We start from the raw sequence: 114,611 nt of genomic DNA, 5'->3' as shown, positions 1-114,611 counted from the left end.
GCACGATCTTGATGACCTTGACCAGACCATCGATTGGGTTGCCCGTGCCGGGCGCCGACTTGGCGCCGAAGCGCAGCGGAATCTCGGCGCCTTCGCCGGCCGCCATGCAGATTTGCACGGCCATCGGGTCCCAGATCGTGCCGATCGCCGCATCGGTGACACCGCGCGCCAAGAGTTCGCCGAGAACAACGGTCGCGTCACCGGCCGTGCCGCCGCCGGGGTTGTCCCACATATCGGCGATGACGACAGGCCACGCCGTTGCCGCCAGAGCCTGCGACACCGCTTCTTTCTCGTCGATCTGCGGCATCATGAAGGTGCCGCGCTTGGCAAACAGCTCCATGCCGAGTTCGCGCGCCAGCGCATCGCCCTTGTCCTTGCGGTCGTTGGTGACGACGAGAAGCTTGGTGCCCATCTCCGGGACGTCCCCGGCCATGAAGCCGTGGACCACCGAGATGGATAGAACATCCGGATCGTCCTTTTCGAGCTGCATGATCTTGTCGACGAAGGAGCGCATGGGATCGCGGGAAGTCGGAAACACGTCGATCATCCGGCAGTCGAAGACGGACATGACAGGCTTTACGCGGCCCTCCAGCGTGTCGACGGCGATGCGCCATAGGTCCTCGGCCCGATCCACGAAGTCCGTGTGTGGGAACTCCTTGAAGTAAACGAAGGCATTGGCGGCGGCGAAACGCTTGGCCGTCAGATGGCTGTGCGGATCGAGCTCGGCGAAAACGGGGATGTCGGGGCCGACAATCTCGCGAATGCGCGCCAGCGTATCGCCTTCCGTGTCCTCGTAACCGGCGGCGACCATGGCGCCATGCAGGCCGAGCACCACGGCATCGACGGGCATCGCTGCGCGAAGCTGTCCGAGGATTTCGTCGCGCAGGCCTTCATAGGTGGCGCGGTTGACGAGACCGGCCGGATCCGCCCAGGTCGCGGTGCCCTCGATCAGCGTCCAGCCCTTCTCCGCGCAGACGCGCCGGCCGACGGTGATCGGCGCGGAGCAGAGTGTCGGCGTTTCGGGATGTTCGCCCGGCGGCGCATAGAGCGACGCCTCGAAAGCGCGCCGATCGACGCAGATTGGGGAGAAGGTATTGGTCTCGGTTGCGAGAGCCGCCGTGAAAATCCGCAATGTCTCGGCCTTTGTATTGATCAACCCATCGGGTTCGGAAGATAGCCGGTGAAACCGGAGATCTTCCAACGCCCCTCGTGCAGGCGGCAATAATAAAGGGTCTGCCACTGCATGATATCGCGGCTGCCATCGGCCTTGGCGATGCCGCCGTCGAACTTCTTGCGCACCAGCGCCATGTCGCCATCGATCTCGATGTCCTCGAGCGTGGTCGTGGTGAAAATGGCGGTACGCGTGTCTTCGGCAAAGGACTGCGTCGCGAAATCCTTGGCCTGGCGGACCCACTCATCGCGATAGGCGGCAAGCGTCGGGAAGGCCAGCCGCCACTTGTCGGGGCTCACTTGCCTGCGGCCATCGATGCCGATGAAGCCGTTCTCGACGAAATCGTGCTCCACCATCGACCAATCTGCGGCCAGGAAGGCGTCGATATCGCGGTGAACGAGCATCTCCCAGATCGAATGCCGGGCAGTATCGGAAGCAGGGAAGGGGTTCTTGAAAGGATCGCGCATGGTGTTCCCGATTGAAATTCTTTTCATGAATGACGTTTTTCTCTGGTCAAATTCCGCTTAATATGGTCACTTGTCAACTTATCACGAAAATAATTTGCAAGGATCGGTCAATGTCCATCAAGCGTTATGGCACCGTTCAGACCGGCGCAGGCGGAAAGCCGCTGCCGTTTGCTCGTGCCGTCGAAGCCGACGGCTGGCTCTATGTGTCGGGTCAGGTCGCCATGGAAAATGGCGAGATCATCGACGGCAATATCGTCGCGCAGACGCACAAGACGATCCAGAACGTGATCGCGATCCTGGAAGAGGCCGGCTATGGCCTCGAGCATGTCGTGCGCTGCGGCGTGTGGCTCGACGATCCCCGCGATTTCTGGACCTTCAACGGCATCTATCAGCAGTATTTCGGCGAGCATCCCCCGGCACGCGCCTGTGTGCAATCGTCGATGATGGTCGATTGCAAGGTCGAAATCGATTGCGTCGCGTATAAAGCGAAAGACAAATAGCGCGATAGACCAAGGGGAGCCGGGCGTGGATATTTTCTCGACATTGCAGGAAGAGAAGGCCCGGCTTTCGCCGTCGGAAACCCGTATCGCGGATATTCTGCTCAACGACTTCGAATTCGCCGTCAACGCCTCGATCATCGAGCTGGCGGAAAAGGCGGATGTCTCGCCGCCGACGGTCACCCGCTTCTGTCGCCGTGTCGGCTGCGAAAGCTTTTCCGATTTCAAGGTTCAGCTCGCCCGCACGGCCTATGTTGGGATGCGCTATCTCAGGCCCGAGCCGAAGAGCCGCGATCCCGGTGACGTCGCCCAGGACATCATCACCAAGGCGCAGAATGCGCTATTCCTGCTGCATCGCTCGCTTGATCTTTCCGCCATCGAGCAGGCCGCCGAGAAGATCGCTAAGGCGGAGATGATCTATGCCTTCGGCTCCGGTGGCAATTCCTCGATGATCGCGAGCGAGCTGCAGAATCGCCTCTTTCGTTTCGGCCTGCATGTCACCGCGAGCTCCGACCACGGCATGCAGCTGATGCTGGCGGCGGCGGCGAAGTCGACGCACGTCGTCGTTGGCTCGTCGTTTTCGGGCCGCAACACCGAACTCGTCCGTTCCTTCACGCTCGCGCGCGAGACCGGGGTCACGACCATCGCGTTGACGCAGGCCGACAGCCTCGTCGCCAAGGCCGCCGATATCGTCATCCCGATCGATCTTGCCGAGGGAAACAACATCTTCCGGCCGACCTCGACGCGCATCGCCTATCTGGCCGCCGTCGACATCCTGGCCAGCCTCGTCGCCTACAACATCCCACAGGCGGCGGTCACCCTTCGACGCATCAAACAACAACTCGTTGCCCACCGTGACGGCGATGACCGTCAGCTGCTCGGGGACTGAGGATTTCATGTCAGGAAAGGACTGAGAATGACAAAATCGGTAGCGATCGTGACCGGCGCTGCGGGCGATATCGGCCGTGCCATTGCCAGCCGGCTTGCGGATGACCACGACGTCGTCCTGCTTGTCGATATCGACGGCGCTGCCGCCGAAAAGGCCGCGCGTGCGCTGGGTTCGACCGAGCGCTTCGTCGCCGTCAGCTGCGATGTGACGAGCGAGCATAGCGTTGCCGAAATGGCGAAGACCGCTGCCTCGCTCGGCGCGCTGAGGACGCTGGTCAACAATGCCGGTGCCGGGCGCGCCGTCAGCCTGCAGTCGACCAAGCCCGAGGATTGGCGCGCCGATAACGCGCTCAACCTCGAAGCGCCGTTCCTCTGCTTCAGCGCTGTCGCGGATCTCCTGAAGGCGACGCAGGGCTCGGTGGTCAACATCGCCTCGGTCAACGGCATGCACGTCTTCGGCCATCCGGCCTACAGCGCTGCCAAGGCCGGCCTTCTGCATTTCACCAAGCTGGTCGCCGTCGAATACGGCAAGTTCGGCATCCGCTCGAACGCGATTGCGCCGGGCACGGTGCGCACGCAGGCCTGGGAAGCCCGCGCCGCCGCCAATCCGAATGTCTTCGAGGAAGCCCGTCGCTGGTATCCGCTGCAGCGTGTCGTCGATCCGAAGGATGTCGCCAACGCGGTCGGCTTCCTGGCAAGCGCGCAGGCCAATGGCATCACCGGCGTCTGCCTGCCCGTCGATTGCGGCCTCACCGCGGGCCAAGCGGAACTTGCCCGCACCTTCTCCCAATCCGCTGACTACTGATCAAAAAAAGAATACTGAGAGGAACAGTTATGGACACGGCCCCTTATCGTCTGGAGAGCTCCTGGCAGCCGGACGGCGGTCCGAATGGTCGCTTCACCTTTACCCTTTTCAACCTGTCGGATGCGCCGCTTGCGGGCTTCAAGATTGTCTTTACGTCGCTGACACGGGTCATCGACAAGAAGGCTTGCGAGAACGCGACCTTCCTGCGCCGCAACGCCAATTTCCATGAGTTTGCGCCACCTACAGGCCTTTCCATTGCGCCGGGTGCAGGCTAGACATTCACGGTGAGCGGTCTGCACCGCCCGGCAAAGCACTGCACCGATGGCGCCAAGTCGGCCTATGTGACGCTTGCCGATGGCAGTCACGTCGCGGTCGCCGTGTCCGATCTCCTGCTCGAGGGCCGCGTCAGCGAACCGCCGCCGGTGCTATTGCCTGAGGGCAGGATCGACCTGCCTTTCGCGCTGCAGCCGTGGCCGGCCGAAATCGACGCCAAGCCGGGCGATGGCTTTCCAGTCGTGCTCTATCCTGCGGCCGGCGCTTCCCCGGATGATCTGCGCGCCATGTCCACGGTCACGTCGCTGGTGCGCCGCCTGTTCGAAAGCGCGCATGCGCCGTTCAATCTGCAGCCGTCGCCGCAGGGCCGCGCGCTGCGTTTCATCGCCGATGCCGCGATTGCGGCCGAGGGTTACAAGCTCACCTTCTCGGCCGATGAAATCTCGCTTGCCTATGCGGACGCCGCCGGTCGCCAGTATGGCCTTACGTCGCTTGCGCAGCTGCTCGAGGGCGCGCGCAGCCGCCCCGGTACATTCCATTTCCCGATCTCGGGCACTATCGCCGACAAGCCGCGCTATGGCTGGCGCGGCTGCCATCTCGACGTGTCGCGCCAGTTTTACCCGGCGGCCGATATCAAGCGGCTGGTCGATATTCTGGCCTGGCTAAAGCTCAACATCTTCCATTGGCACCTGACCGATGACGAAGCCTGGCGCCTGGAGATCAAGGCCTATCCGGAGCTCACGACCACTGGCGTGCTGCGCGGACCAGACGCACCGCTTTTGCCGCAGCTCGGCAACGGCGCGGAGCCGGTCGGCGGTTTCTATTCGCAGGACGATGTCCGCGAGATCGTCGCACATGCGCTGGCGCTGAGCGTCGAGGTTGTTCCCGAGATCGATATCCCCGGCCACAGCACGGCGACGCTCGTGGCGCTGCCTGAGCTGACCGACGGCCAGGAAGCACCAGACAGCTATCACTCGGTCCAGGGCTATCCGAACAATGCGCTGAACCCGGCAATCCCGCTGACCTACACTTTCCTTGAGAAGGTGCTCGACGAAATGGTCGAGCTCTTCCCGTCGAAGTATCTGCATATCGGCGGCGACGAAGTGGCGAACGGTTCCTGGCTGGCGTCGCCTCTCGCCAAGAAGCTGATGGAGCAGGAAGGCATCGAGGGCACCTTCGCGCTGCAGTCCTATTTCCTGAAACGCGTCAAGGACATGCTGACGGCGCGCGGGCGCAAGCTTGCGGGCTGGAACGAGGTTGCCCATGGCGGCGGCGTCGCGGCCAAGGATACGCTGCTGATGGCCTGGGAGAACCCGCAGGTTGGCATCGAGCTCGCCAGGGAAGGCTACGAGGTGGTCATGACCCCCGGTCAGGCCTATTATCTCGACATGGTGCAGGCCGAGGCCTTCCAGGAGCCCGGCGCCAGCTGGGCTGGCACGGTGCCGCCGGCCCACACCTATGGCTATGAAGCCGAAGGCGATTTCCCGGAAGAGCTGAAGGACAGGATGAAGGGCGTTCAGGCCTGCATCTGGTCGGAGCACTTCTTGTCGCGCGGCTATTTCAACCGTCTCGTCTTCCCGCGCCTGCCGGCCATTGCCGAGGCTGCGTGGACACCGAAGGCGAAGAAGAACTGGGATCGCTTCTCGGCCATCGTGCCGCTGAGCCCGAAACTTTAAGGAGCTGACGATGCGGATCGCTGTTGGCGGAATTCATACGGAGTGCAGCACCTACTCGCCGGTGCTGATGGCCGTCGAGGATTTTCGCGTCCTCAAGGGTGCGGCCCTTCTGGGGGCCGAGTATTTCAACTTTCTAAAGGCTGATGGCATTGAGCATCTGCCGCTGCTGCATGCCCGCGCCGTGCCTGGAGGCCCGGTCTCCCGCATTGCCTACGAGGCCTTCAAGACCGAGTTCCTCGCCCTCCTGAAGGCGGCCTTGCCGCTCGATGGGCTCTATCTCGCCATGCATGGCGCGATGAATGTCGAGGGAATGGACGACGCCGAGGGCGATTGGATTTCGGCTGCTCGCGCGGTTGTGGGACCCGATGTCGTCGTAGCGGCGAGCTATGACCTGCATGGCAATGTCAGCCAGAAGATCATCGATCAGCTCGACATCTTCGCCGGCTACAGGACCGCGCCGCATATCGATGTGCGCGAAACCATGGTGCGGGCGTGGTCGATGTTGGTCGATGCCCTGAAGAGCGGCACACGCCCCGGCGTCGCCTGGGCTCCGGTGCCGGTTCTCTGGCCCGGCGAGCGCACATCGACGGAAGATCAGCCGGCGAAGGCGCTTTATGAGGCCTTGCCGGTCTTCGACCACCGCGCCGGCGTTCTCGATGCCAACCTGATGGTCGGCTATGTCTGGGCCGACGAGCCGCGCGCGACCGCCTGTGCGGTCATCACCGCGACCAGCAAGGGTGCCGCGGCCAAGGCTGCGGAAGAGATCGCGCTCTCTTACTGGAACGCACGCGAAGAATTCCGCTTCGGCCCGGTTACGGGGCCGTTGGCGGAGATGCTCGATATCGCCGAGAAAGCCGAGACCTCGCCCGTCATCCTCGCCGATTCCGCCGACAATCCGACGGGTGGCGGCGTCGGCGATCGCGCCGATGTGTTGAACGCGCTGATTACGCGTGGCTTTGACGGCGCGCTGATTGCGGGGATTACCGATCGTCCCGCCGTCGAGGCCTGTTTTGCAGCCGGCAAGGGCGCCACGCTGGCGCTTACGATCGGCGGTAGCCTCGATGGATCGAGCACGCCGGCCAAAGTGCAGGCGGAGGTCGTGCTGCTGTCCGATACGGGTGTGCCCGCCGAGCGCCAGGCGGTCGTGCGCGTTGGCGGGATCACGGTCGTGCTCGCCGCGCGCCGCCGGCCGTATCACAACATCGCCGATTTCACCCTGCTCGGGCTTGATCCGAAGGCCGTCCGCCTCCTGGTCGTCAAATCCGGCTACCTCTCGCCGGAACTGGCGCCGATCGCCAATCCGAACCTGATGGCACTGACGCAGGGTGTGGTCAATCAGGATATCGAGGGGCTCACCAGCAACCGCCGCGCGCGGCCTGCCTTCCCCTTCGATCGCGATTTCAGCTATATCCCGCAAGCGCGTTTCTCGGCGCGCTGGACCGACTGATAGAAAATAACTGACAGCCTGGCGGTTTCGGTTTTATGCCAGACCCGCCAGGCCGCGCTCGCCCAAGACGGGCGTCCGCCGCCACCGCCACGAATTCGAACATGACCCGCTTCCTTCCCGCCGTCTTCCGCGACCCGACCATCCGGGTGAGCATGCTCGCCCTCTTTATGTTCGGCGTCGCGAGTGCCGCCACCTCTCCCTATCAATCCGTCGTCGGCATCCGCGAACTGGGCTTGAGCAACGGGCTCTACTCCGCGCTGATTTTTTCCGCCGCGGCCGTCAACGTTACGGTCAGCATCCTGCTCGGCAATCTGGCGGACCGGCTCGGCGAATACCGCACCATGATGCTGGCGACTGCAGTCTTTGGCGTGCTCGGCTATGGTGCGATCTACATTCTGCCGCATCAGGCGACCTTCGTCGTCAGCGCGCTGCTGCTCCTGCCGGTCTATGGCTCGCTGAATTCGCTGCTCTTCGGAAATGTTCGCCGAAGGACAACCGGCATGTCGCGCGATGACGTCGCCAGGGTCAATTCCGGTGTGCGCGCGATGATGTCGCTCTCCTGGGTTCTGGTGCCCGGCCTGACCGGCGTGTTGCTCGCCCGGTCGCCAAGCATGCTGCCGGCCTATCTGTTCGCAGGCATCGCCTGCGCCGCGTGCTTTGGCCTCATCGCCATCTTCCTGCCGCGCCAGAGGGGGACCGACAAGGCCGCAAGCCGCCATCTTTCCTATCTGGCTGCGCTCGGCGAGGTCGTTTCACCGCCGGTGCTTGTCCGGGTCATCGCCATCGCGCTCATCAGCTCTACGCTGCATATAAACGGCGCCATCCTGCCGCTGATCGTCACCGGCGCCGCGCATGGGACGGTCGCCGACCTCGGCATCCTGATCGGCATCGTCGCCTTCCTCGAAGTCGTCTTCATCATCGTCTGGGGTCGGGCGCAAAGGATCATGAGCCATGTGACGGCGCTCGCGATCGGCGCGAGCATCTATGTCGTCTATCTCATGCTGCTCGGTTTCGCCTCAGCGCCCTGGCATGTCTACGCGCTCACCTTGATCAGCGGCATTGGCGCCGCGGCGCTGATCAGCATCCCGATCACTTATCTGCAGGACCTGATCGCCGAGCGTCCGGGATTGGGCAGCGCGCTCATCTCCGTCAACATCTTCATCAGTGCCGGCCTCAGCGCATTGCTCTTTGCGATCGGCACCGCAATCAGCAGCTACTCCGGCACGGCCTTCATAGGCGCGCTTGCCGGCGTGATCGGGCTGGCGATGCTCTTGTACTTCGACCGACTAGGGCGTCGTTGAACACCGCTGGTAGCGCAATGTTGAACTGACGAGGGAAAACGGTCGTGTAGTATTGCAACTGAGACGGATGGATGGAGGATCAATCATGAATCGGCTGACCGCGAAGGACTTCCCCCAGGAACTGCTTGAACTCTATGATTATTACGCGCATGGCAGGATCACCAAGCGTGAATTCCTCGACCGAGCGAGCAAGTTCGCCGTCGGCGGCCTGACCGCCGCAGCAATTCTGTCCTCGATGAGCCCGAACTATGCGCTGGCGACGCAGGTGGAATTCACCGACCCCGATATCATCGCCGAATACATCACCTATCCCTCGCCCAAGGGAAATGGCGACGTGCGCGGCTATCTTGTTCGTCCGGCGAAGGCCGAGGGGAAGGTGCCGGGCGTGGTCGTCGTTCATGAAAACCGAGGGCTCAACCCTTACATCGAGGACGTCGCGCGGCGCGTTGCCAAGGCTGGCTTCATAGCGCTGGCGCCCGATGGCCTGACGTCCGTCGGCGGCTATCCCGGGAATGACGAGAAGGGCCGCGAGTTGCAGCAGACGGTCGATCCGCAGAAGCTCATGAACGACTTCTTCGCAGCGATCGAATTTCTGATGAAGAGCGACCTGACAACAGGCAAGGTCGGCATTACCGGCTTCTGCTACGGCGGCGGCGTCGCCAATGCCGCAGCCGTCGCCTATCCGGAACTTGGTGCAGCCGTGCCGTTTTACGGGCGTCAGCCAAGCGCCGACAGCGTCGCGCGCATCAAGGCGCCGCTGCTTCTGCACTACGCCGAACTCGACAAGGGCATCACCGACGGCTGGCCGGCCTACGAGACGGCACTGAAGGCCGACAAGAAGGTCTATGAGGCCTATATTTATCCCGGCGTAAACCACGGTTTTCACAACGATTCGACCCCGCGCTATGACGAAGCGGCCGCCAAGCTTGCGTGGGAACGGACTGTGGCCTGGTTCAAGAAATACCTGGTCTAAGCACCGCCAATGGGCTCTCGGCCGCCCATCTTGGCGGTCGGAGTCCGGTGCATCCGATCAATAGCCGACCAACAGGTTCTGTCCGAAATCCGGCTGAACGCCCAGTATCGGCCCGACCCGCTTGACGATATCGGCCACCATCGGGGCCGCCGTCTCGGCCGCGAGGTTCAGGTTGTGCAACCCCGTCAGTGGCTGATCGATGAATGACAACACCACGTATCGTGGGTTCTGCATCGGGAAGCCCGCGAGGAAAGAGTTAAAGCTCAGCTTGTGCGAATAGACGCCGTGGATGACCTTGTTGGCCGTTCCGGTCTTGCCGCCGACATGGAAGCCGGGGACGTCGGCGGTTCTGCCGGTACCCTGCTCGCCATTCAGCTTGAAGAGGTATCGGATGGTGTCGCTGGTGCTTTTCTTGACGACTGGTTGTTCGGTCTCGGCAGCCTCTTCACGCGTGCGCGGCAGGAAGGTCGGCTCGATCAGTTCGCCGCCGTCCAGAAGAGCTGCGCCGGCGACTGCCGTCTGCATGGGCGTCGTGGCAACGCCGTGGCCGAAGGCGGCGGTGATGGAGTTGATCTTCTTCCAGACCCTCGGCTGGCTCGGCGTTTTCACTTCCGGCAACTCCGTCTGCATCTTCGAAAGCAGGCCGAAGCGCGTGAGGTATTCTTTCTGGATATCCATGCCGACGACATCCATCATCTTGGCGGTGCCGACGTTTGACGAGTAACGGAAGATTTCGGGGATCGACAACACGCGCCGTGGAACGTCACGGTCGTCGTGGATCGTGAAGCCGCCGTAATGGAGAGGTGTGCTTGCGTCGAAGGTATCGGAAAGCTTGATCTTTCCGGTGTCGATCGCCATCGCGATCGAGAAAGTCTTGAAGACGGAGCCCATCTCGTCGGTACCATTCGACATCCGGTTGAGCCAGCCTTTGTCGCCATCCGCTTGCGGATCGTTCGGATCGAAGTCGGGTGCCGAGGCCATGGCGAGGACCTCGCCGGTGTAAATATCAAGGATGACCGCTCCGGCCGATTGCGCCTGATAGCGGCCGATCGCATCCGCCACCACGTCGTGTACGGCATTCTGCGCGCGGATATCGATCGAAAGCTTCACCGGCTCCAGGCTGCCTGCGATGGTGAGACCCGTCGAGGCGAGGGCGGAGAGGCCTTGATCGTCGAGATACTTCTCCATGCCGCTGACGCCGTGATTGTCGATGTCGACATAGCCGAGAATATGCGCGGCGGTTCGGCCGCCCGGATAGAAGCGCTTCACCTCGGGGCGGAAGCCGATGGCGGGAATGCCGAGCTTCAGCACTTCGCTCTGCTGCTTCGGGCTGAGCTGGCGCTTCAGCCAGGCGAAGTGCGAGCGACGGTTGGAGAGTTTCTGAAATGTCGATCGCTTGTCGAGATCGGGAAAGACGGTGGCGAGCTTTTCGACAGCGTCATCGACATCGACGATCTTGATCGGCTCGGCGAACATCGACACGGTGCGGATGTCCGTCGCAAGCAGTTCTCCGTTGCGGTCCAGGATATCAGGGCGCGATGCGACCGACGAAGGCTTGGGCAGGATGGCTGAGGTGGAGGGGTCGCCGTGCACGCCGTAATAGATGAGCTTGCCGCCAATGACGCCGTAGGCAAGCACAAGCACGGTGCCCAATATCGCCAGGCGCGATCTCGGCGTGGGCGCCTTGCGGCGCGGCTTTACCAGGCGCTTGCCGCCATCGCGAGAGCCGAAGTCCAGGCTGACGAGCCGCCCGCTTCTGGATGCTAGAGTTTGGAGAATGGACATCGGATCCAGCTTGCTCGATAGCGCGCATACGAATTGTTAGTGCACATCAGCTAGCGCCGAGATCGTTAATGCGGTGTTAACGAATTGCCTCGGCTTGGCTCATTTCACAAAGAAGTCATTCCAAGGTCGCCACCTTTCTACTGAAGGTGGCGACGACGCTCGGGTCGGTGCTGCTATTGCTTGTCCGACGCCCTGTTTCCACAGAACGCCGCTGCGTATCAGCCGATCGACATGAGGCTCGCATTGCCGCCGGCGGCAGCGGTGTTGATTGAGGTAGAAACCTCTTCCAGCAGCCAGTTCAGGCAATAGGCTTCGGGATTGCGCTCCAGCTCCGCCGTCGAGGCCGCCTGCGTCAGGAGCAGCGGGCCGGACATGGCCGCGATCTCCTGCTGCATCGAGGCAATGCGCGCGCTGTCGCCTTCGATGAGCGCGCCCGAAAGGATTTCGCTCGTGCTCCTGCCGTTGCCAAAGTGGATACGCTGGGAGACGCTGACGGGAAGATCCTTCAGACTGCTGCGAAGGCTGTCGCTGCACTCGATGAATGCCTTGTTGCCGGTTGCCAGCACGGAGGAGATCTGGCGATGTAGGCCGACTTCCGAGACGGGGGCGCAGAAGATGGTGCCGCGTGCGTGCAGCGCGTAGATGTTGCGCTCGCCGACGGGGCCGGTGAGTTCGCTCTCCAAGCCAAGCGCCGATTGGCTGCCGAGGTTGCGGGCCATCTCTGCCTCTTCGTGCAGTTCGCGCTCGTCGAGCCACTTGGCGAAATCCGACAGCGCCGGATCGCTATAGACCGAGCTGTGCTGCGGCGGGATCGGCGGTGTTTTCACCAGGCGACCGAGATAGAGCGGCCCGCCGGCCTTCGGGCCGGTGCCCGAAAGCCCGCGCCCGCCGAAGGGCTGAACGCCGACCACGGCGCCGATTACGTTGCGGTTGACGTAGACGTTGCCGACCTCGATGCGCGAGGTCACGCGGGCGATGGTTTCGTCGAGACGCGTGTGCAGGCCGAAGGTCAGGCCATAGCCCGTGGCGTTGATCTCATCGACCAGCCGGTCCAGATCCTGCCGGCGCCAGCGGATGACATGCAGCACCGGGCCGAACACTTCGCGCTTCAGTTCGGCGATGTTCTTGAGCTCCACGATCGTCGGAGCGACGAATGTGCCATGCTGTGTCTCTGTCGGCAGCTCGATGCGTTCCACCTGGCGGCCAAGCGCCTGCATCGACTTCACGTGGGTCTCGATGATCTCCTTCGCGTCGGCGGTGATGACTGGGCCGATATCGGCGGAAAGGCGATTGGTGTTGGCGATCGTCAGCTCGCGGAGAGCCCCCTTCAGCATCGTCAGCGTGCGGTCGGCGACGTCGTCCTGCAGGCAGAGAATGCGCAGCGCCGAGCAACGCTGGCCGGCGCTGTCGAAGGCCGATGCTATGACATCGCCCACGACCTGTTCGGCAAGCGCCGAGGAATCGACGATCATCGCGTTCTGGCCGCCGGTTTCCGCGATGAGCGGGATCGGCTTGCCGTCAGCCGACAGGCGCTTGGCGAGTTCGGCCTGGATCAGCCGGGCAACCTCGGTCGAGCCGGTGAACATGACGGCCGCCGTCTCCGGCGCCGCCACAAGGGCCGCACCGACGCTACCATCGCCCGGAACCAGCTGCACGACATCCCCGGGAATGCCCGCTTCATGCAGGATCCTGACGGCCTCGGCGGCAATCAGCGGCGTTTCCTCGGCGGGCTTCGCGAGAACTGGGTTGCCGGCAACGAGGGCGGCCGCGACCTGGCCGCTGAAGATCGCCAGTGGGAAGTTCCAGGGGCTGATGCAGACCACGGGGCCCAGCGGCGCGTGCGACGGCCCCAGCGTGCGGCGCGCCTGTTCGGCGTAATAGCGCAGGAAGTCGATCGCCTCGCGAACTTCGGCAATCGCGTTCTGCACCGACTTGCCGGCTTCGCGAATGATGAGGCCGAGCAGCGTTTCCATGCGGGTCTGCATGATGTCGGCCGCGCTGTCGAGCAAAGCGGCGCGGTCGGCGGGCGAAACGCCGGCCCAAGATGCTGCTGCCGCTTGCGCCGCCTGCATTGCTGCTGCGACTTCGGATGGCGTTGCCTCACGAACCTGGCCTACGGCGTCTCGGTGGTCGGCGGGGTTGAGCACGTCGCGCGCGCCGTTGATGTCGGTCGCCTGACTTGGAAGGGCGCGCCAGCCCTTGGTGGCGCTTTCGCCCAGCAGATGCGACAGGTGATTAAGCACCGTTTCGCTGGAGAGATCGAGGCCGGCGGAGTTGAGGCGGGTTCCGTAGAGTTCGCCGGGGAGCGAGATCTTGTCATGCTTCTGCCCGACGATCGGCATCTTAGAGACGATCTCGGCCGGGTCGGCGATCAGTTCGTCGATGGAGACGTTTGGATCGGCGATCCGGTTGACGAAGGAGGAGTTGGCGCCGTTCTCCAGCAGGCGGCGCACGAGATAGGCAAGCAGCGTTTCGTGAGTGCCGACGGGTGCGTAGATGCGGCAGGGACGGTTCAGGTTCTGTCGGCCGACAACCTCGTCGTAAAGCGGCTCGCCCATGCCATGCAGGCACTGGAACTCGTATTTGCCGACATAATAATCCGAGCCGGCCATCTGGTAGATGGTCGCCAGCGTCTGGGCGTTGTGGGTCGCGAACTGCGGGAAGACGGCATCGGTCGCCGCCAACAGCTTCCTGGCGCAGGCGATATAGGAAACGTCGGTGTAGATCTTGCGGGTGAAAACAGGGAAGTCCGCGAGGCCGTCGACCTGCGCGCGTTTGATCTCCGCGTCCCAGTAGGCGCCCTTGACGAGGCGCACCATGATCCGACGGCCGGCGCGGCGCGCGAGGTCGATGACGAAATCGAGCACGAAGGGGCAGCGCTTGCCATAGGCCTGGACAACGAAGCCCATGCCGTTCCAGCCTTCGAGATCGGGGTCGAGGCAGAGCGCTTCCAGAAGGTCGAGCGACAGTTCGAGGCGGTCGGCCTCCTCGGCGTCAATGTTGAGGCCGATGTCGTAGGACTTGGCGATCAGCGCCAGCGCCTTCACCTTCGGCAGCAATTCGTCCATGACGCGGGCGCTCTGCGCGCGTGCGTAGCGCGGATGCAGCGCCGAAAGCTTGATCGAGATGCCCGGCCCTTCGTAGATGCCGCGTCGATCAGACGCCTTGCCGATCTCGTGGATCGCGGTTTCGTAGTCCTTGTAGTAGCGCTTCGCGTCGTCGCCCGTCGTCGCTGCTTCGCCCAGCATGTCATAGGAATAGCGGAAGCCGCGCTGCTCGAGCGGCTTTGCCCGCTGCAACGCTTCGTCGATGGTCTCGCCGGTGACGAACTGCTCGCCCATCATCCGCATCGCCATGTCGACGCCGCGGCGGATCACCGGCTCGCCGCAGCGGGCGATCAGTCGGGTCAAGGCGGCCGAAAGGCTGCGGTCGGCGACCGTCGATGTCAGCTTGCCGGTGACGACAAGACCCCACGTCGCGGCATTGACGAAGAGCGAGCGACCGCCGCCGAGATGTGCCTTCCAATCGCCCTCGGAAATCTTGTCGCGGATAAGGGCGTCGCGCGTTGCGGTGTCCGGAATACGCAGCAGCGCCTCGGCCAGACACATCAGCGCAATGCCCTCCTGGCTGGAGAGCGAGTATTCGTGCACCAGCCCCTCGACGCCGGTTCCCTTGTGCTTGGCGCGCAGTGCTTCGATCAGCTTGCGGGCGGTATCGGCGGCGGCTTGCCTGACGTGATCGGGAAGGGCGGCTGCTTCAACCAGGCGTGGCACGCAGATTGTCTCCGGCGTGCGGTAGGCAGCTGTGATCGCGCGGCGCATATCGCTCTGTTCTCGGATCGGTGGAGCAAATCCGTCAAAGGGATTTGCAGAGCCGTTGGCCTGCTCTACTGTGACTTCGACTGCTGCCGCGTCGGTGGTGATTGCCATGCTGGGCTCCTGATCCGCTGATGTCGGAAAGCTAGCAGATTTCAAAAAGTCAATTTCACTTGATTTTGAGCGATCTAGTCTTTAGTTCGCTATTCAATATTCATATTGAAGGGAATTATTGTGGCTGGTGCGGGAAATGTAAGAGAAATCGACCAATTTGATCAACGCATACTTGAGGCGCTCGTCGCCGATGGAAGGATGTCGGTGACCGACCTCGCCAAGCGGGTGGGTCTGTCCAACACGCCCTGCCAGGTCAGGCTCAAACGACTGATCGAGGATGGCTATATTCTCGGCTTCCGCGCCATCATCGACGTCAACAAGCTCGGCCGCAACCATGTGGCGTTTACCGAGGTGAAACTCTCCGACACCAGGGAGAACGCGCTCAACGCTTTCAACGTTGCCGTTCGCAAGCTGCAGGAGGTCGAGGAGTGCCATATGATCGCCGGCGCATTCGATTATCTCCTGAAGATACGCACGTCCGATATCGCCAATTATCGCCTCGTTTTGGGCGAGAAGATCTCCAGCCTTCCCTTCGTCGCCAACACGTCGACCTTCGTTGCCATGGAGGCGATCAAGGAGAACGGCGCCTGATCGAGGCAGATTGCCAGCTCCGGGCTGCTCTCATTTTGCGCGTGACAGCGGTCGGCTTCTCTGACAGAACATTGCCATTGAGAGACAGGGGCGTTTGCCGACGGCAGACTGAGAAGTACCCTTTGAACCTGAACCAGATAATGCTGGCGGAGGGAGTCGCTCGGACCCTTCGGCATTGCTATCAGGGTTCCCGCGTCTTGCCCCGCCCGAAAGGGGCATGATGAAAGACGACAGATCTCCCGGTTCGATGCTTGATGCCATGCGCGCGCAAAAGCCGCTCGTTCAGTGCATCACCAATTTCGTTGCGATGAATATCGCGGCCAACGTGCTGCTCGCGGCCGGCGCATCGCCTGCCATGGTGCATGCCGAGGAAGAGGCCGGCGAGTTCGCGGCCGTCTCCGGCGCGCTGACTGTTAACATCGGCACGCTCTCGCCGAGCTGGATGAACGGCATGCGCGCCGCTGCCAGATCGGCGGGAGAGAGCGCCAGGCCATGGGTCCTCGACCCCGTCGCCCATTATGCGACTGCCTTTCGCAGACAGGCCGTCGCGGATTTGCTGGCGCTTCGCCCGACCATCATTCGCGGTAACGCGTCCGAGATCATTGCGCTTGCCGGTGGCGAAAGTCGGGGGCAGGGCGTCGACAGCCGTGACCCCGTGGAGCAGGCCGAGGCTGCCGCCAGCCATATCGCAAACACGCACCAGGCCGTGGTGGCGGTGACCGGCGAGGTCGATTTCGTCACCGACGGCGCGCGCGGCTGCCGCATCGAAGGCGGCTCATCGCTGATGCCGCAGGTGACGGCGCTCGGCTGCTCGCTGACATGCCTCGTCGGCGCCTTCGCCGCGATCAGGCCGGATGCACCGTTCGAAGCGACGATATCAGCACTCGCCATGTTCGCCGTCGTCGGTGAAGAGGCGGCGCGGGCCGCTGACGGACCGGGGTCATTTTCCTGGCGGTTTCTCGACGCCCTCGCGGCGATAGACGGCGTCGCTATCGACAACAATGCGCGGGTGCGGATGCTATGAGGACGATCGATCTTTCGCTCTATCTCGTCCTCGATCCCGAGCTTTGCGCAGACATCGGCATGGTCGAAACAGCAAGGCGCGCTGTTGCCGGTAGTGCCACCGTCGTGCAGCTTCGCGACAAGCATGCCTCCACGGCGCGCATGATCGAGGCCGGCCGTGCGTTGAAAGAAGCGCTTGCCGGGACGGACGCGCTGCTTGTCGTCAACGATGATGTCGAGGCGGCCATCGCGATCGGCGCCGATGGGCTGCATGTCGGCCAGGACGACATGGTCGTGCGTGCCGCGCGCGAGCGGATCGGGCGCGACATGATCCTTGGTCTGTCGGTGGAGACAGAGGCGTTAGCGAGGGCTGTCGATCCGGCATTGGTCGATTATGCCGGCATCGGGCCGGTCTTCGCGACGCCGACCAAGCCGGACCACAAGCAGCCGATCGGGTTCGACGGTCTTGCACGTCTCGTCGCCGCCTGCCCGGTTCCCTCCGTTGCTATCGGCGGTCTGAAGCTGGCGCATGTCAACGGTGTTTTTGCCGCCGGTGCTGAAGGGATCGCCGTCGTCTCGGCGATTTGCGGCACGGCCGATCCTCACGCCGCCGCCCTCGAGCTTTCAGAGGCAATTCAAGGGAGATCACGATGATCCGCAATGTTCTCTCCATCGCGGGATCCGATCCATCGGGCGGCGCGGGCATCCAGGCGGACCTTAAGGCGTTTGCCGCGCGCGGCGTCTATGGCATGGCGGCGCTCACGGCGTTGACCGCGCAGAACACGCAGGGCGTATCCGGCGTTCACCTTGTCCCAGCGGGTTTCGTCGCCGATCAGATCAAGGCCGTATTCGCCGATGTCCGCGTCGATGCCGTGAAGATCGGCATGATCGCCAATGCCGAAATCGCCGATGCGGTCGCCGACGTTCTCAAGAATCATCTCGGTATCCCGATCGTGCTCGATCCCGTCATGGTGGCCAAGGGTGGGGCAAAGCTTCTCGATCCCGACGCGGTCGATGTGCTTCTGCGCCGGCTGCTGCCGCTTGCGACGCTGCTGACGCCCAATCTGCCTGAGGCAGCCGCGTTGCTGCGCACTGATGTGGCCGAAAGCCGCCGGGAGATGGGCGATCAGGCCGAAGCGCTGCGCGCTTTGGGACCCGCTGCCGTGCTTGTCAAAGGCGGCCATCTCGACGGTGACCAGAGCCCGGACGTGCTGGCAACGGAAGACGGCCTCTCTTGGTTCGAGGCCGCCAGGATGCCGACCGCAAACACGCACGGCACCGGCTGCACGCTATCGAGCGCGTTGGCGGCCGAGCTCGCCAAGGGCGCGACGCTGCCACAGGCGGTAGCCGCCGCAAAGATGTATCTCGCCGGCGCGGTGGCTGCTGCCGACACGCTCGACGTCGGCTCTGGACATGGCCCGGTCCAGCACTTTCACGAACTTTGGACGACAGAGGAAGGATACGCGAAATGACATTGCCGATCAGTGAGCAGACGGTAATCGTAACCGGCGCTGCGCGCGGGCTCGGGGCGGCGATCGCCAGGGCTTTTGCCCGCGAGGGCGCGAAGGTGGCGATCAATTATCGCAACAGTCGGGAGCAGGCCGAGGCGCTTGCGAAAAGCCTCGGCGAGCGGACGCATGCGGTTCAAGCCGATATCCGCGACGGCGCGGCCGTGAGCGAACTGGTGGCTGATGTCACGCGCAGGCTGGGAGCACCGACGACGGTCGTGCACAATGCGCTCGCCGATTTCAGCTTCAACGGCGACGCTCGCCCGAAACTCGGCGAGCTCAGTTGGGAGGAGATGAACGCGCAACTCGACACGGCGGTGAAGGGTGCTTTGAACCTCATCCAGGCAACGCGCCCGGTCATGGCCGCTGCCGGCTTTGGGCGTGTTGTCACGATCGGGACCAATCTCTTCCAGAATCCCGTTGTTCCCTATCACGACTATACGGCGGCGAAGGGTGCGCTGTTGTCGCTGACCCGCACCGCCGCTGCCGAACTCGGGCCTGATGGGATCACCGTGAACATGGTCTCTGGCGGATTGCTGCGCACCACCGATGCCAGCGCCGGGACGCCCGAGGCGGTGTTCGATCTCATCGCCGGCAGCACGCCGTTGCGTCGAGTGACGACGCCGGAGGAAGCCGCCGACGCCGTGCTGTTCTTCGCCAGCCCCTGGGCGCGGGCGGTTACCGGCCAGAACCTGATTGTCGATGGTGGTCTCGTGTTTAGCTGAACGTCACCTGGCTATCATCACGACTTGACCGCGCCTGCGGTCAAGCCGGCGATGATGTGCTTCTGCGCGAGGAAGAAGACGATGACGGTCGGCATGATGGTCAGCGTGATGAAGGCGAGTACGAGTTGCCATGCGGTGCCGAATTCGCCGCGATAGACCATGATGCCAAGCGGCCAGGGGTACATCTTCTCCGAGTTCAGCATGATCAGCGGCAGGATGTAGCTGTTCCAGCTGCCGACGAAGGAGATGATGCTGACCGTCGCGATGATCGGTCGCGAGAGCGGCAGGCAGATATGCCAGAAGAAGCGCATATAGCCGCAGCCATCGACCACTGCCGCCTGGAACAATTCTTCCGGAAGGTTTCGAAAATAATTCCGGAACAGAAGTATGCTCATGCCGAGCCCGAAGGCGACCTGCGGCAGCACCACGCCCCAATATGTGTTGAGCAGCCCGAGATCGCGGATGCGGATGAAAAGCGGCAGAATGGCGGTCGCTGCCGGAAACATCAGCCCGATCAGGAAGTAATTCAGCAGGAACTCGGCGCCGAAGAAGCGGACATGCGCGAAGGTGAAGGCCGCCATGGCCGATACCGATACAGTGAGGAAGACGGTGAGCGCCGCGATGAGCAGCGAATTGACCATCTGCCGCCAGTAGCGATCGCCGAACAGGATATCGGTGTAATTTTCGGCATGCCATTGCACCGGCAGGCCGAATGGATTGGTGCGCAGGTCGCCGAGATCCTTGAAGCCACCAAGCGCTGTGGTCACCAGCGGGATCAGCACGATGGCCGATATGATGACCAGCGACGTGTAGAGATAGGCTTTGGTGCCGGCATTGAGCCGATCGGATGAAACGACGTCAGTCATGGCGCATGAATATCCGTTTGTAGCTGAAGGCGAGCGTGACGCAGATCAGGAAGAGCACGACGCCGACCGCACTTCCGAGCCCGACCTGCATGCGGGCGACGCCGAAGTTGAACAGGAAAGTCACCATCGTCTGCGTGGCGTTGAAGGGACCGCCGCCCGTCAGAGGCATGATGAGGTCGAACAACTGCAGCGAGCCGACGACGGCGAAGAAGACGGACAGGCGCACGGTCGATCCGAGCAACGGCAGGGTGATATAGCGGAACCGCTGCCAGCCGCTGGCACCATCGATCTCGGCTGCCTCCAGCACGCTCTTGTCGAGTGATTGCAGTCCGGCGATGAACAGCATCATGTGGAAGCCGAAGTATTTCCAGACGATGACGCCCAGCACCGCGTACATCGCCAGATCCTTGTCGGCCAGCACATAGGGCGTCTCGACGCCGAGCAGGTGGGCGATCGAGGCGAAGAGCCCGTAGTCGCCGTCATAGACGAAGCGCCAGATCAGGCCGGCGGCGACATCGGCGAGCACGTAGGGCAGGAAAAAGATCAGCCGGAAGACGACCACGCCGGCAATGCGGTGCGCCAGCATCATCGCCAGCCAGATGGCGAGCGGAATCTGGATCGCAATCGAGATCACCATGATCATCGCGTTGTTCTTCAGCGCGGTGAGGAAGGCGCCGTTCTTGAACAGAAGTTCGAAGTTGCGCATGCCGACATATTGCGTCGGCAGGCCATAGCCGTCCCATTTGTAAAGGCTGTACCAGGCGGCCTCGCCCATCGGCAGGATCACGAAGATCGAGAACAACAGAAGTGCGGGCGGCAGGAAGAGCAGCAGCACAGGCAGGCGGCCGGCAACGGCCGGATGTTTGCGCCGGGCGGACTGGGTGGCCGGTATGCGCGCGGGTCTGATTGCGGTGGCGGCGCTGACATTGGCCATGAGGACCTCACATTCCAGACATCGAATGGCGGCGCGAGAGTATGTCCCGCGCCGCGATGGTCTTGATCAGAACTGATCCTGCTCGAAGGCATCCTGGATCTGCTGTGCGCCATCGGCAGGCGTCATCTGTCCGGAGACGATGGCGACCGATACGTCGTTGACGACGCGGCCGACCGAGGGGCCGAGATCCTGGTCGAAGAAGTTCTGGTGCCATGTGGAATGCGCCAGCTGTTCGGCCGATTCATGCAGCAGCGGGTTGGTCACGCCATCTTCGGCGCCAACCGCGACCGGGATGATCATGCCGGCCTTGGCCATGGTCCGCTCGTTCTCGGCATTGGTGAGGTAGGCAAGGAAGTCCAGCGTTTCCGGCGGCGCTTTCTTGGTGACGGCCCAGCCGTTCAGGCCGCCGAGCGTGTCGGTAACGGCACCGGCGCCGCCTGTAACAGCCGGGAAGGCGAAGCGGCCGATATTGTCGGGGTTCAGGCCCTTCTTGTCGCCGGCATTGGTGCGCTGGTTCGCTTCCGTGTTTTGGAAGCCGAGGATCATCGCCGCCTTGCCGTCGCCAAATACGCCGAGCGTCTGCGGCCACGTGGCCCCGAGGTAGCCGGGCTGGAAGGGCTCGAGCTTGCCGAGCTCGGCGAGCTGTTCACCGGCCTTGATCATTGCCGGGTCGTTGAAGCCTTCGCCTTGGCCGTTCTTGGCGGCGTCGAAGACCTGCTGGCCGCCGTTGCGCATCACCAGATAGCTCCAGTAGAAGTGGATCGGCCACTTCTCGCCGCCGCCACCGGCGATCGGCACGATGCCGGCGTCCTTGATCTTCTTGACTGCGGCCAGATAGTCATCCCAAGTCTTGATCGTGGTCGCATCGACGCCGGCCTTGGCGAACAATTCCTTGTTATAGAAGAAAGATACGGTGCCGACGGCATAGGGGACCGCGCCGATCTTGCCGTCGTAGCTCAGGCCCTTGACGGAGGCAGGATTGTAGGTCTTCACCCACGCGCCATCCTTGGCGTTCATCGCTTCGCTGAGATCGAGCAGGGCGCCCGTCGCGAGCTGCTGTTTCAGGACGCCGCCGCCCCAGCTGTAGAAAAGATCAGGCGCATCGTTGGACTGCAGAAGCGTCGGCAACTTCGCCTTGAAGGCCTCGTTTTCGAGGAACTGCATCTCCACCTTCGTGCCCGGATGCCCGGCCTCGTAATTCTTGACGATCTGTTGCCAGACGCCGAGATAGGTCGGATCGATTTCGAGATGCATCCACTTGATTGTCGTGTCGGCAGCGGCAGTGCCGGCGGCGATCAGAAGCGCGAGCGCGGTCGCGGTCGAGCGGACAAAGGCACGACTATTGAACAGGGCTTTCGCCCTTTGATGATTGAACATAAGGTCTCCTCCTCAAGGGAAAATCGTCCTCTACAATTTTGTCCCTTATGCGGATTAAATGATCGGCAGCTTTGCCAGAATGTCAACTCCCTTGGTTGAATTTGGCAGATTAGCCTTGACAGAGGGCTGAATCTCCACGTTATTTAATTCGCATTCCGACAAAAATACCGATCCGCTTCGGCGGTCGCCAGAAGAGCCGTGCACGAATAGATGAAGACCGCAGACCCGGAATTGATGCGCGCGATCAATCGCCTGAACGTGCTCGACACGGTTCGCCGGCATGGGCCGATCGCGCGCGTCGAAATCAGCGAACGCACGCAGCTGTCGACCACAACGGTGTCGGCCATCACGGCCTCGTTGCTGGATGATGGCCTCATTCTGCCGCGCCACGAAGGCGACATCCGCAACGAAGCGGCGCGCGGCCGACCACGCGTCATGCTGGAGCTCAATCCGGATGCGGCGCGTGTCGTGGGCGCCAAGATCGCGGCCAGTCGCATGGTCTTCGTCGTCACCGATTTTCGCGGCGACGTGCTCTCGAATCTCACCCTGCCGATCCGGATCGATCGCCAGCCGATCGCGGTCATCGCCGATCTCGTCGAGGATGGCGTGCGGCGCTGCGTCGTCGATGCCGGCCTGTCGCTTGAGGATGTCGATACCGTCTGCCTCAGCCTGCCGGGTGTTATCGAGCATCGAACCGGCCATATCCGCAGCAGCCCGATCTTTCGGGACGTTAATGTCGATTTCGCCGCCGAGATGACCGCGCGACTGAACACCTCGACGATCGTCGAAAGCGACGCGCATGCCATCACGCTGGCGCATCACTGGTTCGGCAAGGCGCGCGATCTGGAAGACATGGTGCTGATATCGCTCGAGCAGACGCTCGGGCTCGGCGTGCTGCACGGCAACCAGCTGTTTCGCGGCGCCGGCGGCCTCAGCCACAATCTCGGCGATCTCGTGCTTGGCATGGGACCGCGCGGGATCGTGCGGCTGTCGAGCCAGGCGGGCGAAAGCGAAATTCTGGGCGAGCAGCCGGCCGGCGGGCGATTTGCCGAGGCGATCCGGCTCGGGCGCGGCATGGCGCATGCGCAGACCTTGATCAAGGCTGAAGACAACGCGCTGATCAGCGCGGCGATCCGGGCGGGGGAGGCCGTCGGTGTCGCGGTTGCCAATATCGTGACCATCTTCGCGCCGCCGCGTGTCATCCTGGTGGGCTCCAGCCTGGCGCTTGGCGAACCTTTCCTGGAGAGCCTGCGCAATGCCTACGCGCTCGCCATTCCGCCCTCGCTCAAGGGCGTCGCGGAACTCGTCTTCGACGATTCCAGCGACGATTTCTGGGCACAGGGGGCTGCGGCTGTCGCTCTCTACGAACTTTACGAGTCGCCGTGGAACACCACGGGCCCGGCGCTCTGACGCTTTCAGAACCAAAATCTATGGGAGGAAATCATGGATAAAGTCGGCATAGGCATCATCGGATGCGGCAACATATCGGGCGCGTACCTGAAGGCCATGGCGTCTTTCCCCATTCTCGACATCAGGGGCGTGGCGGATCTCAACAGCGAGCTCGCGCAGGCAAAGGCGGCCGAGTTCAACGTGCCGGCCAGAGGCGTCGACGAACTCTTCGCCGATCGCTCGATCGAGATCATCGTCAATCTGACCATTCCGAAGGCCCACGTCGCCGTCGGCCTTCAGGCGCTCGCCGCTGGCAAGCACACCTATTCGGAAAAGCCGCTCGGCATCAATTTCGCCGAAGGCAAGCAGTTGGCCGAAGCGGCCAAGGCGAAGGGTCTGCGCATCGGTGCGGCACCCGACACCTTCCTCGGCGGCGGCCACCAGACGGCCCGCGCGCTGATCGATCAGGGCGTAATCGGCCAGCCGGTGGGCGGCACGGCCACCTTCATGTGCCCCGGCCACGAGCGTTGGCACCCCAATCCCGCCTTCTACTATGAAGTCGGCGGTGGGCCGATGCTGGATATGGGGCCGTATTACATCACCGATCTCGTCAATCTGTTCGGACCGGTGGCGCAGGTGGCGGGCTTCGCCGTCACGCCGCGCAAGGAGCGTGTCATCACCAGCGAGCCGCGAAACGGCGAGCATATCCCGGTGCATGTGCCGACCCATGTGTCCGGCCTGATGGCCTTTGCCAACGGTGCCGTCGTGCAGATCGGCATGAGCTTTGACGTCGCGGGCCACAAGCACGTACCGCTCGAGGTCTACGGGACCGAGGGAACGCTGATCGTGCCCGATCCCAATCACTTCGGCGGTGAGGTCGAGCTCTTGCGCAAGGGCGGCTCGTTCGAGAGCCAGCCGCTGACGGCACCCTATGCCGATGGAAACTACCGGTCGATCGGTGTCGCCGATCTCGCCTATGCGATCCGCGAGAACCGGTCGCATCGGGCGAACGGCAGCTTGGCGCTGCACGTGCTGGAAGTCATGGAAGCGTTCCAGACCGCATCGGACACCGGCCGCACCGTGGCGATATCAACGCAGACGGAAAGACCGGCGCCGATCTCGGAATCGCTCGTCGACGGACGTCTGGGCAAGTAATTATTGAGGAGGAAGTTTAATGCGTGAAGCACTGATCGTTTGGGGCGGATGGAGCGGCCACGAGCCGCAGGAATGCGCCGCCATCGTCAAGGACATACTCGAGGAAGACGGTTTCAAGGTCTATGTCGAGCATACCACCGAGGCTTTCGCCGACCCTTCCGTGCACGACCTTTCGCTGGTTGTGCCGATCGTGACCATGTCGAAGATCGAGAAGGAAGAGATCAAGAACCTTGCGGCGGCGATCGAAGGCGGTGTCGGCCTGGCCGGTTATCATGGCGGAGCCGGCGACAGCTTCCGCGAATGCGTGGAATACCAGTTCATTGTCGGCGGCCAGTGGGTCGCGCATCCTGGCAATATCATCGACTACAGGGTCAATATCAGCCGGCCTGACGATCCGGTCATGGAAGGCATTTCCGATTTCGACTATACGTCGGAGCAATATTACATGCATGTCGACCCCTCCAACGAGGTGCTGGCGACGACAACCTTTACCGGCGATCACGCCTATTGGATCGATGGCGTGGTAATGCCGGTTGCCTGGAAGCGGAAGTACGGAAAAGGCCGCGTCTTCTATTCTTCGCTCGGCCATCAGGCCAAGGAGTTTTCCGTGCCGGAAATGCGCACCATCTTCCGCCGGGGCGCCAACTGGGCGGCGCGCTGAACCCGCGCAAAATAGGTAGTAGCACGCGGTTGGAAACTATCCGGCCGCGCGCTATTTCTTCATGGTATTCAACGTGAAGGAGTTTCCAGCATGCGCAAGCTTCTCGCAGTCACCTCAATCGTCATCATGGGCTTTGCCGGCAGTGCATTCGCGCAGATGAACATGGGCATGGACAGCAGCGGCCGCTTTGACGGCTCTGCACCGCTTGGAACCGGTCCGCAGGACGAACAGTCTAGCGGTCTTTCCATTCCTCTCGATTCGCTTGAGACAGGAAGCACCGCGGGCTCGGCGCCGGTCCAGTGGACGCGCTGCCCGCCGCACCAACGCAATGCTGCCAACCGCAAGTCCACAAATCCGGCCTGCATCAACGGACAGTGATCCGACCGGTGCCTGGCTTACAGCCTCGTGTTTGCGTTTCGTTGGCGCGATCTTTTGTGCTAGTGGGGCGGCTCAACGCGAGGCCTAAGAAATGCTGCCCTGGATTCAGCTCGATTCCGCTCCCATTCCCGGCGAGGCCGGCGAACTGCGCCTGAAGCAGCGCGGCAGCGAATTTTCGATCATGCTCGGATCGAACGAGCTGATGAACAGCCGCTTGTCTGGCTCCGAGGAAGCGCTCGCGACGCTCTCCTACGACAAGCTCAAGGGTCGGCCGCGCCCGAGTATCCTGATCGGCGGTCTCGGCATGGGCTTCACGCTGCGCGCTGCACTCGCCGTCGTTCCCAAGGATGCTAGCGTCGTCGTCGCCGAACTGGTGCCTGCCGTCGTCAGCTGGGCGAGGGGGCCGATGGCCGAGGTGTTCAAGGGATGTCTCGATGACCCCCGCGTCGGCATTCATCAGGGGGATGTCTCCGAGCTCATTCGTTCGAGCCGGGCAAAATTCGACGCCATCCTGCTTGATGTCGACAACGGACCCGATGGGCTAACCCGCCAATCGAACGATGGGCTCTATGATTTCGCCGGGCTGAAGGCCGCACGTGAGGCCCTGCGTCCCGGCGGTGTGCTGGCCGTCTGGTCATCCGGCCCCGATGCCAGTTTCACGCGCAGGGTGCGCGACAGTGGCTTTGCGGTCGAGGCCGTCAATTCGCGCGCCAACGGAAAACGTGGCGGCGCGCGCCACGTCATCTGGCTGGCACAGAAGAAGTAACTCAGCCGGCTTGGCCTTTACGCGCTGCGGCGATGGCGTTCGCGGCGCCCGAGCGAAGCTGTTGCGTGTCCGCGCCCGCGATAACGAGATCGAATCCCATCTTCAGCAGCTGCCCGGCGCGCTCGCCATTGCTGCCAAAGATGCAGGCGAACTTGCCATGCGCGCGGCAGCGATCGAGCAGCTGCTTGAGCACGACATCCATCTCCGCCGTATCGGGCGCCAGCTGCGCGCCGTTCGAGAGCGCAATGGAAAGGTCCGATGGGCCGATGAAGATGCCGTCGATGCCGTCAACACCGAGAATGTCGTCGGCAGCATCGAGCGCTGCCCGGGTCTCGATCATGGCGATCGCGACGGTTTCCATATTCGCCGTCGCCAGATAGGTCGTGGCGGCGAGGCCGGTGTGGTTCATCGCTAGCGTCGGTCCCCAGCTGCGCTCGCCGAGCGGCGGGTACTTCGTCGCCTTGACCAGGGCATGCGCATCCGCAACCGAATTGATCATCGGCGCGATAATTCCGGACGCGCCTGCATCGAGCAGCCGCGAGGCCGTCGAGAAGTCGCCGACGGGAATACGCGCCATCACCGGCTTGCCGGCGAGCCTGCCCTGCCCAATGCCGTTTGCGGCCGACACCATGTCCCAGACGCCGTGCTGCATATCGAGCACGACGGCATTGAAGGCTTCCTGCGAGAGATGATTGACGAAGAGCGGATCGGGGATGCCGATCCAGGCCGAAATCAGACCACCGCTTTCGCCCGACCTGAGGTTTTTCGAAAAGTCGTTGATCGCAGTTGAACCAGGCATGCCAGTCTCCTTCCGCAGCTCAGCCCGTGGCGCGCTGCTCATCTTGATGGAATTGCTCGATAAAGGCCTTCTGAAGAAGGATGCCGTCCCATTCGTCGGGGAAGAACGGCGAATCGTAGATCAGCGTGTAGGGACCGGCATATCCCGCCTGTCGGCAGGCTTCCAGGCACTTGCCGTAGTCCTGGGTGTCCATGCCCGATGCGGTGTAGTTCGCCTTGGCGTGGCAGATCTCGGCGCGGCGCATGATGTCCGCCAGACCGGCATATTTGTCCGGCGCCGACCAGTTGCCGAGATCACCGTTGAGGCCGACCTTGCCGGCGAGATCGTCAAGCAGCCAGTTCATTTCTCGCGGCGACGGCAGGAGATCGAACCAGTTTTCGGTGACGACACGAATGCCGCTCTCCTCGGCCTGCTCCGCCAGCCATGAGAGATGTCCCGATGAGCGGGCGAGGTTCTCGTCGCTCGGCTGCTGCTTTCCCGCGATGACGCGCATGTTTCTCGCGCCAAGCGCGGTTGCGATCTCGATCCAGCCGGCGATCCAGCGGATATCGCGCTCGGCCGTCTCGGGGTTGCTCGGGTCGCCATCCTCGACCAGCAGGGTCTGGAGCAGGACGCCGGACTGATCGAGCGCTGCGCGCAGCCGCCGCAGATAGTCCGCGTCGAGGCTCGGCAGATGGAAGGAGCAGATCTCCAGCCGATGGATGCCGCGATCGGCAAGCTGGCGCGGAACGTCGATCAGCTCGACGCTGCCGGGGCCGTAAGGCTCCTGCGGTGCCGCGCTCTTGGCCGGATCGGGGCTATAGGGATAGACCGCGCCCAGTGCGCGGTGCAGCGACCATGTGGAGACGGCAAACCGTCCGTTCTCGATATCCTCGATCATTCCATTCCTCCTCCTCGTTCCCACCCTATCTAGGCAGCAACGCCTTGGAATTTCAAACGGAATCTCCCGTGATCACAGCTTCCGCCGAAAGGCTGGCGGCAAGCAGCGCCTCGTCGCGGCCGGCGGTTGCCGAAAGCAGCAGGCCGACCGGCATATCCGCGTCGCCGGTGCCGCAAGAGATCGAAACGCCGCACCAATCGAGGAAGTTGCCGAGCATGGTGTTGCGCAATGTCTTGCCATTGGTCGCGAAGAACAGATCGTCGTTTGCCTCCAGTGCCGCGATCGGCGGCGCGACATGGGCGACGGACGGGTAGGCGACCAGACTGTCGCCGACCAGACTGTCGCCGACCATGCGATTGACCTCCGCGATCAGCCGCTCGCGCGCTTCGATAATAGCGATGTAGTCAGGCATGGTGATCGTCTGGCCAAGGCGGGTGCGCTGCACGACACGGTGGTCCATCTGATCGGCCTCCGGCCCGGCGAGGCGTTTGCGATGAAGCGCGAAGGCTTCCGCGGTCACCAGGCTGCCGTACTTGCCCATGAGGGCGAGAATCTCGTCGAAGGCCGGGATGGTGACGCGGGTGACGGAAGCACCTTCCGCGATCAGCCACTCCACGCCTTGCTCGAAAGCTGCGACGACGCCGGCCTCGGCGCCATCGAACACGACATTATCGGGAATGATCACATCCAGTTCTCGAAGCGAGCTCGGGGTGATGGTGGGTGCGGCGGTCAGGCCGCGCATGGCCGCATCGACCCAGATCGCGTCCTGAACGGTGCGGCAAAGGGGGCCGAGCGAATCCAGGCTTTTCGCCAGCGGGAAGACACCGCCCATCGGATAGCGTCCGCGTGTTGCCTTATAGCCGACGACGCCATTGAAGGCGGCGGGTATGCGGACCGATCCGCCCGTGTCGGTGCCGATCGCCACGGGGACGAGGCCTGCCGCAACCGCGGCACCGGCGCCTGAAGAAGAGCCGCCGGGAATACGTGGCTCATCCTTGCTGCGCGGGTTGTGCGGCGTTCCGTAATGCGGGTTGATGCCGAGGCCGGAAAAAGCGAATTCGCTCATGTTGGTGCAGCCAACGGCGACCATGCCGGCCTGGGCAAGCGCGGTCACGACAGCAGCATCGTCTTCTGCCACGGGGGCGTCCCGCAGGACCTTGGAGCCGGCCGTCGTCGCACGCCCCTTGATGTCGAACAGGTCTTTCCAGGCAACGGGAATGCCTTCGAGCAAGCCACGCGACCGGCCGGCCTTCAGCCGCGCCGAGGACGCCTTGGCCTCTTCAAGCGCGCGCTCGGCCAGCAGTTCGGTGAAAATCGACTGATCTGGATGCGCCTCGATACCTTCAAGCACCGCCTCGGTAACCTCGACCGGATCGGCGGCGCCATTCTGGATGAGAACGGAAAGTTGCGCGATCGACATCGCCCCAAATGATTTCGTCATGTCAGTGTCCGTGGTCTGGATGAATACCCGACCTAAGCCGAATTTCCTCGAAGTGCCAAGCCCTTGAAGCCAGATCAAACCGATTGGTTCGATTTTATGAACACTGAGTTTGCGTATCCGGCCTTCAACCGTGGCGGTTGCCACCACATATGGGGAATGCGCGAAAGACGCCACGGGTCGAGGGATGTTGTAGGCACCTCGCGCGGATTTCAGGAGCAAGACAATGAGAGATGTAGACAGCTGGAGCGCCCCTCGCGGCGACACGGTCCATCATCATGCAACGGACGAAGAGTTGGACGGTATGGGCGAGCGCGAATACGTGGAACACATCAAGGCAACCAGCCTGCCATCGGTGTCGGAGCGGTTTATGATCGTTGGAGCCCTGCTGGTTCTTGGCGCGGCGGGGTATGTCGCGCATATGAACACCTCGACGGCATCGGCTGTCGATCTCGCGCCCGTCGGGGCGATCTCGGATTCTGGCCCGTCGCTGGATTATTGCCGGGAGCACAGCCCCTATCCCGACAAGTCCTGCTGAGGAATTGTCCTGAGTTCTTCCGGCTTAAACTGGAGAAACGTCGATCGTGACATAGTTCTAGTCGGGGGAGGGCATCATGTCCGGTGATATCGACTACGATCTCGATCGCTTTATCGAAGCTCAAAACGGTGTCTATGATCGCGCGCTTGCGGAGCTCAGGAATGGCCGCAAGCGCTCGCACTGGATGTGGTTCATCTTTCCGCAGATGGCCGGTCTCGGCACGTCGCCAACGGCCGAGAAATATGCGATCCGCTCGGCTGGCGAGGCCTCGGCCTATCTGGCAGAGCCCATTCTCGGTGCTCGGCTATTACGCTGCGTCGAAGCCGTATTATCGATCGATGGAAAATCCGCGCATGAGGTCTTCGGCTCTCCCGATGATCAGAAGCTGCGATCGTCGATGACGTTGTTCGCGGCGGTCAGCGATCACGGGTCGCCCTTCCATCGGGTGGTAGAGCAATTCTACGATGGATCGTTCGATCATCGCACGATCGAGCTGCTCGATGCCGGTCGCTAGTCGGTTGCGTTATCCGACGCGGGAATGTTCGAGCGTATCAATCTCCGCCGAGATTTCCTCGATCCGAGAACGCAACTCACGATCGGTGCCGTCGTTGACATCCTCGTCACCGAAGCAATCGCGCGCATCATAGAGTTCGAGCTTGGCCTCAAGCTCCGCCCGTTTGGCATACAGGCGATGGAGATAAATGTAGTTCATCTTCTCGCTCAACCGTGTTTCCACATCTGGTTGAAAACGAGTCGCCCTCACGAAAGTTCCAAGCTTAGAGACCGGCGCTCAGGCGAACGCCGCGACAGCGGCGTTGCACGCCTTGGAGAAGTGGCCGCAACAGTTGTCCTTGCCCATCGACTGACGGGTGACGCGGGCGCCTTCCAGAAGCAGGGTCAGCGTGTCGGCCAGCAGCTGCGGTTCGCGCGCGCCGGCGGCGAGACAGAGTGCCTCGAGCCTGTCGCGTTGCTCTGCCTTATGGCGTTCGATGACGCTATAGGCGGGGTGGCCTTCACCCTTGAGCTCGATCGCCGCGTTTGCAAGATCGCAGCCGACCTGATCGCCGCAAAGGCTCTGTGTCCGGAGCTCGATCCAGGCAAGCAGCTGGGCGCGGGCGTCGTCGGGATGCGTGGCTTCCAGCTCGCGCCAGATCGCTTCGGCTTTTTCGGAGGCGCGGCGCAGGGTTTCGCATACCAGCTCGTCCTTCGATCCGAAGTGCCGGTAGAGCGTCATCTTGTTTGTGAGAGCGCCTTCGGCGATGGCATCGACGCCGATGCCACGGATCCCGTGTTCACGAAAAAGCTCCGCCGCGGTCGAGACGATACGTTCCCTAGGAGGGATCTTTTCATCAGTGCCTGCAGGCAGAATAGCTGTCGAAGTTTTTGATTTTTCTGCAGACAATGTCCTTGACATCCATGTGACCGATCGGTAACAAATGCATTGTTACTTACCGGTAACACCACTTTTCGCGGAAGTCAATTGCCGAGAGGGCAGCGCGGCCGAAGTGGAACACGGGCGACCGCCCACGAAAGGAGGACTGAGCCATGAGAAAGACCAGAGACGACCTGACGATATCCGAAGCCCTTCGCGACCCCCTGATCGCCATGGTGATGCGCGCCGATGGCGTGAAGCTTGAAGATTTCAAGCGGCTCCTGGAGACGGCGGCGGTAAAGCGCGAACAGCGCGCCAATCCGGTCAAGAAATTCATCGACGTCATCAAGAGCAATCCGGCCGCGATCTGCAGCTATTGCTAACGCCTTGGGCTTCCCTGCCCCCCGAAAGCCGTCGCCACATTGGCGGCGGCTTTTTTTGTTTTTGGCGATCCATGCTGATGCCGGCGATCGCGCGGTGCGTCTGCATAAAAAAACGGAGCCTTTCGGGCTCCGTTTTCTAAGCGATGTAGGTCAGAATTCAGACCATTCCGGCTCTTGCTTGAGCGCGGCGTTTCCGCGAAACGCGTTGGTCAACTTCTGGCCAAGCTGCCGTGCAGGCGAGGCGACGGGGCCGTGGCTGGCGGTCGTCGCCGCAGGCTTGGCAAAACTCGGGCGTCCCTGGTTCGCAACGGCGCCCCCGTCCAGCTTGAACTGGGCCATGAGCTGAGACAGCGCCATGGCTTCATGCGCGAGGCTGTGGCTGGCCGCGGTCGTTTCCTCGACCATGGCGGCATTCTTCTGCGTGCCTTCGTCCATGGTGTTCACGGCCGTGTTGATCTCCTGCAAGCCAAGTGACTGCTCGCGCGACGCTTCGGCGATCGCGTGAACATGTCGGTTGATCTCTTGAACTTCGGCGACGATCGCATCGAGAGCCTTGCCGGCCTCGCCGACCAGTTCCACACCGGACTCAACCTGCGAACCCGAGGCGGTGATCAGCGCCTTGATCTCCTTGGCGGCACGCGCCGAACGCTGCGCCAGTTCACGGACTTCCTGGGCGACGACCGCGAAGCCCTTGCCTGCCTCACCGGCACGGGCGGCTTCCACGCCGGCATTGAGGGCGAGAAGGTTGGTCTGGAACGCGATGTCGTCGATCACGCCGATGATGTTGCTGATCTCGTTCGAGGACTGCTCGATCAGGTGCATCGCGGTCACGGCGTTGCGCACGACTTCGCCGGAGCGTTCCGCTGCTTCGCGCGTCTTGGCGACAAGCTGGCTGGCGTCGCTTGCGCGCCCTGCTGCATCCTTGACCGTCGTCGTGATCTCTTCCAGCGCTGCTGCGGTTTCCTCAACGGAGGCTGCCTGCTGCTCTGTGCGCTTGGAAAGGTCGTCGGCGGAGGCGCGGATCTGGCTCGACCCTGCACTGATGGCGCTTGCATTGGCGCCAACCGCCTGAAGCGCGTTATTGAGCTTGGAGATCGCGGCGTTGAAGTCCTGGCGAAGCGTATCGAGGTCACCGGTGAACGGCGTGTCGATGCGGCAATTCAGATCACCATCGGCGAGATTGCCCAGCGCGCCGCCAAGAGCCTTGACTGCTCGCTGCAGGTTGGCCGCCTCATTAGCCTTCTCCGCTTCGCGCTCAAGGCGTTCGCTTTCGCTCATCGAGCGGGTGGCTTCCGCCTGCTGCTCGATGCGCATGCGGTCGATCGCATTGGTCCGGAACACGGCAACCGCTGCAGCCATCTGGCCGATCTCGTCGCGTCGATCGAGACCGTCAACCTCTTTGCCGGTCTCGCCGGAGGCAAGCGTTTCCATGCGCTCGCGAAGTTTCGCCATCGGTGTCGTCACACCCTTCTGGGCGATGACCATGGCAAAGGCGATTGCCGCGATAACGCCAAACGTAATGCCGACAAGGGTGTAGAAGATGGTAGAGGAAACGGAAGCCGAGAGCTGGCTGCCTCCCTGTTCCAGCAGATCCGCCATTGCCTTGTTGTTGGCGCCGAACTTGGGCGACAGGCCAATGATCGTATCATCTAGCTTTGTGGAAAGCTGTTGCGTCTGCTCCGCGTTTCCGGCGGCGTGCGCAGCAAGAAGCTGATCGCCGAGCGACTTCAGGCCATCGGCGCCGGCAAGCAGTTCGTCGATCGCGCTCTTGCGGCTGGGGACCAGCTCGGACACCTGCGCGAGGCGCTTGCGCGCGCCGTCGAATTCCGTGGCAAAACGCTTGGAGATATTGTCGAAAGCGGGGGAACCGGGCTGCTGCGCGACAGCGCGGCTCAGCCACGTCGTGGATGTCCAGATGCCTGCTGCCGCGCGGGCGCTGAAGGTCGCCGCTTGGCTCTCGTTCTGAAGGAAGCCGGTATACTGCTGATTGGCCGCGCTGAACTTATCGGTGAGATACAGCAGGCCTGCCATGGAAACGAGGCCGAGCATGGCAATAGCCATAAGGAATTTGGTTTTTATCTTCAGGTTTTTCAACATGAGGCACCTTGGAAATCGTGGTGAAATGGCATCGGGCCGCCTGCGGTCGAGGGGACCTCGATCGCAAGAAAAAATGACATCAGAAAACGGTGAGACAACGCATCATGCGCAAAACATCGGGGAGACATCCACGATATTGTGGCTTCAACCTAGGCGCTTATCATTAAAGAAATCTGACCTTGCCAAGCCAAGCGAATAGAATCGACAGTAGAGATGCGTTTTGTCAAAGCATGTCGGTGTGAAAGCATAAACATATATTTATGCTGTCTAATTTTCCGTCACGTTGTTGACGATGTTCTGGTCACGGCTGATTAACCAGTCGGCTGAATGACCTAAAAGTGTCATTGCGGCACACGTATAGGTCAACATACATGAGCGCGTGATCACGATTTTGATCGCAGCCCGCGAGCCCGTGGGTCCTTTTGACACAAATCATATTGAGGATGCTTAGTGGTTTACACACGCCGCAACGTCATTGCCATGTCCGGAGCCGCGCTGGCGGGCGCCGTTCTGCCGAAGGTCGCAGCCGCACAGTCGATCGGCTTCACCCCATCGCCAATCTATCCGGATCCGGCCATTCAGGTTCTCGACCCTAGCTTTGCCAAATATCGCGTCGCCAGCTCTTCGCTGGAACAGGTCGCCACCGGCGCACGCTGGCTGGAAGGCCCTGTCTGGTTCGGCGATGGTCGCTATCTTCTCGTCAGTGACGTGCCGAACAACCGGGTCATGAAATACGACGAGACCAACGAGACCTGGAGTGTCTTCAACCCGAATTCAAACTATTCGAACGGTCATGCCCGCGATATGCAGGGCCGGCTTCTGTCATGCGAGCACCTGACGCGCCGCGTCACCCGCACCGAATATGACGGCTCGATCACGGTCCTGGCCGATAATTACAAGGGCAAGAAGCTCAACTCGCCGAACGATATCGTCTGCAAGTCGGACGGCTCGATCTGGTTCACCGACCCGACCTTCGGCATTGCCGGCGAATGGGAAGGCGACAAGGCCGAACCGGAACTGCCGCACTCGGTCTATCGCATCTCACCGGATGGGAAGCTCAGCCTCGTCACCGACGAGCTGAAGGGTCCGAACGGCCTCGCCTTCTCGGAAGACGAGAAGAAGCTCTATATCGTCGAAGGCCGTGCACAGCCCTATCGCATCGTCTGGTCCTACGACGTCGCCAAGGACGGTTTTTCGCTTTCCAACAAGAAGGCGCTGATCACCGCCGACGACAATGGCGGCCTCGACGGCTTCAAGGTCGATGTCGACGGCAACCTGTGGTGCGGATGGGGCTCTTCGGGTGCAGCCGGCGCCAAGCCGGAAGATCTTAACGGCGTGAAGATCTTCAACAAGGCCGGCAAGGCAATCGGCTTCATCAAGCTGCCGGAACGCTGCCCGAACCTCGTCTTCGGCGGGCCGAAAAAGAACCGCCTCTACATGGCTTCCAGCCATTCGGTCTACGCGCTCTATGTCGAGACGCGCGGCGCCGTCTGATTAAAATTCGAGCCGCCGCGATTGTCGCGGCGGCTCGAGCAATTCTTCGACCTCAGATGATGCCGCCGCTGCCGCCCACGGACGCCGGGCGCTCCGCGGCAACCTTCTTACGGTAGCCGCTGGCGCGATAGGTCGCGACCGGATCGATAGCGCCGCCAGCGCGACGACGGGCTTCGGCAAGGATCGGCTCGACATCGGTGCGATAACCGCGCTTCAGTGTCTCTGTCGCCATCAAGGCGTCGTTCTCGTCCTGGAAGCCTGCCAGCGACTTGCGGTCGACGATCAGCGCCTGCGCGTAGGCGCGGCGGATTTCGTTGGCGCTGTTGATCAGGCTTTCGATCGGGTCGGTCACATTGTGCGACTGGTCGATCATGTGGGCCGGGTTGAAGTCATTGACGCCGCGCTGCTCGGCCTCGACCAGCTCGTTGAACACGAGGAACAGGCGGTAGGGCTCGATCGAGCCGGCGTCGAGGTCGTCGTCGCCATACTTCGAGTCGTTGAAGTGGAAGCCGCCGAGCTTGCCGAACTGGATCAGCCGGGCAACGATCATCTCGATATTGGTGTTCGGCGCATGGTGGCCGAGGTCGACGAGGCAATGCGCCTTCGGGCCGAGCGTCTGGGCGATCAGATAGTTGGTGCCCCAGTCCTGCACGACCGTTGAGTAAAAGGCTGGCTCGTACATCTTATGCTCTGAGAACAGCTTCCAATCGTCGGGCAGCGCCTTGTAGATGTCGGCCATCGAGGCGAGGTAGCGTTCGAAGGAGCGGGTGAAGTTGCTCTGGCCCGGGAAGTTCGAGCCGTCGCCGACCCAGACGGTCAGCGCCTTGGAGCCGATCGCCTTGCCGATCTCGATGCATTCTATGTTGTGCTCGACGGCCTGCGCGCGCGTTGCCGCGTCGGTGTGGCTGAGCGATCCGTACTTGTAGGAATGGGCCTGGCCGGGCGCGTCGGAGAAGGTGTTGGAGTTCATCGCGTCGAAACCGAGGCCGAGCTGGTCGCCCTTCGCCTTCAGTTCCTTGACGTCGGTCTTGTCCCAAGGAATGTGGAGCGAGACGTTTGGTGTCGCGCGCGTCAGCTCGTTGATGACGGAGCAGTCGTCCAGCTTGTCGAAGATGCCGCGCGGCTCGCCGGTGCCGGGGAAGCGGGCAAAGCGCGTGCCGCCGGTGCCGACGCCCCAGGATGGAACGGCGACGAAGAACTCGGAGACGCGGCGCGTGATCGCTTCAATGTCCACGCCACGGCGCGAGAGATTGGCGCCCAGCGCTTCGTAATCGGATTTAAGCGCGGATGCGCGCTTGTCGTTTTCCTGCGCAATCACATCCTGCGCGATTTTGGTCTCGGCCATCAGTTCCTCCCTCTTCGCATCGAACCAAACGGCTCCTGTCCGCGTTTCGATGCGTGAAATACCTAAATCAATAACGAGGCGACCTTGGACATCATACGCATTCTTTTCGCGATCATCCTGCCACCTGTCGGCGTATTCCTGCAGGTCGGTATCGGCCTGCAGTTTTGGCTAAACATATTGCTGACGCTGTGCGGCTACGTGCCGGGGATCATCCATGCGGTATGGGTGATCCTCCGGCGGTAGCAATCAGCGCGGGAAGCTTTGCGCGTTGCCGGCATCGACGTTGATGATGTTGCCGGTGGACTTTGCCGAGAGATCGGACGCCAGGAAGTAGATCGCTTCGGCGATGTCTTCAGGGAAGACGTTGAGCTTCAGCATGGAGCGCTTGCGGTAGTGCTCCTCCAGCTCGTTGATCTCGATCTTCGACGAGGCCGCACGCTGCTCGCGCCACTCGCCGTTCCAAATCTTCGATCCGCGCAGGACCGCATCCGGGTTGACGGTGTTGACACGAATACCGGCTTCTGCGCCTTCCAGCGCCAGGCAACGGGCGAGATGGATCTCGGCAGCCTTGGCTGTGCAATAGGCGGCCGCGTTCGGCGACGATGCCAGGCCGTTCTTCGAAGCGACGAACACGACGTTGCCGCCGAGGTTCTGCTTGCGGAACAGGCGGAAGGCTTCGCGCGAAACCAGGAAGTAGCCGGTTGCCAGAATATCGATGTTCTTGTTCCACATCGAAAGCTCGGTGCTTTCGATCGGCGCGGACGAGGCGATACCGGCGTTCGAGACCAGGATATCGACGCCGCCGAACTCGACGCAGGCTTCCGCGAAGGACGAGATCACGCCGTCTTCCTTGGTCACGTCGAGCTTGACGCCGCGAACGGCATCGGCGCCAAACTGCTTGGCGAAATCGGCCTTCGTGCTGTCGAGCGCTTCCTGGTCGATGTCGGCCAGAACCACGCAGGCACCTTCGCCGATCAGGCGGGCAGCCGTTGCACGACCGATGCCGCCGGCGCCGCCGGTGACGAAGGCAACCTTGCCGGCCAGGCTCTTCGGCTTCGGCATACGCTGAAGCTTGGCTTCCTCGAGCAGCCAGTATTCGATGTCGAAGGCTTCCTGCTCAGGCAGTCCCTGATATTCGGAAACGGTCGATGCGCCGCGCATGACGTTGATGGCGTTGACGTAGAACTCGCTGGCAATGCGCGCCGTTGCCTTGTCGCGGGCAAAAGACAGCATGCCGACGCCGGGAACGAGGAAGATGACCGGGTTCGCGTCGCGCATGGCGGGCGAATTGTCATGCTTGCAGTCGTTGTAATAGCGCGCGTAGTCGGCGCGGTAGTCTTCGAGCGCCTTGTCGAGACCGGCAACGATCGCATCCACATCCGGCTTTGCCGGGTCGAAATCGACGATCAGCGGGCGGATCTTGGTGCGCAGGAAGTGGTCGGGGCAGCTGGTGCCGAGCGCGCCGAGCGGCTGGAGGTTCTTCGAGTTGACGAATTCGAGAACGGCGTCCTGGTCGTCGAAATGGCCGAGCTTGCGTTCCGCCTTGCCGATGCGACCGCGAATTTCGGGCATCAGGCGGGCGGCGATGGCGCGGCGCTGTTCGGCGGCCAAGCTCTCGGTGGCCGCGCCACCGAAGATCGTCTTGCCTTCGGTCTTTTCGGCAAACCAGACGATCGCCTTGTTGATGATCTCAAGCGTCAGCTCGTAGCAGGCCTTGGCGTCGTTTGCCCAGGTGAAGAGACCATGGCTTTCGAGCACGACGCCCTTGGAATTCGGGTTCGCCTTGACGAAGGCTTCGAGGTCGAGGCCGAGCTGGAATCCCGGGCGGCGCCAGGGAAGCCAGCCGATGTCAGCGCCGAAGATCTGCTGGGTCAGCTCCTTGGAGTTCTTCGAAGCGGCGATCGCGATGATGGCATCGGGGTGCATGTGGTCGACATGCGTGAAGGGCACGAAACCATGCAGCGGCGTATCGATCGAGGCGGCGCGGCTGTTGAGATTGTAGGTGCAATGGGGGAGGAAGCCGACCATGCGGTCTTCGTCTTCGACACCCTTGTAGATGCCCTTCAGCGAATCCAGCTTGTCCTGGTAGAGGGTGGCGAAACCATCGAGCTTGATGGTGCCGACGTCGCCGCCCGAACCCTTGACCCAGAGAACCTTGACCTTTTCGCCGGTCAGCGGGTCGGTTTCCATGACCTTGGCAGAGGTGTTGCCGCCGCCATAGTTGGTGATGCGCTTGTCGGCGCCCAGCAGGTTCGAGCGATAGAGCAGCTTTCCAGGCTCATCCAGGCCTGCAGCGTACGAGTCATCCCAACGGTTATCCAGAAGCCGGACGGTTGCCGCCATGTCATCCTCCCATGTAGAATTCTTCAGGACGTGAAAATGAGTAATACGCCCTTTGCGGTGACGGTATCGCTCATCAAAAGCGGCGCTGTCAATCGAAAACGATCAAAAACGATTATGTTGCAACGCAATATGGAAAAATATGATCGCTTATGATTGACACATTGTCACAACTGCGAAATAAACGATGTAGGAGGAACCCATGCACGAACGCGAACGCCATCGCATCATATTGAGCGCCGTACAGGAAAAGTCGGTCGTGACGGTTCAGGATATTTCCGAGCTGACCGAGGCTTCCGAGGCGACGATCAGGCGCGATATCGCAGCGCTTCACGTGCAGGGAAAGATCCGGCGCGTGCGTGGCGGGGCGGAAGCCGTGCATCCGCCGCAGCTCGGCAATCTCGCCGGCCGGCCTTTCCGGGTTTCAGAATCGGTCAACTCCGATAAAAAACGCGCAATTGCGCGCGCAGCCGTCGATCTCTGCGATCCTGGCGACGCCATCATCATCAATGGCGGAACGACCACCTTCCAGATGGTGCATTTCATGGCGGCGCATCGCATGCAGGTGATGACCAATTCCTTCGCGATCGCCGAGCATCTGGTCAAGCATTCGAAGAACACGGTCACTGTTCCGGGTGGCGTGATCTATCGCGAGCAGAGCCTCATCCTGTCGCCTTTCGACAATGACGCGATCCGCAATTTCTATGCGCGTCGCTTCTTCATCGGCGCGCAGGGCGTTGGTCCGCTCGGCATCATGGAAGCGGATGCGCAGATCATCCAGAGCGAGCAGAAGCTGATGCATCAGGCCGACGAGCTGATCGTCATGGTCGATTCCAGCAAGTTTCATCGCCGCTCGAGCCTTATTCTGTGCGGGCTCGATCGCGTCACGACGATCATTACGGACGAGGGGGTCTCCGACGAGGCGGTGCGGATGATCGAGGATGCGGGCGTCAAGCTCGTCGTTGCGAGCATGGTCTCGCAGGCAAGGGAGGATTCCTCGTCGGTCGCCTGAGCGGCACTGGCAGGATGTAGTCAAGTCAATCAACGTGGGAGGAAGAAAGCATGAAACTCGCAAAGACACTGGCGGTGGGCGTCGCCTTTGCCGTCGCATTGATGGCAGGTGCTGCAAGCGCCAAGGACATCAAGATTGGCCTCGTGGTCAAGTCGCTCGGCAACGGCTTCTTTGAAGCCGCCAACAAGGGCGCCCAGGAAGCAGCCAAGGAACTCGGCGGCGTGGAAGTCATCTACACCGGCCCGACCTCGACGACGGCCGAAGGCCAGATCGAAGTCATCAACTCGCTGATCGCGCAGGGCGTCGACGCCATCGCGATCTCCGCCAACGATCCCGACGCTGTCATCCCGGCCCTCAAGAAGGCCAAGCAGCGCGGCATCAAGGTCATCTCCTGGGATTCCGGTGTCAACAAGGACGGCCGCATCCTGCAGCTGAACCCATCGTCCAACGAACTGATCGGCAAGATGTGCCTGACGCTCGTCAAGGATCACCTCGAAGGCGGCAAGGGTGACTTCGCGATCCTGTCGGCAACGACCACCTCGACGAACCAGAACATCTGGATCGGTGAGATGAAGAAGCAGCTCAAGGACTTCGCCGGCATGAACCTCGTCACCACCGTTTACGGCGACGACCTCTCCGACAAGTCCTATCGCGAAGCTGAAGGCCTCCTGAAGTCCAACCCGAACGTCAAGGTCATCGTCGCTCCGACGACGGTCGGCGTTCTGGCCGCTTCCAAGGTTGTCGAAGACAAGGGTCTCGTCGGCAAGGTCTACGTAACAGGTCTCGGCCTGCCGTCCGAAATGGCCGGTGCGATCAAGTCCGGTGCGACGAAGGAATTCGCGATCTGGAACCCGATCGACCTCGGCTACTCCGCAACGCAGATCGCCTATCACCTCGTAAAGGGTGACGCGACCGGTGCACCGGGCACCGAAATCGAAGCCGGCCGCATGGGCAAGATCAAGGTAGACGACAAGGGCGAAGCCGCAATGGCCGATCCCTTCATCTACAACGCGTCGAACATCGACCAGTTCTCGAAGGTTTTCTAAACCTTTCGTGGACAGACAAAACCCGGCGGCACTGCCGCCGGGCCCTTCCCAATGAACACTGGTAAGCGCTGATGAACAACGCCCTTCAACACTCTGTTGCAAGCGTCGCGGCAAACGACGTACCCGCAATTCTCGAGATGCGCGGCATCTCGCAGATCTTCCCTGGCGTGAAGGCGCTCGATAACGTCAGCATCGCGCTCTATCCCGGCAAGGTCACCGCGCTGATCGGCGAAAATGGCGCCGGCAAATCGACCCTCGTCAAGATCCTGACCGGCATCTACCGCCCGAACGAAGGCGAAATCCTCGTCGACGGCCAGCCGACGACATTTGCCAATGCGCAGGCCGCGATCGATGCCGGCGTCACCGCGATCCACCAGGAAACCGTGCTCTTCGACGAGTTGACGGTTGCTGAAAACATCTTCCTCGGCCATGCGCCGCGCACGCGCTTCCGCACCATCGACTGGAAGTTGATGAACAGCCGTGCCAAGGCGCTGCTCACCTCGCTTGAAAGCAATATCGATCCGACGATCCGCCTGAAGGACCTCTCGATCGCGCAACGCCACCTCGTGGCAATCTCCCGCGCGCTGTCGATCGAGGCCCGCATCGTCATCATGGACGAACCGACCGCCGCCCTGTCGCGCAAGGAGATCGACGATCTCTTCCGCATCGTCGAAGGCCTGAAGGCCCAGGGCAAGGCGATCCTCTTCATCAGTCACAAGTTCGACGAACTCTACGAGATCGCCGACAACTTCGCGGTCTTCCGCGACGGCCGCGCCGTCGGTCACGGCAATCTCAAGGCCACACCACAGGACGAGATCGTCCGCATGATGGTCGGCCGCGATGTCGAGAATGCGTTTCCGAAGATCGACGTCGCGATCGGCGGGCCGGTGCTGCAGGTCGAGAAATACTGCCACCAGACCGAGTTCCGCGATATCTCGCTGACGCTGCGCAAGGGTGAGATCCTCGGGATCTACGGCCTGATCGGCGCCGGCCGCTCCGAGCTCTGTCAGTCCCTGTTCGGCATCACCAAACCGCTATCGGGCAAGCTCATGCTTGACGGTCGTGAGATCAGCATCAATTCGCCGCTCGACGCCATCAGGGCTGGCATCGTCTACGTGCCGGAAGAGCGCGGCCGTCACGGCCTGGCGTTGCCCATGCCGATCTACCAGAACATGACGCTGCCATCGCTCGGGCGCACGTCGCGCAAGGGCTTCCTGAAGGCGGCCAACGAATTCGCGCTGGCGCGCAAATATGCCGAGCGGCTCGATCTGCGCGCGGCGGCACTTTCGGTTCCCGTTGGAACATTGTCGGGCGGCAACCAGCAGAAGGTGGTCATCGGCAAGTGGCTTGCGACCATGCCCAAGGTCATCATCCTCGATGAACCGACCAAGGGTATCGATATCGGCTCGAAGGCGGCGGTGCATGGCTTCATCAGCGAGCTCGCCGCCGAGGGCCTCTCCATCATCATGATCTCATCGGAGCTGCCGGAGATCATCGGAATGTCCGACCGGGTGCTTGTCATGAAGGAGGGCCTGTCGGCCGGCCTTTTCGAGCGCAAGGACCTGACGCCGGAAACGCTGGTGCGCGCCGCCACCGGGAACGCTTGAGGTAACCAGCATGTCCAGACTCTTGAGAAAACGCGAAACGCTGCTTTTCATCATCATCGCGGTGATGATCGCAGCCTTTTCGACCCGGGCTGACGGCTTTGCGACCCCTGGAAACCTCGCCGGCATCTTCAACGACACGTCGATCCTGATCATCCTGGCGCTGGCGCAGATGACCGTCATCCTGACGAAGTCGATCGACCTGTCGGTTGCGGCCAACCTCGCCTTCACCGGCATGGCGATCGCGATGCTGAACGCGGCGCATCCGGATCTGCCCCTGATTGTCCTGATCCTCGCCGCGGTCCTCATCGGCGCCTGCCTCGGCGCCATCAATGGCTTCCTCGTCTGGGCGCTCGAGATCCCGCCGATCGTGGTGACGTTGGGAACGCTCACCCTCTATCGCGGCATGGCCTTCGTGCTCTCGGGCGGCGAGTGGGTCAACGCGCACCAGATGACGCCAACCTTCCTCAATGTTCCCCGCACTGTTGTTCTCGGCATGCCGGTTTTGAGCTGGGCCGCGATCATCATCGTCGCGCTTATCTATGTCGTGCTGAAATACACCCAGTTCGGCCGCTCCACCTATGCCGCCGGCGGCAATCCGACCGCCGCCGTCTATGCCGGTGTCGATGTCGGCTGGACGAAGTTCCTTGCCTTCGTCCTGTCGGGCGCGCTTGCCGGTCTTGCGAGCTACCTCTGGGTTTCGCGCTATGCGGTCGCCTATGTCGATATCGCCAATGGCTTCGAGCTCGATAGCGTCGCTGCCTGCGTCATCGGCGGCATCTCGATCGCCGGCGGCGTCGGATCGGTGCTTGGCACCGTGCTCGGCGCGCTCTTCCTCGGCGTGATCAAGAACGCGCTGCCCGTCATCGGCATCTCGCCCTTCACGCAGATGGCGATCTCCGGCACCGTCATCATTCTCGCCGTCGTCTTCAACGCAAGGCGCGAGCGCAATCGCGGCCGCATCATCCTGCGCGACAAGGCCGCCGCGGAAACTCCAGTAGAGGTGGCAGCATGAGCACCGTCGTTTCCACGACCACCGAAAAGCGCGTCATCCCTGATCGCCTTGGAACTCCGTTCAAGCGGATCATGTCCAGCTGGGAAGTGCTGCTCTTCGGCGTTGCCGTCGTGATCTTCATCTTCAATTCGCTGGCATCGCCCTACTTCCTGGATGCCTGGAACCTCTCTGACGCGACCTTCAACTTCACCGAAAAGGCGATGATCGCCTTTGCAATGGCGCTGCTCGTCATATCCGGCGAGATCGACCTGTCGGTCGCCGCCATCATCGCGCTGGCCTCGACCGCCATGGGCGCCGCGGCGCAGGCGGGTGTCGGCGCACCGGGTCTCGTCGCGATCGGCGTCGGCGTCGGGCTGCTGTGCGGCATGTTCAACGGTTTCCTCGTTTCGGTGATGAAGCTTCCCTCCATCGTCGTCACCATCGGCACGATGAGCCTGTTTCGCGGCATCTCCTACATCGTGCTGGGCGACCAGGCTTACGGGAACTATCCCGAGGATTTCGCCTTCTTCGGGCAGGGTTACGTCGTCTGGGTCTTCTCGTTCGAGTTCGTGCTCTTCATCGTGTTGGCGATCCTGTTCGCGATCCTGCTGCACGCCACCAATTTCGGGCGCCAAGTCTACACGATCGGCAACAACGACTTCGCCGCGCGCTTCTCCGGCATCCCTGTCGAGCGGGTGAAGTTCATTCTCTTCATGCTGACGGGCGTGATGAGCGGCATCGCCTCGGTCTGCCTGACCTCGCGGCTCGGCTCGACGCGCCCGTCGATCGCGCAGGGTTGGGAGCTCGAGGTCGTCACCATGGTGGTTCTCGGCGGCGTGTCGATCCTCGGCGGTTCCGGCAAGATCGGCGGCGTTGTCATCGCGGCCTTCGTCATGGGTCTCGTCACCTTCGGCCTCGGCCTGCTGAACGTTCCCGGCATCGTCATGTCGATCTTCATCGGCTTGCTGCTGATCATCACCATCGCGATCCCGATCATCGCTCGCCGTATCAAAGCCATGAGTTCGAAATGACGCTGGAAAAACACGCCTTCAAGATGACGCTCAATCCCGGCATGGAAGCCGAGTATATCAAGCGCCATGACGAAATCTGGCCGGAGCTGGTCGATCTGCTGCACCAATCCGGCGCCAGCGATTATTCCATCCATCTCGACCGCGAGACCAACGCGCTGTTCGGCGTTCTGACGCGCACCAGCGACAACACGCTGTCGAGCCTGCCGGAGCACCCCGTGATGAAGCGCTGGTGGGCGCATATGCGCGATATCATGGCCACCAATCCGGATAATTCGCCTGTCCAGACCGACCTCGTCACCGTCTTTCATATGCCATGACATCAAGCCAGAGCTACGCCCGCGTCGCGGTTGTCGATATCGGCAAGACGAATGCCAAGGTGGTCGTGCTCGACAGCGCTACCGGCGCCGAGGTCGCGGTCGTCAAGACCCCGAACGTGATGATCAAGTCGGGTCTCTACCCGCATTATGATGTGGATGCGCTGTGGGCTTTCGCGCTCGACGCGCTGAAGCAGTTTGCCGTCTCGCCCGGTTTCGATGCGATCTCGATTACCACGCATGGTGCTAGCGCCGCTCTGCTTGCTGCGGATGGGGCGCTCGCCATGCCGGTGCTCGATTACGAGCACGAATATCCACGAGATATTATCGACGCTTATACCGCGCTGCGCCCGTCATTCGACGAAACCTATTCGCCGCGCCAGTCGATGGGCTTGAATATCGGAGCGCAACTGCACTATCAGCAGACGGCGTTTCCAGAAGCATTCGCCGGTGTCGCCACCATCGTCACCTACGCCCAATACTGGGCGGCGCGGCTGACAGGTGTTGCGGCCAACGAGGTGACGTCGCTCGGTTGCCACACGGATCTGTGGAACCCGCGCGCATCGAGCTATTCCAGCCTTGTCGATACACTTGGCATCCGGCCGCTGATGGCGCCGATCCGGTCGGCCTTCGACACGCTCGGACCAGTGCTGCCTGACATCGCCGAGGTGATCGGCCTTTCCACGCCCGTTCCGGTGTATTGCGGAATTCACGATTCTAATGCTTCGCTGCTGCCGCATCTGGTCAGCCGGCAAGTTCCGTTCGCCGTTGTCTCGACGGGTACGTGGGTGGTGAATTTCGGTGTCGGTGGCGATCTCGACCATCTCGATCCGAAGCGCGATACGCTTGCCAATGTCGATGCCTACGGGCGCGCGGTTCCGTCGTCACGGTTCATGGGCGGGCGCGAATTCGAAATCCTGTCGGCCGAGATCGGTCCGGTGGCGATCGAGGACGCGGTCGCGGCCATGCCCGGTGTCATCGAAAAAGGCATGATGCTGTTGCCCAATGTGGCGCCTGGGTCCGGGCCATTCCCGGGCAAGGAGCGGCGCTGGATCAACGCGGAGGCGGCGAGTTCTGGCGAACGTTATGCGGCGGTCTGCCTCTATCTGGCGCTGATGACCGAAGCATGCCTGGGATTGATCGGCGCCGGCGGCCCCATTGTCGTAGAGGGTCCGTTCTCGTTGAACGAGACCTATCTCGATGTGGTCGCAGCGCTCACTGGACGGGATGTGATCGCCGTTCCCGGCTCGACGGGCACAAGCGCCGGCGCTGCACTTCTGACTGGAATTGCGCCGATGACAGGCAAAGAGAAGCATTTTCCGCCGCGCGAGATCTTTCACTTGCATGACTATCGGCGTCGCTGGTACGCCGCGCTAGCATAAGACTCTTTCCGGATCGACTATTTGCGCCATCTATGAATGCCGGTAGAGTTGAAGCGCATTTCATACCAGGTGAGGAAAGCACGACATGACAGTTTCATCCGGCGAGGGTTTCGATCCGCGGGCACTGGCCGCGCGTTTGAGTGGCCTTGAAAAGTCAGGCGAAAAAGCGCCAACGGCGGATTTCGCTTTGCCCGCGACTTTGCGCGAAGCGATGGACGCGCAGAATTTTCTTGCCGCCGAAGAGCGCATCTCCACACACGCATGGAAGGTGGCCATGTCGCCTGCGGGCGAGCCTGTCCTGGCACCCTTGCATCCTTATTTCGAGGCCGTCTCCGGCGCATCGATTTCCTGGCGTCCGGGCATGAAGTTCGAGGCGGAAGTGGCAGTTCGCCTGGGACAGGATCTCCCGGTCCGTCAGAACGGTGATTACAGCCGCGAGGAGATCGTCGAGGCGATCGCCGAATGCCATCTCGGCGCCGAGCTTCTGGCCAGCAGCATCGTGGAAAGCGGGCAGGTGTCCTTCCTGCTTTATCTGGCCGAACGCATCGGCAACAAGGGCTATGTTCTGGGTCCGACACTTCCGAAAAGCATCGTCGACACCGTCGGCCATACAACGCTCAAGGTGACGCATGGCGAGCAGGTGATCTATGACGCCTTGGCGCGCCATCCGAAGGACGACGTGCTGGTATGGCTGCTTGCCTACGCAAATGACAAGCTGCGCCCGCACACCTCGCTGAAGAAAGGCGCGCTGATCACCACGGGTACGCTCTGCGGAGCGATCGAACTGACGTCGCGGGGCCCAATCGAGATCGTTCTCGGAAACGAAACGCGTCTCAGCCTTTCGATCGTCTGATTGAGAGACGCGTCGTTCTCCGCTTTTGTATCGGCGGTGGACAAAAACGCGGAACATTGGCGCCGCTCACGCATTCTCCCGGATTGAACTTCGGGAGGATGTGATGGTGAAACGTCTCGCGTTGTGCGTGCTCATTGTCTGCACCGCTGGGGGTGCGTTCGCGAACGAGTCGCCGTTTCTGAAGTCGCTAGCCGGTAGCTGGACCGGTAGCGGGATGATGAAGCGCACAACGGCCTCTTCTCCGATCAATTTAAGCTGCAGTTTTCAATCGAAAGCCAACGGTGAAGCGCTATCGATGGATGGCAAATGCACCGGCATGCTGGTCGTCTCGCGTGCGGTCTCCGCACAGCTGAAAGCCACCGGCGGGAGTTACGCTGGCCGTTACATCGGTCCCTCGGGTAGGGTTTCCACGCTTAACGGTGCAAGGCGCGGGGATGCCATCGAGCTTGCGGTCACATGGTCCAGAATTGTCAATGGCGATCGTGCTGCGACAATGACAATCCGGCGCGCAGGCGCAAACGCACTGCGGATCAGAACGGTCGACAAGGACCCCGCGTCCGGCAAGCAGGTCGTTACAAGCGAGATCAACCTGCAACGCAACTAGCGATGTGCGTGGCAGCGCCGCGCACCGATTTTGCTAGTAGCCGTACTTTTCCGCACTGAACTTGCACTTGTTCAGCACGACACCAAGCACGTTAGTTTTCTCGGTAAGCGTCTGTTCACAGATGTCGATTTCGCTGAGCGTGCTCTGCTCCGCCGCGGCGACCAGGATTATACAGTCGACATTTGGCAGGAACGCCAGAACGTCGTCGGTGGAAAGCATCGGCGGCAGATCGTAGATGACGATATCAGGACGCATTCGCCGACGCATGTCCTGAAGCGCCTGAGTTGACGCGGCGCTTTGGAGCAATTCCGCGGAAAACTGGACGGACTGCTTGTTGGCCGCGATGGCGAGATTGTCGCCATGACGTCTGAACATGTCGTCGGCCTGCAACTCGCCGCGCAGGAAGGATTCCATCGATGCGGCATCGCGCATTCCGAGCGTCTTGCCGACCTGCGGACGCTTCATGTCAAGATCGAGCAGAATTGTCCGGCAGTCCTTCTGGTTCGCGAGGCTGAAGGCCAGATTGAGCGCGGTAAAGGTCTTTCCGCAGCCTGGTGTGGGCGAGGTAATGGCGACGGATGTCCAGTTGTTCTCCCGCATGTTCTGCAGGATCCTGGTTCGCATCATGTCGAAAGCGCTGTGCGCTGTATCGGAGCGATTGACCGTCACGATGCGGTTTCGTGCAACGAGGCTCGCATCAGGGGTGAACGGCTGAAGCTTCTCCCAGGCTATCTCGCTGATCTCCCGCGAAGGCGCTGTGGACATGTTATTCTTCTCCTGGAGCGCTTGCGAAAACGACGATACCAGAGTCTGTTCCATAGGGTTTGCCTCAACTTTTCTGTTCGATGTCGCTGATCGGTTTCAGTGGTCTTGCGTTACATCGAACCGGGCTTCATGAAGCCGGATAGCAGCCTTTGAAAAGCGCTCGCCAACGGCGCGTAGAAGTAATGGATAATCAAGAGGAAGGCGGGGATGACGCTTGCCGAAACGGCGGCGGCGGCAAACCGCTTGTTATAGAAACCGCCCGTCGTCTCCGCAGGTGACGCGATGTAGGGAATGACGCCGAGTGGCTGACGCTGCAGGAGCTGGCTCAGTTCCGATGGTCTGCGGATCGTGCGGTTCATCAGCTCAAGCAGCAAGGTAAGGCTGAGACCAAGACCGATCCCGCCGAGGGCCCCGGCAAGCACGATCATCCGGCGCTTCGACTTCACCGGCGTTTCCGGCGGCTTGGCCGCTTCAAGCAAGGAGAAGCGTCCGCCGTCCGAGCGCGCTTCGATCTGCGTACCAAGCGATGCCTCAGCGCGCCGTGCGATTGCGGTGTTGTACTGTGTCTGAATGTTTCCGAGATTGCGTTCGATGACGTTCAGTCCGGTTTGGGTGGCAGGTGTCGCACTGACGGATTTTGTGAGGTCGGCGATGCTTTGCGTCAGCGACGCTCGTTCGCGCTCGATAGCCTCCAGACGTTTGTCGATATCGGCCAACTGCAGATCAACGGCCGACGATGGCTGCTTGCTGGTCGAGGCACCTGGCTTTGTCGCGCTCTGGCCGCGCAACGCCGCGATGCGCGCGCGCAGATTGACGATGTTGGGGCTATCCTCGGAGAAAATTGCCAGCTGCTCGGCCAGTGCTTTGTTCAGATCCATAAGCATCTGCTGCTCGGCGCTTACGGGGCCGACATTTCCCACAGCCATGGAGTTTTCCGCAAGCAGGCTCCGCCTGGTGCGAAGATCCGCCTCCTCGCGTTCCAGCGCGACCAGACGTTCCTGCTGGCTGCTTTGCTGCTGCCGGCGAAAGTCCAGGCTCTCGGGAAGGGTATCCCTGTGATCGGTCTTGAATTTCAGAAGCTCGGCTTCGATCCGGTTAAGCTCGACATCCAGCCGCTTCACCTCTTCGTTGAAGAACTGCAGCGTGTCGCCGGCTCGGTCCGTGCGCTGCTGTTGATTGCTAAGCAGGATCAACGAGGCGAGCTCATTGGCCGCCTTCGCGGCCAGGACCGGTGTTCCGGCCTCGAACCCCACGCTGAAAACCGTGGTCGCGCCGTCTCCGAGAGGCAGTTGATCGAAGGTAATGCGCGACCGCATGTCCTTGACGAGCGCGTCTGTCGTCGGCGTTTCCTTCTCGTCTTCATAGACGCCTAATTTGTCTGCGAGCTGCACCAGATTGTCACCGGTCGTCATTTGCTGCTGAAGGATCAGCAGTTGCTCGAGAGCGCTTGTCGGAACCGTGGATTTGACAAGGTTCGTCGGAATCTGTGGGGCTTCGACGAGTATTTTCGCCGCCGACTGATATGTTCGAGGCATCAACAAGGCGACGACCAACGCGAGTGCCGTCGTGACGCAGGTTATACCGATGATGTAGGGCAGTCGCCTCAACAGAATCGAGCAGTAGAAACGAATATCGATATCACCCATTACAAGTTCGCCTGATCCTGAGAGACTGTTGGTGTTTTAAGCCGGAGACATTTTCAGCCGTTTCCCTCTCGCGGGGTAGTTCGTCGATAGTGGATGCCATGTCCGAGTTGCTAGTACCTTTGGACAGGGTGCGCAAATTTATCACCCCTTTGAGCATGCATTTCGAAGAATATTTATAATAATGCCAAATTTATACTTCGGTTAAATTTATAGTTTGCGCACGTGCGTAGGTTGCGATGCCGGATTGATAGCGAAAATCAGGCTTGTATGGTGCGAATGGCCGCTTTTCGCTCGATGGTTCCGTCAAAAAACGTCAGTCTATTTTGGTACAGGGAGAGATATTGATTCCTGCCACCAATATAGAGGATATTACTTACAGGAAATTCAATAAGTCCTGCGTCATTCAGGCAAAGGATCGCGGCCAAATCGCTGGAGGCCGTCGAATTCCGGACGTATGTGCCATCGTGAGGAATGATCGAGCATGTTCATGCAACATACGCCTTTGTTGACCGGGCGTCGGCTGCCATCCAGTCAGCGGCGCCTTCTGGCGCTGCTTGCGTTGGGAGTGGCAATGTTTGCCGGTGCTGCCAATAGCGCGCCTCTTCCGCCTCACACAAAGATCAAGCTGACGGTCGTGCAGTGGATGCCCACCAAGGGCGTCTATGAGCAATGGGGTTCTATTGGAGGCGATTTCACGGTCTCCGATGCGGGAACCGTATCCGTGCCGGTGCTTGGAAGCATTGCGGTCGGTGATCTTGATGACGACGGACTGGCCGCGGAAATCGCAAACCGCCTGAAACAAAAGATCGGACTTGTCGAGGCGCCGGCGACGACCGTTGAGATACTTGAGTACCCGCCGGTCTACGTGGTTGGCGACGTGTCCAGGCCTGGTGATTATAAGTTCAGTCCCGGTCTCACCGTTCTGCAAGTTCTTGCGATGAGCGGCGGGGCGTTTCGGGCGCCGCTGGCGCTGGAAGGCGCAAGCGAAGTGACACGTCTGGCGGGTGCGCTGAAGGAACTCGATGACTCCATAACGCGAAGCAATGCAAAGATTGCCCGGCTGGAAGCGGAGATGGCAGGTGCGAACACTGTGGATCTCTCTACACAGGCCGACAAGTCAGATCCGTTTGCCGCAGCGATCTATAACCAGGAGCAGGTTATCTTCCAGGCAAGGACCAACTCGATTGATCGCAAGGCGAAATCGCTTGTCGAACTGCGTGATCTGTTGAACGAAGAGATTCATGTTCTCGACCAGAAGACGGCCAGCACGGATCTGAATATCAAATCCATACAGCAGCAGGTCGATGCCACCGCAACTCTCGTTGCCAAAGGCGCCGTGGTGGCAACCCGGCAGGCCGAGGTGGAGCGTGCGCTCAGAAGCTTTCAGGATGACCGGCTCGATATTACAACGGCGATCATGCGCGCCCGCCAAAGCATCAGCCAGACGACACGAGATCTCCAGGCGCTTTACGATGAACGAAAGACGGAGGTTGCTTCCGATCTTCAGTCGGAACGCGCAACGCTGGTGCAGTTGAAAGTGAAGCGCGAAACCAGCCAGAAACTCGTGCTGAGCAGCCTGTCATCCATCGGCGGCGCGATGCATCCGGATGGAAAGGCTGCGCTGACGTTCGTCATCGTTCGCAAGGACGATGGATCCGTAGTCGAGATTTCCGCCTCCGAGGCGACGGTCTTGCTCCCCGGCGACGTTGTCAAAGTGACGCAACCTTCGCTGCAGGGAACGAGGCCGGTCGAGCAGGTTTCAGCCGACATCGCGGATCAGGCCAGCCGATGATGAAATCAAAGATGCTCTCCTGTGTTGGACCGTCACTAAAGGGGCGTGCCGAGGACAAAGCCGTGACGATGATTGGCCGTCGCCGGAAGCACATGAGCGCCATGGGTCCGTGGTTCCCCGCGTTTGCGCAGTTGCGGGTCAGCGTGCCTTGATGGCGTCAAGTCTGAACACGGCAGGGCGGCAAAGCTATACTCAGATCTTGAAATCGACGGTGCTGATCGGTGGATCCTCTGTCGTGAATATTGGCTTCTCGGTCGTTCGCAACAAGGCTATGGCGCTCATGTTGGGGCCCGAGGGCGTCGGCCTGATCGGGCTTTATAATGCCACCATCGATATTGTTCACTCGGTCGCGGGTTTTGGCCTGAATGCGAGCGGTGTGCGCCAGATCGCGGAATCCGCTGGCAGTAACGATCCCGAACGAATTGCGCGAACGGCCACGGCTCTACGGCGCATTTCCGTGGCTCTCGGGCTGCTTGGCACGTTGATGATGGCGTGTCTTGCCGGGCCGATCGCCCGTTGGACATTTGGCGATGACCAGCATGCGACCGCGATGAGGTTGTTGTCCGTCGTGATTGCCTTTCAGGTGATGTCGGGTGGGCAAGCGGCCCTCGTTCAGGGTATGCGCGATATCGCGAGCCTCGCGTGGCTCAGTATGCTCGGGGCATTTTTCAGCACGGTCTTCAGCATTCCGATCATCTATCTTTACGGTGAGAACGGCATCGTCGCCTCGCTCGTCTGCGTCGCCGCGGCGACGCTGATGACCTCGTGGTGGTACAGCCGCAAGATTGAGATCATTCCATGTCGGCTATCGCTTGCAGAGTTGTGGGCGGAAGCCGGTGGCCTGTTCAAGCTGGGCTTCATCTTCATGGTGAGCGGCTTCCTGACGTTCGGCAGCGCCTATGCGATCCGCATCATCGTTCTTGACGAGGCCGGTATAGTCGCCGCCGGGCTCTATCAGGCAGCATGGTCGCTCGGCGGACTATACGCCGGGTTCATTCTACAGGCGATGGGAACTGATTTCTATCCGCGACTGACAGGCGTTGCCAATGACAACGAAGAGTGCAATCGCCTGGTCAACGAGCAGACGCAGGTCAGCGTCTTGCTTGCCGGTCCGGGGTTGCTGGCAACGCTCACGCTTGCGCCTGTCATCATGCATGTCTTCTACTCGCCGGCGTTCTACGCGGCAGTAGACCTGTTGCGCTGGATTTGCCTGGGCATGATGCTCCGCATCGTCGCATGGCCTATCGGCTTCATCATACTGGCCAAGGGCGCTCAGAGGATTTTCTTCTGGACTGAAGTGGCGGCGGCTATCGTTCATGTCGGGCTTGCTTGGATCTGCGTGAAAAGTTTCGGCACGGTCGGCGCCGGTATTGCCTTCTTCGGCCTTTATGTGTGGCACAGCATTCTCATCTATTGGATTGCCCGGCGCTATACCGGCTTCCGCTACTCGGCGATCAATCGTGTTCTGGTTTTTGTATATCTGCCGCTTTCGGGAATGGTGTTTCTGAGCTTCCAATTCCTGCCGCTGTGGCTGGCGAGCTCGATTGGTCTCGTCGCCACCGCTGCAACCGGGCTCTACTCGCTCAAGACCCTCGCCGAACTGCTGCCGCCCGAAGCGCTGCCGCGCGTGATCAGAACCAGGTTCGGCCGTGCTGCAATGTCCTGGTCGGGCTCCGTACGCCAAGTCCCATGAGCTCGCGGGCAGCCCGGCAGCGCCTGCTGATTGCCTAAACTGTCGCATTGAGATTTGCCGGCATTTTGCGTAAAGACGATGCGAGTGAGCGGTGAGGACTCGGGTGAAAGCGGCGGAAGCAGGCATAGTTCGATGGCTGGTGCGTATCAGCTGCGTCGTTGCGCTGGTCCTTGTGGGCTTCGCGCATCAGGCGCCGGCCTTTGCCGATGGCGCATTCATCCCCGATGAGCTTTCCGAATATGTGCTGCCGGATGGAACCGCGCCCGTTATCTGCACGGTCGACAAGGCGCAGCCCACGCATCACAACAGTAAGGTCCACGCGCATGGCTGCGAGGCTTGCCGGATCAGCGCGTCGACCGTCTTGCCAGCTCCCGCTTTTGTCGCATGGCGAGGCATCGCGATCCTCACCAATCCTGGCCCGCGCCGCGGCTCCGCGGTCGATGAAAGCAGGCCTCTATCACCCGGCGGCGGTCCCAGAGGGCCTCCGTTGGACGTTGCTCAAGTTTGAGCTGCCATGCGGTTCGCTGTTTAGCCAGTGACACCGCATCGATATCCAGTCTGTCTCACACATCCGTCCGCTGCCGATGCCGCATGACATGTTGGTCACGCGAGCCTCCTGAAACAGCGGTCGCTCTGGCAGGAACAATCATCATGAAGAAGCTTACAGCCCTTCTGGCTATTCTCTTTCTTGCAGTCACTTTCGGTGTCCCAGCCGGCGCACAGACGGTCACTGCAGGCGATATCGAGATCTCCAATCCACACGCCCGCGCCATGGTGCCCGGTGCAAAAGTCGGTGGCGGCTATCTCAGCATCACCAACAAGGGCAAGGCCGACGACAAGCTCGTCGGCATCACCTCGACGCGCGCCAAATCCTCTGAAATTCACCAGATGAGCGTCAACAACGGCGTCATGACCATGCGGGCCGTCGCTGATGGCCTCGTCATTCCGGCGGGGCAGACGATCGATCTCAAGCCGGGCGGCTACCATGTCATGTTCACTGATGTCGCCGAGCCCTTCAAGCAAGGCGAGACGGTCAAGGCGACCCTGACCTTTGAAAAGGCTGGACAGGTCGATGTCGAATTCGCGGTAGGCGGCGCCAACGCCATGAAGATGGATGGTCATTCCGGGATGAGCGATATGTCCAAGCCGCAATAGTCGGCAGGCATTAGACTGTCATCAGCAATCTGAAAGTCATTACAATGAGCAATCCTATGTCTAGAACGAGCAAATTCCTTATCGCCTCCTTCATCGCCACTCTTGTTGCCGCAGGGCAGGCGAGCGCCCATGCGCATCTGACGTCGAGCGTTCCCGCCGACAAGGCCACGGTGCAAGTATCCCCCGCAGCGGTGGAGCTGCATTTCTCCGAGGAGCTTAACCTCCGCTTCTCGGGCGCGACGATTGCCGGTGCCGGCGACAAGCAGGTTCCGACCGGCGATTCAAAGCTGTCGGACGACGGAAAGACGCTCACGGTGCCTGTTTCGGGAAGCCTCGATGCCGGCGGGTATGTTGTCGAGTGGCACGTGCTATCGACGGATGGGCACAAGACGAAGGGCAGCTATGGCTTCACGGTTAAGCCGTGACGCCTGATGCGGCCCTTATCGTCTGCCGCTTTCTGTTCGACGCCGCGGTCATTCTGATCTGGGGTAGCTCCGCCTATCTCTGGGCGCTTGTTTCACCCGAATTGGCGCGTGTTGTCGGAGACCGGCTGCGCGGGTTGAACGCGGCTGCAATCGTAGTCGCGTTCGCCTCCACCGTTGCCATGTTGCCGCTGCGCACGGCGATCATCGGCGATGGGTGGTCCGATCTTTTCGCGCCGGAGACGCTCTGCGCCGTGCTTACCCAGACGGATGTCGGGACAGCCTGGCTGGTCCAGGCCGTCGGCGCGGTGCTGCTTAGCGCAACGGTGGTTCTTCCGTCTAGGTATCGCCAAATGGGACGGGCGCTCTGCGCTGCGTTCCTGCTGTTCAGCCTGACGCTGAGCGGCCACGCGGCGATGAACAGCGGCTGGCTTAGGGTGCTCCACCGCATCAATGATGGTGTGCATCTTCTGTCCGGCGGTGCCTGGCTAGGTGCGCTTGTGCCGGTGCTCTTGATCTTGGGGATGCTTGGACGCGGCACGCTGCAGGCCGATGCGCGCGTCGCGGTCATGCGGTTTTCGACGGCGGGGCATGTCGCCGTTGCGCTCGTGCTTCTCTCAGGCGCCGTGAACACGCTGCTTATTCTAGGGAGTGTGCCGTCGGATTGGTCGTTCAGCTATCAGCGTCTGCTGAGCGCCAAGATTGCGGTGGTGGCTGCAATGGTGTTGATTGCGATCGTCAATCGCTATGTCTTCGTGCCGAAGTTTGCTCGCGATCACTCTCTTCTACCGCTGAAGATCTGCGTCATCACCGAAATCGTTCTCGGCCTGACGGTTGTCGCGCTCGTCGCCTGGTTCGGCACGTTGCAGCCACGCTAGGCGCGAAAGCCGCCGGCCAATCCATCTACGTCAAATAACGGTGCTCTCCGTTTTTTCGCTTTGAAGCCTTGATTCTCCATGTCATTTTCAGCGCAACACTGCATACCGATAATGGGGACGATCATGTTTTCAAAAAGCATCAAATTCAACGCCGCGTTTGCCGCGCTCGTGCTGGCTCCTTCGCTTGCATTCGCCCATCCGGGCGTCGGTCAGGCCGTCGGCTTCGCGCATGGCTTTAGCCACCCGATGTCCGGGCTCGACCATATCCTCGCCATGATCATGGTCGGGGTCGTTGCCTGGCAGCTTGGCGGCCGTGCGGTCTGGATGGTGCCTGCCACCTTCGTCGCCGTGATGGGTGTGGGCGGAGCGCTCGGCATGATGGGCATCTCGATCCCCTTCGTTGAAGCCGGGATCGCGCTTTCGGTTATCGTTCTCGGCGCCGTCATCGCGCTTAACGTTCGTGCGCCGATTGCCGTTGCCGCTGGTCTGGTTGGTCTGTTCGCCGTTTTCCATGGGCATGCGCATGGTTCCGAAATGCCGGCTGCCGCCGCAGGCATGTCTTACGCTGCCGGCTTCATGATCGCGACTGCCACGCTGCACGCCATCGGTCTTGCGATGGGCTTTGCGATTGCACAGGCCGGTGATGCCAAGGGCGCGTTCGTGACGCGCTCCGCCGGCGGTGTCGCGGCGCTTGTCGGTATCGGCCTGCTGACCGGTCTTATCTGATTGCTATATGCTCCGGGATGAGGTGCTTTTATCGGCGCCTCATCCCACGCATCTATGAGACAACTTCGCGGTTCTAGTTCAAGCCGCGGCGAAGTTCCGCTGCTTTTCTCAGCGTGCGTTGCACGGTCGAGGGCATGGCCGGCTTGGTGACGACGCCAAGCGCGCCGTTCAGCTTATCCGCCACGGCCTCGGGATTGCCGGTCATGAACACCACGGTTACCCCGAATTCCTCCACCAGGCGACGGCCGATTTCCGGACCGGTCGGCCCATCCGAGAGGTTGACGTCGACGAAGGCGATATCGGCATCACGTGCAAGCTGCAACGCCTGATCGCGACCGTTCGCCAGGCCGGCGACGTCGAAGCCCATGGCTTTTACCGTTTCCTCGAGATCAAGAGCGATGAAGAGCTCGTCCTCGACGATCAGGACGCGCTGCTTGGTGCTATTTTCAGTCTGTGAACTGTACTCAACGCCGGTGCCCATACTTGGCCCCCTGTTACTCATTTTCACCAGAACTCGGACGGAAAACGGCTCGGCAACAGATATGTTCCGGCGCGGGACAGCTTTATTTTCGTTTAAGATATTGTTAATATTAACAAAACGCTAATTTCAGCCGCTCGTGGCGCACGCGCGCCCGCCGATCCGCAGCCGGTCTTGATGGTGCTGTTACATGATTGAGATTTACTGCCGGGCCACGCTCCATCCGAGTTGACAACAGGGATGTGAGTGGGGAGAGTTGCCGCCAAATGAGGCGCCAGCATATTGGGGGGAACCTATGTTCGCACGCGCGTTCTTGACAGCCGTAACCGTTGTTCTTTCGACCGCTCTAATTGGTTCACCCGCCCTTTCCGCGGACAGCAAGCGCCAGATACAAACCGTGCGCGATGCCGACTATTTCGGTTTTGATCTGCGCAGCGAGCAGAATGTCACGCTCGACCAGTGCAAGGCATCGTGCATCGGCGACAAATCGTGCAAGGCCTTCACCTATAACCCCAAGGCCAGCTGGTGCTTCCTGAAATCCGACTTCAAGACAATGAATGCCTTCCCGGGCGCCATCGCCGGCAAGATCGTGGAGACAGCGGGCAGCCAGGAGCCGAATCTCGGGGCGGCGCCTCGCATCGGTTTCCTCTCGGGCGATGTGCTGCAACAGGCGCGCGACGACAAGGCCAATCTCGAGCTCGCCGACGACCAGCAGGGCCAATCCGCCGACAGTCTCATCGCCAACGCGCGGATCGACCTCACGGCCAATAATGTGGTCGACGCCCTGAAGTCCTTCCGGGGCGCACTCGCGCTGACGCCTGACAATGCGGACCTGTGGCTGGAGACGGCGCGCGCGGGTGACAGCTTCGTCAAGACCGACGACAACAATGGCAGCGATATCTATGCCCAGGCCGTGCTCGCCGCCATCAATGGCTACGACCTCACGCGGACGACGACCAGCCGTGCCGATGCGCTTGCTGTTCTGGCCGTGGCGCTGGAGAAGAACGCGAACTACCGGGCCGCGTTGAACGCGTATAAGGCGAGCTTAGCGCTGGTGAATTCGAAAGAAGTCCAGGCGGCCTACCTACAGCTGAAGTCGACCCAGGGCTTCCGGATCACCGACCATACGGTCGATGCCGACAGCGCCACGCCGCGCGCTTGCGTCACCTTCTCGGAATCGCTGGTCAAGACGACCGACTACACCCCCTTCGTAACCTTGAATGGTGCCTCGCCGAAAGCGCTTGAAACCAAGGACAGGCAAATCTGCGTCGAGGGCCTGACGCATGGCGAAAACTACAAGATCGCCTTCCGCACCGGTCTTCCCTCGTCGGTCGATGAAGTCCTGGAGGCACCAGTCAGCCTCGATATCTACGTCAAGGACCGCACCGCCAGCGTCCGCTTCACTGGCGACAGCTTCGTGCTGCCCTCGACGGCGCGTCGCGGCATTCCGATCGTCTCGGTCAATATGGCATCGGCCAACCTCAAGCTCTACCGCATCGGCGATCGTGGCATCGCGCCGTTGCTGACCAGCTCGCAGTTTCTGACCCAGCTCGATGGTTACAGCGCTCAGCGGATCGAGGACGAGAGCGGGGAGCTTGTCTGGCGGGGCGCGATCGATATCGCCAATGACCTGAACAAGGATGTCGTCACCAGCTTCCCGGTCGACGAGGCGCTGCCGGAGCGCAAGCCTGGCGTCTACGTGCTGACCGCAACATCGCCGACCGGGCCGGGCCAGGAATGGAATTCGCAGGCCACGCAGTGGTTCGTGGTCTCCGATATCGGCGTGACGACCTATGCCGGGACAGACGGCCTCAATGTCTTCGCCCGCTCGCTTGCATCAGCCAAGCCGATGGCCGGCGTCGCGCTGCAGCTTCTCGCCAAGAATAACGAGGTGCTCGGCACCGCCACGACCGACGACAATGGCCGCGCCACCTTTACCGCCGGCCTGATCCGCGGCACATCGGCGCTGACGCCTGCCGTGATCACGGCGAAAAACGGGACGTCGGACTACGTCTTCCTCGACATGACACGAGCTGGTTTCGACCTCTCCGATCGTGGCGTCACCGGCCGCGCATCGCCGGGAGCGATCGATGTGCTCACCTTCACCGAGCGCGGCATCTACCGTGTCGGTGAAACGGTTCACGCCTCGGCCCTGGCGCGTGATACGGATGGCAAGGCGATCGAAAATCTGCCACTGACCTTCATCTTCATGCGCCCCGATGGCGTGGAAGATCGCCGCATCGTCAGCCAGACCAGCAATCTTGGCGGCTACAATGTCGATTTCGCCGTGCAGGACAATGCCATGCGCGGCACCTGGACGATGAACATCCATACCGATCCGAAGGGTTCGCCGATCGCCAGCAAGAGCTTCCTGGTCGACGATTTCGTGCCGGATCGGACCGACATGGAGCTGAAGACCGAGGCGACGGTGATCGGCCCGGACACGCCGGCAACGATCAATATCTCCGGCAAGTATCTGTATGGCGCACCCGCCGCAGGCCTGACGTTGGAAGGCGATGTCGTCATCAAGCCGACCCGCCAGGCCGATGCGTTTCCGGGCTATTTCTTCGGCCTCGCCGATGAAGAGGCGAGCGAGGATTCGCGCCAGTCGATCGAAGGATTGCCGGATCTCGACGAGAAGGGCGAAGGCGTCACCGATCTGACGGTTGGCGAGCTGCCCGCAACGACGCAGCTTCTGAATGCCACAGTCTATATCAGAATGCAGGAGGCAGGCGGGCGCGCGATCGAGCGTTCGCTCGTTCTGCCGGTGAAAAACCAGGGGCCGATGATCGGCATCAAGCCGGAATTCTCGGGCGATCTCGGCGAGAACTCGATCGCCAACTTCACCGTCATCGGCGTCAGCGCCGATGGTGCGAAAGAGGCGATGAAGGGGCTTCGCTGGAAGCTCTTCAAGCTCAACCGTGATTATCAGTGGTATCGCGATGGCACGGCCTGGAAATACGAGCCGGTCTATACCGCCGAGCAGGTGGGCAACGGCAATGTCGATGCCGGCATCGATGGCGCCAAGATCGCCTCGCCCGTGCAATGGGGCCGTTATCGCCTCGAGGTCGAGAGCACCGACGCGGATGGACCGACCTCCAGCGTGGAGTTCGATGCCGGTTGGTTCGTGCAGGCAACATCCACGGAAACGCCCGATGGGCTGGAGATCGCGCTCGACAAGGATAGCTACAAGGTCGGCGAGACCGCGAAGCTGAAGGTTTCCTCGCGCTATGCCGGCGAGCTCATGATCGCCGCCGGTACCGAGACGCTGGTTGCCGTGCAGAATGCGGCGATCGGCGAGACGGGCGGCGAGGTGGATATCCCCGTTACCGCCGATTGGGGCGCGGGCGCCTATGTGACCGCGACGCTCTTCCGTCCTGGTGATGCCCAGGACAGCCACATGCCGATGCGCGCAATCGGCGTGAAATGGCTGAAGGTCGATCCTGAGGATCGCGCCTTGCAGGTCAAGATCGAGGCACCTGAAAAGATGCTGCCGCGCGGCCCGCTGCCGATCACGCTCGCCGTCGCGGGTGCCGGCGCAAACGAGGACGCGTATGTCACCGTTGCCGCCGTCGATGTCGGCATTCTCAACCTGACGCGCTATGAGCCGCCGAACCCGGAGGAATGGTATTTCGGCCAGCGCCAGCTCGGCCTTGAGATCCGCGACTTCTATGGCCGCTTGATCGACGGCTCGCTCGGCGCCACCGGCAAGCTGCGCACCGGCGGCGATGGCGGCGCGATCGCGCTGCAGGCAAGCCCGCCGACGCAAAAGCTCGTCGCCTTCTTCTCCGGTCCGTTGAAGCTGGACGCCGAGGGCAAGGCGCATGTCAGCTTCGATATTCCACAGTTCAACGGCACGGCGCGCCTGATGGCGGTCGCATGGTCGAAGTCCGGTGTCGGCCATGCCACGCAGGACGTGATCATTCGCGATCCTGTCGTCGTCACGGCCAGCCTGCCACGCTTCCTGGCGCCGGGAGACAAGTCCGAACTGCGCCTTGACATCGCCAATACCGATGCGCCCGCAGGCGACTACAAGCTTGCCGTCACAGGCAATGACTCCGTCGGTATAGACAAGGCCACGCAGACGATCCGTCTGGATGCCGGCGCGAAGCAGGCGGTGACGCTGGCGGTTACCGGCTTGCAGCCGGGCAGCGGTGTCGTTTCGATCAACCTGTCGGATGCATCCGGCCTATCGCTCGACCAGAGCCTCGATGTCCCCGTCCGGCCGGCGGTGTTGCCGGTCACCGAGCGTCGCGTGCTGGCGTTGAAACCGGGTGCGAAGCTGACGATCGACAAGGCGCTTCTGGCCGATAGCGTTCTTCCGGGCGCGTCGGTGAGTGTCAACGTCACGCGCTCCGCGGCCTTCGACATTCCGGCCTTGCTGATGTCGCTCGATCGCTATCCCTTCGGCTGCGCCGAACAGACGACCAGCCGGGCTCTGCCGCTGCTCTATCTGAGCGAGCTTGCCGAGCAGGTCGGTCTCGATGGCGATGCGGATATCAAGAAGCGTGTGCAGGACGCCATCTACCGTGTCCTGTCCTACCAGGCATCCGCCGGCAGTTTCGGCCTTTGGGGGCCGGATAGCGGCGATCTGTGGCTCGATTCCTACGTCACGGATTTCCTGACGCGGGCCCGCGAGCAGAAATACGACGTGCCGGATCGTGCGCTCGCACAGGCGCTGGAGAACCTGCAGAACGCGTTGAGCTATGACGTCAACGTCAAGGATCAGGGTGACCAGATCGCTTATGCGCTCTACGTGCTCGCGCGCAACAAGAAGGCCGCGATCAGCGATCTGCGCTACTATGCCGACACGATGATCAACGACTTCCCAACGCCGCTCGCCAAGGCCCATATCGCCGCCGCGCTGGCGCTTTACGGCGATGCGACGCGGTCGAAGAACATCTTCGTCGACGCGCTGCAGATGTCGGCCCAGTCGATGGTCACGAAGGTCAACCTGTCGCGCACCGACTACGGCTCGGTGCTCAGAGATGGCGCCGCCATCCTCGCGCTCGCCGCCGAAAGCCGGCCGGTGCCGCCGATCGTGCCGGAACTCGCGAAGGCCGTGGCCAAGGAGTGGGAGCGCAGCAAGTACACCAGCACCCAGGAACAGGCCTGGATGCTGCTTGCCGCCCGCGCCATCCAAGGGGGCGACGACTCGCTGAAGATCGACGTCAACGGCGCGCTCCACAACGGCGCCTATATGGCGCGGATGAACGGCGAGGCGCTGGCCGATCACGCGCTGACCCTGGCCAACCAGACGAGCGATGCCGTTTCGGCTGTCGTCACGACCGTTGCCGCACCGGTGACGCCGCTGCCGGCAGGCGGCGATGGCTTTGCCATCGAGCGCAGCTACTACACGCTGGATGGCGAGGAAGCGAATGTCTCGGAGGCGAAGCAGAACGAGCGCTACGTCGTCGTGCTGCATGTCACCGAGAGCAACAAATGGCCGTCGCGCATCGTCATCACCGATCTCTTGCCAGCCGGCTTCCAGATCGACAATCCGAGCCTGGTAGACAGCGCGCAGCTGACCAACTTCGACTGGATCGGCGATGTGACGGCCGCGCATACCGAGTTCCGCAACGATCGCTTCGTCGCAGCCTTCAACCGCAGCGCCGATGACAACCGCGAGATCAACGTCGCCTACGTCGTGCGCGCCGTGACACCCGGCGTCTACGATCACCCGGCGGCGAACGTAGAGGACATGTACCGGCCGCAGCTTTCGGCGCGGACGGCAACCGGCAAGATGGAGGTCGTGGCGGCACAGCCATGAGACTGAGGCGGAAAATCGCGATCGGCGTTGTGGCGGCGGTGGCAATCGCCGGCGCCGGGCTGATCGCGCTCGACGCGGCGGACAAGGCATTTCCGCCGCCGCTCGAAAAGGCACGCGTATCCGCCGAGGTGCTCGATGCCGACGGAGAGCTTCTGCGCGCCTTCGCGACGCCGGAAGGGCGCTGGCGCCTGAAGACTAATGTCGGTGATGTCGATCCGCAATTCCTGCGCATGCTGGTCGCCTACGAGGATCGGCGCTTTTACGAGCATGGCGGCATCGACCCGCGTGCGATCGGTCGCGCCGCCTTCCAGCTCGTCACCAACGGCCGCATCGTGTCCGGCGCCTCTACGCTCTCGATGCAGGTCGCCCGGCTGATCGAGCCACGCCAGGGGCGATCACTTTCGGCCAAGCTGCTGCAGGTCGTCCGTGCGATCCAGATCGAGCGACGCCTCTCCAAGGATGAGATCCTCGATCTCTATCTGACCCATGCGCCCTATGGCGGCAATCTGGAGGGTGTTCGGGCCGCGAGCCTTGCCTATTTCGGCAAGGAGCCGAAGCGGCTGACGGTAGCGCAGGCTGCACTCCTCGTGGCATTGCCGCAGCTTCCCGAAAAGCGCCGTCCCGATCGCAACCTCAAGGCCGCCGAGGCGGCGCGCAAGCGCGTCCTGGAGCGCGTCGCGGTCGTAGACGCTATTGGGGAAGGGGAGGCGGAGCGCGCCGAGGCGACGCTTGTGCCGGCAAAACGCATGCAACTGCCGGCGCTCGCGGCCCATGTCGGCGAAGCGGCGCTACGCAAGGCGCCGGATGCGTCTCCGTACCGGACCACGCTGAAGAAGCGGGTGCAGGAGGGGCTGGAGACCGTCGCCAAAGCCGCTGCGCTGAAGCTTGGTCCCAAACTGTCGCTGGCGATGGTGATGGCGGATGCGCAGACCGGGGATATTGTCGGCGAAGTCGGCTCCGCCGATTATTTCGACGCGAGCCGATCCGGCTGGATCGACATGACGCGTGTCCCGCGCTCGCCGGGCTCCACGCTAAAGCCATTCATCTATGGCCTTGCCTTCGAGGAGGGACTGGTCAGCCAGGAGACGATCATCGAGGATCGGCCGGCGGATTTCTTCGGCTACCGTCCGCGCAATTTCGATATGAGCTATCAGGGTGATGTGACGGTGCGCGACGCGCTGCAGCTTTCGCTCAACGTTCCCGCCGTCAAGCTGCTAGATGCCGTCAACCCGGCCAAGCTCCTCATCCGCTTCCGCCGCGCCGAGGTGCGCCCGCTGCTGCCGGCCAACGAAACGCCGGGACTTGCGATCGGGCTCGGCGGCGTTGGCCTCACGCTCAAGGATCTGGTGCAGCTCTACACCGCGCTCGCCAATCGAGGGCAGGCGGTCAGGATCGGGGACGGCATATCCGGAAATCCCGGTGAGATCGAAGGTGAAGCGCTGCTGGAGCCGGTCGCAGTCTGGAATGTCGCCGATATTCTCTCGGGCGTCATCCCGCCCGCCGGGGCACCGCAGCGTGGCATCGCCTACAAGACCGGCACGAGTTACGGATACCGCGACGCCTGGTCGGTTGGTTATGACGGTCGCTACGTCCTTGGCGTCTGGGTCGGTCGCCCTGACAATGGCGCCTCTCCCGGTTTGACCGGCTATGGCACGGCCGCGCCGATCCTGTTCGAGGGCTTCGCCAAGTCGGGCATCGCGACGACGCCGCTGCCGCGCCCGCCATCAGGGGCTGTGCGTATCGCGCAGGCGCAGCTGCCGATCAGCCAGCGCCGCTTCGCCATCAATCCCAGCGGTTTGCTGGCCACCTCAGGCCGCGAGCCGGCGCCGCAGATCGTCTATCCGCCAGAGGGCGCGCATGTCGATCTTGGCGCCCAGAGCCTGGCAAAAGGCGGCGAGCTCTCGCCGCTGATGTTGAAGCTGCAGGGTGGCCGCGCGCCCTTCCGGTGGCTCGCCAACGGCAAACCGCTGCCCGACCTGTCGCGGCGGCGCACCAACCAATGGACGCCCGATGGCGGAGGCTATTCCAAGTTGACAGTCATCGATGCGATGGGTCGCGCGGCAAGTGTCGGCGTGTTCATCGATTGAGCCGGTTTTGACCGTCGTCAAGACAAGTGCATTTTGAGCTTGACCTTCCAGTTGCTGGAAGGTTGATAAGCATCTCCACTGCCTTGTCAGGCACAGGAGATACCCATGGACAGCACCCACGCACATCACCACGGCCACAGCGACCATCACCATCATCCGGCGGATGACAACGTGGTCCGCGACCCCGTCTGCGGCATGACGGTCGATCCCGCTGCCGGCAAGCCGTCGCTTGAGCGTGAGGGGCGGCGTTATTTCTTCTGCTGCGAGGGCTGCCGCACCAAATTCGAAGCCGCGCCTGAGGAGTATCTGACGGCAAAGGATCCTGTCTGCGGCATGAGCGTCGACCGCGCGACCGCGAAGCACTTCCTGCGGCATGAAGGCGAGAAGCACTATTTCTGCTCGGCCGGCTGCAAGACGAAGTTCGAAGCCGCGCCCGCGGATTATCGCGATGGCAGCAAGCCGCAGCCGAAACCTGCTCCGAAGGGCACGCAGTACACCTGCCCGATGCATCCCGAGGTGATCAGCGATCATCCGGGCGATTGCCCCAAATGCGGCATGGCGCTGGAGCCGATGGGCATCCCGCCCATGGATGAAGGCCCGAATCCCGAGTTGGTCGATTTCACGCGCCGGCTCTGGATCAGCGGCATTCTCTCGGTTCCACTGCTTGTCATCACCATGGGGCCGATGATCGGCCTGCCCGTGCGTGATTGGCTCGGCGAACCGCTCGCGACCTGGGCCGAACTCGTTCTTGCCACGCCCGTGGTGCTCTGGGCAGCACTTCCGTTTTTCCGCCGCGCCTGGGCGTCGCTCGTCAACCGCAGCCCGAATATGTGGACGCTGATCGGTCTCGGTGTCGGGACGGCTTACATCTACAGTCTGGTTGCCACGCTGGCGCCGGGCATCTTCCCGCATACGTTCCGCGGGCATGGCGGCGCCGTGCCTGTCTATTTCGAAGCGGCGGCCGTGATCGTGGCGCTGGTTTTCGTCGGGCAGGTGCTTGAGTTGAAGGCGCGCGAACGGACCGGCTCGGCCATTCGCGCACTGCTCGATCTTGCGCCGAAGACCGCGCGGCGTATCGGTCGCGACGGCAGCGAGGCCGATGTGCCGGTCGACGATATCGTGGTTGGTGATCGCCTGCGCGTTCGGCCGGGCGAGCGGGTTCCTGTCGATGGCACGGTCAGCGAGGGGCAGTCGACGATCGACGAATCCATGCTGACGGGAGAACCGATGCCCGTCGAAAAGGCCGTGGGCGATGCTTTGACGGGCGGTACGATCAACAAGAACGGCATGCTGGTCATGACCGCCGAAAAGGTCGGCGCGGAAACCACGCTGTCGCGCATCGTCGACATGGTCGCCACGGCACAGCGATCGCGCGCGCCGATCCAGGGCGCCGTCGATCGCGTCTCGGCCTTCTTCGTCCCGGCCGTTGTCGCCGCTGCTATCGCCGCGTTTGCGATCTGGGCTCTCGTCGGTCCCGAGCCGCGCATGGTCCACGCGCTCTTCGCCGCCGTTTCCGTCCTCATCATCGCCTGCCCCTGCGCGTTGGGTCTTGCCACGCCGATGTCGATCATGATCGCCACGGGCCGCGGCGCCCATGAAGGCGTGCTGATCAAGGATGCGGAAGCGCTGGAGCGCTTCTCGAAAGTCGATACGCTGATTGTCGACAAGACCGGCACGCTCACCGAAGGAAAGCCACGCCTGACGGATGTCGTGGCGCTCGGGGACGTGGCAGAAGACCGGCTCCTGCAGCTTGCTGCCAGTCTGGAGCGCGGATCGGAGCATCCGCTGGCGGCCGCTATCGTGTCGGGTGCGGAGGAGCGCGGGATCGCCTTGGCTGATATCATGGGCTTTGAGGCGGCAACAGGAAAAGGCGTGCGCGGGAATATCGGCGAGACGGCGGTGGCGCTCGGCAACGCGGCGATGATGGCTGATCTCGGCATCGACGTCGCCGCTCATGGGGAGCAGCTGCAATCTTTGCGGGATGAGGGCAAGACGGTGATGCTCGTCGTCGTCGACCAGCGCCTTGCCGGGCTGGTGGCCGTCGCCGACCGCATCAAGCCGACGACGGCTGCCGCGATCAAGGCGCTGCATGCGAGCGGTCTGAAGATCATCATGGCGACGGGTGACAACGAACGGACGGCGCGCTCGGTGGCCCGAAGCCTGGGCATTGACGATGTGCGCGCCGATATTCTGCCCGAGGGCAAGAAAGCGCTGATCGATGAGCTGCATGCCAAGGGGGCGGTGGTCGCCATGGCCGGCGATGGCGTCAACGATGCACCGGCGCTGGCCGCGGCCGATGTCGGCATCGCCATGGGCACGGGGGCCGATGTGGCGATGGAGAGCGCCGGCATCACCCTGGTCAAGGGCGATCTCAACGGCATCGTCAGGGCGCGGCGTCTGGCCGAGGCGACGATGCGCAATATTCGCCAAAACCTCGGCTTCGCCTTCGGCTACAATGCGCTCGGCGTGCCGCTGGCAGCCGGCGTGCTCTATCCAGTCTTCGGTCTGCTGCTGTCGCCGATGATTGCGGCGGCGGCGATGAGTCTGTCGTCCGTCTCGGTCATCGGCAACGCGCTGCGGCTGCGCGCCGCCAAGCTCTAGGAGGTCGCCATGAATATCGGTGAAGCATCGGCACGCTCCGGCCTGCCATCAAAGACGATACGATATTACGAGGATATCGGCCTCATCCGCCCCGATAGAAACGACAACGGCTACCGCGACTACGCGGTCGCCGATGTTCACAAGCTGCGCTTTTTGCAGAAGTCGCGCGGGCTCGGTTTCTCGGTGGAGGAGTGCCGGCAGCTGCTGGCGCTTTATGAGGACAAGAGCCGGGCTAGCGCCGATGTGAAGGAGTTGACCCAGGCCAAGCTCACCGAGATCGACCGCAAGATCCGCGAGCTCAGCGAACTCCGGCACACGCTCGAGCACCTGGTCCACGCCTGCCACGGCAATGACCGGCCGGACTGTCCCATCCTTGAGGAGCTGTCTGACGAACAGCATGCCTGACGATTTGCGCGCAGGGGCGTCATCTCCGAGCAGTGCTCAAAGTCATGATTTCCATGTGATATTTTGCGTGTGTTCTGCCGTGTCGTTCGCTGGATGACGAAAAAGCAGAAAAAATCGCGGCCGCGGGGAATAAAACAACGCGCGGCTTCGTATACTCAATCATGGAACGGAAAGAACGCCCATTCGATGTCATCGGTCAGCTCGCAGCGCTTCGGCGCTACGCGCGCTCCTTGGTGCGCAACTCGGATGACGCGGAAGATCTGGTTCATGATGCCCTGGTCCGGGCATACGAGAAGAAGCAGAGCTTCCGCAGTGGCGGTAACTTGCGTACGTGGTTGCTCTCGATCGTGCATAACGCTCACATCGACCGCGTCCGACAGGGGCGATCGCTGACACGACGGCACGATGAGGCCGCCGTAGAGGCCGAGCAGTCCTTGCCAGCCGCGCAGGAACATGCCGTGCGTCTGCAGCAGGTGCGCAATGCTTTCTTCCGTTTGCCGGAGGAGCAGCGCGAGGCCCTCCATCTCGTGGCGATCGAAGACCTCTCCTATCAGGAAGCTGCTGCAGCGCTCGGCGTTCCGATCGGTACATTGATGTCGCGCATTTCGCGCGCCCGCGCCCAGTTGCGCGAAATCGAGGAAGCGACACCGCGCGCACCACATTTGAGATTGATCGAAGGAGGCGGCAATGAAAGCAGTTGATCCCATTATCGACGCCGATCTCGATGCCTATGTCGATGGCGAACTCGATGTGACCCGCCGCATCCAGGTGGAATCCTATCTTTCCGAGAATCCCGAAACGGCCGCGAAGGTCATGGCCGATTTGAGCATGCGCGGCGAATTGCGCCTGGCGCTCGCTCATGAAGGCGCCTCCGGCCGGGCGGAAACGCGCGATCTTGCGCGCCGTCTTGAGCGCGGGCTTGCTTATGGCCGTATTTTCCACGCCGTGCAGCGCGTTGCCGCCGTCGGCGTCATGGTAGCGGCCGGCTGGGTTGCGCACACCTCGTTCGGCGCGTTCACCGCAACCGAAGTGGCAGCATCCGTACCGGCGCCCGCCTATGTCGAGGAGGCCGTTCAGGCCTACAAGACGGCCTTGGTGCGCCAGTCCGTCTCTTCGCAGCCGGCGGAAGGCTACAAGCCGGATGAAATTCGCGCCGCAACCGGCATCGTCATGCCGCAGCTTCCAGCTGGCTGGACGATCTCGGACGTACAGATATTCCCGTCCGAGTTCGGCCCGAGCGTCGAAATGTCGATCACGGCGGACAAGAAGCAGCTGTCGCTGTTTGCCGTTCGTCCGGGCGTCTTCTCCGTTCAGTCAGTCGACCATATCGCGCTCGATGGCGCCGAGGCCGCCTATTGGCAGATCGGTGACGTCGCTTACGCGCTGGTGACCGCGGATCGCTCCATCTCACTGGATCAGGCAGCCGATGGGCTTGCCCGTACCCTTTACTAGTTCACTCGAGGAGATCTCAATGAACCCAATCAATCAGCAGCGTTACGGTGCAGCCGTTGGCTCGCAGGCCATGTTCGACGAGGGTCTTCGCCAGCACATGCTGCGCGTCTACAACTACATGGGCATCGGCCTTGTCATCACCGGCATCGTCGCGTTCATCGTTGGCTCGACGCCGGCGCTTTACGTGCCGATCTTCCAGTCGCCGCTCAAGTGGGTGGTCATGCTGGCGCCGCTCGCCTTCGTCTTCTTTTTCTCGTTCAAGATCCAGACGATGTCGGCAAGCGCCGCGCAGATGACTTTCTGGGCCTTCTGTGCCGTCATGGGTCTGTCGATGGCCTCGGTGTTCCTGGTCTTCACCGGCACCAGCATCGCACGCACCTTCTTCATCGCGGCCACCATGTTCGGCTCGACCAGCCTCTATGGCTACGTGACCAAGCGTGACCTCTCCCGCATGGGCTCGTTCCTGATGATGGGTCTGATCGGCGTGGTGATCGCAAGCGTGGTCAACATTTTCCTTGGTTCGAGCGCTCTGCAGTTCGCGATCTCGGTCATCGGTATCGTCGTCTTCGTCGGTCTGACCGCCTACGACACGCAGAACATCAAGGAACAGTATTCGGAGAACTACGATCAGGAATCGAACCAGAAGCTTGCCGTCTTCGGCGCCCTCTCGCTCTACCTGAACTTCGTGAACATCTTCCAGCTGCTGCTCAACTTCACAGGCGAGCGCGAATAGTCGAGCTACGGCGCTTCTGGGGGCAAAGGAAGCGCTAGAACGCCCGATCCGCACTCTGTGACAGGATGCGTGGATCGGGTGTTCACTATAGGGAAGCGGCCGGGCGCAAGTCCGGCCGCTTTTCTGTTTTGGAGATGTTCAGATTATAGCGATATTCAGATTATGCCCCAGGCGCGATAACGTCCGCGCCCGGTGATCTCGCGGATGCCGATATCGTTGAGCAGATTGAGCGCGCCGCGGCCGCTGACTTTGAGCTCCCGCGCCACCATCGCCGAAGACACCATCGGCCGCGATAGCACGAATTGCGCAAGGTTAGGCAGGCTGCTGTTGGAGCGCCTGTCCTTGAAACGCATCTGCATCTGCTGCTGTGCCAGCGACAACCGATCCATCTCCTTCAGGCCGAGATCGGCGCTCTCCACCATGGCTTCCAGAAAGGATTGCAGCCTGACGAGACGTTGCCGGGAGCGCCGGCGTTCGTGGCGAACGGTCTTTAGGCCCGCGAAGAATGAAAACAGATGCGACGTGATCTTGCCGCGCTGGCGCAGATAGCCGGAAACCAGTAGTCCGCCCAGCCAGTGCTGTCGCCGCAGCGGCTCGATCTGCTCCCACGCGTCGAACAGCACGGCAGCGCCCAATGTCGGCGGTAATGCGTCGGCAACAGCGATAACGGAACGCCACTCGCGCAGACGCGCTGCCTCGTCCCAATCTTCGTCATCAAGCAGCGCCAGCCGGTCGTCCGCTCGTTCCGGCCGTGTGGGTTCAGGCTTGGCCTCCCGAAAGCCTCTGGCGAGATCGTCGAGAAGCCTGCTCGACCGCTCCAGCACGGCGTCGATTTCGGCCAGCTCCGTGGCCAGCGGGGCATCAGGTTCATGATCGTCGTTGTCGTGATCGCGATAGGCGCTCTTCAGCTCCGGCGCTCTCTGTTGTTCGCCGCCGATCCCCGTCAGAACCGTCATGCCGGTTTCGCTCAAGGCCCAATAGGCATCGCTCGTCCATATTCTGCGGCGTGCGCGCAGGACCGCATGGGCGATCGTCAGCTCATGGCTGGGGGTGCGGGCATCCATATGGGCGTCGTGCAGCACCAGGTCTTCGAGATGGACCAGTTCGCCCGCCACCCACAAGGCGCCGACGGCATCGAAGAAGTGGCGGCGCTCGGAAAAACCGTCGGCGATAGAGGACCGCAGCGCGCGCTCGTCCAGCCGCGCCAAGGCATCCTCCGCCCGAACAAAGAGCGGGAGCAGCGTCATCACCGATGTGGTCTCGATCTCGTGCTTCATCGCCAGGCGTCTCCGGTCCGGCTGGCCTGCGTCTCGCGAGAGATCGGTGTTGGGCGCATACGGCGCGCTCTGATGTGTCCCGTCAACGCTTTGAAAGATCGTCCTGCCGCGAACATGCCCGGCTATTCCTGCTTTATGGGGGGCGGTGAATATTGATCACCAGCCTGTTCTTTGTCCTCGGCATGTGGGCCAACGCCAGGCGGACCATTATCAGTAAAGGATTGCACGATTCGAAAATGGCAGCAATCTTCAGCGTCGATCGGTCGCTGGTTGCCCACCACCGGTTTGATCCATGCCCTTGCAGCACCGGACCATGTGCGTCAAAAGCAGGGAGAATTGATCAGGAGAGCCGGCGTGCGCCACATCTATGTCATCGGTATCGGAACGGGAAATCCCGAGCACGTCACCATCCAGGCCATCGGCAGGATGAATGCCGCCGACCTGATCTTCCTGCCGACGAAAGGCGAGGAGAAGGAGAAGCTCGCTTCCGTCCGCCGCGAGATTTGCGAGCGCTTCGTCACCAATGCGACGACCCGAATCGTCGAGTTCGCCATTCCTCAGCGCAAGACGGCTGACCGCAGCTATGTCGAAAGCGTCGATGACTGGCATGCGACACTGGCGCAGACCTATGTGCGGCTGATCAACGATCTTCCCGAAGACGGAACCGGCGCTTTCCTCGTCTGGGGCGATCCGAGCCTTTATGATAGCGTGATCCGTATCATCGAGCGGGCAAGGGAGCTCGGCACCGTCGATTTCGACTTCAGCGTCGTTCCCGGGATCACCAGCATCCAGGCCCTGGCGGCAAGCCACCGCATTCCGATCAACATGGTCGGTAAGCCGGTCGAGATCACGACCGGTCGGCGGCTTGTCGAGCATGGGAACCGGGCGGATAGCACCGTGGTCATGCTGGATGGAGAGCAGGCCTTCTCCAAGATCGAGGATCCGGATGCCGAGATATTTTGGGGCGCATATCTCGGTACGGATGACGAGATCGTGTGCTCGGGGCGGCTTGGCGATGTCGCCGCGGATATCGTGAAGTTGCGTGCCGAAGCGCGGGCACGACACGGTTGGATCATGGATATCTATCTGCTGCGCAAGGGTCGCGATTTCGACGATCTGTGACACTGGCGATAGCTTTGCTCCGTGCCTCGCTATAGGCGCCGGGCGGAAGGAAATGACGAGATGGCATGCGATGAGCGCATCAAGACGGATATTGCAGGCGAAGCCGCGCAACCCTATGCGCGGCGCGGCGCCTGTCCGACCCTGGCGCGGCCGATGCCGACGGGTGACGGCCTGCTTGCGCGCTTGCGTCCGCAGGGCGGCATCCTGACGGTTCACCAGTGCGCGCAGCTGGCTCAAGCCGCCTTGCTGTGTGGTAACGGTTTGCTTGAGGTGACCGCGCGAGGCAGCCTGCAGATAAGAGGACTTCGGCCGAAAACGGTCGAGCCCTTTGCAGAAGCGGTGGATGCGGCGGGCATTATCGTGTCGCCCAATCCCGTGATTGAACTGCCGCCGCTGCATGGCGGAGCGTTTGGCGATGTCGCGGATGCTGCCGCGATGGAATCGCTGCTGCGGGACCGGCTCGCTGAATATCTGCAGGCGCCGGGGCTCGCGCCGAAGCTGTCGATCATCGTCGATGGCGGTGGGCGCTTTGATCTGGCCGATGTTACCGCCGACATCAGGCTGCTGGCCTTATCGGCGGAAGAGTGGGTGGTCGCCATCGCCGGGGATAGCGCGACTGCCCGTCCGGTTGCCGTCGGTACTGCCGATAGGGCGATCGCGGCGGTCGGTGACGTGCTCAAGCTGCTGCTTTCGATCGGCTGGCAGAAGCGTTGCCGCGATATCGATCCGGAGCGATTGATATCTGTCTTCCCGGATATGCACGCCATTTCGCGCCATCCGCGCGCGGGCGAGACGCCATCGGTTGGCATCCATGCAATGGAAGACGGTACGGCGGTGATCGGTCTCAAGCCGCGCTTCGGGCAAATACACGCGAACGACCTGCTGGAGTTTCTGGCATTCCTCGGCGATCTCGATGTGACCGACATCCGACCGGCGCCCGATCGCTGTCTTTTCATAACAGGCTTGAGCGAAGAGAGCGCGGCGGCAGTGCGGCAATCCGCTGAGCGCTTTGGTCTATCCGCTGATAGCGACGATCTCTCATCGCGCATCGCCACGTGTGCCGGGGCGGGCGCCTGCGCGTCGAGCTTCTATGCCACCAAGGCATTGGCGGAGACGCTGATCGAACGGTGTCCGGAGGTGCTGGATGGCTCGCTCGATCTGCATCTGTCCGGCTGCGCCAAGGGCTGCGCGCATCCGCGCCCCGCCTTTACGGTCTCGGGAGCCGCAAACGGCTATCATCTGGTGCTGGACGGCCTGGCGTCGGATGCGCCCGATGCACAGATTGCTGGTAGTGACATCAATTCCGCTATAGAGAGGCTTTCCCGTCTCATCAAAAGTGAAAGACAAGCTGGCGAATCTGCTAGGGCCTGTCTCGACAGGGTGGGAACGGCCACGATTACGCGAGCACTGCGACAGGAATAGGAATGCCAGACTACGATTACATCCACAGCGGTGACGCCATCTATGAGCGGTCGTTTGCGATTATCCGCAGCGAAGCCGATCTGTCGCGGTTCTCCGCCGAGGAAGCCGACGTTGCCGTGCGCATGATCCATGCCTGTGGATTGGTTGAAGCCGCCGAGCATTTCGTGTTCGCGCCGCACTTCGTCAGCGCCGCGCGCGCGGCGCTGCATGCCGGTGCACCGATCTTCTGCGACGCCGAGATGGTGGCGCACGGCGTGACCCGCACGAGACTGCCTGCCAAGAACGATGTCATCTGCACCTTGCACGATCCGCGCACCGCGGAGCTGGCGAAGGAGACCGGAAACACGCGTTCGGCCGCCGCCCTTCACCTCTGGAAGGACCGCCTTGCCGGCAGCGTCGTTGCCATTGGCAATGCGCCGACCGCGCTCTTCCACCTGCTTGAACTGTTGCGCGACGGCGCGCCGAAGCCGGCGGCGATCATCGGCATGCCTGTCGGCTTCGTCGGAGCGGCGGAATCCAAGGATGCCTTGGCTGAGAATTCCTACGGCGTTCCCTATGCGATCGTGCGCGGACGTCTTGGTGGCAGCGCCATGACGGCAGCAGCCGTCAACGCCCTGGCGAGGCCCGGCCTGTGAGCGGCGCTGGTCGTCTCATCGGTGTCGGCACAGGCCCCGGCGATCCGGAACTGCTTACCGTCAAGGCCGTCAAGGCTATCGAAGCGGCTGACGTGATCGCCTATTTCGCCAAACGCGGCAGAGGCGGCAACGGCAGGGCGATCGTCGAGCACCTGATCGGGGCGGACGCGGTCATGCTGCCGCTCTACTATCCGGTGACTACCGAGATCGAGAAGAATGAAGCCGAATATCGACGCCAGATCACCGATTTCTACGAGGAGTCGGCGGCGGCTGTCGCCGCGCATCTCGACGCCGGCCGCACGGTGGCCGTCCTCAGCGAGGGCGATCCGCTGTTTTATGGCTCCTACATGCACCTGCATGTGCGCCTCGCCAACCGCTATCCGACCGAGGTCATTCCCGGCATCAGTGCGATGTCCGGTTGCTGGTCTCTCGCCGGTATCCCGATCGTGCAGGGCGATGACGTGTTGTCGGTCCTGCCCGGGACGATGGCCGAGCAGGAACTTGAGCGTCGCCTCTCCGATACGCAAGCGGCGGTAATCATGAAGGTCGGGCGCAACCTGCCGAAAATCCGCCGCGCGCTGCAGGCATCGGGACGTCTTGCCGAAGCGGTCTACGTCGAGCGCGGCACCATGGCCAACGCGGCAATGATCAAGCTCGCCGATCGCCCCGAAGGCGATGCGCCCTACTTTTCGCTGGTGCTCGTTCCCGGTTGGGAGAGCAACCGATGAGCGGGCAGCTTTTCGTCATCGGCACCGGCCCGGGCAATCCCGATCAGATGACCCCGGAGGCGCATGCCGCCGTTTCGAAGGCCACCGTTTTTTTCGGCTATGGCCCTTATCTCGATCGCCTGAACCTGCGGGCCGACCAGACGCGTCAGGCGTCCGATAACCGCGAGGAACTGGACCGCGCGGGCGCCGCGCTGCGCGCCGCGTCCGAGGGCGCGGTCGTCTGTGTCGTCTCGGGTGGCGACCCTGGTGTGTTCGCCATGGCGGCTGCTGTCTGCGAGGCGGTCGACAATGGTCCGGATGCGTGGCGGGACGTCGATCTCGTCATCCTGCCGGGGATCACCGCCATGCTGGCGGTCGCCGCCCGTGTCGGCGCCCCGCTTGGCCATGATTTCTGCGCGATTTCGCTCTCAGACAATCTGAAGCCCTGGGCGACTATTGAAAAGCGTCTGGCTGCCGCAGCCGAAGGCGGCTTTGTTATCGCGCTTTATAATCCGATCAGCAAGGCGCGTCCGTGGCAGCTTGGAAAGGCGTTCGAATTGTTGCGCGAAAAGCTGCCCGGCTCGACGCCTGTCATTTTCGGCCGAGCCGCCGGACGGCCGGACGAGCGTATTTCCGCTCAATCGCTCAATGTTGCGGATGCCGCGACGGCCGATATGGCGACCTGCGTGATCATCGGCTCGGCGGAGACGAAGATCATCGAACGCAAGGGCAGGGCCGATCTCATCTATACCCCTCGTTTCAGCCCGGGGGCAGCAGGTGATTGATCATCGCCAAGGCCTCGTCGACGGTGGCGACCGTGGGGATGGCGGGCGCTTCGGCGCGGCCTATCATGATCACCTCGATGCTGAGCGCGCGCGCAGCCGCGATCTTGGCATAGGTGGCCGAGCCGCCGCTGTTCTTGGTGATGACGACATCGATGCGGTGCTCCCGCAGCAGCTCGGTTTCGCGTTCGACATCGAAGGGGCCGCGATCGAGAAGATAGTGCGCGTGGGGAAGCTGGGGTCGCGGATCGACCGGGTCCACGCTTCGGATCAGATAGTGGTGCTGCGGGGCGGCATCCGCCCGGTGCGCTTCCTGGCGACCGATCGCGAGAAACACGCGGTGCGGCGTGCTGCCGATTTGCGCGATGGCATCCTGGACGCTCGCGACATGCCGCCAGTGGTCGCCCGCCTCGACCTGCCAGGGCGCGCGGCGAAGGCCAAAGGCGGGCAGGCCGGTCATCGTGGCGGCTTGCGCGGCGTTCTGCGATATGCGGGCGGCGAAGGGATGCGTGGCATCGATCAACAGGTCGAATTTGCCGTCACGCAGAAAACTTGCGAGCCCTTCCGCGCCGCCAAATCCGCCGACGCGGGTGGGCAGGGACTGCGGAGCGGGTTTCTCCGTCCTGCCGGCAAGCGACAGCAAGGCATCGTAGCGGTCCTGAGTGGCCAAAGCCTTGGCGAGCGCGCTTGCCTCGGTCGTCCCGCCAAGCATCAGAATGCGGATTTTGCTCATGGCTGATATGTCTTCCGTTCCCGGCCAACCTTGGCTGACTATTATCGGCATCGGCGAAGATGGTCCAGCAGGGCTGGGCGAGGAGGCCAAGCGGCTGATCACAGCCGCGTCCGTCGTCTTCGGTGGCGCCCGTCATCATGCGCTGATGTCCGGTCTCATCCGGGGGGAATGCCTGGCTTGGGAGAGCCCGTTCGAGCGTTCGATCGCGGCAATCGCCGCGCGTCGCGGTTCGCCTGTCGTCGTGCTCGCATCTGGAGACCCGTTTCTCTATGGCGTGGGCGCCACGCTATCGCGGAGCGTCGACGCCACGGAGATGCGCACGATACCGGCGCCGTCATCCTTCAGTCTTGCCGCTTCGCGGTTAGGCTGGCCATTGCAGGAAGTTGCTAGCGTTTCGCTGCATGGACGCCCGATCGATCTCATCCGCCCGCATCTGCACCACGGCCAGCGCATCATCGCGCTCACCTCCGATCAGGAGTCGCCGACGCAGCTTGCGGCTTTGCTCGTGGCCAATGGTTTTGGCCGGTCGCGGCTGCATGTGCTGGAAGCGCTTGGCGGCGCGCGTGAACGGGTCAGGTCCTGCCAAGCCGATGCATTTGACCTTAAGGACATCGATCCGCTGAACGTCTGCGCCATCGAGATCGTGGCAGGCGAGGGCGCGCGCGTGCTGGCCTTTGCACCCGGCCTCGACGATGCGCTCTTCGAGCACGATGGCCAGATCACCAAGCGAGAAATCCGGGCGTTGACGCTGTCGACGCTTGCGCCCCGGCATGGCGAACTGCTGTGGGATATCGGCGCCGGTTCCGGCTCGATCGGTATCGAGTGGATGCTGTGTGACCCGTCGCTTCGGGCGATCGCCGTCGAGCAATCGAGCGAGCGGGCTCAGCGCATCGCGCGCAATGCAGCCGCCTTCGGCGTGCCCGGGCTCGCGGTCGTGGAAGGCGCAGCACCGCAGGCGTTGCAGTCGCTGCCGGCACCCGACGTCATCTTCGTCGGTGGCGGGGGCAGCGAGGATGGGGTAATGGAAGCGGCGATCGCGGCGCTGAAAAGCGGTGGCCGGCTGGTTGCCAACTCTGTGACGCTCGAGATGGATGCGAAATTGCTGGCCTTGCACGCCACGTTGGGCGGGTCGTTGACCCGCATCGATATTTCCCGTGCCGGCGCGATCGGCGCGATGACGGGCTGGCGCCCGGCAATGCCCGTCACGCAGTGGCACTGGGTCAAGAATTGAGGACAAGGATATGACCGTTCATTTCATCGGCGCTGGCCCGGGTGCCGCAGATCTCATCACCGTGCGCGGCCGCGACCTCATAGGAAAATGCCCCGTTTGCCTCTATGCCGGCTCGATCGTTTCGCCCGATCTTCTCGCCTATTGTCCGCCCGGAGCGCGGATCGTCGACACAGCTCCGATGTCGCTCGACGAGATCGAGGCCGAATATCTGCGTGCGGCCAATGCTGGCGAGGATGTTGCCCGCCTGCACTCGGGCGATCTCTCGGTCTGGAGTGCAGTCGCCGAACAGATCCGCCGCTTGGATAAGCATGGCATTGCCTACACGATGACACCAGGTGTTCCGTCCTTTGCCGCCGCCGCCGCCGCGCTCGGCCGCGAACTGACCATTCCCGAGGTCGCGCAGAGCCTGGTGCTGACGCGCGTATCCGGCCGGGCATCGCCGATGCCTGATGGCGAGACCTTGGCGCAGTTTGGCGCCACGGGCGCCACGCTTGCCATCCATCTCGCCATTCACGCGCTTGACCGGGTCGTCAGCGATCTTACGCCGCTATATGGGGCCGAATGCCCCGTTGCCATCGTCGTGAAGGCGAGCTGGGAGGATGAGCGGATCGTGCGCGGGACGCTCGGCGATATCGAGGCCAAGGTGGCCGCGGAGCCGATCGAGCGGACGGCGATCATCTTCGTCGGCCCATCCTTGTCGTCGACCGATTTTCGCGAGAGCTCGCTTTACGATGCGACCTATCAGCGTCGCTTCAGAGGCCGACAGTAAAACCGCCGCAAGACTTGGACTTCCAGCCGCGCACTTGCCGGCTTTTCTGCCTCGCGCGCCGGGCAATCGGCGTGCGGTAAGGCTTAATGTTATCCACAGCGCCCAATATCCCCGAAGATTGCCCTGAAAACCCGGCTCGAGTGGTAAACGAGGGATTAACCAATTGGATTAGCTTGGTTTCGTGATCCCGTTACAATGTCGTTGCTACAGTATTTACTAGGGATGACGTTGCTTCGTCTATGCCAGAACAATACGGGATTTGGCACTATACCGTGACGCGAAAACACAAACGATTATTATCGTTAAGAAACGGTATTTCTAAAGAATAATTGCCATACGCTTCTTGGTTGATGTTTTTGCTTCAGAGTAAAAATTAATTCCTGTTTTTATCTGTAGGCGGTATAATTTTATATACTGAGCATTTTTAATCTAAATCTGACGAAATATTTTGTATTGATTGTCACTACTGATGTATGTAGGTTCTTAATAAAGTAGAAACCACACGCTATAAGTGATCCAAAACGGATAAACTACTTTACTGACTTAATACACGCCGATGTCCCCCGAGTATTGCATTTCGTTGCGAATGGTCACCTCTAACACTATTGAGTATGAGGCTAGTATGAATTACGTACCTTCGGAATTTGAAAGCGGACGCACGCCTGTCAACAGACTTCAGGCCGTTGCCGTGGCACCCAGAGCTCTCAGCGACCTGGGCGAAGTAAAGGTTATCGGCGAGGACCGGTGCCTGCTTATCATCGACGGCAGAACACTCGAGCGGGAATGCCTCGCGACGACGCTGACGCAGAACGGCCTTGGCATGAAGGCTTGCGCGGTGGGCTCGGTGGCGGAATGGCGGCGCAAGAAAGATGCGACGCAGCGCGTCAAAGCGGTGCTGCTCAACATCACCGGCCGTGCGTCGAGCGATGGCGCTCTTTACGAAGAGATCGCCAGCATCGCGACGGAACTCGCACCGGCGCCGGTCGTCATCCTCGCCGATGGTGACGATCTCAACCAGACGCTCCGGGCGATCGAGCATGGCGCTCGCGGCTTCATTCCCACTTCCGTGGGCATCGAAGTTTGCGTTGAAGCCATCGGGCTGGCAGTTGCGGGCGGCACCTTCATCGTGGCGGGCAAGGCCTTCACATCGTCGGCTCCTGTCGACAACGCGCCGCGGCAGAAAGAGCTCTCGCGCATGTTCACGCTGCGCCAGGCCGAAGTCGTCCAGGCGTTGCGCAAGGGCAAGGCGAACAAGATTATTGCCTATGAGCTCAATCTGCGCGAAAGCACCGTCAAGGTTCACATCCGCAACATCATGAAGAAGCTGAAGGCGACCAACCGTACCGAGGTTGCCTACAAGCTGAACGATCTGTTCCAGTCCGACTCGCGCTGGAGCGCCTCGGCGGACTAGGTCAGGCTAGGCGGTGCCATCCGTGCTGACCGGGTGGTTCTCGCTGATGGCGCCGGATGGACTCCGCGATCCTTTATCACCTGTTCGTGTTTCCTGGCCGTCGGGGTGTACCCGGCGGCCAAGAATTTGTCGGTAGCCCTTCTTCGAGAACGGCTGGAACAGCTGCCCAATAAAGCTGTCGGAGACACGGCCGCTGATGCCGATGTTCGTCGGCGGGCGGCGGTCTGGATTGAAGTAGGTGCCGAACAGCTGGTCCCACAAGACAAGGTTCTCGCCGTAGTTCGTGTTGCCCTCGGCCAGCACCCGCGAGTGATGCCAGCGATGCAGGCCTGGTGTGCTGAAGATCAGATCGAGCGGCCCCGTGCGCACGTCGATGTTGCAGTGAGTGAGCAGGCCGATAAAGGCCGTAACGGCGCCAATCCATAGAAACACCGGCAGCGGCGCGCCCAGGAGATAGAGCGGAAGCTGGCTGAGCGCAATCTTGAACAGCGAGTCCATGAAATGGAATCGGCCGGTATTCACGACCCAGAGGCGCTCGACACTGTGGTGAAGGGCATGAAACCGCCAGAGCGACAGTATCTCGTGGGCCGCGCGGTGGGCGACGTATAGTCCGAATTCGGCGATTACCAAGCCGAGGACCACCTGAAGCGCCAGCGGCCAACTGCTGGGCCAGATATCGGGTATGCCGACAACAAAGGGATGCGCAACGGTCGCGACCGCCATCGGCGCGGTCGCACCCAGTGCGGCGGCCAGCTGAACGCCACCCTTGCTCAGCAGCGTATGCGCGACGTCATTGAACGTCTCGCCGTCCCGCTGCAGCCATTGCTTTTCGAATGGCATCACTCGCTCGAAAAGCGCAATTGCGCAGACGATTGCCAGGTAGACCACGTTGAACCACAGCAGAGGCGCATGGCTCTGAAAGGCGAACCCCGCGCCTATCAGCCCGGCTGAAAATAGCGCTGGCCACAGCATCCATGAAAGCAGCGCGTGGGTAATCGATGCGCTCTTGTCGGTCACGTGTTATCTCCGCCAAATTTCGAAGTCATTCGTTGATACACTACGATTGTGGCTCGTATGCAATATCGCGCGTTTAAGCAACCGCGCGGACATGCACACCACGTCAATCGCCTGCCGCATCCTTAATGTATGCCGGACCAAAACTAGCCATTGTTCCCTATGCAACTTCTTGCTAGGTGCACAGCATCATCAATGCCGCATCCAGGCTGCCATATCATGCATTTCCGCGCTTCAGACACCTCGCCCAACCCGCTCGTTGGTATCGCACTGTCCTGCGCGGGCTATTCGCTGTTTGCGATCCAGGATGCGATCGTGAAATGGCTGGTTGCGGACTATGCGGTGCCGCAAATTCTATTCATTCGTAGCGTGATCATCGTTGCGGTCGCTGGCTTCATGGTCAGGCGCCTGCGCCATCCGTCCATCTTGAAAAGCGCGCATCGCGGTTCGCTCGTCCTGCGCGCCCTGCTCATGCTGGGCGCCTGGATGGCATATTACTCGGCCGCCAGGCATCTCGGCCTTGCCGAGATCACGACCTTATACTTCTCGGCCCCCATCATCGTTATCTTCCTTTCCATCTTCGTATTGAAAGAAAACGTAGGCCCGATGCGATGGTTTGCCTGCTTTGCGGGCTTCGCCGGCGTCATACTTGCCGCCAATCCTACGCATTCGCCAAGCCTTGCGCCGACGCTCATGGTGCTGTTTGCAGGCTTTTGCTGGGCGTGGAGCACGGTGCTTGTCCGCTTGGTCAGCCGCTTCGAGAGCACGTTCAACCAGATGATGGCGACCAGCTTCCTTTTCGCCATCGCTTGCGGGATCATGCTGCCGTGGGTTTGGAAGTCGCCCGATCTTACCGGCTGGGCATTGATGCTGGGGCTCGGGGCGGTATCGGCGCTCGGCCAATTCCTGCTCTATGAGGGATACCGACACGCGCCGGCGTCTACGCTTGCTCCCATGGAGTATAGCGGCCTCGTCTGGGCGTTTCTCTTGGGCTACCTCATCTGGTCAGAAGTCCCAACGGTGAACGTCGTTGCCGGTGCGGTTGTGATCGTCTGCTCTAGCCTCCTGCTTGTGTGGTGGGAGCGTCGTGCCGTACTTGCCAGCCGCCGCCTGATCGCCTGATCGTTTCGCGCCAAAGTGCTATTGCTTGTCGTCGCGCTACGCGAGCCACAAGTGCAGCCGAAAGAATACTTCCGGTTGCCGTTCTTTCCTTATCCATTATTATAAGTAACGTCATTGTAATTATCGGTATATCCGAAATGATGACGCCTCAGCGTGAATATACCGATGTCAATGATTGGTGTTTCTGTTAGGTTTGTTGCTGTTGCTGCTGGCTTCAGTCTTTGTCATTTCATAATGAAATTTGACTATTGGATCGCTGAATTTTTGCGCTTAGCATTGTTTCACGTTAATAATAAAGTGAACGAGAGCAATATCGTCGAGTGTGGCTTCCTTAGAGTGTATGTATAGTGTCCGGAAAGTTCTTTTCCGGAGGTGTTTTTTGTGTGCTTTCGGGGGAAGAAATGAGAAAACAACTAAAAATCGGCGCTCACGCCGATCCAGGTCCTGGAGAGATACTTCACGGACCATGCCTTGAGCGCCTCTCCGCCGTTCACCCTGCCTTTGGTCAATTCACATTTAAGCTCTCGCTGTCGTTGATAAATAGCAGGTCGGCGCATGAAGCCGCTCGTCGGCGACATTCGCTGCTGAGAAAATCTCACCGATCGCGTGCTTTTTTGCGTTGTCGTTCCGCCAACCGGCGAGCTGATATCTGAGCGCGCAAGCTGCTCTTCATCGCGACATGAGTGAGATGACATTTGAGGCGCATGCTGATGACAGAGGGACTTACGAAGATCTTGCTCGCTGATAGTCAGGCCGCTCGATGCGCGCAGGCTGGGATGGCCCGCCGGCCATTGCGCGCGAGGCAGCTCGCTCTTCTATCGATCTATCGGGCGCGAAATAAAAGGGGACGTCAGTCCTGTATTCGCAGCGTCGATAACAGAGGTCGATGACGATGGCGTGGAAGAGTGCGCGCAAGCGTAGCGTTACATTTCGCAAGCGCCGCCAGCGGGATGAGCCCTTCGCCTGGAGCATGCAGCCCTATCGTGAGACCGGGCCACGGGTCATGACCTGCATGGCGCTCGTGATGCCGGAAAATGGGTCCGGCCTTGGGCGTGCCCATAATTGGATCGTTCTGATCAGCAACGAGATCAAGGCCCGTGCCTATCAGCAAATGACGGTTGAAATGCAGGGCGGGTCATTTGGCTTCGATGGCGATGACGACGATCCGCTGGACGAGTGACGGCGCCACAGAAGTGAGCGTTTCGATGAGTCAATTCGTTTTATTTAGAAGTATAGAATCGTAATTTTTAGCTTTAATATTGAATGTATATTTATTCTGAAGTCGGTCGTTGTTGATTTTGCATTAATAACTCCGGTTTGTCACCGGAATTCCCTATAGGCATGAAGCCTCCACAACTTTCGTATCGTGATTTTATGACCAATCCTTGGTATGTCGCGACCGCATGTTTCCACGCTTGAGAGCCCTATCGTCGTTAAAATATTATACTACCGGCGCGGTCGACATTTGTGGGCATCTAAAGCGCCTACTCTTGGTTTGTATTTCTGAGGATTTACTCCAACGCCAAGTCGTATAATCGAAAAGAATGTCACACGAAACGCATTCCTACTTTAAAATACTAAATAAGGAGTAATCCTGGGCGAATTGTTGGGCGTATTAATCTTGTGTTAACTAGACTGGCGGGTTGAGGATAAACGTTATGACCATGCCAGTGGAACACAGCTGGAGCGTGCGGCTTTCAGCCAGAAATGATCGACGGTGGTTTAGCTTCAATGCTGTCGCGACCACTTACGTTGCGGCTATCCTCGATTTCGCGGTATTATTCTTCGCGAGCGCCGGAGGATACATGCTTTATGAGCAAGTATTCTTGGGGATGGATGACGACCTGTCACGATATGCTGGCATTGGCCTGCTTGTCGCGACCGCTTTCGTTCTTGCGATGGGCGGTGCCCACGCCTATCGCCCGGCCGGGCTCCTGTCGTTTCGCAGACAGATGGCAATTGTTTGCACGTTTCTGCCAGCGGTCGTTGCGTTTCTTCTTGCGATTGTCTTTTTCCTGAAAATTGGCACGATGGTGTCGCGTGGCGCGATAATCTCCGCAGCCGTGCTGTCGTTTGGCGCACTGACGACGCTGCGGCTGGTATGGTACTCTTACCTGAACCGCGCGGTCGCTCATGCAGCTTTTCCGACCAGGCGCGTGTTGTTGATCTGCCCCGATTCCACGCCGGTTGAGCCTCTCATCCACAAGGCTGCGCTTGGCGGCTTGTCCATCAAACATACGATGCACCTCCGCGGCGTCGATGAGCCTCCTTACCTGCTGCATGAAAAGCTTCAGAAAAACGGCATCGCTGATGTCGATGAGGTTCTGGTTGTCTGGGGCGACTATGCCAACGCCGCTGTTCTCGAAGAATGCCTCTCGGCGTTGCGTGAGTTCTGCGTACCGGTCAGCGTGATGTTCTCCGGTCTTGTTGGCGATATCGCCCAGGGTTTTGCCCAGGATATCGGCGAGAACCGGGCATTCCAGATCCATCGTCCACCGCTCGGCCTGGTCGAGCGCATCGTGAAGCGCTTGTTCGATATCGGCTTTTCGATCGGCGCGCTGACCGTAACCCTTCCGCTCTGCGTCCTCGTGGCGATCGCCATCAAGTTCGACAGCCGTGGTCCCGTCTTCTTCATGCAGTGCCGCAAGGGGCATAATGGAAAGCCGTTCAGGATCCTGAAGTTCCGCAGCATGACTGTCATGGAAGATTCCGGCGATATTCGCCAGGCGACACGCAACGATCCGCGCGTCACCCGCGTCGGCGCCTTCATCCGCTCAACGAGCATCGATGAACTGCCGCAGTTCTGGAACGTACTGCGCGGTGAGATGTCCGTGGTCGGCCCGCGCCCGCATGCTCTCGCGCATGACGATCTCTATGGAACGCTGATCGCCCAATACGCCTCTCGCCGGCATGTGAAGCCAGGCCTGACAGGCTGGGCGCAGATCAATGGGCACAGGGGCGAGACCCCCACGGTCGACCGTATGGCGGACCGGGTGCGGCACGACATTTGGTACATCAACAATTGGTCGTTGTGGCTGGATCTCAGGATCGTCGTGATGACGGCGATCGGCTTGCAGGATCGGAGCAACGTCTACTGAAATTTCGTCGTCAATCCTGGTGTTTGCGTTGGTTGAGAGGTGCGTAGGCGATGATACTTGTAACTGGGGGAGCCGGCTTCATTGGCTCGAACTTTGTGCTGGATTGGCTGGCGGAGCACGACGAGCCGGCCGTCAATCTCGATGCGCTGACCTATGCCGGCAATCTGAATAACCTGCGGTCTCTCGAGAACGATCCGCGCCATATCTTCGTGCATGGCAACATTGGCGACGCAGCGCTTCTCAGCGATCTCTTTGCGCGCCACAAACCCCGGGCGGTCGTCAATTTCGCGGCCGAAAGCCATGTGGACCGGTCGATCCACGGGCCGGAAGATTTCATCCAGACCAACATTCTCGGTACGTTTCGTCTGCTGGAAGCAGCACGCGCCTATTGGGGTGGCCTCCAGACCAAATCAGATTTCCGCTTCCTGCACGTTTCGACCGACGAGGTCTTCGGGACGCTGAGCGCCGATGATCCAGCGTTCAATGAGGAAACCAGCTACCGGCCGAACAGCCCGTACTCCGCCAGCAAGGCGGCGAGCGACCATCTGGTTCGCGCCTATTTCCATACTTACGGCCTTCCGGTCGTTACGACCAACTGCTCCAACAATTATGGTCCGCTGCATTTCCCGGAAAAGCTCATTCCGCTGGTGATCCACAACGCGCTGAAAGGTCGCCCCCTGCCGATCTATGGCGATGGCATGCAGATACGTGATTGGCTTTATGTGAAAGACCACTGCAGCGCGATCCGTCGGGTGCTGGAGGCGGGGCGTCTGGGCGAAACCTACAATATCGGCGGTTGGAACGAGCGCGCCAACCTTCATGTCGTCACCACGCTCTGTGCGGTACTTGACGAGCTCCAGCCGCGGCCTGATGGCAAGAAATACGGCGAGCAAATCGCCTTCGTCACCGATCGCCCTGGGCACGACCGGCGCTACGCGATCGATGCACGCAAGATCGAGGTCGAGCTCGGCTGGCGTCCGGCCGAGACCTTCGAGAGCGGCATTCGCAAGACCGTCCGATGGTATCTCGACAATGCCGATTGGGTCGAGAACGTGACCTCAGGCAGCTACCGCAACTGGGTGGAGAAGCAATACGCATGACCGTGCTGCTTCTTGGAAAAAACGGGCAACTGGGACGCGGACTTCAGCGCACGCTGCTCCAATTCGGCAGTCTCGTAGCCTTCGCGCGCGACGAGTTTGATCTCGACAATCCAGAGGCGATCGCAGCGCGTCTGGATGCCGTCCGCCCTGATATCATCGTCAATGCGGCGGCGTATACGCAGGTCGATCTTGCCGAAACGAATGCCGACGCGGCGTTTCGGGCAAACCACCAGGCCGTGAAGGCGTTAGCGGATTACGCCCGCCGGTGCGACGCGTTGTTGGTTCACTATTCGACGGACTATGTCTTCGACGGCAGACAGGAGACGCCCTATCGCGAGAGCGACGAGACGCATCCGTTGAATGTCTACGGCCAGTCAAAACGCGCCGGCGAGTTGGCGATCGCCGAGTCCGGCTGCCGACATTTGCTGTTTCGTACCAGCTGGGTCGTCTCGGTCGATGGCACGAATTTCGTGAAGACCATTCTGCGCCTGGCGCGCGAGCGTCCGAACCTGCAGATCGTCGCGGACCAGTTCGGGGCTCCGACGGCGGTCGAGCTGCTCGCCGATGTCACGGCACTTGCAATTGCCGCGAACCGGCACGGTGGGATCGCCGACGGGACATATCACTTGACCGCATCGGGGCGAACAAGCTGGCACGGGCTCGCCCGGCACATCGTCCAGAGGGCGATCGAGATCGGCTTCGTATCGGCGGTCGATCCTGCCGATATCGAAGCAATCACGACCGAGGAGTTTCCGCGGCCTGCCGCGCGGCCGCGCAATTCGTCGCTCAACACGGATGCTTTGAGTTCCGCCCTTGGGCTGACCCTGCCCGAATGGACGGTGCATGTCGATCGCGTACTTGATCAATTGAAGGAACGGGGGTGGGCGCTGTGACCCGAAAAGGCATCATTCTCGCCGGTGGATCCGGCACACGTCTTCATCCGGCGACGCTTGCCATGAGCAAGCAGTTGCTGCCTGTCTTCGACAAGCCGATGATCTATTATCCACTCAGCACACTGATGCTGGCCGGCATCCGCGACATCCTGATCATCTCCACACCGCTCGATATTCCTCGCTTCGAGCAACTGCTGGGGGACGGCAGTGCCTGGGGCGTCAAGTTTTCCTACGCCGAACAGCCATCGCCCGATGGCCTGGCGCAGGCCTTCATCATCGGCGAGAAGTTCCTCGATGGCTCGCCGTCGGCGCTCGTGCTCGGCGACAACATCTTCTACGGCCATGACCTGCCGATCCTCCTCGCGAGCGGCATGTCTGTCGATCGCGGCGCGACGGTCTTCGCCTATCACGTGCTCGATCCGGAGCGTTATGGCGTCGTCGAATTCGACAGGCGCTTCAGGGCGGTCTCGATCGAGGAAAAGCCGGCGGAACCGAAATCGAATTACGCGGTGACGGGCCTCTATTTCTACGATGAACGCGCCGTCGAATTCGCCAAGTCGCTACGCCCTTCGCCGCGCGGCGAACTCGAGATCACCGATCTGAACCGGCGCTATCTCGAGGATGGCAGCCTGACCGTCGAGATCATGGGCCGCGGCTACGCCTGGCTGGATACGGGAACGCATGATTCACTGCTCGACGCCGGGCAATTCATCTCGACGCTGGAACGGCGCCAGGGGCTGAAAGTATCCTGCCCCGAGGAAATCGCGTTTCGCAACGGTTGGATCACCGGCCGCCAGTTGGAGCAACTGGCCGCGCCGCTCTGCAAGAACGGATATGGGAAATACCTGATGCGACTTCTGGCGGAGGCAGGCTGACCGATGAAAGTCTCTTCGCTGGCAATTCCTGACGTCCTGCTGATTGAGCCCACCGTCTATGGCGATGAACGCGGCTTCTTTTTCGAGAGCTTTAACCAGGCCCGCTTCAACGAAGCGGCCGGGGCCGAGGTTTCATTCGTTCAGGACAATCACTCCAAGTCCGCCAAAGGCGTACTGCGCGGGCTGCACTACCAGATCAGCCAAGCCCAGGGAAAGCTCGTTCGGGTGGTCGAGGGCGAGGTCTTCGACGTGTCCGTGGATCTGCGGCGATCCTCGCCGACCTTCGGGCAATGGGTTGGTGAAATCCTGTCGGCGGACAACAGGCGCCAGCTCTATATCCCGCCGGGCTTCGCGCACGGCTTCGTGGTTCTGTCCGAAACCGCGCAATTTCTCTACAAGACGACTGATTTCTACTCGCCGCAACATGAGCGCGCCATCATCTGGAACGACCCGACGGTGAACGTCGCCTGGCCGATAGAGACAACCCCCACCCTTTCATCCAAGGACGCGCAGGCGCCGCTTATGAAAGATGCGGATCTTTTTCCGTAACGGCGTTTAGCGACTATCGCCGCATCTTTAGTAGGCAGAGCTCAGACGAGGCGCGAAAGTTGCCGATCATCGGCCTGCCGTCTCCCGCTCCACCACATATCGTTGCCCTTGGTCCTTTCCGGATCGGTTTTGGTGTGTCACATAAGGTCGGCTAGCCATCGCCACTGGGAGGACGATTGTCGGAATGAGGGGAATTCGCCAACTGGCCAAGCATCTCGATATTTCGATCGGGACCGTGTCGCGGGCGCTGAATGGCAAACCGGATGTGAATGAGGAGACCCGCAAGCGCGTGCTGGCGGCGGCCGAAGAGCTTGGCTATGTCGCGAACCAGTCGGGCCGAAGCCTGCGGCAGGGTACGACCAACGTCATCGGCCTGATGATCGAGTCCAGCAAGGAAACGGTCGAAAACGCCGACAACTTCTTCCTTGGCCTGACAGGCGGCTTGCAGAGCGTGCTTTCGCGCCACAAGCTCGACCTTATCATGCTGCCTTGCCCGAATGACGAGGACCCGCAGGAATATCTGAAGCGCATGGTGGCGCGTCGTGTTGTCGATGCACTGATCATTTCCGCCACGCAGCGCATCGACAAGCGCATCGATTTCCTGGCCAAGGCGAAGATCCCCTTCGTCGCGCTCGGCCGCAGTTCGTCCGGCGGCAATTACAGCTGGATCGACCTTGATTTCGAAGGCGTCGCGGCCTCGGCCGTCGATCGGCTGGTGACCAAGGGGCATCGACGGATCGCGATCGCGGTTCCATCGAGCGACGTCAATCTCGGCTATATCTTCCTCGATGCCTACCGCCGCTCGCTGGAACGTCACGGCATCGCCTATGATCCCGAACTCGTCATTCGCGCGAAGTCGAGCGAGCAGGGCGGATATCAGGCCGGTCACGAGCTCATCCGCCTTGATCCACGGCCGACGGCGATCATTCTGATCTACGAACTGATGGCGATCGGGCTCTACCGGCGCATGGTCGAGGCGGGTATCATTCCCGGCCGGGATCTCGCCGTCATCGGCTTTCGCGAGGAGCCGCGCGCCAGGTTCCTGCAGCCGGCACTGACATGTTTCCGGATGTCGCTACGCGATCTTGGCGCCGAGCTTGCGGAAACGCTGCTCGCGACCATGCCCGCCTACGCGGATTTCTATCCTGGTGGCGCGCGCAACACGATTTGGCCGCTCGAACTCGTCGCGGGCGAGAGCGATGCCTTCAGTCTCAACATCTGAATTTTCTCGAAAGCCAGCCCATGCAACCGCGCGAATTCCTCAAAGATCTCTTCTCCGCCGCTGTCAAGGCAGCTGATCCGTTGACAGGCATAACAGCCTATCTTCCAGCCAAGCCGAAAGGCCGAACGGTTGTGATCGGCGCCGGAAAGGGCGCGGCACAGATGGCGCAGGCGCTTGAGGGTGTCTGGGACGGGCCGCTCGAGGGTGTTGTGGTAACGCGTTATGGCTATGGCTGCGAAACCCGAAACATCGAGATCCTTGAAGCCTCGCATCCCGTTCCTGATCGCGCCGGCCTCGTGGCTTCGAAGCGGTTGATGGACGCCGTGAGGGGGCTTGGCGAGGACGATCTCGTCATCGCGCTGATCTGCGGGGGAGGGTCCGCCCTGCTGCCGTCGCCGCCGGAGGGGCTGACGCTCGAAGACGAGATTGCCATGAACGAGATCCTGCTCGCCTCGGGCGCGCCGATCTCCGCGATGAACGTGGTGCGCAAGCATCTATCGACGATCAAGGGCGGCAGGCTGGCGGCGGCCACAAAGGCGCGTGTTGTCAGCATGGTCGTGTCGGATATCCCCGGCGACAATCCTGCTTATGTCGCTTCCGGTCCGACGGTTCCGGATCGCTCGACGCGGCACGATGCGCTTGACATCATCGCGCAATACAAGATGCCGCTGCCGCAGGCGGCGCTCGATTTCCTTGCCACGCCGGCTGCCGATGCGCCGAGCCCGGATGATCCGGTGTTCGGCCGCCACGAGCATCATGTGATCGCCTCGGCCGGTGTTTCGCTAGAGGCCGCGGCAGCGCTTGCCAGATCGCACGGGGTGGAAGCCGCCATCCTGTCGGATTCCATCGAGGGCGAATCGCGCGATGTCGCTTCGGTGCACGCGGCGATCGCCCGCGAGGTCCTCGCCAAAGACCGGCCGTTCAAAAGGCCGGTCGTTATCCTCTCCGGTGGGGAAACGACGGTGACGCTCCGAGGCAAGGGCGGGAAGGGCGGGCGCAACGGCGAGTTCGCGCTCGCGCTGGCGCTGGCGATCCAGGGCCACGACATGCATGTGCTCGCCGCCGATACCGATGGTATCGATGGGTCGGAAGACAACGCCGGCGCCTTCGTGGATGGGAAGACGGTCGACCGATTACGCGCCGCCGGTCTCGATCCGCGCCGTCTTCTCGATGGCAATGATAGCTATAGCGGCTTCGCTGCCATTGGTGACCTGTTCGAGACGGGCCCGACGGGAACCAATGTCAATGATTTCCGCGCGATCCTGATCCGCTAACAGAAGAATCGAAATCTGATCTGGCAACCTGCGTTCCCGCCGGAACGCGGGCGCAAAATAGCGCGAAATTTTTTCGTGCTGCGCTGCGGCGCAGCCGGCCCTAAGGCCCCGCATTTACAGATGTTTTCCGCAGCATTTTTTGTCTGATCGCGTGGGATTGACAGCGAGAAACGTTTCCGCTTAGTATCGTAAACGTTTACGGGACAAGTTTCGGGAGGAAAGCCAGAGACTGTCCACGGGAGGAAATCGTGACATTGAATGCCGTTCTCTGCGGTTGCGGAGCCATGTCCAAGGGCTGGTTGCGCGCCATGAAGGAAACCCCGGCTCTTGCAGCCGAGATCGAGGTCAAGGGCCTCGTCGACGTCAATCCTGCGGCGGCTGAAAAGCTCGCCCAGGAGTTTGGTTTGAGCGGTGCCGTGATCGGCACGGATCTCGCCGACGTCATCGCAAAATCCAAAGCCGACATCGTCTTCGACGTGGTCATCCCGACCGCGCGCTTCAACGTGGTGTCGACGGCGCTCAAGGCCGGCTGCCATGTGCTGAGCGAAAAGCCGATGGCAACCTCGCTTGCCGAAGGGGCTGCTCTCATCGATCTTGCCGCCGAAACCGGCAAGGTCCACGCTATCATCCAGAACCGCCGCTTCATCTCGGGCGTTCGCCGCATGCGCCGTTTCGTCGAAAGTGGTGCGATCGGCGATATCACCGGCATCCATTGCGATTTCTTCCTGGCGCCGCATTTCGGCGGCTTCCGCGAAGAGATGCAGAACGTGCTGCTGCTCGACATGGCGATCCACACCTTCGATGCCGCGCGCTTCGTCGCCGACAAGAAGCCGCTCGCCGTCTACTGCGTCGAGCGCAATCCGAAGGGTTCCTGGTATCAGCACGGCGCTTCCGCCAACGCGACTTTCGAATTCGCTGATGACGTGGTCTTCACCTATCGCGGTTCCTGGTGTGCCGAAGGCGAGCGCACAAGCTGGGAAAGCCAGTGGCGCCTCGTCGGCTCCAAGGGAATGCTAACCTGGGATGGCGAAGAGGGCTTCAAGGCCGCGACCGCTGGAAGCGAGCCCGGTCTGCTGCACGGCTTCACGCCGGTCGAGGTCCCGGCGCCTGAACATGACGAAGAGACGCATGGCCACGCCAGCGTGATCGCGAGCTTCGTCGAGGCGATCAAGACGGGCAAGCGCCCGGAAACAGCAAGTTCCGACAACATCAGAAGCCTCGCCATGGTCTTCGGCGCGATCGAAAGCGCCAAGACCGGCAAGCGTATCGAAATTTCAGCATAAGGATTGAGATTGTGAGCAACCCCGCCAAGTCCATTCGTATCGGAACCATGGTCAGCGCCTCCAAGGGCGGCGCCGACAAGCGGATCGGCCAGATCGCCGATATGGGCTTCGAAAGCTTCGAACCCTTCTTCTGGCAGACGACCAACGGCCAGAACCTTGCCGAGCTCGGAAAGCGCTGCGTCGACGCCATCGGCGACCGCGATATCACGATCTCGACGCTCGGCATGTTCGGCAACCCGCTCGAAACCACCGATATCGATCTCGACACGCTCCAGGGCTGGAAGGATTGCATCGACAACGCGCACCACTTTGGCGCCACCTGCGTTGCCGGCTTCACCGGCCGTATTCGTGGCAAGGTGCTGACCGACAGCCTGCCGCGCTACAAGGAAATCTGGAGCGAGCTTGCCAAGCGCGCCGCCGACAAGGGCGTCAAGATCGCCTTCGAAAATTGCGCGATGGATGGCAATTGGCAGACGGGCGACTGGAATATCGCGCACAATCCGGATGCCTGGGAGCTGATCTTCAACGAGACGCCTGATGATAACATCGGCATCGAATGGGAGCCGTGCCATCAGATGGTCTATCTGATCGAGCCGTTGCCGCAGATCCGCAAGTGGGCGTCGAAAATTTTCCACGTTCACGGTAAGGATGCAACGATCCGTTGGGATGTCATCAAGGAGCATGGCATCTTCGGTAAGGAGAAGTTTGTGTTCATGCGCACGCCGGGATTCGGCGACAGCAACTGGACGGACATCATTTCGGAACTGCGCCTCGCCGGCTGGTCGGGATCCATCGACATTGAAGGTTGGCACGATCCGGTCTATCGCGACGCGCTCGAGATGACCGGCCAGGTTCATGCGCTGAACCATTTGAAGCATGCCCGGGGCGGCGATTTCGTCGTCGATCCGGTTTGATGATATCGCGGCCGGCAAGGAGGAATTGCCGGCCTACGATCTAGGATAACCACAAAGGAGGAGAACCATGGCTATCCGTAAATTTGCAATGATCGGCGCACTTGCGCTGGCGGGCGTGTCGCTCTTCGGCCTAGCCGCCAAGGCCGAAGACGTCACCCTGACCCTCTGGTCGCTCGACCGCGACATTCAGCCGGCGCCGAACCTGATCAAGGAATTCAACGATCAGAACAACGGCATCAAGATCGAATACCGCCAGATCCAGTTCGACGACGTTGTCAGCGAATCGATGCGCGCGTTCTCGACCGGCAAGGCGCCGGATATCATCGCCATCGACAACCCGAACCACGCGATGTTCGCTGCCCGCAAGGCGTTTCTCGACCTGACCGACATGATCGCCAAGTCGACCGTCATCAAGCCTGAGAACTATTTCCCCGGACCGCTGAAGTCCGCCACCTGGGACGGCAAGCTCTACGGCGTGCCGAAGGCGACCAACACGATCGCGCTCTACTACAACAAGGACATGTTCAAGGCCGCCGGTCTCGATCCGGAAAAGCCGCCGCAGACCTGGGATGAGCTCGTTGCGGACGCCAAGAAGCTCACCGATCCGTCGAAGAACGTCTACGGCCTGACCTTCTCGGCAAAGGCCAACGAGGAAGGCACCTTCCAGTTCCTGCCATGGGCGCAGATGGGCGGCGCGACCTACAAGACGATCAACGCTGATGGCGCCGTGAAGGCGCTGACGGTCTGGAAGCAGATCATGGACGAGAAGCTTGCTTCTCCCGATACGCTGACCCGCAGCCAGTGGGACGCGACCGCCACATTCAACGCCGGCAACGCGGCCATGGCCATCTCCGGCCCGTGGGAAATCGACCGCATGCTGACGGACGCCAAGTTCGACTGGGGCACGGCGCTGTTGCCGGTTCCGCAGGAAGGCGCGACGCGGTCTTCGGCAATGGGCGACTACAACTGGGCGATCTTCTCCAGTTCCAAGCATCCGGCTGAAGCCTTCAAGGCGCTTGAGTTCTTCGCTTCGAAGGACGACACGATGTACCAGAAGTTCGGCCAGCTGCCGGCTCGCTCCGACATCGCTATCCCGCCGACTGGCAACAAGCTGAAGGACGATGCGCTGAAGACCTTCGTCGAGCAGCTGAAATATGCCCAGCCGCGCGGTCCTTCGCCGGAATGGCCGAAGATCTCCAAGGCAATCCAGGATGCGATCCAGGCCGCACTGACCGGCCAGGCGACGCCGAAGGATGCGCTTGATCAGGCCGCCGAGAAGATCAAGGCCGTCGAAGAGTGACATATCAGGGCAAGCGGAGCGTGCGCGACGCGCTCCGCCTGTCCGACCCCAATGGCGTTTTCGCCATCCCACCGTTTCCTCCCGGCAGGGGCTGTCTTCCGCGCAAGCGCCAGGCAGCCCCGTTCGGAGCTTAAGGGGTATCCATGAAGAGGCTATTTTCCAGCATCACCGATGGCCGCGGGTTCGACATCACGCTTGTCACCCTGCCGCTCATCTTCCTGTTCGTGCTCGCGGGCCTGCCGCTCGTCTACAACATCGTCATGAGTTTCCAGGAGGTCGACATGTTCAGCCTCGGGACCTTCGTGCGCCCCTTCGTCGGTTTCAAGAACTACGTCGATCTGTTCAAGCAGCCCGAAACGCTGCCGATCATCTACAATACCGTGCTGTTCGTCGTCGGCTCCATCGCCGGCCAGTTCCTGATCGGCTTCGGCCTGGCGCTGTTCTTCTGGGTGAACTTTCCGGGCGCCTCCTGGCTGCGCGGCCTGTTCCTCGTCTCGTGGGTCATGCCCGGCCTCGTCGTCGGCGCGATCTGGAACTGGGTGCTCTCTGGCGATTTCGGCGTCTTGAACTTCATTTTGCGTGAAAGCGGGTTGATCAGCTCCAACATCTTCTGGCGCTCGGACCCCAATTTCTCGCTCTGGGCCGTCGTCATTGCCAATATCTGGCTCGGCACGTCCTTCAACATGATCCTGCTCTCCGTCGGCCTCTCTTCCATTCCCGGCGACCTCTATGAGGCGGCCGAACTCGACGGTGCCAATGCCTGGCAGCGTTTCTGGACGATCACGCTTCCGATGATGCGCTCGACCATCGGCGCCATCGTCTCGCTCGGCTTGATCTTCACCCTGCAGCAGTTCGACCTGTTCGCGGCCATCACAGATGGCGGGCCGAACAATTCGTCCAACGTCACGCAATACTGGGCCTGGGACCTGTCCTTCCGCCAATACGACTTCGGCAAGGGCGCCACGATCTCCGTCATCATGATCGTCTTCGTGATGTTCGCCTCGATCGTCTATGTCCGGTCGACAAAACATGAGGTGCGCGGATGAGCGATACCAACCGCAACCGCCTGATGCTCTTCATCGCAATCGTCCTGGCGGCAATCTATCTCTTCCCGCTCTACTGGATGTACATCACGGCGCTCAAAAGCGGCTCCGAGATGTTCGCCAATCCGCCGAGCTTCTGGCCGTCCTCGCCGCAATGGGGAACCTACGCCTATGTGTGGGAAAGCCGGAACATGGGGCGTTATCTCTGGAACTCCGTCGTCATCGCCTTCGGTTCCGTGGCGCTGATCACCGTGCTCGGCGTCGGCTGTGCCTATGTGCTGGCGCGCTATCGCAACATGTGGGTGGATATCGGCCTGTTCCTCATCCTCATGCTGCAGGTCCTGCCGGCATCGCTGATGATCACGCCGATCTTCGTGGGCTTCTCGCAGTTCGGCTTGCTCGACTATCCGCGCTTTGCCGTGATCCTGGCCATCGCCGCAAAAAGCATGCCCTTCTTCGTGGTCCTCGTGCGCGCCACCTTTATGGCCGTACCGATGGAGCTTGAGGAAGCAGCGCTGGTCGACGGCAACTCCCGCTTCGGCGCCTTCTTCAACATCGTGCTGCCGCTTGCCCGCAACGGCATCCTCGTCAGCGCGATCCTGATCTTCATGCAGGCCTTCGGTGAGTTCGTCTATTCGAAGTCGATGATCCAGGAAGCAGAGCTTCAGCCCGCCAGCGTCGGTCTCAATTCCTTCATGGGGCCGAACACCAGCGAGTGGAACAACATCATGGCCTACGCCACGATGTATGTGACGCCCGTTCTCGCCATCTTCGTTCTCTTGCAGCGCCGCATCGTATCCGGCCTCACCTCTGGAGCCCTCAAATGACCAATCAGATCGAGCTCAGCGGCGTCAACAAGCATTATGGCGCCTTCCATGCGCTGAAGAACATCAATCTTGAGATCGCCAAGGGCAGCTTCGTGGCGCTTGTCGGCCCATCGGGCTGTGGCAAGTCCACCTTGCTGCGCTCGCTCGCAGGCCTTGAAAGCATCTCCGAGGGTGACCTCAAGATCGCCGGCGAGCTGATGAACAATGTGCCGCCGCGCAAGCGCGACGTCGCCATGGTGTTCCAATCCTACGCGCTTTATCCGCATATGACGGTCGAGGAAAACCTGACCTACAGCCTGCGCATCCGCGGCGTTGCCAAGGCCGAAGCCAAGAAGGCCGCGGCCGATGTCGCGGCGACGACCGGGCTCTCCAACCTGCTGAAGCGCTATCCGCGCGAGCTCTCCGGTGGCCAGCGCCAGCGCGTGGCGATGAGCCGCGCGATCATCCGTCATCCCAAGGCGTTCCTGTTCGATGAGCCGTTGTCGAACCTCGATGCGGCGCTGCGCGTTCACATGCGCAAGGAAATCCGCGCGCTGCACGATCGGCTCGGCGCGACCTCCGTCTACGTCACCCACGACCAGATCGAGGCGATGACCATGGCGGACCACGTCGTCGTCATGCGCGAGGGTGTGATCGAGCAGCAGGGCAAGCCGCTGGAGCTCTACGACACGCCGGCCAACAAATTCGTGGCCGGCTTCATCGGCTCGCCGGCGATGAATTTCATTCCCGGTGTCGTGCAGGCGGAGGGAAGCGGGCTGGCAATCGACCTTGGAACGGTCAAGCATACGCTGCCGAGCAATCGCCAGCTGCAGCCTGGCCGCAAGGTAACCGTCGGTATCCGCCCGGAGCATATCGGCATCACGGCGACAGGGCAGGGGACATTCGACATCCCCGTCGACGTCGTCGAATCCACTGGATCGGCCACCTTCATCACGGCTGCGACGACGCCTGAACTGACGATCGTCGAGACCGGTCGCAGCACCGCCCGTGGCGGCGAGACGATCGGCGTGACCATCGATCCGGCACAGCTGCATCTGTTCGACGACGCGACCGGCGTTCGAATCTGAAGCAACAAGGCAGCGGCGGTATGCGCCGCCGCTGCCTAATCATTTACCGTCCGCCTTCGAGCTTGCGGTGACGCTGGTTCGTGCCGCCGACCCCATAAGGGTAGTCGAAGGGGTGCGGCGCGCTTATCTCGGTGAGGCGGCTCATCTCTTCGTCCGAGAGGCTGATCTTCGCCGCACCGAGGTTGTCCGCCAGTTGCTCCGTCGTGCGGGCACCGAGTATGACCGACGTCACGGCTGGCCGCGCCGCGGTCCAGGCGAGCGCTACCTGCGCCATACTGCAACCCTTGGACTTCGCGATATCCTCCACCGCGCCGATGATGTCCCAGGTCCGCTCCTGCGCGTTGCGCTGGTCGTAGGATTCCATGCCGCGCTTTGGGTTTTCCCCGAGCCGGGTCGCACCCGTCGGCATCTGGTCGCGGCGGTATTTCCCAGTCAACCATCCGCCGCCGAGAGGCGACCATGGCAGCAGCCCCATGCCTGCATCTTGGCAGGCCGGCACAATTTCGAGTTCGATATCGCGCACAAGCAGGCTGTATTGCGGCTGCAGCGTTACCGGCCGGGTGTAACCACATGCTTTGGCGATTTCGGCTGCCTTGGCGATATGCCAGCCGACGTAATTGGAGAAGCCGTAATAGCCGATCTTGCCGCTGGAAACGGCATCATCGAGGAAACGCAGCGTCTCCTCGATCGGCGTCAGGGCGTCCCAAGCATGCATCTGGTAGAGATCGATGTGCTCGACGCCGAGACGTCGCAGCGAATCTTCGAGCGCGACGTTCAGATGCCGCCGCGACAGCCCGATATCATTCGGCCCGTTTCCCATCGGGAAACGCCCCTTCGTGGCAATCACCGCCTGACGGGCCTCGGTCGGCCGTGCCTTCAGCCAGCGACCGATGATCTCTTCCGAAACGCCCGCACTATAGACGCCGCCGGTGTCGACGAAATTGCCGCCCCATTTGAAATAGTCGTCGAGTATCTTGTGCGAGGTGGCTTCATCGGCCTCCGCGCCGAAGGTCATCGTTCCCAGGCAGTATGGCGCGACGATTGTCCCGCTTGGTCCAAGCTTTCGATAATCCATTGAACATCCTCCGTGTCGAAATGGGTTTCTCTGTCTGGATCGCCGATTAGGTTAGGTCGCCGATCCGCTTGCTGTTGTCTCTTCCAGAACGGTTTCCGGAATGTCGTCGAATGATGCGTAGTTGAGGTCGTAGAGCCGTGCGTAAAGCTTGCGGTTCGCCATAAGCTGCTGGTGGCTGCCGCTTTCGACAAGCTCGCCGTTTTGCAGAACTATGATCCGGTCGGCTTCGCGAATGGTCGCCAGCCTGTGGGCGATGACGAGGCCGGTGCGACCCTCCAGCAATTTCACCAGCGCCTTCTGGATCAGCATCTCCGTATAGCTGTCGATATTCGCCGTCGCCTCGTCCAGCACCAGGATCTTGGCGTCGGCCACGAGCGCGCGCGCGAAGGACAGAAGCTGGCGCTGCCCGAGCGAGAGATTGCCGCCGCGCTCGCCCAGCATGCTGTCGTATCCCTCGGGGAGGCGCATGATGAAATCATGCGCGCCGACCGCCTTGGCTGCCTTGATGACCTTCTCCCGCGTCGCATCAGCTTTGTGATAACGGATGTTTTCGAACACGGTTCCGGTGAAGAGGAAAGGCTCCTGCAGCACCATGGCGATCTGGTCGCCCAGCGAATCCTGCGTCAGCGCGCGGACATCGTGGCCGCCGACGAGCACCTGTCCCTGCTGAACGTCATAGAAGCGGTGAATCAGCGACATGCAGCTCGACTTGCCCGAGCCGGTCGGGCCGACCAGAGCGACCGTTTCGCCCGGATTGACCTTGAAAGAGACATGTTTAAGCACCGGATGCTTCGGATTATAGCCAAAGACTACGTCGCGAAACTCGACGGAGCCGTTCATATCCTTGGAGAGAACGACCGCATCGGCTGCGTCCTTGATGTCGATCGGAACATCGAGCACTTCGGTCAACCGCTGGCCGGATGCCATGGCGCGCTGCATGACGGAGTATTGCAGCGTGAGCGAACGGATCGGATCGAAGAAGCGCTGGATGTAGAAGAGGAACGCCACGAGCACGCCGACGTCGAGTGCCTGGTTGAGCACGCGCGCGCCGCCTACGACGATGACCAGCGCCATGGCGACACCCGTCAATGAATCGACGATCGGCACCATCACCTGCGCGTAACGCGCCGCGGTGAGATGCGTAAGAAGGTTCGCCTTCGCCTTGTCGTCGTAAAGCGTGAAGTTCACGCCCTGCCGGTCCATGCTCTGCACGGCGCGAACGCCGTGGATCGCTTCGGCCAAGGCGCCGTTGGCCACCGAATTGGTCTCGTGCGCCGCCATGAAAGATTTGCGGGCGAGCGGCAGCCAGAAGAGGCGGACGATGAACAGGATCGGCAAAACAGAAAGCGTCAGCAGGCCAAGTTTCGGATCGAGATAGAGCATCACGCCGACGATGCCGACGAGCAGCGTCATGTCGCCGACCGAAAGAACCGATGTCTCCAGGAATTCCTGCATCGAATTGACGTCGCCCTGCAGGCGCGACATCAGGCGGCCGACCTCCGTCTTGTCCATGAAGGAGAGCGAGACGCGCTGCAGATGCGAGAACATCTGCCGGCGAATATCGAAAAGCACATTCTCGGCCACGCCACCGACCAGCGTCTCCTGCGCGTAGCTGGCGCCGTAGTTGATCAGGATCGCCACCAGGAAGGCCACGACGGCCCATGTCAGCGCCGAATGGCTGCCATCCTGCTGCATGCCGTGGTCGATCGCGTAGCGGATGATCAGCGGGATCATCAGCTGCATCAGCGTGAACGTCAGCACCGCGCAGACCGAGAGCACCACGTCGCGCCGATAGGGCCGGACGAAAGCCCATATCCGCTTGATGACGTTGCCGTCGAAGGCCTTGCCGAACATCTCCTCTTCGACGCGCTGTGATCCCACCACCGCGCGCGGCGGCCGGCGCCCATCCTCGCGAACGTCCGAGCGTTCGGTTTCCATTTCCTCGGCCATGTCTTCCTCCCTAGGCGCTCACGGCTTCGTCGCCGGGACGCACCTGCAGATCGTAAAGCGCCTTGTAGCGCCCGTTCGCGGCCAGCAGCTCTTCATGTGTGCCGCGCTCGACGATCTCGCCTTCCTCGATGAACAATATCTGGTCCGCATGCATCAGCGAGCTCAGCCGGTGGGCGACGATGATCGTCACCCGGTCGGCGGCGTATTTGCGCATGGCGGAGCGGATGCGCTGCTCGGTCGCGGCATCGATCGCGGCCGTGGAATCGTCAAAGACCATCACCGCGGGCTTCAGCATCAGGGCTCGGGCGATCGACAGACGCTGGCGCTGGCCGCCAGAGAGCGACACGCCGCGCTCGCCGACGACCGTATCGTAGCCCGTCGGCAGGCCGAGCACGTAGTTGTGCAGCTGCGCGCTTTCGCTGGCGCCGGCAATGCGGCTTTCCTTCGCCCATGGGTCGCCATAGGCGATGTTATTCTCGATCGATGTCGTGAAGAGGAAGGAGTCCTGCTGCACGATGGAGACAGAGCGGCGCAGCGATTGAAGTGTCGCCTTGCGGACATCCTGGCCATCGATCGTGACGCGGCCGCCGGTGACATCGTAGAAACGGGGGATGAGATGCGCCAGCGTCGACTTGCCGCTGCCGGGCGGGCCGACGATGCCGATCGTCTCGCCGCGCTTTGCCTCGAAGGAGATGCCCCGCAGCGCCAGTTGCGTCGGTGTGCTTGGATAGCCGAAGCTTACATTTTCGAACCGGAGCGTTCCGTCGGTGATCTTCAGTTCCTTCGCATCGGGCGCATCGCGAACGGCGATCTCGAGATCGAGCAGCTCGAACAATCGTGTGCCGCAGGTCGAGGCGCGGGCGAAGGCGTTGACCATCAAGCCAAGCTGGCGCACCGGCATCTGCAGGATGGTCATGAAGGTGAGGAAGGATGCGAGCGTGCCGACGGTGATCTCGCCCGATATCACCTTGCCGCCGCCGACCCAGAGCACGAGGCCCATGGCGGCGAAGAAGGAGAAGGTCATCGCGCTGGTGTTGATGACGCGGATCCCGACGCGTTGATGCGCGAGCTCCAGCGCGCTCTTCGACGCCGCGTCGAACTTCGATATCTCGTAGGCGTGGGACGCGAAGGCGCGCACCACACGAATACCGCCGAGGTTTTCTTCCATGATGCGGGTCAGGACCGAAAGCCGCTCCTGCAGCACCAGCCATGTTGCGCGCAACCGCAGTTGCGTCACTGATGAACGCCAGCCGACGAAGGGAACGAAGCTCAGCGCCAGCAGGCCAAGCACCACGTCGGTCGACAGAAGCATGTAGGCGCCGATGCCGATCAGCATGGTCAGCAGCACCATGCGTACCAGCGCCGTCGAGAAGTACATGCGCACGCCTTCCAGGTCGAGCAAACCGATCGTGATCAGGTCGCCCGAGTGCACGCTGTCGTGGAAGCTGAAGGAAAGCCGCTGGATCTTTTCGTAGCAGGCGATGCGAAGCTCGTAGCCCATGTGGTGGCCAACGCTTTCGCTGTAGTAGTTCTGCACCATGGTGAAGACGCCGCGCATCACGCTGGCACCGAGCAGCAGCAAGGCGGTCGTCAACAGCGCATCCTGGGCGACCAGCCCCGCGGCACCGCCTTCGACGACAGCCTGGGTGTGATCCACCGCGTGCCCGAGCAGGCGCGGGATCATCAACTGAAACGAAGAGGCAATCAGGGTGGCGCCTATCGCAAGGCCGGATTGCCATGGGTGGCGCAAGGCCATGACGGTGATGCGGACCAACGTGGAGAGGCCCTTGCCCCATCCTGCCGCAGTCGCCTTTGCCATCGAAGCCGAGGGCTTCGCTACACGGTTCAAAGCATCGCTGCTCACGGTATCATTCCAAAATAGAGGTGTATCGGCGCGGGTCCGCAAGGGACGGCAAATCGATGACAGGATTGGTTAGCGTGCTTACCTTTGACGATTCGAACCGGCCGTTCAAGTAAACAATTCACCAACTGGTTATTTTATCGTGAGGCCTCGCCGGGCACCTGATCGAAAATGAAAATGGCCCGCTTTCGGCGGGCCATTCGATCGATTGTATGGTGTTTTCGGCGAGAGATCAGGATGCCTCGACCGCCTTGTTTTCCGCGGCATCATCGGTCCTGCTGGAGAAGTAGTTCGCCAGAAGCGCGCCGGAGATATTGTGCCAGACGCTGAAGATGGCGCTAGGCACGGCCGCCACCGGCGAGAAGTAGGCGGTGGCGAGAGCAGCGCCGAGGCCGCTGTTCTGCATGCCGACTTCGATGGCCAGCGCCTTGCGCTTGTAGAGATTGAGGCCGAACGCCTTGGCGGCGAAGAAGCCGAGCAGATAGCCGAGCCCATTGTGCAGGACGACGACGGCGAAGATCAAAAGGCCGGACTGTGCGATGGCGCCCTTGCTGGCGCCGACAACGGCCGCGACGATCAGCACGATGCCGACGACGCTCACGAGCGGTAGCGCCGGGACCGTCTTTTCGACCAGGCGCGGCAACACCTTCTGTGCCAGGAAGCCCAGCGCCAGCGGCAGGATGATGACCTGCAGAATGCTCATGAACATCGCCATGGCGTTTACGGGCAGATACTGGCTCGCGAACATCCAGACGAGGAACGGCGTGACGATCGGCGCGGCCAGCGTGGTAACGCTGGTGCAGGCGACGCTCAGCGCCACGTCGCCCTTGGCGAGATAGGTCATCACGTTGCTCGACGTGCCCCCGGGGCAGCAGCCGACGAGAATGATGCCGGCGGCGACTTCTGGCGGCATCGGGATGAGCACGGTCAAGAGCAGAGCGAGCGCCGGCATGATGACGAAGTGCGCGACGACGCCGATCGCGACCTCGACCGGGCGGCGGCTGAGTTCGCGGAAGTCATCGACGGAGATCGTCAGGCCCATGCCGAACATGATGATGCCGAGCAGCGTGACGATATAGGGCGTCACGTGCTTGAACACATCCGGCAGCAGGAAGCCGAGAACGGCGAACAGGATGACCCAGAGGGCGAATGTCTTGCCGACAAACGCGGAGAGTGACGTGAGGAGTTTCATGCCGATAACCTTAAGCAAACATATGTCCCGGCTTTTGAGCGCAAGGCTTTTGCTGTCAAGGTCGTTACCGCTGTTTTCGGTTCCGATCGCTACGGATCGGGGCGTTTCGATAAGAAAATGTCCCGATTAATAGATATTCGATCCGATATATTTCCTTTTACGTACACGTCATATTCATGCCCCATTTCCCTCGTTGAAGGCGGGCGCTAGTCTGAGTTTGCCACGCAGCACGCATCGTCGTGGCCCCCTGCCAAGCATCTCGGCTAGCACCACGGCGATGCGATGCGCTCGTCCAGCGATCAGCGGCCAGCTTTCATCGCCGCGCGCAGGCAGTCATTCATCCGTTCCTGCCAGCCGGGACCGTCTTCCTGGAAAAACGCCAGAACGTCGCTGTCGATCTTGATCGACACCATTTCCTTCACATTCGGGATCGCCGGCCGCTCGACGGCAGCAGCCGGCTGCTTCTTGGCGGGTTTGAACAAGGCTTCCGCCGCGTCCATTGCATTGACGGGGCGTCGGGGTGTCGTGGCCATTTTATGTTCCTGTGTCGGTGAGGTTCTGGCGAAAGGTCGCCCAGTGCTCAGCGATCGTCAATCACCTCGGTATCGGGGCGATCACCACCGCTGGCATGTTCTGTATGCCACGAACCATCCGCGGTCTGATACTGGATTTCGGCGTCACGGCCTTCGACATGCTGACGGCTCGCGGCGGCCTTTGCCGCGGCAAGTGCCGCGCCATGCGTGGGAAATGTTTCGGACCAGACATCGCCAAGGCGATATCCATAGCCACCATCGTGCTGTCCGACGTGGTAGGTAATCTGCATCGTGCTGTCTCCTGCTGCGCCCATGCCATTCGGATGGGCTCAAGGATACCTGGGAAGCACTGGGTGGAGGTCAAGCGGCGTGAGTTCTTATGGCTCCGTCAGGCGCATGATTGCAGCGCCGATTTTCAATCTTGATAGAGCCAATGCGCCTGCACGTCGGGCAGGTTTTGATGTGCGCGAAATCAGTTCGGAGTGATCGCCATCTGCTCGACCTCTATGCCGCTCGGCTCGCCGATGTTCATCGTTCGCGAGGGCTTGGCCGCCGGCTTGGGTCGCCTTACGGCTCGCTGGATGGCGGCACCCAGAGCCGCGCCGTCGATATGGCTCGGCTGCTGCATCTGCTCGGCCTTCGGTGAAGGTGGTGCCGGGGCCGCGGAAGCGATCATGGGTGGCTGCTGGCCAATTCGGCCGGGCTTCAAGCGCACGGCGACCAGCTTCTTGGCGGTCGCATCATAGGCGCACTCGAACGTCATGCGGAGCCACTCCTTCTTCGGGGTCACGAAGCGGATGGAATCCCCTCTGTAAATGACAACCGAAGATTGTCCATCGGGCGGGTCTGCCTCCTGGAAGAAGCTGGCATAGGGACGGTTCACCCATTCGAAATCTATAGGCGCCTGAGCCTCGATGGGCCGCGCGCACATTTGCGCGGCCGTTTCGGAATTGGACCGGATGCAATCGGCGTCGCATAGCGTGTTGATAGGGGGAGCAGTCGAACCTGTCTGCTGCGCAACCGCAGGCGCAGCAAGAAAACCAGTCAAAATCACGCATGCCGCCAAAGCGTTGCGCGCCAACATCGATCATTCCTCCCATGCATTTTCGTGTTTTGCAGTCAGACAACACTAGTCCCGACAAATGTTCAATGCGGATATTCGTTTATTAGAGATGGATTATGTACGCCTTTTGGATGAACCCCGTTTGAATCGATTTACAGTTGTATAAATAATATCTTTATGTGCTTTATTAAGAAATCGGTAATCTTCGAGTGTATTGCGTCGGGTCCGAAAGCAAACGGCATACAAAATTCTCAGAGTTGGAGGACACTTAATGAGAACTCATCTTCTTTTGTCTACGGCTGCGTTTGCGCTTATCGGCGCATCGTCTGCCTTCGCCGGTAGCAATACTGTCTATCTCGACCAATACGACAACAGCCAGTATGCCCAGATCATCCAGGGCGGCGATCACAATCATGTCGGTTCGGCTGGCAATTCGTTCTATCAGCAGAACTACGGCGGCAGCGGCTACAACGCGTTGACGATCAACCAGTCCGGCAGCAACAACTGGGTCTCGCGCTACTCCGCTGGCTTTCAGCGGGGAACGCAGAACAATGCCTTGATCAATCAGACGGGTAACGGCAACGACATCGAACTGCAGCAGACCGGCTATCAGAATGGCTACGGTTATGTCCTGGGTAACAATGGAGGGGCCTACAACTCCATTCAACAGGATGGCTCGGCAAACTCGAGCTTTGTGAGCGTATCACAGGACGGGACGCGGAACGGTTTCGACATCCTGCAGGGCGGTGGCAGTAACCAGACTCGTCTCACCCAGACCGGCATCGGCGGCGTCGCCTACATTCGCCAGGGTACCGCGGCCCATGACCAGTCTACGGGCCATGATATCTACGGTGGCAGTAACAGCCAAATCACCGTCAATCAGGCCAGCGCGTCTGTTGGCAACGCGGTGGTCGCGATGCAAGGCACCGGCGACGGCAACAACATGAACATCACCCAGAGTGGCGATCAGCTGTATGCCAATGCATGGCAGTCGGGCGGCGGCAACACGCTTACGTCGTTGCAGTCGGGTGTGGGTTCGACGCTGTTTAGCGCTCAGAGTGGCTACGGCAACAACATTCAGAGCACACAAGGTTACTATAGCTCCGCGACCCTTTCTCAGAACGGCAACAACAACACGATCGTCGGCTCGCAGATCAATGGCATCGCCGGATACGTCAATGTTGCGAACGTTTCTCAGGTCGGTTCGAACAACTACGCGAACTATGGGCAAAACGGCTACGCAAACAACTTTGCGCTGACTCAGACCAACGATGGCAACGTTTCGGTCAACAATCAGAACGGCATCGGCAACGTCCTCAGCATCGTCCAGAACTAACCGCAGTGCATACGGTGGGGCGGCTAGCCGCCCCACTTCCTGGGAGGGGTGGAATGGGTGGAATGGATATGGGGTCTCCCCCAGCAATTTCGTGCTCTGTCGACGCCACGCGCTCGAAGAGCTCAATCCGCCTGAGGGGGCGGATCGTCAGTCCCGTGCCGGCTTTCGGCAAGTATCGCTTTGAGGTTCTCAAGGAGGGCCGCAGCGGCAATTCCAATGTCACGCAATCCGGCTCGTTCAGCATTCCGACCAGCGATCCCGTTTTCGTCGGGGAATCGAAACTCGATTACGCCAGGGGCACGCGCGTTCGCGTGCAGCTGACCGGCGACGCGCTGGGCGCCGAGTTCGAATGCGTTTTCGACGAGGTCTCCAATGGCAAATAGATCAGCCTTACAATTCGTATCGGCGACAGCCGGGCTCCTATTCGCACTGGCCGGGGCAACTGCCTCCGCGCAGGATGCGGGATCGGCCTATACCGACCTTGGAAACTATCTCCTCGCTCCCCAGCCTGCCAGCACCGCCGCGCCAAGCGGCGGCGGCAATTTCGCGTCGGTCGAGCAGACGGGATCGAACAACACCGCGTCGATCACGCAAAACGGCGCTGCGAACCGGATTTCCGAGACGCAGATCGGCGACGGCAACTGGGTCTCCTATTCGGTGACTGGTAACGCAAACGCGGTCGAGAGCCTGCAGGTCGGCAACAATAACAGCGCCAGCGTTGCGCTGACCGGAAGCAACAACACGGTCCTGCAGACGCAGATGGGCAATGGCTTGAGCTACGGCCTGTCCTCGACGGTCAGCGGGCAGACCATCACGGTCCAACAATTCAGTCAGAGGTGAGGGCGATGGCAGAGCGTCTGAGAAGTGTAGTGAGTGGCCTGGCGGTTCTGCTCTCGGCCTGCGCGGCGCAGGCAGGCAGTCTGGTCTATACGCCTGTCAATCCGGCGTTCGGCGGCAGCCCGCTGAACGGGAACTGGATGATGTCGCAGGCCGATGCGCAGAACCAGCACAAGGACAGTGGCAAGTCCGCATTCTCAGGCCCGTCGGCGCTGACCCCCGGGCAGATGTTCGCCAACCAGCTGACCAGCCAGCTCTATGCCTCGCTGGCCAACCAGATCACCGAATCCCTGTTCGGCGCAAATGCGCAGACGAGCGGCAGCTACACGCTGGCGGGAACGACGATCTCGTTCGTGAGGGTCGGCGGCGAAATTCAGATCAGCATCAATGACGGCTCGACGATCACCAACGTAACCGTGCCTGCGACCCCGTAATGCGTATCAACGTCTCGTGGAAGTACCGCGTATGAAAATGGTTCGAGTTCTCACTATCCTCAGTGCCTTGCTGCTTACGGGCTGCGTGGAGACAACGGCCACCAAGGAACCGCTTCAGGAGCCTCCGGTCGTAACACCGCCGTCGCCGACGCGCACCAACCTCGAAAACCTTCCGCCGCCGGCCAAGAAGGTTGATATCGCCGTCTACCAGTTCCCCGATCTCACCGGCAAGAACGAGCCGAACGATAATGTCGCGGTGTTCTCGCGGGCCGTGACCCAGGGTGGCTCGGGCCTCATTATCGACGCACTGAAGCGCGCGGGTGGTGGCAACTGGTTTACCGTGGTCGAGCGCACGGGCTTGAACGATCTTCTGCAGGAGCGTCAGCTGATCCGCGCGACACGGCAGGAATATTCGATGGACGCGATGAAGACATTGCCGCCCATCCGCTTCGCCGGGCTCATCGTTCAAGGCGGCATCCTGACTTATGACGCCAACACCATCACCGGCGGCGTCGGGGCGAATTTCCTCGGCATCGGCGCCGATGCTCAATATCGTCGAGACGTGGTCACAGTCGGCGTCCGCATCGTGTCGGTGCAGACGGGCGAGGTGCTGTTGAGCGTCACGACGACGAAGACTGTCTATTCCGCCGGCGTGAACGCCAATGTCTACAAGTTCGTCTCGACGGACAAGCTGCTGCAGATCGAGGCTGGCTACACCCGCAACGAGCCGACACAGCTCGCCGTGCGGCAGGCGATCGACCTCGCGGTCTACGCGACGGTCATGGAAGGCGTGCGCTCTGGAATATGGAGCTTCAGCAATCCGGCCGTCGCCACACCGCTGGTCAACGAGTACGTCAAGCGCGATCGGCCGGGCGACGTCGCGGCGATCGAAAACGCGGAGGCCGTCAAGACATTCTGACCTCGATCTCGCTGCGGCCGTTTGTTCAAACGCCTATCCAAGCTGATGGATCTTCACCTGGGGAACGACGGATTTGGCGATCTCGCACAGATGCAGATGGTGCGTGAGATAGATGACCTGGCCCACCTTCGCCATCTCGCCGAGCAGGCGGAACACCTCTTCGGAGCGCGGATTGTCGAAGCTCTCCATGATGTCGTCGGCAACGAAGGGCACAGCCGGTCGAACGGCGGCGAACTCCTCATAACCAGCTAGCCTGAGTGCCAGATAGAGCTGAAATTGCGTTCCGGTCGACATGGAATCTGCGAGTTTCGATCCGCCATCGCGCGATACGCCGATCAGGATCTCCTTTTCCTTGTCCGGCTGCGTGGCGAGGCCCGAATAATTGCCGCCGGTGATCGTCTGAAACGCCTGCGAAGCGCGGTTCATCATCGAGCTGCGATGCTTGTCGCGGTAGAGATGCAGCGCCTGTTCGGCGGCCAGTGTGCCGGTTCGCAGTGTCAGGTAGCGAATGGCGAGCGCCTCGATCTCAAGCAAAATAGTCCGCCGCTTCGCTTCGATACGGGCAACCGCGTCGTCGCCGCCAACGGCATCGAGCTTGTCCTTGGCGCGGGTCATGTCGGCATAGAGCACCCGCGCGCGCTCCGTCAGATCGTCGATCCGGGCAGCAAGGCTCAGCGCGCTATGCTCCACTTCGGCGGCGTCTATCTCGGATGATAGCCGTGCCGCGTCCTCGTATGTTTTCGCGCGCAACCCCTGGGCAATCTGTTCGCGAAGCTCCGCCATGCGCTTCTCGATCCGGTCCCGCTCCTTGGCCGCTTCGAGGTAGGTCCCCACGGCCGCCAGCGTGTCGGCGCCGAAATAGCCGGTCAATTCCGCTTTGCGGGCATTGTGGACAGCAAGCTCCGCGTCGAGCGCCTGTCGATCGGCCTGCAGCTTATCGAGCGTCACCTGTCTGTCCGCGCGATGCTGCTGATCGCGCAAGGCGCTGTTGTAGCGCTCGACAAGCGCATTGGAGGCGGCGAGCACATCGCCCGACGATATATCGGATTCCAACCGGCCCAGCATGTTGGCCAGTTCGACCCGAAATTGCTTCTGGTCATTTTCCATTGCCGAAACCCGCTGCGCCAGATCCTGACGCTCCTTCAAGACACCGGGAAGGCTTGAAAGGGTGGATAAAATGGCGCCGACGGCGGCGACGGATGTGGGCTTGTCGGCAAACCATGTGCCTGACAGCGCCTCCGCCCAGGCATCGCGCCATGCATCCGAGGCCAGGACCGCCTGCTGATGGTCGCGTTCCCGCTCCGCAATATCGCGCGTCAGGCCGCTCACCGCCTTCTTATGGTTGGCGCGCGCTTCTTCCTGGCTCCTGCTGTCGGCGAGCAGTCTTGCCGCCGCCCGCGTCAGCTCTGCGATCGGCACGTCGGCATCAAACCTCGCGCCGGTCTCGGTCAAGGCTGCCTCAAGCTCCGCGCGGTGTCGCCCAAGCTCGGAGCGGAGCGCCTCCAGCTCATACTCGCCCTTCTTCAGATCGTCCCGGGCCGAAAGCGCAGCACTCCGCCTACCGGTCCAGTTCTCAAGCGCCAAGAGCCGCTCCAACGCATCCGGTCCGGCCTCGACAGCGTCAGGCAAATAAGCGCGGATCTTGTCCGCCAATCCATCGTGTTCCGCCAGTGCTTCCGCAAGCAGCTCCTGTTGCCGGTCGATGGCGGCCGCGCTGGCGGCGGCTGCAAGCGTCAGCTGCCGGAGCTCGGCGAGATCCTTGGCACGCGCCAGCCGATTGTCTGTCGCGGCATCGTCTTGCCGCATCGCCTGCTCGAATATCGAAGCGGTGGCGCTGTCTAGCGTGGCGAGATGGTTCTGCCAAGCCGCGTCGCGCGCGCCACGCAGGGCCTGCGCCGCGCTGTCGTCGACCGTACCCTCGCTCGCAAACGCAGATATCCGCGCCGAACTCGCGGCCCGCTCGCTCATGAGGTCGCGAAGCTTGCCGCGATGCTCGTTCACGCGCTTGTCGATAGACGTCGCCTGCGATCGCCACATATCCAGCTGCCGGGCTTCCGCCGCCTTCATGTCCTTCAGATCATGGATATCACCCGACCAGGGCGCTAGCAGTGCTGTCCGTTCATCGAAATTGCGTTGCAGCTGACGATAAGACCGCTCCTCGATTGCAAGACGAGAGAGCAGGTCGGTATCCGTCAACCTTGCCAGCGCGCTCTCGATGCGCGATTGCGTGTCTGGGGCCATCTCGGTTCCATCACCAAACTCAGCCGCGTCCTCCTTCAAGCGGTTGAGGGTATCCTTCGCGCGCTTGAGCTCGCGCTCCGCGGAGGCGATTTCGGCGTCGATCCCCGAGCGCTTCTCCATCAAGTCGCGGATGGCGCCGACGGATGGAGCCGGTAGCAGCAGTTTCTCGGGATTTTCATGTCCCGCCTGATCGAGATCGAAGAGCAACCGCGACAGGATGCCTTCCTGCTCGGCCAGGGCAATTTTGCGTTTCGGCAGATCATCCGCGGCCGCCCGGTAGCGTGCTCGCCCGATCTCAAGCGTCTCCATAATCGCGGCGATCGATAGCGCCTCTTCATCCACGATCATGCCATCGATCTCACCCAACAGCTGTCGAATGGAGCGTTCCGCCGTCTCCGTAAGCGCCTGCAGTCGTGTCTCGTCGCGCGAAAGCTGCGGCAGCAGCGCGAACCAATCCGCCGGCGGGCGCGGCAGTTCGCCAAGACCTGCGAATTCCGCCGCCAGGCGATCGAGTTCGGAGGTCAGCGGCAGTGTCGCGAGAATGCGTGTAAGCTCCGTGTGCCGAAGCTTGGCCGCGGCCAACTCGGCGCCTGCGGCATCATAGGATGCGCTGGCCTGCGACAATGTCGCCGCAAGCACCGAATAGGCGGCCGCGAACGTGTCGATGGCGTTGCGCTCGTTCTTCAGCGTCTCCAACACTCGCTTCAGCTCGGCGAGTTTGGTGCTCGATGAACGCTTGCGATGGATGGCCGCCGCATCGTCCGCCGCCATGACGAGTGATCTGTTGAGGCCAGCCAGGCCGGAGCTTGCCGAAAACAGCAATTCGCCCAGCTCGCCCTTGCTCTGGATGATCGCCTGACCGCCCTCCTTCAAGGAGTGGTCGTCGAGCGAGAACATCGTCCTGTAGGCATCGCGCCCGATCCCGCCGAGTGCCGCCGATAGCATACCCTCGTTGACCGGCTGACCGCTGCTGTCGACGAGACTGCCGGTCCGACGCTTCAGCCGCACGAGCTCATGCTCGCCGCCGTCGAACTCCAGCCGCGCGCCGATCTGCATGGTATTATAGGGATGAATGAAGTCGTATTTGCTGGTGGCCCCGAACCCGAAAAGCAGATCGAGAAAGGCGTCGAATGTCGTCGATTTTCCGGCCTCGTTCAGGCCGTATATAATGTGCAGGTCCGGCTCGCCCCCGGAGGGCTGACCGAAGTCGATCGAATGATCGGTGAATTTCCCGTAGCGGGTCAGGTCGAGACGGCGAAGGCGCATCAGTTCTCTCCGTGATCCCAGGTCTTCATCCGCGCGGTAATGTCGTCGGCGCCGTCAAGCATCAACTCATCGATAAAGCGCTCGAAGCTCACCGGGTCGTCGCCGGCAAAGCGACGGCTTTCCGGCGGCAGATCGGCGAGCAGATCCTTGACCATCTCGCCGATCTCGTCGCGAAAGCCGGGGCTCGCCATGACCCTGTCGCGCATAAGCTGGCCAAGCTCGATGACTGGATCGGCCGTCGCCTTGCCGACCTCTTCGGGCGTGTGCACGCCAAGCTCCAGCTTCTCAATCCAGGTCTGACCTATACGATCGCCGCGTTCCTCGGCCTCAGTGCGCAACAGATCGATATCGCGATGCAGCCGCCAGGAGAGCGGCGTCTGTCCGGTAAGCCGCAAGCGAGCAACGAGGTGAGGCGAGACAGTCGCCTCGCGTTGCCGCGCCAGCGCCAGTTCGATGGCGCCGGCCGCCTCGCGCCATTCCGAGATATCGGTGAGATCGACGCTCACACGCTCGAATTGAGCGACGCTGGTGAGCCGTTCCTCGATGGCGATCGTCCGGTCATCCGCAACCGTCACCAGCGACACGGTCTTGGCCCCGGCCTCGTTGATGTCGCGGCCCTGCGGCATGCCGGGCATGATCACCGTGCGCGCACCCTGATGGTGTGTCCGCTGATGGATATGTCCAAGAGCCCAATAGTCGAAGCCGGAAGCATGCAGCTCAGAGACACTGCATGGCGCATAGACATCGTGCCCCTGTGCACCAGCGAGGCTTGTATGCATGATACCGATATTGACCGCGCCCGCGACCGGCGCCTTGAATTTCGGCAGCAGCGATTCCGGGGCTTGCGGCTTGGCGAAGCTTAAGCCGTGGATCGCGATATCGAGACCATCCTTGATGCGCTCGACGGCTTCGGCGCGCCCGCCGAACACCTTGACATTATCAGGCAGCACCAGCTCCTGGGTGATCTTGGAAAGCGCGTCGTGATTGCCGCGTATCTTGTAGACGGTGATGTCAGCCGCATTCAGTCGCTGCATCTGCGCGGCCAGAAAACGCGCCGTCTTCATCGAGGTCTGATCGCCATCATAGAGATCGCCGGCAATGATCAATGCGTCGACCTGGTCTTCCAGGCAGAGATCGATGATCGACACGAAGGCCGCGCGGGTGGCGTTGCCGATCAGTTCGGCCAGCGCTTCATCGCGCAGCGCCAGCGAGCGCAGGGGAGAGTCCAGGTGAATGTCGGCGGTGTGTATGAAACGAAACGGCATCAGATCCTCAATGGTGCGCGTCACTATATGGCAGATCGGTCCTGTTCATACCACCGCCGGCCGGTGTCTGGTCGATAAGCAGGGCGGGAGAGGGCATGATCGCGGCGGTTTCGGAGCGATTTCCAGCACCCAAACGAGCCTTCTGGAAATTCCCTTGCGAATTCAGTTAGTTGCCAGAAACTGCGATTTTTTGAAAAAGGCTTGTTGACTTGTTTGGGTATGGGGCCTTATAAGCCGCTTCACAGAACGAGGGCGGCGGCGCTGCTGGCGACGGTG

Annotated in this window: 102 protein-coding genes, 1 pseudogene and 1 riboswitch (1 of these 104 running past the window's edge); of the genes and pseudogenes, 73 read left to right on the top strand and 30 right to left on the bottom strand. The window is 61.4% G+C overall.

Annotated features, from left to right (window positions below; all coding sequences use genetic code 11):
- Both ACODTZ_RS00515 and ACODTZ_RS00510 read right to left on the bottom strand, forming a co-directional pair.
- Window positions 1–1,132, bottom strand: partial view of a M81 family metallopeptidase gene (locus tag ACODTZ_RS00515; RefSeq protein ID WP_489024744.1) — the 5' portion only. It extends 329 nt beyond the left edge of the window; the window shows 1,132 of its 1,461 coding nt (coding positions 1–1,132); the start codon lies at window positions 1,130–1,132; its stop codon lies beyond the left edge, outside the window.
- Between the two features lie 20 nt (window positions 1,133–1,152).
- Window positions 1,153–1,638, bottom strand: a complete 486-nt coding sequence (locus ACODTZ_RS00510) for a hypothetical protein (protein WP_489024742.1) — start codon at window positions 1,636–1,638, stop codon at window positions 1,153–1,155.
- A gap of 110 nt (window positions 1,639–1,748) precedes the next feature.
- On the opposite strand from ACODTZ_RS00510, the gene ACODTZ_RS00505 reads away from it, so the two are divergent.
- The 7 genes and pseudogenes from ACODTZ_RS00505 to yghX all read left to right on the top strand — a co-directional run bounded on the left by ACODTZ_RS00505 (window position 1,749) and on the right by yghX (window position 9,498).
- Window positions 1,749–2,138, top strand: coding sequence for a RidA family protein (locus ACODTZ_RS00505; RefSeq protein ID WP_112424839.1), 390 nt, complete (start codon window positions 1,749–1,751; stop codon window positions 2,136–2,138).
- A gap of 25 nt (window positions 2,139–2,163) precedes the next feature.
- On the top strand, window positions 2,164–3,024 hold the full coding sequence (locus tag ACODTZ_RS00500; protein ID WP_489022990.1) for a MurR/RpiR family transcriptional regulator: 861 nt from the start codon (window positions 2,164–2,166) through the stop codon (window positions 3,022–3,024).
- A 27-nt stretch (window positions 3,025–3,051) separates the two neighbouring features.
- On the top strand, window positions 3,052–3,828 hold the full coding sequence (locus ACODTZ_RS00495) for an SDR family oxidoreductase (protein WP_489022988.1): 777 nt from the start codon (window positions 3,052–3,054) through the stop codon (window positions 3,826–3,828).
- A 29-nt stretch (window positions 3,829–3,857) separates the two neighbouring features.
- A pseudogene (locus ACODTZ_RS00490) lies at window positions 3,858–5,777 on the top strand (beta-N-acetylhexosaminidase).
- Between the two features lie 10 nt (window positions 5,778–5,787).
- Window positions 5,788–7,224 (top strand): M81 family metallopeptidase, encoded by a 1,437-nt coding sequence (locus tag ACODTZ_RS00485; protein ID WP_489022986.1) that lies wholly within the window; start codon window positions 5,788–5,790, stop codon window positions 7,222–7,224.
- A gap of 35 nt (window positions 7,225–7,259) precedes the next feature.
- A complete protein-coding gene (locus tag ACODTZ_RS00480; protein ID WP_489022985.1) occupies window positions 7,260–8,525 on the top strand; it encodes an MFS transporter in 1,266 nt (421 codons plus the stop codon).
- A gap of 85 nt (window positions 8,526–8,610) precedes the next feature.
- Complete coding sequence (gene yghX / locus ACODTZ_RS00475) at window positions 8,611–9,498, top strand: YghX family hydrolase (RefSeq protein ID WP_112818811.1); 888 nt, start codon at window positions 8,611–8,613, stop codon at window positions 9,496–9,498.
- Window positions 9,499–9,555: 57 nt separating this feature from the next.
- Here yghX and ACODTZ_RS00470 read toward each other — a convergent pair whose 3' ends face one another.
- Both ACODTZ_RS00470 and putA read right to left on the bottom strand, forming a co-directional pair.
- A complete protein-coding gene (locus ACODTZ_RS00470; protein ID WP_489022983.1) occupies window positions 9,556–11,283 on the bottom strand; it encodes a peptidoglycan D,D-transpeptidase FtsI family protein in 1,728 nt (575 codons plus the stop codon).
- Window positions 11,284–11,501: 218 nt separating this feature from the next.
- Window positions 11,502–15,212, bottom strand: a complete 3,711-nt coding sequence (putA, locus tag ACODTZ_RS00465; RefSeq protein ID WP_489022981.1) for a trifunctional transcriptional regulator/proline dehydrogenase/L-glutamate gamma-semialdehyde dehydrogenase — start codon at window positions 15,210–15,212, stop codon at window positions 11,502–11,504.
- Window positions 15,213–15,332: 120 nt separating this feature from the next.
- On the opposite strand from putA, the gene ACODTZ_RS00460 reads away from it, so the two are divergent.
- From ACODTZ_RS00460 to ACODTZ_RS00440, 5 genes are all read left to right on the top strand, one after another.
- On the top strand, window positions 15,333–15,803 hold the full coding sequence (locus tag ACODTZ_RS00460) for an Lrp/AsnC family transcriptional regulator (RefSeq protein ID WP_489022979.1): 471 nt from the start codon (window positions 15,333–15,335) through the stop codon (window positions 15,801–15,803).
- A 76-nt stretch (window positions 15,804–15,879) separates the two neighbouring features.
- Window positions 15,880–15,975: riboswitch (TPP riboswitch) on the top strand.
- Between the two features lie 48 nt (window positions 15,976–16,023).
- Window positions 16,024–16,827: a hydroxyethylthiazole kinase gene (gene thiM, locus ACODTZ_RS00455; RefSeq protein ID WP_489024740.1), complete on the top strand. Its 804-nt coding sequence runs from the start codon at window positions 16,024–16,026 to the stop codon at window positions 16,825–16,827.
- Complete coding sequence (gene thiE, locus ACODTZ_RS00450) at window positions 16,824–17,459, top strand: thiamine phosphate synthase (RefSeq protein WP_489022977.1); 636 nt, start codon at window positions 16,824–16,826, stop codon at window positions 17,457–17,459. Before thiM ends, thiE begins: the two co-directional genes overlap by 4 nt.
- Window positions 17,456–18,277, top strand: a complete 822-nt coding sequence (gene thiD, locus ACODTZ_RS00445) for a bifunctional hydroxymethylpyrimidine kinase/phosphomethylpyrimidine kinase (RefSeq protein WP_489022975.1) — start codon at window positions 17,456–17,458, stop codon at window positions 18,275–18,277. The genes thiE and thiD overlap by 4 nt, the downstream gene beginning before the upstream one ends.
- Window positions 18,274–19,038 (top strand): 3-oxoacyl-ACP reductase, encoded by a 765-nt coding sequence (locus ACODTZ_RS00440; protein ID WP_489022973.1) that lies wholly within the window; start codon window positions 18,274–18,276, stop codon window positions 19,036–19,038. Before thiD ends, ACODTZ_RS00440 begins: the two co-directional genes overlap by 4 nt.
- A gap of 17 nt (window positions 19,039–19,055) precedes the next feature.
- On the opposite strand, the gene ACODTZ_RS00435 is transcribed toward ACODTZ_RS00440, so the two are convergent.
- The 3 genes from ACODTZ_RS00435 to ACODTZ_RS00425 all read right to left on the bottom strand — a co-directional run bounded on the left by ACODTZ_RS00435 (window position 19,056) and on the right by ACODTZ_RS00425 (window position 22,215).
- Window positions 19,056–19,904: a carbohydrate ABC transporter permease gene (locus ACODTZ_RS00435; RefSeq protein WP_112981497.1), complete on the bottom strand. Its 849-nt coding sequence runs from the start codon at window positions 19,902–19,904 to the stop codon at window positions 19,056–19,058.
- Entirely contained in the window at window positions 19,897–20,838 is a 942-nt protein-coding gene (locus tag ACODTZ_RS00430; protein ID WP_112818798.1) for a carbohydrate ABC transporter permease, read from the bottom strand. Before ACODTZ_RS00430 ends, ACODTZ_RS00435 begins: the two co-directional genes overlap by 8 nt.
- A gap of 66 nt (window positions 20,839–20,904) precedes the next feature.
- A complete protein-coding gene (locus ACODTZ_RS00425; protein ID WP_489022971.1) occupies window positions 20,905–22,215 on the bottom strand; it encodes an extracellular solute-binding protein in 1,311 nt (436 codons plus the stop codon).
- A gap of 210 nt (window positions 22,216–22,425) precedes the next feature.
- Here ACODTZ_RS00425 and ACODTZ_RS00420 point away from each other — a divergent pair, with 210 nt between their 5' ends.
- The 5 genes from ACODTZ_RS00420 (at window position 22,426) to ACODTZ_RS00400 (ending at window position 26,564) form a co-directional block, all read left to right on the top strand.
- The gene (locus ACODTZ_RS00420) at window positions 22,426–23,625 is read left to right on the top strand and encodes an ROK family protein (RefSeq protein ID WP_489022969.1); all 1,200 of its coding nucleotides are present in this window, start codon (window positions 22,426–22,428) and stop codon (window positions 23,623–23,625) included.
- Window positions 23,626–23,658: 33 nt separating this feature from the next.
- A complete protein-coding gene (locus ACODTZ_RS00415) occupies window positions 23,659–24,759 on the top strand; it encodes a Gfo/Idh/MocA family protein (protein ID WP_489022967.1) in 1,101 nt (366 codons plus the stop codon).
- A gap of 19 nt (window positions 24,760–24,778) precedes the next feature.
- Complete coding sequence (locus tag ACODTZ_RS00410; protein ID WP_489022965.1) at window positions 24,779–25,420, top strand: ThuA domain-containing protein; 642 nt, start codon at window positions 24,779–24,781, stop codon at window positions 25,418–25,420.
- Window positions 25,421–25,510: 90 nt separating this feature from the next.
- On the top strand, window positions 25,511–25,798 hold the full coding sequence (locus tag ACODTZ_RS00405) for a hypothetical protein (RefSeq protein WP_112949977.1): 288 nt from the start codon (window positions 25,511–25,513) through the stop codon (window positions 25,796–25,798).
- Between the two features lie 91 nt (window positions 25,799–25,889).
- Entirely contained in the window at window positions 25,890–26,564 is a 675-nt protein-coding gene (locus ACODTZ_RS00400; RefSeq protein WP_489022963.1) for a spermidine synthase, read from the top strand.
- 1 nt (window position 26,565) lies between these two features.
- On the opposite strand, the gene ACODTZ_RS00395 is transcribed toward ACODTZ_RS00400, so the two are convergent.
- The 3 genes from ACODTZ_RS00395 to ACODTZ_RS00385 are packed head-to-tail and all read right to left on the bottom strand — an operon-like array spanning window position 26,566 to window position 29,684.
- Window positions 26,566–27,363 carry an HpcH/HpaI aldolase family protein gene (locus tag ACODTZ_RS00395; protein WP_489022961.1) on the bottom strand — a complete coding sequence of 266 codons (798 nt, stop codon included), beginning with the start codon at window positions 27,361–27,363 and terminating at the stop codon, window positions 26,566–26,568.
- A 19-nt stretch (window positions 27,364–27,382) separates the two neighbouring features.
- Window positions 27,383–28,243 (bottom strand): sugar phosphate isomerase/epimerase family protein, encoded by an 861-nt coding sequence (locus ACODTZ_RS00390; protein ID WP_489022959.1) that lies wholly within the window; start codon window positions 28,241–28,243, stop codon window positions 27,383–27,385.
- Between the two features lie 52 nt (window positions 28,244–28,295).
- Window positions 28,296–29,684 (bottom strand): amidase, encoded by a 1,389-nt coding sequence (locus ACODTZ_RS00385; RefSeq protein WP_489022958.1) that lies wholly within the window; start codon window positions 29,682–29,684, stop codon window positions 28,296–28,298.
- Window positions 29,685–29,907: 223 nt separating this feature from the next.
- Between ACODTZ_RS00385 and ACODTZ_RS00380 the strand changes: the two genes are divergently transcribed.
- On the top strand, window positions 29,908–30,219 hold the full coding sequence (locus ACODTZ_RS00380; protein ID WP_489022956.1) for a hypothetical protein: 312 nt from the start codon (window positions 29,908–29,910) through the stop codon (window positions 30,217–30,219).
- 76 nt (window positions 30,220–30,295) lie between these two features.
- Window positions 30,296–30,733 carry a DUF1810 domain-containing protein gene (locus ACODTZ_RS00375; RefSeq protein WP_489022955.1) on the top strand — a complete coding sequence of 146 codons (438 nt, stop codon included), beginning with the start codon at window positions 30,296–30,298 and terminating at the stop codon, window positions 30,731–30,733.
- Between the two features lie 9 nt (window positions 30,734–30,742).
- Here the strand turns inward: ACODTZ_RS00375 and ACODTZ_RS00370 are convergent, their stop codons facing one another.
- The gene (locus ACODTZ_RS00370) at window positions 30,743–30,931 is read right to left on the bottom strand and encodes a hypothetical protein (protein ID WP_047505429.1); all 189 of its coding nucleotides are present in this window, start codon (window positions 30,929–30,931) and stop codon (window positions 30,743–30,745) included.
- A 78-nt stretch (window positions 30,932–31,009) separates the two neighbouring features.
- Window positions 31,010–31,633, bottom strand: coding sequence for a TetR/AcrR family transcriptional regulator (locus tag ACODTZ_RS00365; protein WP_209235706.1), 624 nt, complete (start codon window positions 31,631–31,633; stop codon window positions 31,010–31,012).
- A gap of 131 nt (window positions 31,634–31,764) precedes the next feature.
- On the opposite strand from ACODTZ_RS00365, the gene ACODTZ_RS00360 reads away from it, so the two are divergent.
- On the top strand, window positions 31,765–31,974 hold the full coding sequence (locus tag ACODTZ_RS00360) for a hypothetical protein (RefSeq protein ID WP_047505010.1): 210 nt from the start codon (window positions 31,765–31,767) through the stop codon (window positions 31,972–31,974).
- A 150-nt stretch (window positions 31,975–32,124) separates the two neighbouring features.
- Here ACODTZ_RS00360 and ACODTZ_RS00355 read toward each other — a convergent pair whose 3' ends face one another.
- Window positions 32,125–34,071, bottom strand: coding sequence for a methyl-accepting chemotaxis protein (locus ACODTZ_RS00355; RefSeq protein ID WP_047505015.1), 1,947 nt, complete (start codon window positions 34,069–34,071; stop codon window positions 32,125–32,127).
- A gap of 450 nt (window positions 34,072–34,521) precedes the next feature.
- Between ACODTZ_RS00355 and ACODTZ_RS00350 the strand changes: the two genes are divergently transcribed.
- Entirely contained in the window at window positions 34,522–35,565 is a 1,044-nt protein-coding gene (locus ACODTZ_RS00350; protein WP_209235704.1) for an SMP-30/gluconolactonase/LRE family protein, read from the top strand.
- A 52-nt stretch (window positions 35,566–35,617) separates the two neighbouring features.
- Here the strand turns inward: ACODTZ_RS00350 and rhaI are convergent, their stop codons facing one another.
- On the bottom strand, window positions 35,618–36,910 hold the full coding sequence (gene rhaI / locus ACODTZ_RS00345; RefSeq protein ID WP_489022953.1) for an L-rhamnose catabolism isomerase: 1,293 nt from the start codon (window positions 36,908–36,910) through the stop codon (window positions 35,618–35,620).
- Window positions 36,911–36,994: 84 nt separating this feature from the next.
- On the opposite strand from rhaI, the gene ACODTZ_RS00340 reads away from it, so the two are divergent.
- Window positions 36,995–37,153, top strand: a complete 159-nt coding sequence (locus tag ACODTZ_RS00340; protein WP_018896533.1) for a YqaE/Pmp3 family membrane protein — start codon at window positions 36,995–36,997, stop codon at window positions 37,151–37,153.
- A gap of 3 nt (window positions 37,154–37,156) precedes the next feature.
- Here ACODTZ_RS00340 and ACODTZ_RS00335 read toward each other — a convergent pair whose 3' ends face one another.
- The gene (locus ACODTZ_RS00335) at window positions 37,157–39,253 is read right to left on the bottom strand and encodes a bifunctional rhamnulose-1-phosphate aldolase/short-chain dehydrogenase (protein WP_489022951.1); all 2,097 of its coding nucleotides are present in this window, start codon (window positions 39,251–39,253) and stop codon (window positions 37,157–37,159) included.
- A 199-nt stretch (window positions 39,254–39,452) separates the two neighbouring features.
- On the opposite strand from ACODTZ_RS00335, the gene ACODTZ_RS00330 reads away from it, so the two are divergent.
- From ACODTZ_RS00330 to ACODTZ_RS00290, 9 genes are all read left to right on the top strand, one after another.
- Complete coding sequence (locus tag ACODTZ_RS00330) at window positions 39,453–40,262, top strand: DeoR/GlpR family DNA-binding transcription regulator (RefSeq protein ID WP_313761006.1); 810 nt, start codon at window positions 39,453–39,455, stop codon at window positions 40,260–40,262.
- A gap of 50 nt (window positions 40,263–40,312) precedes the next feature.
- Window positions 40,313–41,308 carry a rhamnose ABC transporter substrate-binding protein gene (gene rhaS / locus ACODTZ_RS00325; protein ID WP_018896530.1) on the top strand — a complete coding sequence of 332 codons (996 nt, stop codon included), beginning with the start codon at window positions 40,313–40,315 and terminating at the stop codon, window positions 41,306–41,308.
- Between the two features lie 71 nt (window positions 41,309–41,379).
- Entirely contained in the window at window positions 41,380–42,915 is a 1,536-nt protein-coding gene (locus tag ACODTZ_RS00320) for a sugar ABC transporter ATP-binding protein (RefSeq protein ID WP_489022948.1), read from the top strand.
- A gap of 10 nt (window positions 42,916–42,925) precedes the next feature.
- On the top strand, window positions 42,926–43,927 hold the full coding sequence (locus ACODTZ_RS00315) for an ABC transporter permease (protein WP_489022946.1): 1,002 nt from the start codon (window positions 42,926–42,928) through the stop codon (window positions 43,925–43,927).
- Complete coding sequence (locus ACODTZ_RS00310; protein WP_489022944.1) at window positions 43,924–44,937, top strand: ABC transporter permease; 1,014 nt, start codon at window positions 43,924–43,926, stop codon at window positions 44,935–44,937. The genes ACODTZ_RS00315 and ACODTZ_RS00310 overlap by 4 nt, the downstream gene beginning before the upstream one ends.
- Window positions 44,934–45,254 carry an L-rhamnose mutarotase gene (gene rhaM / locus ACODTZ_RS00305; protein WP_489022943.1) on the top strand — a complete coding sequence of 107 codons (321 nt, stop codon included), beginning with the start codon at window positions 44,934–44,936 and terminating at the stop codon, window positions 45,252–45,254. Before ACODTZ_RS00310 ends, rhaM begins: the two co-directional genes overlap by 4 nt.
- Entirely contained in the window at window positions 45,251–46,633 is a 1,383-nt protein-coding gene (locus ACODTZ_RS00300; RefSeq protein ID WP_489022941.1) for an FGGY-family carbohydrate kinase, read from the top strand. The genes rhaM and ACODTZ_RS00300 overlap by 4 nt, the downstream gene beginning before the upstream one ends.
- Before the next feature lie 85 nt (window positions 46,634–46,718).
- Window positions 46,719–47,486 carry a 2-keto-4-pentenoate hydratase gene (locus ACODTZ_RS00295; protein WP_489022939.1) on the top strand — a complete coding sequence of 256 codons (768 nt, stop codon included), beginning with the start codon at window positions 46,719–46,721 and terminating at the stop codon, window positions 47,484–47,486.
- A gap of 103 nt (window positions 47,487–47,589) precedes the next feature.
- Complete coding sequence (locus ACODTZ_RS00290) at window positions 47,590–48,090, top strand: hypothetical protein (protein ID WP_489022937.1); 501 nt, start codon at window positions 47,590–47,592, stop codon at window positions 48,088–48,090.
- Window positions 48,091–48,123: 33 nt separating this feature from the next.
- On the opposite strand, the gene ACODTZ_RS00285 is transcribed toward ACODTZ_RS00290, so the two are convergent.
- Both ACODTZ_RS00285 and ACODTZ_RS00280 read right to left on the bottom strand, forming a co-directional pair.
- Entirely contained in the window at window positions 48,124–48,855 is a 732-nt protein-coding gene (locus ACODTZ_RS00285; protein ID WP_489022935.1) for a CpsD/CapB family tyrosine-protein kinase, read from the bottom strand.
- A 110-nt stretch (window positions 48,856–48,965) separates the two neighbouring features.
- A complete protein-coding gene (locus ACODTZ_RS00280; protein WP_489022933.1) occupies window positions 48,966–50,501 on the bottom strand; it encodes a GumC family protein in 1,536 nt (511 codons plus the stop codon).
- 487 nt (window positions 50,502–50,988) lie between these two features.
- Here ACODTZ_RS00280 and ACODTZ_RS00275 point away from each other — a divergent pair, with 487 nt between their 5' ends.
- The 7 genes from ACODTZ_RS00275 to ACODTZ_RS00245 all read left to right on the top strand — a co-directional run bounded on the left by ACODTZ_RS00275 (window position 50,989) and on the right by ACODTZ_RS00245 (window position 57,167).
- The gene (locus ACODTZ_RS00275; RefSeq protein ID WP_489024738.1) at window positions 50,989–52,293 is read left to right on the top strand and encodes a polysaccharide biosynthesis/export family protein; all 1,305 of its coding nucleotides are present in this window, start codon (window positions 50,989–50,991) and stop codon (window positions 52,291–52,293) included.
- A 151-nt stretch (window positions 52,294–52,444) separates the two neighbouring features.
- Window positions 52,445–53,986 (top strand): O-antigen translocase, encoded by a 1,542-nt coding sequence (locus ACODTZ_RS00270; protein WP_489022932.1) that lies wholly within the window; start codon window positions 52,445–52,447, stop codon window positions 53,984–53,986.
- Between the two features lie 139 nt (window positions 53,987–54,125).
- Window positions 54,126–54,494, top strand: a complete 369-nt coding sequence (locus tag ACODTZ_RS00265; RefSeq protein ID WP_209235695.1) for a hypothetical protein — start codon at window positions 54,126–54,128, stop codon at window positions 54,492–54,494.
- A gap of 143 nt (window positions 54,495–54,637) precedes the next feature.
- On the top strand, window positions 54,638–55,141 hold the full coding sequence (locus ACODTZ_RS00260) for a copper chaperone PCu(A)C (protein ID WP_489022930.1): 504 nt from the start codon (window positions 54,638–54,640) through the stop codon (window positions 55,139–55,141).
- A 56-nt stretch (window positions 55,142–55,197) separates the two neighbouring features.
- Window positions 55,198–55,566, top strand: a complete 369-nt coding sequence (gene copC / locus ACODTZ_RS00255) for a copper homeostasis periplasmic binding protein CopC (RefSeq protein ID WP_489022929.1) — start codon at window positions 55,198–55,200, stop codon at window positions 55,564–55,566.
- Window positions 55,563–56,441 (top strand): copper homeostasis membrane protein CopD, encoded by an 879-nt coding sequence (gene copD / locus ACODTZ_RS00250; RefSeq protein ID WP_489022927.1) that lies wholly within the window; start codon window positions 55,563–55,565, stop codon window positions 56,439–56,441. Before copC ends, copD begins: the two co-directional genes overlap by 4 nt.
- A gap of 123 nt (window positions 56,442–56,564) precedes the next feature.
- Window positions 56,565–57,167: a HupE/UreJ family protein gene (locus ACODTZ_RS00245; protein WP_489022925.1), complete on the top strand. Its 603-nt coding sequence runs from the start codon at window positions 56,565–56,567 to the stop codon at window positions 57,165–57,167.
- Between the two features lie 73 nt (window positions 57,168–57,240).
- Here ACODTZ_RS00245 and ACODTZ_RS00240 read toward each other — a convergent pair whose 3' ends face one another.
- Window positions 57,241–57,648, bottom strand: coding sequence for a response regulator (locus ACODTZ_RS00240; RefSeq protein WP_112981522.1), 408 nt, complete (start codon window positions 57,646–57,648; stop codon window positions 57,241–57,243).
- A 292-nt stretch (window positions 57,649–57,940) separates the two neighbouring features.
- Between ACODTZ_RS00240 and ACODTZ_RS00235 the strand changes: the two genes are divergently transcribed.
- From ACODTZ_RS00235 to ACODTZ_RS00205, 7 genes are all read left to right on the top strand, one after another.
- Complete coding sequence (locus tag ACODTZ_RS00235) at window positions 57,941–63,415, top strand: alpha-2-macroglobulin family protein (RefSeq protein WP_489022922.1); 5,475 nt, start codon at window positions 57,941–57,943, stop codon at window positions 63,413–63,415.
- Window positions 63,412–65,502: a penicillin-binding protein 1C gene (pbpC, locus tag ACODTZ_RS00230; protein ID WP_489022921.1), complete on the top strand. Its 2,091-nt coding sequence runs from the start codon at window positions 63,412–63,414 to the stop codon at window positions 65,500–65,502. Before ACODTZ_RS00235 ends, pbpC begins: the two co-directional genes overlap by 4 nt.
- Window positions 65,503–65,607: 105 nt before the next feature.
- Window positions 65,608–68,103, top strand: a complete 2,496-nt coding sequence (locus tag ACODTZ_RS00225; RefSeq protein WP_489022919.1) for a heavy metal translocating P-type ATPase — start codon at window positions 65,608–65,610, stop codon at window positions 68,101–68,103.
- A 9-nt stretch (window positions 68,104–68,112) separates the two neighbouring features.
- A complete protein-coding gene (cueR, locus tag ACODTZ_RS00220) occupies window positions 68,113–68,508 on the top strand; it encodes a Cu(I)-responsive transcriptional regulator (protein WP_018896509.1) in 396 nt (131 codons plus the stop codon).
- 161 nt (window positions 68,509–68,669) lie between these two features.
- Window positions 68,670–69,209, top strand: coding sequence for a sigma-70 family RNA polymerase sigma factor (locus ACODTZ_RS00215; RefSeq protein WP_047505082.1), 540 nt, complete (start codon window positions 68,670–68,672; stop codon window positions 69,207–69,209).
- The gene (locus tag ACODTZ_RS00210) at window positions 69,196–69,960 is read left to right on the top strand and encodes an anti-sigma factor family protein (protein ID WP_489022916.1); all 765 of its coding nucleotides are present in this window, start codon (window positions 69,196–69,198) and stop codon (window positions 69,958–69,960) included. The genes ACODTZ_RS00215 and ACODTZ_RS00210 overlap by 14 nt, the downstream gene beginning before the upstream one ends.
- Before the next feature lie 19 nt (window positions 69,961–69,979).
- On the top strand, window positions 69,980–70,693 hold the full coding sequence (locus ACODTZ_RS00205) for a Bax inhibitor-1/YccA family protein (RefSeq protein ID WP_018896506.1): 714 nt from the start codon (window positions 69,980–69,982) through the stop codon (window positions 70,691–70,693).
- Window positions 70,694–70,848: 155 nt separating this feature from the next.
- On the opposite strand, the gene ACODTZ_RS00200 is transcribed toward ACODTZ_RS00205, so the two are convergent.
- Window positions 70,849–71,970 carry an RHE_PE00001 family protein gene (locus ACODTZ_RS00200; RefSeq protein WP_489022914.1) on the bottom strand — a complete coding sequence of 374 codons (1,122 nt, stop codon included), beginning with the start codon at window positions 71,968–71,970 and terminating at the stop codon, window positions 70,849–70,851.
- Between the two features lie 354 nt (window positions 71,971–72,324).
- On the opposite strand from ACODTZ_RS00200, the gene cobF reads away from it, so the two are divergent.
- The 5 genes from cobF to ACODTZ_RS00175 are packed head-to-tail and all read left to right on the top strand — an operon-like array spanning window position 72,325 to window position 76,641.
- Window positions 72,325–73,092, top strand: a complete 768-nt coding sequence (gene cobF / locus ACODTZ_RS00195) for a precorrin-6A synthase (deacetylating) (protein ID WP_489022912.1) — start codon at window positions 72,325–72,327, stop codon at window positions 73,090–73,092.
- A gap of 60 nt (window positions 73,093–73,152) precedes the next feature.
- A complete protein-coding gene (gene cobG, locus ACODTZ_RS00190; protein ID WP_489022910.1) occupies window positions 73,153–74,514 on the top strand; it encodes a precorrin-3B synthase in 1,362 nt (453 codons plus the stop codon).
- Window positions 74,515–74,516: 2 nt separating this feature from the next.
- Window positions 74,517–75,149 carry a precorrin-8X methylmutase gene (locus tag ACODTZ_RS00185; RefSeq protein ID WP_018896502.1) on the top strand — a complete coding sequence of 211 codons (633 nt, stop codon included), beginning with the start codon at window positions 74,517–74,519 and terminating at the stop codon, window positions 75,147–75,149.
- Window positions 75,146–75,877: a precorrin-2 C(20)-methyltransferase gene (locus ACODTZ_RS00180; RefSeq protein WP_489022908.1), complete on the top strand. Its 732-nt coding sequence runs from the start codon at window positions 75,146–75,148 to the stop codon at window positions 75,875–75,877. The genes ACODTZ_RS00185 and ACODTZ_RS00180 overlap by 4 nt, the downstream gene beginning before the upstream one ends.
- The gene (locus ACODTZ_RS00175; protein ID WP_489022907.1) at window positions 75,874–76,641 is read left to right on the top strand and encodes a precorrin-3B C(17)-methyltransferase; all 768 of its coding nucleotides are present in this window, start codon (window positions 75,874–75,876) and stop codon (window positions 76,639–76,641) included. Before ACODTZ_RS00180 ends, ACODTZ_RS00175 begins: the two co-directional genes overlap by 4 nt.
- Here ACODTZ_RS00175 and ACODTZ_RS00170 read toward each other — a convergent pair.
- Window positions 76,616–77,371 (bottom strand): cobalt-precorrin-6A reductase, encoded by a 756-nt coding sequence (locus ACODTZ_RS00170; protein ID WP_489022905.1) that lies wholly within the window; start codon window positions 77,369–77,371, stop codon window positions 76,616–76,618. The genes ACODTZ_RS00175 and ACODTZ_RS00170 overlap by 26 nt on opposite strands.
- Here ACODTZ_RS00170 and cbiE point away from each other — a divergent pair.
- The 3 genes from cbiE to ACODTZ_RS00155 all read left to right on the top strand — a co-directional run bounded on the left by cbiE (window position 77,370) and on the right by ACODTZ_RS00155 (window position 80,782).
- Window positions 77,370–78,602, top strand: coding sequence for a precorrin-6y C5,15-methyltransferase (decarboxylating) subunit CbiE (cbiE, locus tag ACODTZ_RS00165; protein ID WP_489022903.1), 1,233 nt, complete (start codon window positions 77,370–77,372; stop codon window positions 78,600–78,602). The two genes, ACODTZ_RS00170 and cbiE, sit on opposite strands and share 2 nt — an antisense overlap.
- A 10-nt stretch (window positions 78,603–78,612) precedes the next feature.
- Complete coding sequence (gene cobM, locus ACODTZ_RS00160; RefSeq protein WP_489022901.1) at window positions 78,613–79,371, top strand: precorrin-4 C(11)-methyltransferase; 759 nt, start codon at window positions 78,613–78,615, stop codon at window positions 79,369–79,371.
- Window positions 79,372–79,993: 622 nt separating this feature from the next.
- On the top strand, window positions 79,994–80,782 hold the full coding sequence (locus tag ACODTZ_RS00155) for a LuxR C-terminal-related transcriptional regulator (protein WP_489022899.1): 789 nt from the start codon (window positions 79,994–79,996) through the stop codon (window positions 80,780–80,782).
- A 6-nt stretch (window positions 80,783–80,788) separates the two neighbouring features.
- Here ACODTZ_RS00155 and olsE read toward each other — a convergent pair whose 3' ends face one another.
- The gene (gene olsE, locus ACODTZ_RS00150) at window positions 80,789–81,799 is read right to left on the bottom strand and encodes an ornithine lipid hydroxylase OlsE (RefSeq protein ID WP_489022897.1); all 1,011 of its coding nucleotides are present in this window, start codon (window positions 81,797–81,799) and stop codon (window positions 80,789–80,791) included.
- Window positions 81,800–82,015: 216 nt separating this feature from the next.
- Here olsE and ACODTZ_RS00145 point away from each other — a divergent pair, with 216 nt between their 5' ends.
- The 15 genes from ACODTZ_RS00145 (at window position 82,016) to ACODTZ_RS00075 (ending at window position 98,363) form a co-directional block, all read left to right on the top strand.
- Window positions 82,016–82,918, top strand: a complete 903-nt coding sequence (locus ACODTZ_RS00145; RefSeq protein ID WP_112436215.1) for a DMT family transporter — start codon at window positions 82,016–82,018, stop codon at window positions 82,916–82,918.
- A gap of 892 nt (window positions 82,919–83,810) precedes the next feature.
- Window positions 83,811–84,098 (top strand): hypothetical protein, encoded by a 288-nt coding sequence (locus ACODTZ_RS00140; RefSeq protein ID WP_146618453.1) that lies wholly within the window; start codon window positions 83,811–83,813, stop codon window positions 84,096–84,098.
- 478 nt (window positions 84,099–84,576) lie between these two features.
- The gene (locus ACODTZ_RS00135; protein ID WP_047505120.1) at window positions 84,577–86,016 is read left to right on the top strand and encodes an exopolysaccharide biosynthesis polyprenyl glycosylphosphotransferase; all 1,440 of its coding nucleotides are present in this window, start codon (window positions 84,577–84,579) and stop codon (window positions 86,014–86,016) included.
- Window positions 86,017–86,066: 50 nt separating this feature from the next.
- The gene (gene rfbB / locus ACODTZ_RS00130; protein ID WP_489022895.1) at window positions 86,067–87,116 is read left to right on the top strand and encodes a dTDP-glucose 4,6-dehydratase; all 1,050 of its coding nucleotides are present in this window, start codon (window positions 86,067–86,069) and stop codon (window positions 87,114–87,116) included.
- Window positions 87,113–88,009: a dTDP-4-dehydrorhamnose reductase gene (gene rfbD, locus ACODTZ_RS00125; protein ID WP_489022893.1), complete on the top strand. Its 897-nt coding sequence runs from the start codon at window positions 87,113–87,115 to the stop codon at window positions 88,007–88,009. Before rfbB ends, rfbD begins: the two co-directional genes overlap by 4 nt.
- Window positions 88,006–88,884: a glucose-1-phosphate thymidylyltransferase RfbA gene (gene rfbA, locus ACODTZ_RS00120; protein ID WP_047505434.1), complete on the top strand. Its 879-nt coding sequence runs from the start codon at window positions 88,006–88,008 to the stop codon at window positions 88,882–88,884. Before rfbD ends, rfbA begins: the two co-directional genes overlap by 4 nt.
- A 3-nt stretch (window positions 88,885–88,887) precedes the next feature.
- On the top strand, window positions 88,888–89,433 hold the full coding sequence (gene rfbC / locus ACODTZ_RS00115) for a dTDP-4-dehydrorhamnose 3,5-epimerase (protein ID WP_489022892.1): 546 nt from the start codon (window positions 88,888–88,890) through the stop codon (window positions 89,431–89,433).
- Between the two features lie 184 nt (window positions 89,434–89,617).
- Window positions 89,618–90,655: a substrate-binding domain-containing protein gene (locus tag ACODTZ_RS00110; RefSeq protein WP_489022890.1), complete on the top strand. Its 1,038-nt coding sequence runs from the start codon at window positions 89,618–89,620 to the stop codon at window positions 90,653–90,655.
- Window positions 90,656–90,675: 20 nt separating this feature from the next.
- Window positions 90,676–91,929, top strand: a complete 1,254-nt coding sequence (locus tag ACODTZ_RS00105; protein WP_489022888.1) for a glycerate kinase type-2 family protein — start codon at window positions 90,676–90,678, stop codon at window positions 91,927–91,929.
- A gap of 248 nt (window positions 91,930–92,177) precedes the next feature.
- Window positions 92,178–93,212, top strand: a complete 1,035-nt coding sequence (locus ACODTZ_RS00100; RefSeq protein ID WP_489022887.1) for a Gfo/Idh/MocA family protein — start codon at window positions 92,178–92,180, stop codon at window positions 93,210–93,212.
- An 11-nt stretch (window positions 93,213–93,223) separates the two neighbouring features.
- Window positions 93,224–94,126, top strand: a complete 903-nt coding sequence (locus tag ACODTZ_RS00095) for a sugar phosphate isomerase/epimerase family protein (RefSeq protein WP_018896483.1) — start codon at window positions 93,224–93,226, stop codon at window positions 94,124–94,126.
- A 67-nt stretch (window positions 94,127–94,193) separates the two neighbouring features.
- Window positions 94,194–95,426 (top strand): ABC transporter substrate-binding protein, encoded by a 1,233-nt coding sequence (locus tag ACODTZ_RS00090; protein ID WP_112983045.1) that lies wholly within the window; start codon window positions 94,194–94,196, stop codon window positions 95,424–95,426.
- Window positions 95,427–95,569: 143 nt separating this feature from the next.
- Window positions 95,570–96,472, top strand: a complete 903-nt coding sequence (locus ACODTZ_RS00085) for a carbohydrate ABC transporter permease (protein WP_018896481.1) — start codon at window positions 95,570–95,572, stop codon at window positions 96,470–96,472.
- Window positions 96,469–97,296: a carbohydrate ABC transporter permease gene (locus ACODTZ_RS00080; protein ID WP_018896480.1), complete on the top strand. Its 828-nt coding sequence runs from the start codon at window positions 96,469–96,471 to the stop codon at window positions 97,294–97,296. The genes ACODTZ_RS00085 and ACODTZ_RS00080 overlap by 4 nt, the downstream gene beginning before the upstream one ends.
- Window positions 97,293–98,363 (top strand): ABC transporter ATP-binding protein, encoded by a 1,071-nt coding sequence (locus ACODTZ_RS00075; RefSeq protein WP_489022883.1) that lies wholly within the window; start codon window positions 97,293–97,295, stop codon window positions 98,361–98,363. Before ACODTZ_RS00080 ends, ACODTZ_RS00075 begins: the two co-directional genes overlap by 4 nt.
- A gap of 43 nt (window positions 98,364–98,406) precedes the next feature.
- On the opposite strand, the gene ACODTZ_RS00070 is transcribed toward ACODTZ_RS00075, so the two are convergent.
- From ACODTZ_RS00070 to ACODTZ_RS00040, 7 genes are all read right to left on the bottom strand, one after another.
- Window positions 98,407–99,438 (bottom strand): aldo/keto reductase, encoded by a 1,032-nt coding sequence (locus ACODTZ_RS00070; RefSeq protein WP_489022881.1) that lies wholly within the window; start codon window positions 99,436–99,438, stop codon window positions 98,407–98,409.
- 51 nt (window positions 99,439–99,489) lie between these two features.
- On the bottom strand, window positions 99,490–101,388 hold the full coding sequence (locus ACODTZ_RS00065; protein ID WP_489022879.1) for an ABC transporter ATP-binding protein: 1,899 nt from the start codon (window positions 101,386–101,388) through the stop codon (window positions 99,490–99,492).
- Window positions 101,389–101,398: 10 nt separating this feature from the next.
- Window positions 101,399–103,207, bottom strand: coding sequence for an ABC transporter ATP-binding protein (locus ACODTZ_RS00060; RefSeq protein WP_489024736.1), 1,809 nt, complete (start codon window positions 103,205–103,207; stop codon window positions 101,399–101,401).
- 274 nt (window positions 103,208–103,481) lie between these two features.
- The gene (locus ACODTZ_RS00055) at window positions 103,482–104,441 is read right to left on the bottom strand and encodes a bile acid:sodium symporter family protein (protein ID WP_489022877.1); all 960 of its coding nucleotides are present in this window, start codon (window positions 104,439–104,441) and stop codon (window positions 103,482–103,484) included.
- 299 nt (window positions 104,442–104,740) lie between these two features.
- Window positions 104,741–104,974, bottom strand: a complete 234-nt coding sequence (locus tag ACODTZ_RS00050; RefSeq protein WP_489022875.1) for a BrnA antitoxin family protein — start codon at window positions 104,972–104,974, stop codon at window positions 104,741–104,743.
- Between the two features lie 47 nt (window positions 104,975–105,021).
- Window positions 105,022–105,264 carry a DUF2188 domain-containing protein gene (locus ACODTZ_RS00045; RefSeq protein WP_047505157.1) on the bottom strand — a complete coding sequence of 81 codons (243 nt, stop codon included), beginning with the start codon at window positions 105,262–105,264 and terminating at the stop codon, window positions 105,022–105,024.
- Between the two features lie 182 nt (window positions 105,265–105,446).
- A complete protein-coding gene (locus ACODTZ_RS00040) occupies window positions 105,447–105,737 on the bottom strand; it encodes a hypothetical protein (protein WP_489022873.1) in 291 nt (96 codons plus the stop codon).
- A 571-nt stretch (window positions 105,738–106,308) separates the two neighbouring features.
- Here ACODTZ_RS00040 and ACODTZ_RS00035 point away from each other — a divergent pair.
- The 5 genes from ACODTZ_RS00035 to ACODTZ_RS00015 are packed head-to-tail and all read left to right on the top strand — an operon-like array spanning window position 106,309 to window position 109,563.
- Complete coding sequence (locus tag ACODTZ_RS00035) at window positions 106,309–107,373, top strand: curlin (protein ID WP_156144732.1); 1,065 nt, start codon at window positions 106,309–106,311, stop codon at window positions 107,371–107,373.
- 53 nt (window positions 107,374–107,426) lie between these two features.
- Window positions 107,427–107,756, top strand: coding sequence for a curli-like amyloid fiber formation chaperone CsgH (gene csgH / locus ACODTZ_RS00030; protein WP_162724783.1), 330 nt, complete (start codon window positions 107,427–107,429; stop codon window positions 107,754–107,756).
- A complete protein-coding gene (locus tag ACODTZ_RS00025) occupies window positions 107,746–108,213 on the top strand; it encodes a curlin subunit CsgB (protein ID WP_489022871.1) in 468 nt (155 codons plus the stop codon). The genes csgH and ACODTZ_RS00025 overlap by 11 nt, the downstream gene beginning before the upstream one ends.
- 5 nt (window positions 108,214–108,218) lie before the next feature.
- The gene (locus ACODTZ_RS00020; protein ID WP_112983053.1) at window positions 108,219–108,644 is read left to right on the top strand and encodes a curli production assembly/transport component CsgF; all 426 of its coding nucleotides are present in this window, start codon (window positions 108,219–108,221) and stop codon (window positions 108,642–108,644) included.
- Between the two features lie 31 nt (window positions 108,645–108,675).
- Window positions 108,676–109,563, top strand: a complete 888-nt coding sequence (locus ACODTZ_RS00015; RefSeq protein ID WP_489022870.1) for a CsgG/HfaB family protein — start codon at window positions 108,676–108,678, stop codon at window positions 109,561–109,563.
- 33 nt (window positions 109,564–109,596) lie between these two features.
- Here ACODTZ_RS00015 and ACODTZ_RS00010 read toward each other — a convergent pair whose 3' ends face one another.
- Together ACODTZ_RS00010 and ACODTZ_RS00005 are read right to left on the bottom strand one after the other, a co-directional pair.
- Window positions 109,597–113,070, bottom strand: a complete 3,474-nt coding sequence (locus ACODTZ_RS00010; protein WP_489022868.1) for an AAA family ATPase — start codon at window positions 113,068–113,070, stop codon at window positions 109,597–109,599.
- On the bottom strand, window positions 113,070–114,335 hold the full coding sequence (locus ACODTZ_RS00005; protein ID WP_489022866.1) for a metallophosphoesterase family protein: 1,266 nt from the start codon (window positions 114,333–114,335) through the stop codon (window positions 113,070–113,072). The genes ACODTZ_RS00010 and ACODTZ_RS00005 overlap by 1 nt, the downstream gene beginning before the upstream one ends.
- Between the last annotated feature and the right edge of the window lie 276 nt (window positions 114,336–114,611).

Source organism: Rhizobium sp. FG113 (genome assembly GCF_057809895.1).
Note: the sequence above shows the minus strand (reverse complement) of the source record. Positions and strands in the feature narration are given on the sequence as shown.

Bases quoted from the DNA above. Each gene is read 5' to 3' on its own strand.
- ACODTZ_RS00510 (WP_489024742.1), bottom strand. From the start codon at position 1,638: ATGCGCGATCCTTTCAAGAACCCCTTCCCTGCTTCCGATACTGCCCGG.
- ACODTZ_RS00505 (WP_112424839.1), top strand. From the start codon at position 1,749: ATGTCCATCAAGCGTTATGGCACCGTTCAGACCGGCGCAGGCGGAAAG.
- ACODTZ_RS00495 (WP_489022988.1), top strand. From the start codon at position 3,052: ATGACAAAATCGGTAGCGATCGTGACCGGCGCTGCGGGCGATATCGGC.
- ACODTZ_RS00485 (WP_489022986.1), top strand. From the start codon at position 5,788: ATGCGGATCGCTGTTGGCGGAATTCATACGGAGTGCAGCACCTACTCG.
- ACODTZ_RS00480 (WP_489022985.1), top strand. From the start codon at position 7,260: ATGCCAGACCCGCCAGGCCGCGCTCGCCCAAGACGGGCGTCCGCCGCC.
- yghX (WP_112818811.1), top strand. From the start codon at position 8,611: ATGAATCGGCTGACCGCGAAGGACTTCCCCCAGGAACTGCTTGAACTC.
- ACODTZ_RS00470 (WP_489022983.1), bottom strand. From the start codon at position 11,283: ATGTCCATTCTCCAAACTCTAGCATCCAGAAGCGGGCGGCTCGTCAGC.
- putA (WP_489022981.1), bottom strand. From the start codon at position 15,212: ATGGCAATCACCACCGACGCGGCAGCAGTCGAAGTCACAGTAGAGCAG.
- thiM (WP_489024740.1), top strand. From the start codon at position 16,024: ATGAAAGACGACAGATCTCCCGGTTCGATGCTTGATGCCATGCGCGCG.
- thiE (WP_489022977.1), top strand. From the start codon at position 16,824: ATGAGGACGATCGATCTTTCGCTCTATCTCGTCCTCGATCCCGAGCTT.
- thiD (WP_489022975.1), top strand. From the start codon at position 17,456: ATGATCCGCAATGTTCTCTCCATCGCGGGATCCGATCCATCGGGCGGC.
- ACODTZ_RS00440 (WP_489022973.1), top strand. From the start codon at position 18,274: ATGACATTGCCGATCAGTGAGCAGACGGTAATCGTAACCGGCGCTGCG.
- ACODTZ_RS00435 (WP_112981497.1), bottom strand. From the start codon at position 19,904: ATGACTGACGTCGTTTCATCCGATCGGCTCAATGCCGGCACCAAAGCC.
- ACODTZ_RS00430 (WP_112818798.1), bottom strand. From the start codon at position 20,838: ATGGCCAATGTCAGCGCCGCCACCGCAATCAGACCCGCGCGCATACCG.
- ACODTZ_RS00425 (WP_489022971.1), bottom strand. From the start codon at position 22,215: ATGTTCAATCATCAAAGGGCGAAAGCCCTGTTCAATAGTCGTGCCTTT.
- ACODTZ_RS00420 (WP_489022969.1), top strand. From the start codon at position 22,426: ATGAAGACCGCAGACCCGGAATTGATGCGCGCGATCAATCGCCTGAAC.
- ACODTZ_RS00415 (WP_489022967.1), top strand. From the start codon at position 23,659: ATGGATAAAGTCGGCATAGGCATCATCGGATGCGGCAACATATCGGGC.
- ACODTZ_RS00410 (WP_489022965.1), top strand. From the start codon at position 24,779: ATGCGTGAAGCACTGATCGTTTGGGGCGGATGGAGCGGCCACGAGCCG.
- ACODTZ_RS00405 (WP_112949977.1), top strand. From the start codon at position 25,511: ATGCGCAAGCTTCTCGCAGTCACCTCAATCGTCATCATGGGCTTTGCC.
- ACODTZ_RS00400 (WP_489022963.1), top strand. From the start codon at position 25,890: ATGCTGCCCTGGATTCAGCTCGATTCCGCTCCCATTCCCGGCGAGGCC.
- ACODTZ_RS00395 (WP_489022961.1), bottom strand. From the start codon at position 27,363: ATGCCTGGTTCAACTGCGATCAACGACTTTTCGAAAAACCTCAGGTCG.
- ACODTZ_RS00390 (WP_489022959.1), bottom strand. From the start codon at position 28,243: ATGATCGAGGATATCGAGAACGGACGGTTTGCCGTCTCCACATGGTCG.
- ACODTZ_RS00385 (WP_489022958.1), bottom strand. From the start codon at position 29,684: ATGACGAAATCATTTGGGGCGATGTCGATCGCGCAACTTTCCGTTCTC.
- ACODTZ_RS00380 (WP_489022956.1), top strand. From the start codon at position 29,908: ATGAGAGATGTAGACAGCTGGAGCGCCCCTCGCGGCGACACGGTCCAT.
- ACODTZ_RS00375 (WP_489022955.1), top strand. From the start codon at position 30,296: ATGTCCGGTGATATCGACTACGATCTCGATCGCTTTATCGAAGCTCAA.
- ACODTZ_RS00370 (WP_047505429.1), bottom strand. From the start codon at position 30,931: ATGAACTACATTTATCTCCATCGCCTGTATGCCAAACGGGCGGAGCTT.
- ACODTZ_RS00365 (WP_209235706.1), bottom strand. From the start codon at position 31,633: ATGTCAAGGACATTGTCTGCAGAAAAATCAAAAACTTCGACAGCTATT.
- ACODTZ_RS00360 (WP_047505010.1), top strand. From the start codon at position 31,765: ATGAGAAAGACCAGAGACGACCTGACGATATCCGAAGCCCTTCGCGAC.
- ACODTZ_RS00355 (WP_047505015.1), bottom strand. From the start codon at position 34,071: ATGTTGAAAAACCTGAAGATAAAAACCAAATTCCTTATGGCTATTGCC.
- rhaI (WP_489022953.1), bottom strand. From the start codon at position 36,910: ATGGCCGAGACCAAAATCGCGCAGGATGTGATTGCGCAGGAAAACGAC.
- ACODTZ_RS00335 (WP_489022951.1), bottom strand. From the start codon at position 39,253: ATGGCGGCAACCGTCCGGCTTCTGGATAACCGTTGGGATGACTCGTAC.
- ACODTZ_RS00330 (WP_313761006.1), top strand. From the start codon at position 39,453: ATGCACGAACGCGAACGCCATCGCATCATATTGAGCGCCGTACAGGAA.
- rhaS (WP_018896530.1), top strand. From the start codon at position 40,313: ATGAAACTCGCAAAGACACTGGCGGTGGGCGTCGCCTTTGCCGTCGCA.
- ACODTZ_RS00320 (WP_489022948.1), top strand. From the start codon at position 41,380: ATGAACAACGCCCTTCAACACTCTGTTGCAAGCGTCGCGGCAAACGAC.
- ACODTZ_RS00315 (WP_489022946.1), top strand. From the start codon at position 42,926: ATGTCCAGACTCTTGAGAAAACGCGAAACGCTGCTTTTCATCATCATC.
- ACODTZ_RS00310 (WP_489022944.1), top strand. From the start codon at position 43,924: ATGAGCACCGTCGTTTCCACGACCACCGAAAAGCGCGTCATCCCTGAT.
- rhaM (WP_489022943.1), top strand. From the start codon at position 44,934: ATGACGCTGGAAAAACACGCCTTCAAGATGACGCTCAATCCCGGCATG.
- ACODTZ_RS00300 (WP_489022941.1), top strand. From the start codon at position 45,251: ATGACATCAAGCCAGAGCTACGCCCGCGTCGCGGTTGTCGATATCGGC.
- ACODTZ_RS00295 (WP_489022939.1), top strand. From the start codon at position 46,719: ATGACAGTTTCATCCGGCGAGGGTTTCGATCCGCGGGCACTGGCCGCG.
- ACODTZ_RS00290 (WP_489022937.1), top strand. From the start codon at position 47,590: ATGGTGAAACGTCTCGCGTTGTGCGTGCTCATTGTCTGCACCGCTGGG.
- ACODTZ_RS00285 (WP_489022935.1), bottom strand. From the start codon at position 48,855: ATGTCCACAGCGCCTTCGCGGGAGATCAGCGAGATAGCCTGGGAGAAG.
- ACODTZ_RS00280 (WP_489022933.1), bottom strand. From the start codon at position 50,501: ATGGGTGATATCGATATTCGTTTCTACTGCTCGATTCTGTTGAGGCGA.
- ACODTZ_RS00275 (WP_489024738.1), top strand. From the start codon at position 50,989: ATGCAACATACGCCTTTGTTGACCGGGCGTCGGCTGCCATCCAGTCAG.
- ACODTZ_RS00270 (WP_489022932.1), top strand. From the start codon at position 52,445: ATGGCGTCAAGTCTGAACACGGCAGGGCGGCAAAGCTATACTCAGATC.
- ACODTZ_RS00260 (WP_489022930.1), top strand. From the start codon at position 54,638: ATGAAGAAGCTTACAGCCCTTCTGGCTATTCTCTTTCTTGCAGTCACT.
- copC (WP_489022929.1), top strand. From the start codon at position 55,198: ATGTCTAGAACGAGCAAATTCCTTATCGCCTCCTTCATCGCCACTCTT.
- ACODTZ_RS00245 (WP_489022925.1), top strand. From the start codon at position 56,565: ATGTTTTCAAAAAGCATCAAATTCAACGCCGCGTTTGCCGCGCTCGTG.
- ACODTZ_RS00240 (WP_112981522.1), bottom strand. From the start codon at position 57,648: ATGGGCACCGGCGTTGAGTACAGTTCACAGACTGAAAATAGCACCAAG.
- ACODTZ_RS00235 (WP_489022922.1), top strand. From the start codon at position 57,941: ATGTTCGCACGCGCGTTCTTGACAGCCGTAACCGTTGTTCTTTCGACC.
- pbpC (WP_489022921.1), top strand. From the start codon at position 63,412: ATGAGACTGAGGCGGAAAATCGCGATCGGCGTTGTGGCGGCGGTGGCA.
- ACODTZ_RS00225 (WP_489022919.1), top strand. From the start codon at position 65,608: ATGGACAGCACCCACGCACATCACCACGGCCACAGCGACCATCACCAT.
- cueR (WP_018896509.1), top strand. From the start codon at position 68,113: ATGAATATCGGTGAAGCATCGGCACGCTCCGGCCTGCCATCAAAGACG.
- ACODTZ_RS00215 (WP_047505082.1), top strand. From the start codon at position 68,670: ATGGAACGGAAAGAACGCCCATTCGATGTCATCGGTCAGCTCGCAGCG.
- ACODTZ_RS00210 (WP_489022916.1), top strand. From the start codon at position 69,196: ATGAAAGCAGTTGATCCCATTATCGACGCCGATCTCGATGCCTATGTC.
- ACODTZ_RS00205 (WP_018896506.1), top strand. From the start codon at position 69,980: ATGAACCCAATCAATCAGCAGCGTTACGGTGCAGCCGTTGGCTCGCAG.
- ACODTZ_RS00200 (WP_489022914.1), bottom strand. From the start codon at position 71,970: ATGAAGCACGAGATCGAGACCACATCGGTGATGACGCTGCTCCCGCTC.
- cobG (WP_489022910.1), top strand. From the start codon at position 73,153: ATGGCATGCGATGAGCGCATCAAGACGGATATTGCAGGCGAAGCCGCG.
- ACODTZ_RS00185 (WP_018896502.1), top strand. From the start codon at position 74,517: ATGCCAGACTACGATTACATCCACAGCGGTGACGCCATCTATGAGCGG.
- ACODTZ_RS00175 (WP_489022907.1), top strand. From the start codon at position 75,874: ATGAGCGGGCAGCTTTTCGTCATCGGCACCGGCCCGGGCAATCCCGAT.
- cbiE (WP_489022903.1), top strand. From the start codon at position 77,370: ATGGCTGATATGTCTTCCGTTCCCGGCCAACCTTGGCTGACTATTATC.
- ACODTZ_RS00170 (WP_489022905.1), bottom strand. From the start codon at position 77,371: ATGAGCAAAATCCGCATTCTGATGCTTGGCGGGACGACCGAGGCAAGC.
- cobM (WP_489022901.1), top strand. From the start codon at position 78,613: ATGACCGTTCATTTCATCGGCGCTGGCCCGGGTGCCGCAGATCTCATC.
- ACODTZ_RS00155 (WP_489022899.1), top strand. From the start codon at position 79,994: ATGAATTACGTACCTTCGGAATTTGAAAGCGGACGCACGCCTGTCAAC.
- ACODTZ_RS00145 (WP_112436215.1), top strand. From the start codon at position 82,016: ATGCATTTCCGCGCTTCAGACACCTCGCCCAACCCGCTCGTTGGTATC.
- ACODTZ_RS00140 (WP_146618453.1), top strand. From the start codon at position 83,811: ATGGCGTGGAAGAGTGCGCGCAAGCGTAGCGTTACATTTCGCAAGCGC.
- ACODTZ_RS00135 (WP_047505120.1), top strand. From the start codon at position 84,577: ATGACCATGCCAGTGGAACACAGCTGGAGCGTGCGGCTTTCAGCCAGA.
- rfbB (WP_489022895.1), top strand. From the start codon at position 86,067: ATGATACTTGTAACTGGGGGAGCCGGCTTCATTGGCTCGAACTTTGTG.
- rfbD (WP_489022893.1), top strand. From the start codon at position 87,113: ATGACCGTGCTGCTTCTTGGAAAAAACGGGCAACTGGGACGCGGACTT.
- rfbC (WP_489022892.1), top strand. From the start codon at position 88,888: ATGAAAGTCTCTTCGCTGGCAATTCCTGACGTCCTGCTGATTGAGCCC.
- ACODTZ_RS00110 (WP_489022890.1), top strand. From the start codon at position 89,618: ATGAGGGGAATTCGCCAACTGGCCAAGCATCTCGATATTTCGATCGGG.
- ACODTZ_RS00105 (WP_489022888.1), top strand. From the start codon at position 90,676: ATGCAACCGCGCGAATTCCTCAAAGATCTCTTCTCCGCCGCTGTCAAG.
- ACODTZ_RS00090 (WP_112983045.1), top strand. From the start codon at position 94,194: ATGGCTATCCGTAAATTTGCAATGATCGGCGCACTTGCGCTGGCGGGC.
- ACODTZ_RS00085 (WP_018896481.1), top strand. From the start codon at position 95,570: ATGAAGAGGCTATTTTCCAGCATCACCGATGGCCGCGGGTTCGACATC.
- ACODTZ_RS00080 (WP_018896480.1), top strand. From the start codon at position 96,469: ATGAGCGATACCAACCGCAACCGCCTGATGCTCTTCATCGCAATCGTC.
- ACODTZ_RS00075 (WP_489022883.1), top strand. From the start codon at position 97,293: ATGACCAATCAGATCGAGCTCAGCGGCGTCAACAAGCATTATGGCGCC.
- ACODTZ_RS00070 (WP_489022881.1), bottom strand. From the start codon at position 99,438: ATGGATTATCGAAAGCTTGGACCAAGCGGGACAATCGTCGCGCCATAC.
- ACODTZ_RS00065 (WP_489022879.1), bottom strand. From the start codon at position 101,388: ATGGCCGAGGAAATGGAAACCGAACGCTCGGACGTTCGCGAGGATGGG.
- ACODTZ_RS00060 (WP_489024736.1), bottom strand. From the start codon at position 103,207: ATGGCAAAGGCGACTGCGGCAGGATGGGGCAAGGGCCTCTCCACGTTG.
- ACODTZ_RS00055 (WP_489022877.1), bottom strand. From the start codon at position 104,441: ATGAAACTCCTCACGTCACTCTCCGCGTTTGTCGGCAAGACATTCGCC.
- ACODTZ_RS00050 (WP_489022875.1), bottom strand. From the start codon at position 104,974: ATGGCCACGACACCCCGACGCCCCGTCAATGCAATGGACGCGGCGGAA.
- ACODTZ_RS00045 (WP_047505157.1), bottom strand. From the start codon at position 105,264: ATGCAGATTACCTACCACGTCGGACAGCACGATGGTGGCTATGGATAT.
- ACODTZ_RS00040 (WP_489022873.1), bottom strand. From the start codon at position 105,737: ATGACGTTCGAGTGCGCCTATGATGCGACCGCCAAGAAGCTGGTCGCC.
- ACODTZ_RS00035 (WP_156144732.1), top strand. From the start codon at position 106,309: ATGAGAACTCATCTTCTTTTGTCTACGGCTGCGTTTGCGCTTATCGGC.
- csgH (WP_162724783.1), top strand. From the start codon at position 107,427: ATGGGTGGAATGGATATGGGGTCTCCCCCAGCAATTTCGTGCTCTGTC.
- ACODTZ_RS00025 (WP_489022871.1), top strand. From the start codon at position 107,746: ATGGCAAATAGATCAGCCTTACAATTCGTATCGGCGACAGCCGGGCTC.
- ACODTZ_RS00020 (WP_112983053.1), top strand. From the start codon at position 108,219: ATGGCAGAGCGTCTGAGAAGTGTAGTGAGTGGCCTGGCGGTTCTGCTC.
- ACODTZ_RS00015 (WP_489022870.1), top strand. From the start codon at position 108,676: ATGAAAATGGTTCGAGTTCTCACTATCCTCAGTGCCTTGCTGCTTACG.
- ACODTZ_RS00010 (WP_489022868.1), bottom strand. From the start codon at position 113,070: ATGCGCCTTCGCCGTCTCGACCTGACCCGCTACGGGAAATTCACCGAT.
- ACODTZ_RS00005 (WP_489022866.1), bottom strand. From the start codon at position 114,335: ATGCCGTTTCGTTTCATACACACCGCCGACATTCACCTGGACTCTCCC.